This window comes from Streptomyces sp. SCSIO 30461 (assembly GCF_037023745.1).
Lineage (GTDB): Bacteria > Actinomycetota > Actinomycetes > Streptomycetales > Streptomycetaceae > Streptomyces.
In genome coordinates this window covers 7,734,339-7,849,681 of the sequence record NZ_CP146101.1, presented here as the reverse complement: position 1 = coordinate 7,849,681, position 115,343 = coordinate 7,734,339, and the positions used below count along the sequence as shown (strand labels likewise).

92 protein-coding genes (2 of these 92 cut by a window edge) are annotated in these 115,343 nt (G+C 68.2%); 45 read left to right on the top strand and 47 right to left on the bottom strand.

Annotated features, from left to right (window positions below; genetic code table 11):
- The 3 genes from V1460_RS35195 to V1460_RS35185 all read left to right on the top strand — a co-directional run.
- On the top strand, nt 1-267 hold the end of the coding sequence (locus tag V1460_RS35195) for an aspartate-semialdehyde dehydrogenase (RefSeq protein WP_338677638.1). It extends 780 nt beyond the left edge of the window; 267 of the gene's 1,047 nt are visible here — the last part of the coding sequence; its start codon lies beyond the left edge, outside the window; the stop codon is at nt 265-267.
- 359 nt (nt 268-626) lie between these two features.
- Nucleotides 627-1,388: a SigE family RNA polymerase sigma factor gene (locus V1460_RS35190; RefSeq protein ID WP_338677637.1), complete on the top strand. Its 762-nt coding sequence runs from the start codon at nt 627-629 to the stop codon at nt 1,386-1,388.
- 44 nt (nt 1,389-1,432) lie between these two features.
- Entirely contained in the window at nt 1,433-2,485 is a 1,053-nt protein-coding gene (locus V1460_RS35185) for a hypothetical protein (protein ID WP_338677636.1), read from the top strand.
- 229 nt (nt 2,486-2,714) lie between these two features.
- Here V1460_RS35185 and V1460_RS35180 read toward each other — a convergent pair whose 3' ends face one another.
- From V1460_RS35180 to V1460_RS35170, 3 genes are all read right to left on the bottom strand, one after another.
- Nucleotides 2,715-3,464, bottom strand: a complete 750-nt coding sequence (locus V1460_RS35180; RefSeq protein ID WP_338677635.1) for an SURF1 family protein — start codon at nt 3,462-3,464, stop codon at nt 2,715-2,717.
- Between the two features lie 448 nt (nt 3,465-3,912).
- Nucleotides 3,913-5,679 (bottom strand): prolyl oligopeptidase family serine peptidase, encoded by a 1,767-nt coding sequence (locus V1460_RS35175; RefSeq protein ID WP_338678356.1) that lies wholly within the window; start codon nt 5,677-5,679, stop codon nt 3,913-3,915.
- A gap of 155 nt (nt 5,680-5,834) precedes the next feature.
- Entirely contained in the window at nt 5,835-6,284 is a 450-nt protein-coding gene (locus tag V1460_RS35170) for a DoxX family membrane protein (protein ID WP_338677634.1), read from the bottom strand.
- 178 nt (nt 6,285-6,462) lie between these two features.
- Here V1460_RS35170 and V1460_RS35165 point away from each other — a divergent pair, with 178 nt between their 5' ends.
- The 5 genes from V1460_RS35165 (at nt 6,463) to V1460_RS35145 (ending at nt 11,067) form a co-directional block, all read left to right on the top strand.
- A complete protein-coding gene (locus V1460_RS35165) occupies nt 6,463-7,701 on the top strand; it encodes an amidohydrolase family protein (protein ID WP_338677633.1) in 1,239 nt (412 codons plus the stop codon).
- Nucleotides 7,702-8,190: 489 nt separating this feature from the next.
- Complete coding sequence (locus V1460_RS35160) at nt 8,191-8,889, top strand: hypothetical protein (RefSeq protein WP_338677632.1); 699 nt, start codon at nt 8,191-8,193, stop codon at nt 8,887-8,889.
- A 126-nt stretch (nt 8,890-9,015) separates the two neighbouring features.
- Complete coding sequence (locus V1460_RS35155; protein WP_338677631.1) at nt 9,016-9,279, top strand: hypothetical protein; 264 nt, start codon at nt 9,016-9,018, stop codon at nt 9,277-9,279.
- Between the two features lie 211 nt (nt 9,280-9,490).
- Nucleotides 9,491-9,928, top strand: a complete 438-nt coding sequence (locus V1460_RS35150) for an NfeD family protein (protein ID WP_338677629.1) — start codon at nt 9,491-9,493, stop codon at nt 9,926-9,928.
- Between the two features lie 29 nt (nt 9,929-9,957).
- Entirely contained in the window at nt 9,958-11,067 is a 1,110-nt protein-coding gene (locus V1460_RS35145) for an SPFH domain-containing protein (RefSeq protein WP_338678355.1), read from the top strand.
- 253 nt (nt 11,068-11,320) lie between these two features.
- Here the strand turns inward: V1460_RS35145 and V1460_RS35140 are convergent, their stop codons facing one another.
- Both V1460_RS35140 and V1460_RS35135 read right to left on the bottom strand, forming a co-directional pair.
- The gene (locus V1460_RS35140) at nt 11,321-13,186 is read right to left on the bottom strand and encodes an NAD-binding protein (RefSeq protein WP_338678354.1); all 1,866 of its coding nucleotides are present in this window, start codon (nt 13,184-13,186) and stop codon (nt 11,321-11,323) included.
- Nucleotides 13,187-13,285: 99 nt separating this feature from the next.
- Nucleotides 13,286-13,441, bottom strand: coding sequence for a hypothetical protein (locus tag V1460_RS35135; protein WP_338677628.1), 156 nt, complete (start codon nt 13,439-13,441; stop codon nt 13,286-13,288).
- Between the two features lie 526 nt (nt 13,442-13,967).
- Here V1460_RS35135 and V1460_RS35130 point away from each other — a divergent pair.
- The 7 genes from V1460_RS35130 to V1460_RS35100 all read left to right on the top strand — a co-directional run bounded on the left by V1460_RS35130 (nt 13,968) and on the right by V1460_RS35100 (nt 27,012).
- Nucleotides 13,968-14,255, top strand: a complete 288-nt coding sequence (locus V1460_RS35130; RefSeq protein ID WP_338677627.1) for a hypothetical protein — start codon at nt 13,968-13,970, stop codon at nt 14,253-14,255.
- 97 nt (nt 14,256-14,352) lie between these two features.
- Nucleotides 14,353-16,377 carry an SPFH domain-containing protein gene (locus tag V1460_RS35125; RefSeq protein WP_338677626.1) on the top strand — a complete coding sequence of 675 codons (2,025 nt, stop codon included), beginning with the start codon at nt 14,353-14,355 and terminating at the stop codon, nt 16,375-16,377.
- 98 nt (nt 16,378-16,475) lie between these two features.
- Entirely contained in the window at nt 16,476-21,329 is a 4,854-nt protein-coding gene (locus V1460_RS35120; RefSeq protein ID WP_338677625.1) for a DNA repair ATPase, read from the top strand.
- A 724-nt stretch (nt 21,330-22,053) separates the two neighbouring features.
- Nucleotides 22,054-23,592, top strand: coding sequence for an alanine/glycine:cation symporter family protein (locus tag V1460_RS35115; protein WP_338677624.1), 1,539 nt, complete (start codon nt 22,054-22,056; stop codon nt 23,590-23,592).
- A 226-nt stretch (nt 23,593-23,818) separates the two neighbouring features.
- Complete coding sequence (gene nhaA, locus V1460_RS35110) at nt 23,819-25,117, top strand: Na+/H+ antiporter NhaA (RefSeq protein WP_338677623.1); 1,299 nt, start codon at nt 23,819-23,821, stop codon at nt 25,115-25,117.
- Nucleotides 25,114-25,338, top strand: a complete 225-nt coding sequence (locus tag V1460_RS35105; RefSeq protein WP_338677622.1) for a hypothetical protein — start codon at nt 25,114-25,116, stop codon at nt 25,336-25,338. The genes nhaA and V1460_RS35105 overlap by 4 nt, the downstream gene beginning before the upstream one ends.
- A gap of 393 nt (nt 25,339-25,731) precedes the next feature.
- Complete coding sequence (locus V1460_RS35100; RefSeq protein WP_338677621.1) at nt 25,732-27,012, top strand: cation:proton antiporter; 1,281 nt, start codon at nt 25,732-25,734, stop codon at nt 27,010-27,012.
- A 155-nt stretch (nt 27,013-27,167) separates the two neighbouring features.
- Here V1460_RS35100 and V1460_RS35095 read toward each other — a convergent pair whose 3' ends face one another.
- Nucleotides 27,168-27,527 carry a nitroreductase/quinone reductase family protein gene (locus V1460_RS35095; protein ID WP_338677620.1) on the bottom strand — a complete coding sequence of 120 codons (360 nt, stop codon included), beginning with the start codon at nt 27,525-27,527 and terminating at the stop codon, nt 27,168-27,170.
- A 14-nt stretch (nt 27,528-27,541) separates the two neighbouring features.
- Here V1460_RS35095 and V1460_RS35090 point away from each other — a divergent pair, with 14 nt between their 5' ends.
- The gene (locus V1460_RS35090; protein WP_338677619.1) at nt 27,542-28,237 is read left to right on the top strand and encodes a hypothetical protein; all 696 of its coding nucleotides are present in this window, start codon (nt 27,542-27,544) and stop codon (nt 28,235-28,237) included.
- On the opposite strand, the gene V1460_RS35085 is transcribed toward V1460_RS35090, so the two are convergent.
- Nucleotides 28,156-28,686 carry a MarR family transcriptional regulator gene (locus V1460_RS35085; RefSeq protein WP_338677618.1) on the bottom strand — a complete coding sequence of 177 codons (531 nt, stop codon included), beginning with the start codon at nt 28,684-28,686 and terminating at the stop codon, nt 28,156-28,158. The two genes, V1460_RS35090 and V1460_RS35085, sit on opposite strands and share 82 nt — an antisense overlap.
- Nucleotides 28,687-28,721: 35 nt before the next feature.
- On the bottom strand, nt 28,722-29,150 hold the full coding sequence (locus tag V1460_RS35080; protein ID WP_338677617.1) for a PP2C family protein-serine/threonine phosphatase: 429 nt from the start codon (nt 29,148-29,150) through the stop codon (nt 28,722-28,724).
- Nucleotides 29,151-29,735: 585 nt separating this feature from the next.
- On the opposite strand from V1460_RS35080, the gene V1460_RS35075 reads away from it, so the two are divergent.
- Nucleotides 29,736-31,085 carry an IS110 family transposase gene (locus tag V1460_RS35075; RefSeq protein WP_338671540.1) on the top strand — a complete coding sequence of 450 codons (1,350 nt, stop codon included), beginning with the start codon at nt 29,736-29,738 and terminating at the stop codon, nt 31,083-31,085.
- 244 nt (nt 31,086-31,329) lie between these two features.
- Here the strand turns inward: V1460_RS35075 and V1460_RS35070 are convergent, their stop codons facing one another.
- The 9 genes from V1460_RS35070 to V1460_RS35030 all read right to left on the bottom strand — a co-directional run bounded on the left by V1460_RS35070 (nt 31,330) and on the right by V1460_RS35030 (nt 52,440).
- Nucleotides 31,330-33,180 carry a DUF262 domain-containing HNH endonuclease family protein gene (locus V1460_RS35070; RefSeq protein ID WP_338677616.1) on the bottom strand — a complete coding sequence of 617 codons (1,851 nt, stop codon included), beginning with the start codon at nt 33,178-33,180 and terminating at the stop codon, nt 31,330-31,332.
- A 156-nt stretch (nt 33,181-33,336) separates the two neighbouring features.
- Nucleotides 33,337-34,521 carry a 5-methylcytosine restriction system specificity protein McrC gene (locus V1460_RS35065; protein WP_338677615.1) on the bottom strand — a complete coding sequence of 395 codons (1,185 nt, stop codon included), beginning with the start codon at nt 34,519-34,521 and terminating at the stop codon, nt 33,337-33,339.
- Nucleotides 34,518-36,338: an AAA family ATPase gene (locus V1460_RS35060; RefSeq protein WP_338677614.1), complete on the bottom strand. Its 1,821-nt coding sequence runs from the start codon at nt 36,336-36,338 to the stop codon at nt 34,518-34,520. The genes V1460_RS35065 and V1460_RS35060 overlap by 4 nt, the downstream gene beginning before the upstream one ends.
- A 64-nt stretch (nt 36,339-36,402) precedes the next feature.
- Complete coding sequence (locus V1460_RS35055; RefSeq protein ID WP_338677612.1) at nt 36,403-38,247, bottom strand: AIPR family protein; 1,845 nt, start codon at nt 38,245-38,247, stop codon at nt 36,403-36,405.
- Nucleotides 38,248-38,340: 93 nt separating this feature from the next.
- Entirely contained in the window at nt 38,341-42,399 is a 4,059-nt protein-coding gene (locus tag V1460_RS35050) for an Eco57I restriction-modification methylase domain-containing protein (RefSeq protein ID WP_338677611.1), read from the bottom strand.
- Nucleotides 42,396-45,419, bottom strand: coding sequence for a helicase-related protein (locus tag V1460_RS35045; RefSeq protein ID WP_338677610.1), 3,024 nt, complete (start codon nt 45,417-45,419; stop codon nt 42,396-42,398). Before V1460_RS35045 ends, V1460_RS35050 begins: the two co-directional genes overlap by 4 nt.
- Nucleotides 45,416-50,683, bottom strand: coding sequence for a DEAD/DEAH box helicase (locus V1460_RS35040; protein ID WP_338678353.1), 5,268 nt, complete (start codon nt 50,681-50,683; stop codon nt 45,416-45,418). Before V1460_RS35040 ends, V1460_RS35045 begins: the two co-directional genes overlap by 4 nt.
- Nucleotides 50,684-51,304: 621 nt before the next feature.
- Nucleotides 51,305-51,562: a DUF397 domain-containing protein gene (locus V1460_RS35035; RefSeq protein WP_338677609.1), complete on the bottom strand. Its 258-nt coding sequence runs from the start codon at nt 51,560-51,562 to the stop codon at nt 51,305-51,307.
- Nucleotides 51,559-52,440 carry a Scr1 family TA system antitoxin-like transcriptional regulator gene (locus V1460_RS35030; RefSeq protein WP_338677607.1) on the bottom strand — a complete coding sequence of 294 codons (882 nt, stop codon included), beginning with the start codon at nt 52,438-52,440 and terminating at the stop codon, nt 51,559-51,561. The genes V1460_RS35035 and V1460_RS35030 overlap by 4 nt, the downstream gene beginning before the upstream one ends.
- Nucleotides 52,441-52,662: 222 nt before the next feature.
- Between V1460_RS35030 and V1460_RS35025 the strand changes: the two genes are divergently transcribed.
- Together V1460_RS35025 and V1460_RS35020 are read left to right on the top strand one after the other, a co-directional pair.
- Nucleotides 52,663-54,003, top strand: coding sequence for a hypothetical protein (locus V1460_RS35025; protein WP_338677606.1), 1,341 nt, complete (start codon nt 52,663-52,665; stop codon nt 54,001-54,003).
- Nucleotides 54,004-54,058: 55 nt separating this feature from the next.
- Nucleotides 54,059-54,763 carry a 2'-5' RNA ligase family protein gene (locus V1460_RS35020; RefSeq protein WP_338677604.1) on the top strand — a complete coding sequence of 235 codons (705 nt, stop codon included), beginning with the start codon at nt 54,059-54,061 and terminating at the stop codon, nt 54,761-54,763.
- On the opposite strand, the gene V1460_RS35015 is transcribed toward V1460_RS35020, so the two are convergent.
- Nucleotides 54,644-55,147 (bottom strand): ATP-binding protein, encoded by a 504-nt coding sequence (locus V1460_RS35015; RefSeq protein WP_338677603.1) that lies wholly within the window; start codon nt 55,145-55,147, stop codon nt 54,644-54,646. The genes V1460_RS35020 and V1460_RS35015 overlap by 120 nt on opposite strands.
- 269 nt (nt 55,148-55,416) lie before the next feature.
- On the opposite strand from V1460_RS35015, the gene V1460_RS35010 reads away from it, so the two are divergent.
- The 6 genes from V1460_RS35010 (at nt 55,417) to fxlM (ending at nt 62,005) form a co-directional block, all read left to right on the top strand.
- Nucleotides 55,417-55,824, top strand: a complete 408-nt coding sequence (locus V1460_RS35010) for a hypothetical protein (RefSeq protein WP_338677602.1) — start codon at nt 55,417-55,419, stop codon at nt 55,822-55,824.
- A gap of 8 nt (nt 55,825-55,832) precedes the next feature.
- Nucleotides 55,833-56,000 carry a hypothetical protein gene (locus V1460_RS35005; protein ID WP_338677601.1) on the top strand — a complete coding sequence of 56 codons (168 nt, stop codon included), beginning with the start codon at nt 55,833-55,835 and terminating at the stop codon, nt 55,998-56,000.
- A 185-nt stretch (nt 56,001-56,185) separates the two neighbouring features.
- Nucleotides 56,186-56,389 carry an FxLD family lanthipeptide gene (locus V1460_RS35000; RefSeq protein ID WP_338677600.1) on the top strand — a complete coding sequence of 68 codons (204 nt, stop codon included), beginning with the start codon at nt 56,186-56,188 and terminating at the stop codon, nt 56,387-56,389.
- A 79-nt stretch (nt 56,390-56,468) separates the two neighbouring features.
- On the top strand, nt 56,469-59,519 hold the full coding sequence (locus tag V1460_RS34995; RefSeq protein ID WP_338677599.1) for a lantibiotic dehydratase: 3,051 nt from the start codon (nt 56,469-56,471) through the stop codon (nt 59,517-59,519).
- The gene (locus tag V1460_RS34990) at nt 59,519-60,694 is read left to right on the top strand and encodes a lanthionine synthetase C family protein (RefSeq protein WP_338677598.1); all 1,176 of its coding nucleotides are present in this window, start codon (nt 59,519-59,521) and stop codon (nt 60,692-60,694) included. The genes V1460_RS34995 and V1460_RS34990 overlap by 1 nt, the downstream gene beginning before the upstream one ends.
- A gap of 87 nt (nt 60,695-60,781) precedes the next feature.
- Nucleotides 60,782-62,005, top strand: coding sequence for a methyltransferase, FxLD system (gene fxlM, locus V1460_RS34985; RefSeq protein WP_338677597.1), 1,224 nt, complete (start codon nt 60,782-60,784; stop codon nt 62,003-62,005).
- 467 nt (nt 62,006-62,472) lie between these two features.
- Here fxlM and haaN read toward each other — a convergent pair whose 3' ends face one another.
- The 4 genes from haaN to haaT all read right to left on the bottom strand — a co-directional run bounded on the left by haaN (nt 62,473) and on the right by haaT (nt 67,318).
- Nucleotides 62,473-62,952, bottom strand: coding sequence for a cyclophane-containing RiPP N-acetyltransferase HaaN (gene haaN, locus V1460_RS34980; RefSeq protein ID WP_338677596.1), 480 nt, complete (start codon nt 62,950-62,952; stop codon nt 62,473-62,475).
- A gap of 92 nt (nt 62,953-63,044) precedes the next feature.
- A complete protein-coding gene (locus tag V1460_RS34975) occupies nt 63,045-64,205 on the bottom strand; it encodes an FxsB family cyclophane-forming radical SAM/SPASM peptide maturase (protein WP_338677595.1) in 1,161 nt (386 codons plus the stop codon).
- 13 nt (nt 64,206-64,218) lie between these two features.
- Nucleotides 64,219-64,422, bottom strand: coding sequence for a HaaA family cyclophane-containing RiPP peptide (gene haaA, locus V1460_RS34970; protein WP_338677594.1), 204 nt, complete (start codon nt 64,420-64,422; stop codon nt 64,219-64,221).
- Nucleotides 64,423-64,549: 127 nt separating this feature from the next.
- A complete protein-coding gene (haaT, locus tag V1460_RS34965) occupies nt 64,550-67,318 on the bottom strand; it encodes a cyclophane-containing RiPP biosynthesis TPR protein HaaT (RefSeq protein ID WP_338677593.1) in 2,769 nt (922 codons plus the stop codon).
- 535 nt (nt 67,319-67,853) lie between these two features.
- On the opposite strand from haaT, the gene V1460_RS34960 reads away from it, so the two are divergent.
- The 3 genes from V1460_RS34960 to V1460_RS34950 all read left to right on the top strand — a co-directional run bounded on the left by V1460_RS34960 (nt 67,854) and on the right by V1460_RS34950 (nt 69,970).
- Nucleotides 67,854-68,603 (top strand): DUF317 domain-containing protein, encoded by a 750-nt coding sequence (locus V1460_RS34960; RefSeq protein ID WP_407077576.1) that lies wholly within the window; start codon nt 67,854-67,856, stop codon nt 68,601-68,603.
- A gap of 264 nt (nt 68,604-68,867) precedes the next feature.
- Nucleotides 68,868-69,167, top strand: a complete 300-nt coding sequence (locus V1460_RS34955) for a hypothetical protein (protein WP_338677592.1) — start codon at nt 68,868-68,870, stop codon at nt 69,165-69,167.
- 92 nt (nt 69,168-69,259) lie between these two features.
- Nucleotides 69,260-69,970, top strand: coding sequence for a hypothetical protein (locus tag V1460_RS34950; RefSeq protein ID WP_338677591.1), 711 nt, complete (start codon nt 69,260-69,262; stop codon nt 69,968-69,970).
- 197 nt (nt 69,971-70,167) lie between these two features.
- On the opposite strand, the gene V1460_RS34945 is transcribed toward V1460_RS34950, so the two are convergent.
- The 6 genes from V1460_RS34945 to V1460_RS34920 all read right to left on the bottom strand — a co-directional run bounded on the left by V1460_RS34945 (nt 70,168) and on the right by V1460_RS34920 (nt 76,806).
- Nucleotides 70,168-71,169: a plasmid replication/partition related protein gene (locus tag V1460_RS34945; protein WP_338677590.1), complete on the bottom strand. Its 1,002-nt coding sequence runs from the start codon at nt 71,167-71,169 to the stop codon at nt 70,168-70,170.
- Between the two features lie 67 nt (nt 71,170-71,236).
- A complete protein-coding gene (locus tag V1460_RS34940) occupies nt 71,237-72,958 on the bottom strand; it encodes a relaxase/mobilization nuclease domain-containing protein (RefSeq protein ID WP_338677589.1) in 1,722 nt (573 codons plus the stop codon).
- Complete coding sequence (locus tag V1460_RS34935; RefSeq protein WP_338677588.1) at nt 72,955-73,605, bottom strand: MobC family plasmid mobilization relaxosome protein; 651 nt, start codon at nt 73,603-73,605, stop codon at nt 72,955-72,957. Before V1460_RS34935 ends, V1460_RS34940 begins: the two co-directional genes overlap by 4 nt.
- 48 nt (nt 73,606-73,653) lie before the next feature.
- Nucleotides 73,654-74,943: a hypothetical protein gene (locus V1460_RS34930; protein WP_338678351.1), complete on the bottom strand. Its 1,290-nt coding sequence runs from the start codon at nt 74,941-74,943 to the stop codon at nt 73,654-73,656.
- Nucleotides 74,944-75,169: 226 nt separating this feature from the next.
- Nucleotides 75,170-75,868 carry an ATP-binding protein gene (locus V1460_RS34925; protein WP_338678350.1) on the bottom strand — a complete coding sequence of 233 codons (699 nt, stop codon included), beginning with the start codon at nt 75,866-75,868 and terminating at the stop codon, nt 75,170-75,172.
- Entirely contained in the window at nt 75,865-76,806 is a 942-nt protein-coding gene (locus V1460_RS34920; RefSeq protein ID WP_338677587.1) for a hypothetical protein, read from the bottom strand. Before V1460_RS34920 ends, V1460_RS34925 begins: the two co-directional genes overlap by 4 nt.
- Before the next feature lie 503 nt (nt 76,807-77,309).
- Between V1460_RS34920 and V1460_RS34915 the strand changes: the two genes are divergently transcribed.
- The 3 genes from V1460_RS34915 (at nt 77,310) to V1460_RS34905 (ending at nt 79,564) form a co-directional block, all read left to right on the top strand.
- The gene (locus V1460_RS34915) at nt 77,310-77,567 is read left to right on the top strand and encodes a helix-turn-helix transcriptional regulator (RefSeq protein ID WP_338677586.1); all 258 of its coding nucleotides are present in this window, start codon (nt 77,310-77,312) and stop codon (nt 77,565-77,567) included.
- Between the two features lie 125 nt (nt 77,568-77,692).
- Nucleotides 77,693-78,019: a helix-turn-helix domain-containing protein gene (locus V1460_RS34910; RefSeq protein ID WP_407077654.1), complete on the top strand. Its 327-nt coding sequence runs from the start codon at nt 77,693-77,695 to the stop codon at nt 78,017-78,019.
- A gap of 39 nt (nt 78,020-78,058) precedes the next feature.
- The gene (locus V1460_RS34905) at nt 78,059-79,564 is read left to right on the top strand and encodes a LacI family DNA-binding transcriptional regulator (protein WP_338678348.1); all 1,506 of its coding nucleotides are present in this window, start codon (nt 78,059-78,061) and stop codon (nt 79,562-79,564) included.
- Nucleotides 79,565-79,933: 369 nt separating this feature from the next.
- Here V1460_RS34905 and V1460_RS34900 read toward each other — a convergent pair whose 3' ends face one another.
- The 6 genes from V1460_RS34900 to V1460_RS34875 form a co-directional block, all read right to left on the bottom strand.
- On the bottom strand, nt 79,934-83,941 hold the full coding sequence (locus tag V1460_RS34900; protein WP_338677585.1) for a hypothetical protein: 4,008 nt from the start codon (nt 83,939-83,941) through the stop codon (nt 79,934-79,936).
- Nucleotides 83,928-84,362 (bottom strand): DUF6375 family protein, encoded by a 435-nt coding sequence (locus V1460_RS34895; RefSeq protein WP_193500733.1) that lies wholly within the window; start codon nt 84,360-84,362, stop codon nt 83,928-83,930. The genes V1460_RS34900 and V1460_RS34895 overlap by 14 nt, the downstream gene beginning before the upstream one ends.
- Nucleotides 84,359-85,258 (bottom strand): radical SAM protein, encoded by a 900-nt coding sequence (locus V1460_RS34890; RefSeq protein WP_338677584.1) that lies wholly within the window; start codon nt 85,256-85,258, stop codon nt 84,359-84,361. Before V1460_RS34890 ends, V1460_RS34895 begins: the two co-directional genes overlap by 4 nt.
- Before the next feature lie 217 nt (nt 85,259-85,475).
- Nucleotides 85,476-86,294: a hypothetical protein gene (locus V1460_RS34885; RefSeq protein ID WP_338677583.1), complete on the bottom strand. Its 819-nt coding sequence runs from the start codon at nt 86,292-86,294 to the stop codon at nt 85,476-85,478.
- 86 nt (nt 86,295-86,380) lie between these two features.
- Nucleotides 86,381-87,061 (bottom strand): DUF488 family protein, encoded by a 681-nt coding sequence (locus tag V1460_RS34880; protein ID WP_338677582.1) that lies wholly within the window; start codon nt 87,059-87,061, stop codon nt 86,381-86,383.
- Between the two features lie 426 nt (nt 87,062-87,487).
- On the bottom strand, nt 87,488-88,072 hold the full coding sequence (locus V1460_RS34875; RefSeq protein WP_338677581.1) for a hypothetical protein: 585 nt from the start codon (nt 88,070-88,072) through the stop codon (nt 87,488-87,490).
- A 264-nt stretch (nt 88,073-88,336) separates the two neighbouring features.
- On the opposite strand from V1460_RS34875, the gene V1460_RS34870 reads away from it, so the two are divergent.
- The 5 genes from V1460_RS34870 to V1460_RS34850 all read left to right on the top strand — a co-directional run bounded on the left by V1460_RS34870 (nt 88,337) and on the right by V1460_RS34850 (nt 92,348).
- Nucleotides 88,337-88,807, top strand: coding sequence for a helix-turn-helix domain-containing protein (locus V1460_RS34870; RefSeq protein WP_338677580.1), 471 nt, complete (start codon nt 88,337-88,339; stop codon nt 88,805-88,807).
- A complete protein-coding gene (locus V1460_RS34865; RefSeq protein WP_338678347.1) occupies nt 88,792-89,406 on the top strand; it encodes an IS630 family transposase in 615 nt (204 codons plus the stop codon). Before V1460_RS34870 ends, V1460_RS34865 begins: the two co-directional genes overlap by 16 nt.
- Before the next feature lie 75 nt (nt 89,407-89,481).
- Nucleotides 89,482-90,906 (top strand): IS1380 family transposase, encoded by a 1,425-nt coding sequence (locus V1460_RS34860; RefSeq protein WP_338672180.1) that lies wholly within the window; start codon nt 89,482-89,484, stop codon nt 90,904-90,906.
- A gap of 372 nt (nt 90,907-91,278) precedes the next feature.
- Nucleotides 91,279-91,821, top strand: a complete 543-nt coding sequence (locus V1460_RS34855; RefSeq protein ID WP_338671432.1) for a winged helix-turn-helix domain-containing protein — start codon at nt 91,279-91,281, stop codon at nt 91,819-91,821.
- Nucleotides 91,731-92,348: a transposase gene (locus V1460_RS34850; protein ID WP_338671433.1), complete on the top strand. Its 618-nt coding sequence runs from the start codon at nt 91,731-91,733 to the stop codon at nt 92,346-92,348. Before V1460_RS34855 ends, V1460_RS34850 begins: the two co-directional genes overlap by 91 nt.
- 1,286 nt (nt 92,349-93,634) lie before the next feature.
- Here the strand turns inward: V1460_RS34850 and V1460_RS34845 are convergent.
- The 3 genes from V1460_RS34845 to V1460_RS34835 all read right to left on the bottom strand — a co-directional run bounded on the left by V1460_RS34845 (nt 93,635) and on the right by V1460_RS34835 (nt 97,418).
- Nucleotides 93,635-94,426 (bottom strand): thioredoxin domain-containing protein, encoded by a 792-nt coding sequence (locus tag V1460_RS34845; protein ID WP_338677579.1) that lies wholly within the window; start codon nt 94,424-94,426, stop codon nt 93,635-93,637.
- A 725-nt stretch (nt 94,427-95,151) separates the two neighbouring features.
- The gene (locus V1460_RS34840; protein WP_338672683.1) at nt 95,152-96,336 is read right to left on the bottom strand and encodes an IS4 family transposase; all 1,185 of its coding nucleotides are present in this window, start codon (nt 96,334-96,336) and stop codon (nt 95,152-95,154) included.
- A gap of 554 nt (nt 96,337-96,890) precedes the next feature.
- The gene (locus V1460_RS34835) at nt 96,891-97,418 is read right to left on the bottom strand and encodes a hypothetical protein (protein WP_338677578.1); all 528 of its coding nucleotides are present in this window, start codon (nt 97,416-97,418) and stop codon (nt 96,891-96,893) included.
- A gap of 357 nt (nt 97,419-97,775) precedes the next feature.
- Between V1460_RS34835 and V1460_RS34830 the strand changes: the two genes are divergently transcribed.
- The 3 genes from V1460_RS34830 to V1460_RS34820 are packed head-to-tail and all read left to right on the top strand — an operon-like array spanning nt 97,776 to nt 100,558.
- Nucleotides 97,776-98,765, top strand: a complete 990-nt coding sequence (locus V1460_RS34830; RefSeq protein ID WP_338677577.1) for a TauD/TfdA family dioxygenase — start codon at nt 97,776-97,778, stop codon at nt 98,763-98,765.
- Nucleotides 98,766-98,804: 39 nt separating this feature from the next.
- Nucleotides 98,805-99,590 (top strand): TSUP family transporter, encoded by a 786-nt coding sequence (locus V1460_RS34825; RefSeq protein ID WP_338677576.1) that lies wholly within the window; start codon nt 98,805-98,807, stop codon nt 99,588-99,590.
- Nucleotides 99,587-100,558, top strand: a complete 972-nt coding sequence (locus V1460_RS34820; protein WP_338677575.1) for an aspartyl/asparaginyl beta-hydroxylase domain-containing protein — start codon at nt 99,587-99,589, stop codon at nt 100,556-100,558. The genes V1460_RS34825 and V1460_RS34820 overlap by 4 nt, the downstream gene beginning before the upstream one ends.
- Here the strand turns inward: V1460_RS34820 and V1460_RS34815 are convergent.
- The 3 genes from V1460_RS34815 to V1460_RS34810 all read right to left on the bottom strand — a co-directional run bounded on the left by V1460_RS34815 (nt 100,555) and on the right by V1460_RS34810 (nt 105,372).
- A complete protein-coding gene (locus tag V1460_RS34815) occupies nt 100,555-103,293 on the bottom strand; it encodes a BTAD domain-containing putative transcriptional regulator (RefSeq protein WP_338677574.1) in 2,739 nt (912 codons plus the stop codon). The two genes, V1460_RS34820 and V1460_RS34815, sit on opposite strands and share 4 nt — an antisense overlap.
- A 527-nt stretch (nt 103,294-103,820) precedes the next feature.
- Complete coding sequence (locus tag V1460_RS36540; protein WP_407077575.1) at nt 103,821-104,519, bottom strand: helix-turn-helix domain-containing protein; 699 nt, start codon at nt 104,517-104,519, stop codon at nt 103,821-103,823.
- A gap of 355 nt (nt 104,520-104,874) precedes the next feature.
- Nucleotides 104,875-105,372, bottom strand: coding sequence for a hypothetical protein (locus tag V1460_RS34810; RefSeq protein ID WP_338677573.1), 498 nt, complete (start codon nt 105,370-105,372; stop codon nt 104,875-104,877).
- Nucleotides 105,373-105,531: 159 nt separating this feature from the next.
- Between V1460_RS34810 and V1460_RS34805 the strand changes: the two genes are divergently transcribed.
- Nucleotides 105,532-106,455: an FkbM family methyltransferase gene (locus tag V1460_RS34805; protein ID WP_338677572.1), complete on the top strand. Its 924-nt coding sequence runs from the start codon at nt 105,532-105,534 to the stop codon at nt 106,453-106,455.
- Between the two features lie 61 nt (nt 106,456-106,516).
- Here V1460_RS34805 and V1460_RS34800 read toward each other — a convergent pair whose 3' ends face one another.
- From V1460_RS34800 to V1460_RS34780, 5 genes are all read right to left on the bottom strand, one after another.
- Entirely contained in the window at nt 106,517-106,864 is a 348-nt protein-coding gene (locus V1460_RS34800) for a hypothetical protein (protein ID WP_338677571.1), read from the bottom strand.
- Nucleotides 106,861-107,598 carry a GntR family transcriptional regulator gene (locus tag V1460_RS34795; protein WP_338677570.1) on the bottom strand — a complete coding sequence of 246 codons (738 nt, stop codon included), beginning with the start codon at nt 107,596-107,598 and terminating at the stop codon, nt 106,861-106,863. Before V1460_RS34795 ends, V1460_RS34800 begins: the two co-directional genes overlap by 4 nt.
- Before the next feature lie 8 nt (nt 107,599-107,606).
- Nucleotides 107,607-107,828 carry a hypothetical protein gene (locus tag V1460_RS34790; RefSeq protein ID WP_338677569.1) on the bottom strand — a complete coding sequence of 74 codons (222 nt, stop codon included), beginning with the start codon at nt 107,826-107,828 and terminating at the stop codon, nt 107,607-107,609.
- Nucleotides 107,829-108,024: 196 nt separating this feature from the next.
- Nucleotides 108,025-108,321, bottom strand: coding sequence for a hypothetical protein (locus V1460_RS34785; RefSeq protein WP_338677568.1), 297 nt, complete (start codon nt 108,319-108,321; stop codon nt 108,025-108,027).
- Nucleotides 108,322-108,333: 12 nt separating this feature from the next.
- Nucleotides 108,334-108,612, bottom strand: a complete 279-nt coding sequence (locus V1460_RS34780) for a hypothetical protein (RefSeq protein WP_338677567.1) — start codon at nt 108,610-108,612, stop codon at nt 108,334-108,336.
- Nucleotides 108,613-108,689: 77 nt separating this feature from the next.
- Here V1460_RS34780 and V1460_RS34775 point away from each other — a divergent pair, with 77 nt between their 5' ends.
- A complete protein-coding gene (locus V1460_RS34775) occupies nt 108,690-109,445 on the top strand; it encodes a GntR family transcriptional regulator (protein ID WP_338677566.1) in 756 nt (251 codons plus the stop codon).
- On the opposite strand, the gene V1460_RS34770 is transcribed toward V1460_RS34775, so the two are convergent.
- Both V1460_RS34770 and V1460_RS34765 read right to left on the bottom strand, forming a co-directional pair.
- A complete protein-coding gene (locus V1460_RS34770; RefSeq protein WP_338677565.1) occupies nt 109,421-110,203 on the bottom strand; it encodes a glycosyltransferase in 783 nt (260 codons plus the stop codon). The genes V1460_RS34775 and V1460_RS34770 overlap by 25 nt on opposite strands.
- Before the next feature lie 5 nt (nt 110,204-110,208).
- Entirely contained in the window at nt 110,209-110,997 is a 789-nt protein-coding gene (locus V1460_RS34765; RefSeq protein ID WP_338677564.1) for a GntR family transcriptional regulator, read from the bottom strand.
- A gap of 324 nt (nt 110,998-111,321) precedes the next feature.
- Between V1460_RS34765 and V1460_RS34760 the strand changes: the two genes are divergently transcribed.
- From V1460_RS34760 to V1460_RS34745, 4 genes are all read left to right on the top strand, one after another.
- A complete protein-coding gene (locus V1460_RS34760; RefSeq protein ID WP_338677563.1) occupies nt 111,322-111,696 on the top strand; it encodes a hypothetical protein in 375 nt (124 codons plus the stop codon).
- A gap of 111 nt (nt 111,697-111,807) precedes the next feature.
- The gene (locus V1460_RS34755) at nt 111,808-112,122 is read left to right on the top strand and encodes a hypothetical protein (protein ID WP_338677562.1); all 315 of its coding nucleotides are present in this window, start codon (nt 111,808-111,810) and stop codon (nt 112,120-112,122) included.
- Entirely contained in the window at nt 112,119-113,054 is a 936-nt protein-coding gene (locus V1460_RS34750) for a DUF2637 domain-containing protein (RefSeq protein ID WP_338677561.1), read from the top strand. Before V1460_RS34755 ends, V1460_RS34750 begins: the two co-directional genes overlap by 4 nt.
- Before the next feature lie 93 nt (nt 113,055-113,147).
- Nucleotides 113,148-115,343, top strand: partial view of a cell division protein FtsK gene (locus V1460_RS34745; RefSeq protein ID WP_407077574.1) — the 5' portion only. It continues 3 nt past the right edge of the window; only the first 2,196 of its 2,199 coding nucleotides appear in the window; the start codon lies at nt 113,148-113,150; its stop codon lies off the right edge, out of view.

The following is a 115,343-nucleotide window of genomic DNA, read 5'->3' as shown; positions in this document are numbered from 1 at the left end:
CACGCCCGCTTCGAGCATCGGGTGGATGTCGGCCGGGCCCACGAGATACTCGCCACCGCCCCCGGAGTGGTGCTCTTCGACGATCCCGCGGCGGGCGAGTTCCCCACGCCTGCGGATGTGGTGGGCACCGATCCGACCTGGGTGGGGCGGGTGCGGCGCTCGATGGACGACGACCGGGCACTCGAACTCTTCGTGTGCGGGGACAATCTGCGCAAGGGTGCCGCTCTGAACACCGTCCAGATCGCCGAGGCCATCGCTCGCGGGTAGTCGCGCGCCAAAGTGTGATCAAGGTTGCGGAGCGGTCCTGACAGCCTTGTCGCCGAACTTTTGTAGGATCTGTGAACACCCCGTGGTCAAGTCGAGCTGTGTCGCCCGGTCGCGTCACTTGCATGCACCACTTGAACTGGGGTGATGGCATGTTCGACGACGCTTTCCCGTCATCTGCAACCGGCGGTCGGTGGGGCAGCGTCTTTGCGGTCGCCCCTTCTACTGTGCCGCGTCACATGGGGCATTGGGGAAGAGCAAATACGCATGAGGGCATACAGGGTGTACAGGGCAGAAGGTGCACCGGCAAGAGTGGTGGCTTGCGCGTACAACCCTGACGGGGGGAAGCGTGTCCAACAAGCGTGGCAGAGGTACTCGACATCACAGCGGCGGTCCCGGTCCGCGGCGGCACGGCATTGCTTCCGTCCCCCCGCGCCACCGGTCTCGTGCCGTCGCCCGGCGACGGCGCAGGCAGCGCCCTGCGACCGCTCCGGCGGCCACGTGCCGCCGGCGGCATGCCGGTGATCGCGCCGATGCCCGCCCCGCGTCCCACCCGCATACCGTTCCAGCCGTCATCGCAGCAGTCCTCGCCGCCGTCCCCGCACGGGGGCACTGACGAGACGATGACCGCAGGCACCACTGTCGACCATCTCACCGAGACCTACCGCGCCCACTACCGTTCGCTGCTCGGTCTCGCGGCCCTGCTCCTCGACGACACCGCGTCGTGCGAGGACGTGGTCCAGGAGGCGTTCATCCGCGTCCACTCGGCGCGCAGCCGCGTCCGGGACCCCGAGAAGACCCTGGCGTACCTCCGCCAGACCGTGGTGAACCTCTCGCGCTCCGCGCTGCGCCGCAGGATCCTCGGGCTGAAGCTGCTCAGCAAGCCGATGCCCGACATGGCGAGTGCCGAGGAAGGCGCCTACGACCAGCTGGAGCGGGACGCACTGATCAAGGCGATGCGCGGACTGCAGCGCCGCCAGCGCGAGGTGCTCGTTCTGCGGTATTTCGCGGACATGACAGAGGCTCAGGTCGCCGAGACCCTGGGGATATCCCTGGGCTCGGTGAAGGCGTACGGCTCGCGTGGCATCGCGGCGCTGCGCGTCGCCATGGGAGCCCCGGCATGAGCGGGCGCGAGCACGATCAGGACGACCGGACTGGGAACGGAATTGTGAACCACGGGCCACTGCACCGCGAGCACCACGGGCCTGACGACCACAGCGCGCCGACCGCACCCGACTTCGATGAGCTCGGCCTGCGGCGGATGCTGCACGAGGCTGTGGATGACCTCGCCCCGTCGGACGGGACTCTGGAGCGGCTGCACAAGGCGGTCCCCGCGCGGCGTGCCCGCAAGCGCCAGGCGCTGGTCGGTGCGGCAGCCTCCGTCGTCCTGCTGGGCTTGGCCGTCCCCGCCTTCGTCAAGGTCGCCGAGTCCGGGGCGCTCGACCCGGCCAAGCCGGTCAATGCGGGTCACGGCGAACAGGCCCAGGGCGGCACCGGAGACGAGGCCGGGAACGGCACGGGTGACATGGAGTCGGGTGGTGACCGCCCCGGGCAGGAGCGCTCACGGTCCGGCGAACCCGGCCCGACGACATCACCGGACGCCCAAGCGAGCACGACCGCCTCCGAGTCGCCGGTCGCTCAGGTGGTGCCCGAGGCGAGCATCCCGCCGACCACGCCCGCCTGCGGCTCCGAACAACTCGTCGTGGACGGTACGGAGGTCGGCGCGCCGGATGCCGAAGGCAAGGTCTACGGAGCCTTCCGCATCGCCAACACGTCCGGCACGAGCTGCGCGGTCACCGAGGCGGGTACGGTCGCCTTCCACACCGCGGGCGCCGCGGACGCCGCGAAGATCAGCGTGGTGGACCACGTGGCCGGCGACGCGGCGACAGGTCTGCCCGATCCGGCACCCGAGCCCACCGCGCTGCTCCTGGTGCCGGCCGCTTCCTACGAGGTGAAGTTCGCCTTCGTCCCCTCCGAGACCTGCCCCACCACGACCGCATCGCCCGACTCGACGCCTCCCGCCGACGGTGGTTCCTCCGGTGTCGCGACCGAGGCCGACGGATCCGGGGCCGAGCCCCAGCTCGGTGCCGCGGACGATGGCCCGGCTGACGGCAGCATCACCGTCTCCCACGTCGCCGCCGCGGGGGGCCCCACGGCCGAGGTGACCATCCCGGAGGCCTGCGCGGGCACCATCTACCGCACAGGCGTGTTGAGCACCTGAGGAACCGGCGCGCAGTCGAGCCGTCGACAGCGATGCCGAGGGTGACGCGGCCGAGGGTGCGACGCGGCCGAGGGTGACGCGGCCGAGGCTCTGACGGCTTGAGGCTCGTGTCCCAGGCCCGAGCCACGCCGAGGCTCCACGCCGGGCAAGATCCGGGCGGCTTGTCCGCCCAGGGCAGTCTGAAGCACCTGGCACGCGCGGCTCAGGGTGCCGTGCCGGGCTCAGACGGTCAGGCGGGTTCGAGGCCCAGCGCCGCGTCCCGGGCCGCCTCCGCCTCACGCCGGACGAAGCGGAACCACATGAACACCACGAATCCGGCGAAGGCGAACCACTCCAGCGTGTAGCCCAGATTCTGGAACGCCTTCAGGTCGAGCGTGCTACCCCCCGCCGCCGCCGGGGGCACCGGCTTGAGCCCGTCCGATGCGCTGGGCAGCGTGATCCAGGCGTCGTACACCGTGTCCGGCACCAGGTTGACCAGCGATGCGGCGCTGATCATGCCCACCTGCCCGCTCGGCAGACCGCCGGCGGTGTGCGCTCCGTCGGTGCCGACGGTCTCCGACGCCTGGAGCGCCCCGGTCACCGTCACCTCCCCGGCAGGCGCAGCGGGCACCGCACCCCCGGTGGGCAGCCAGCCTCGCACGACCGGCAGCGCCTTGCCGTTGCCGGTACTGAGCAGCGTCAGCACGTAGGAGCCCCGCTTGCCGTCCAGCTCCCGGTCAGGCACGAGGAACTGCCTGCCCCAACGCCCGGTCGCCGTCGCCTGCCGACCAGAGGTCTCCGCGTCCACCGGCAGCAGCTCATCGAGCGCCGCGGGCGCCTGCGTGCCGGGGTCGGGCCGCTGCTCGGCAGCCTGATGGGTGGCCACCCGGTCCTCGAACCGGCCGAGCTGCCAGGTCCCCATGAACACGCAGAAGGGGATGCTCAGCACGACGAAGAGGTTGATCCCCCACCAGCGGGGGGTCAGCAGGAACCGGTACACCCCTACAAGGTACGGAACGCCGGGCTTGCCCCTGCCCCCGCCCCCCACACGAGCCCGCCGATCTCGGTGGGGACGGTGGGGACGGGGACGGTGCGGACAGGTCGGAGCCGTAACACCGGACGCGGACGGGCCCGTCCGCCGTGTTGCCGAACCTGTGGGCGAGACAGTCACACAGGAGACGAAGGCGTTGGACTCCACGGAAGCGAACGGGACAGACCGCGGCAACAGGGCCTCCTGGTACTGCTCGGTTGAGATCGCAACCCCGAGCTACCAAGAGGCCCTGCCGCTATGCCCCGACCACCGAGAGATCACCCGAACAGGAACCTTGTTCGACTGATCAAGCTTGTAGAGCGGTAGGCGGATGGCGTCATCAACCAGTTCAAGGACCGGTTCTCAAGGACCGGCCCTCGGGACGGGAGCCGAGGGCGGGGCGTCGTCCCCGGGTGGTTCACGCGTCCAGATGCCTGGCGGCGAAGTCCAGCTCAAGCCGGACCTGCTTGATCCGCTCCTCCACCACCAGCGATCCGTGCCCCGCGTCATACCGGTACACCTCGTGCACCGCCCCACGGGCCGATAGCCGGTCCACGTAGTTCTCGACCTGGCGGATCGGACAGCGCGGGTCGTTGACCCCGGCGGAGATATAGACCGGTGCCCGCACGGCGTCCACGTACGTCAGCGGCGACGAGGCCCCGAAGCGCTCGGGCACCTCCTCAGGTGTCCCGCCCATCAGGGTGCGGTCCATCGCCTTCAGGGCCTCCATCTCGTCGTGGTACGCCGTCACATAGTCCGCGACCGGCACCGCGGCCAGCCCCAGAGCCCAGACATCGGGCTGGGTACCGAGGCCGAGCAGGGTGAGGTACCCGCCCCAGGAACCGCCCGCCAGCACCAGCTTGGCCGGGTCCGCCAGGCCCGATGCCACGGCCCATTCGCGGACCGCCGCGATGTCCTCCAGCTCGATCAGTCCGACCCGGTGCTTGAGGGCGTCCGTCCACTCCCGCCCGTACCCCGTGGAGCCCCGATAGTTCACCCGGACCACCGCGTAGCCGTGGTCCACCCAGGCGGCGGGACCCGCCGCGAAGGCGTCGCTGTCGTGCCAGGTCGGGCCGCCGTGGATCTCGAAGACCGTGGGGAAGGGCCCTTCTCCGGCCGGCCGCTGCACCAACGCGTGGATCCGCCCGCCCGGACCGTCCACCCAGGCGTCCAGCACGTCCACGGACCCCGGTGCCTTCATCCCCGGCGGGTCCAGCACCTCCCGTCCCGCCGTCGACCGCACCTTCGGCGGGTGCGCCGCGGACGACCACACGTACTCCACCGTCCCGTCCGGCCGGGCCGTGGCGCCAGAGACCGAGCCCGCCGGGGTCTCCACCCTCTCCAGCTCCCTCGCGACCGGCTCATAGCGCCAGAGCTCGCTGCGTGCCTCGAAGCTGTGCCCGATCAGCAAGGCCGACCCGTCCGGGTACCACTCGGCGCTCATGTCACCGGGCAGGTCGATCGCAAGCTCCGTCTCCTCGCCCGATGAGACGTCCCACAGCATCGGCTCCCAGCGACCGCGCCGCTGGTGGCCGACCAGCAGCCGGGTGTCACCGTCCACCGGTGCGAAACCGAGAACCTCAAGGCCCAGCTCCTCGGTGCCGCCCCTGGTGTCGTCCAGCTCCGCCACCGTCACCCCGTCCAGGGTGACCACGCGCAGCGCCGCGTGCATGGCGTCGCCGTGCTCCGTGTGCTCTATCGCGAGCAGCGTCCCGTCCCGGGAGAGATCACCGACGCCCGCCGACTCCCGGTGCCGGTAGATCTCGAGGGGCTCGGTCCCGGGCCTCACGACATGGATCGTCGTGCCGTCCTCGTCCGTCGAGCGTCCCACCACCGCCGTGCCGTCGCGCCCGAGCGCCAGCCCGGCCCCGTATGAGGCATCGAGCCCGGGCGCCGCAGGCTCGTCGTCCCCGCCGTGGAAGGGCTGCCGCATCCACACCCCGAACTCGTCCCCGTCCCGGTCCGCGAACCACCAGATCCACGCGCCGTCCGGGGTGAGCTCGCCCTCGGTGGTCCCGTTCGGCCGGTCCGTGACCTGGCGCTGCTCACCGGTCGAACGGTCCCATGCGTACAGCTCGTACGTCCCCGTGGCATTGGACACGAAGAGTGAGCGGTCCGGCGCGTCCTCCGCCCAGTCGGGCAGCGAGACCCGGGGGGCGCGGAATCGCTGCTCCCACGCAGGCATGGCCGAATCAGGCCGGCCTCCGTGTGGAACGGTGTGCTGAGCTGCGTACTGGTGGTCGGAGGCTTGGCCGGAAGGCGACGTGGACTCGGTGATCTCAGTCATGCCCTCCATTTTGCGCCGCACCGCCACCGGGCGTACTCAGCCTGTGGACAACCTCAGTGGAACAGCCCCAGCGCTTGGTCGAGGGACCAGGCCTGCCAGCTCATACCGAACAGCGCGACCGCCGAGATGAGCGCCATCATCAGGTTCTGACCCTGCTCCGCCCAGTCGTGGATCATGAGTACGAGATAGATCAGATTGAGCAGCAGGCCGGCCACGAGGGCGATGGGTGTCAGCAGCCCGAAGACGAGCCCGAGCCCGAGGGCCAGCTCGGCGTACGCGACCACATAGGCCATGAGTCGGGGCCGCGGCTTGACCACCGTGTCGAACCCTTTGCCGACGAAGCCCCAGCGATGCTTGTCCGCGACCCCCGCCGCCCAGGCGATCCCGCCGCCGTCGAACCACGTCTTCTTGTCCTTGTGGCGCCAGCTCTCCAGCCACCACAGGCCGAGACCGATCCGGAGGACCGCGCCCCACTCCGCCCCGGTGAGCCAGATCGTCTGCATCCGCAGCCTCCTCCGCTCGTGCTCCCCATCTCATCTGACACTTCGTCAGTTCAGCCCAGCGCGGCGGATCGCGCAAGGGTTCCGGCGTGCTCCACAGCGCCCTTGCGATGCTCGGGGCGCCCTCATACCCTAAATCTGATGGACCGTCAGATTGCTTCACCGGCAGGGGGTAGGCGACGTGACCACCGATGAGAACGCCACTGCGGACGTGTCCGCGGACGTGCCCAAGGTCATCAGTGTGGATGACCACGTCATCGAGCCCGCGCACCTCTTCGAGTCCTGGCTCCCGGCGAAGTACCGCGACCGCGGCCCGAAGCCCTTCACCGCCGGCATCGGAGAACTGGAGTACGTCGGCGGCAAGTACCGGTTCACCACGGACCCCGAGGGGCAGCTCACCGACTGGTGGGAGTACGAGGGCGAACTCTTCCCTTACAAGCGCATCATCGCCGCGGTCGGCTTCTCGCGCGACGAGATGACCCTCGACGGCATCACACGGGAGCAGATGCGCCGCGGCTGCTGGGATCCGAAGGCGCGGCTGGAGGACATGGATCTCAACCACGTCGAGGCATCGCTCTGCTTCCCCACCTTCCCGCGCTTTTGCGGGCAGACCTTCGCCGAGGCCAAGGACAAGGAGATCGGCCTCGCCTGTGTCAGGGCCTACAACGACTGGATGGTCGAGGAGTGGTGCGGCGACAGCGGCGGCAGACTGATCCCGCTCTGCCTCATCCCCCTGTGGGACATCGGGCTCGCCGTCGCCGAGATCAGGCGCAACGCCGCCCGCGGGGTGCGCGCGGTCACCTTCAGCGAGATCCCCACCCATCTCGGGCTGCCCTCGATCCACTCCGGTTACTGGGACCCGTTCTTCGCCGTCTGCGAGGAGACCGGCACGGTGGTCAACATGCACATCGGCTCCTCCTCCCAGATGCCGGCGGCATCCCCGGACGCACCTCCTGCGGTGCAGGCGTCACTGAGCTTCAACAACGCCATGGCATCGATGATGGACTTCCTTTTCTCGGGCGTCCTCGTGAAGTACCCACGCCTGAAGCTCGCTTACAGCGAGGGCCAGATGGGTTGGATTCCGTATGCCCTGGAGCGGGCCGACGACGTGTGGGAGGAGCACCGCGCCTGGGGCGGCGTCAAGGACCTGATCCCGGAACCCCCGTCCATGTACTACTACCGGCAGATCTTCTGCTGCTTCTTCCGGGACAAGCACGGCATCGAGGCGATCGAGACGGTGGGCGTGAACAACGCCACCTTCGAGACCGACTACCCCCACGTCGACTCGACATGGCCCCACACCAAGCAGGTGGCGGCCGAGCATGTGGCGGGCCTCTCGACCGACGTCGCGTACAAGATCCTGCGCGGCAACGCCATCCGGATGCTGGAGCTGCCTTTCGACTCCGGCGCCGCACGATGAGGTGACCACTCTCGCCCGGCACGGACGCGTCGCTGTCGACGATGCCGTCGCTCGGGTCGCTCGGGTCGCTCCGGTCGTTCGGGTGCTCCGGTCGCCCGGCCTGGCTCCGTCACCGCGAGCGGCTCCTGCCCCTGACCGGCGGGGGCCAAGCCGCCGGGCGGAGATCCCTTGACAGGCCGATGTGGGCTTCGCGGCGCTGCTCTTCCACCCTGGGCGGTTCGAACGGGTCCGCGGCCCCGTGATCAGCCGTCGAGCGAACTCCGGAGTACTTCCAGCGGCAAGCCGGCCTCCGGCGCGGGCAACTCCACCGTCGAATCGGACACCTTCGCCTGCCAGGACATCAGCCGGAGCGTGCGCGTCAGTCGGCACGGCGTCCGGTCGGCATGTTTCGGGGCATCGTCCGCAAAGCGTTACGCCCCTTCGGCTTCCCCGTGTCCTCCCTTCGTTACGCTCGCCGGCGACGAGACGACCACCACCGAAGGGCACCTCATGCGCCGTTCCCGAGCGCTCATCATCGGCACGGTGGGTACCTGCCTGCTGATCGCTGCAGCCACTGGCTGCGGCCCCGGTTCCAGTACCCAGGGCAAGACGACGGCCCCATCGGCTCCGACGCCGGCTTCCCTGCCGTCCGCCCCCGCCGCCCTCCGCTCACCCTCGGCAGGCCCCACGCTCACGCCGACGGCGAGCGCTACCACCCGCTCCGCGTCGCGCACCGCGGCACCGCCGTCGACACCCGCCGCGGTCAGGCCTCCTGTGCCGACGTACCTCGCTATGAGCGTGGTCGCGCCGGGTGGCCGGCTCACCCTGGAACCCGGTGGCCCCGCACGGGAGTTCACCGTCACCCTCCGAAACGGCAACAGCCGCTCCTATCGGCACCTCCTGCTCGCCTTCCAGATGGAGGCCATGCCGGGTGCTTCGGCCAACCCCGCGTACATCTTGGAAAGCTGGGACCCCACGACCGGGACGTGGCGTTCGGTGACGCTTCGCATCGCCAACGACGCCCTTCCGCACGCACTCCTCAAGGGTGGCACCCCGCTGGCCAGAAGCGCCGTGGCTACCCACCGCTACCGGCTCCGCGCCGAGAGTGGCGCCCCGCCGGGCCCCAACCCGATCCTGATCGGTCTGATCGACACGGACGTGGACGCCCCCGTGGACTCCACCTCTCTGGCTCAGTCCACCGTCGGCTGACGGGCCCCGCGGGTTGGCGGGAGCCCTACGGGCGTCCCCTTACGGAGGCGACCACGTTCGGGGTCAGGGCCCGAGCAACCGGCCGGGCAGGTGGCGGGGATGAATGGTTGTCCTATGATGCAGCCGGTGAAGCACAGTCCTCGTGCCCTGATGCTGCCGGCATGCAGCGTCGCCGCGATCATCGCCTTCGGGTGGTACGCCGCCCAGACCGTCCGCCCTCCCGACTGCGCTGTCGCCGTCTCCGCTTTCACCGATGCCGACGGGCAGCCCCTCTCCGGGAACGGGGAGAAAGTGACGTGGGACGAATTGGCGGAACGCGCCTACCAGGACATGGTTGCCTCCGGACGCTGCGACCCGCCGGCGGCTCGCTGGCGCCACTGGCTCGGCTGACACCGCCGAGCCCGCGACGACTGCCGCAGCCGCGTGGCTGCCTCGTGGTGCCGTCCCTCGACGGTATCGGTGCCTGCCCGGTCGGCCCGTCCGGAAACCGCCTCTCCCGCAGACCGCAGACCGCAGACCGCGAGTCGAGAGGAATGAGTTCGTTCGGTTCCGGTGTGGATGGGTAAGTGACGGATAGGTCCCCCTGAGGGAGGCTGGTTCCATGCCGTGGTTCGTGTGGCTGCTCGCCGCTGCAGCGCTTGGTGTCGCGGAGTTCCTCACCCTGACGCTGGTACTCGGGCTGCTTGCCGCCGCTGCGCTGGTTGCCGCAGTGGTCTCCGGTGTGGGCATCGGCCTCCTCGGCCAGCTCGTGGCGTTCGGAGTGGCAGCGGCAGCGGGTCTTCTCCTCGTCCGTCCCGTCGCGCTGCGGCAAATGGCGCAGGCACCCCTCTCCCGCGACGGCAGTGACGCGCTGATCGGCAGGCGGGCCGAGGTCACGGAGGAGGTCACCGCGACCCACGGTCTGATCAAGGTCTCCGGCGAGGAATGGTCCGCTCGCGCTCTCGACGAAAGCCTGGTGATCCCGGTGGGGGCGCTGGTGGACGTCATGGAGATCGAAGGCGCGACGGCCGTCGTCTACCCCCGCGAACTCCTGCCGTGAACGGCTGAACACATCCCAAGGGAGGCATGGTGGATCCGGTTGTCATCCCGTTTCTCGTGGCGGTGATCGTTGTCGTCTTCCTCGTGGCCGCCACGGTGCGGATCGTCCCGCAGGCACGTCGCTACAACATCGAACGGTTCGGCCGGTACCGGCGGACCTTGCAACCCGGCCTGAACTTCGTCGTGCCGGTGGCGGACCGTGTCAACACCAAACTCGACGTGCGTGAGCAGGTGTACTCGTCCGATCCCAGGCCGGTGATCACCGAGGACAACCTCGTGGTGAACATCGACACGGTGCTCTACTACCAGATCACCGACCCGCGGGCGGCGGCGTACGAGGTCGCCGACTATCTGCAGGCGATCGATCAGCTCACCGTGACCACCCTGCGGAACGTCATCGGCTCCATGGACCTGGAGGAGACCCTCACCTCACGTGAAGAGATCAACGCCCGGCTTCGCACCGTCCTGGACGATGCCACCGGTAAGTGGGGCATCCGGGTCAACCGTGTCGAGATCAAAGCCATCGATCCGCCGGCCACCATCAAGGAGGCGATGGAGAAGCAGATGCGCGCCGAGCGGGACAAGCGTGCGGCCATCCTGCACGCCGAGGGGGAGCGGCAGGCCAAGATCCTCACGGCGGAGGGCACCAAACAGAAGGACATCCTGGAAGCGCAGGGCACGCAGCAAGCCATGATCTTGCGGGCCGACGGCGAGGCAAAGGCGGTGGAGCGCGTTTTCCAGGCCGTTCACCGCAACAACGCCGACCCGAAGATCCTGGCCTACAAGTACCTTGAGACGCTCCCGCACCTGGCGAAGAGCGACAGCAACACGTTCTGGGTGATCCCGGGTGAGTTGACGGAAGCGGTCCGTGCTGTGGCCAGCGCATTCGGCGATCGATCGACGATGGGTCTTCCCGGATCCGTGCAATCGGATGAAACAACCGATACCCATGCCGACGGTGCGGGCGACGAGAGCGAGGCGCCGGAACTGGTGGCAGGCTCGCCGCTTTCGCTCGACGCTGCCGCGGCTGCTGACGAGGTCGCGAAGCAGGCCGCCGCCGTGGTGAGCGATGCGAAGGCCGAGGCTGAGGCCGCGAGGGCGCCCCAGGTCCCGGGTCGGGGGCAGATGTCCGGCGACTGAGGCCGACGGAGAGACACCCTGCGATCCCGACTGGCCGCCCGCCCACGCCAAGGCGGCGGCGCCTCGACGGAGGTTCGCACGCCCGGGCGTTCCGAAGCACCCGGCGATGACGGGCGTGCCGGGGGCGCTGCCGCCACGCGGGACCAGTTGAAGGTGACGTCCAGCGTGTCGACCGCGTCGCTGTTCACGACCTTCGACAGGGCTTGGCGCAGTTCGTACGAGACGCCTTCCCCGAAGTACCCACGCCTACCGATCAGTCGGGGGACTGCGTTTCCGCGTCGCGGGCAGTCGCGTGGTGTCTTCCCAGCAGTTCGGCGAGGCCGCGGCGGGTGGCGGCGATGACCACGCGGTCCTCGGGGCGTAGCAGGTAGCCGGGGTGGAGGTCCCACAGGAGTTGTGGCTGTTCGCCATCCTGGTGGGCGGAGGCGAGATCGGGACGGCGTGAGCCGGGGGACGCCGTGTCGAGGGCGAGGACGCGCCACGCGCCGGGGCGGAAGGACTCGGCGACGGTGCGGCCCTCGAGCTGGGGGTGCCCGGCGACAAGGAGGGCGGCGAAGAGCAGGACCTTGCGCTCGACCGGGATCGCCCCGAGGATCTGGCGCCCCATCATGGCCCCGGCGAACGCAGGTGCCGCGAGGTGCGTGACGCTGCGGCTGCGCGTGAGGGCTTCGGGGTGGGTGGTGCGCAGGGTGCGGTAGACGGCCGTGGCGAACTCGTCGTCGTACAGGCGCAGCGCCACACGCAGATCGGCCTTCACCGTACGGGCGTGGAGGACGGCTTCCAGGTTGGTGGTGTCGGAGCTGGTGAGGGCGAGCAGGGCGTGGGCCCGGTGGACCTTGGCTGTTTCCAGTACGCCTTCCTCGGTGACGTCTCCCAGGACGACGGGTACGCCCAGATCGCGGGCGAGAGGGATGCCGCGAGCGTCGGGATCCTCCTCGACGCACACGACGGGGATGTCCAGTTCGCGGAGTCGGGCCAGCACCCGAGTGCCGATCTTGCCGAGGCCGAGCAGGACGACGTGGTCGGACAGTCCCCGAGGCGGTCGCCGTAGCGTGCCGGCGGCGCGGAACGTGCCCAGCGCTTCCAGTGCTGCCGCGACCAGGAGCGGGAGCAGGGCGAGGCCGACGAGACCGGACATCAGCTGGAGGACCTGGTGCGTGACCGATGCGTCGACGGCGGGGTCGTTGATGGAGAACAGGTCGAGCAGAGTGATGTACGCGGCGTGCACCGGGTCGGCGTCGGTGAGCGCGGTGGTGGTCAGTGTCAGGGCGAGTACGGAGACGACGATGCCGGCGAGCGCCCAGCGCAGGCGGCTGGAGAAGAGTTCACGCAGAGGCGCCCCCCGGCGGGCCAGGCGTCGTGGAGGCAGGGCGGGACCGGCGTACTGGACCGTTTCCAGGACCACGCTGCCACGACCGGTGCTGCCGGCGACGGCCCGGTCGTCGGGCAGTAGGACGGGGCCCTGAGGGCCGCTGGCCTCAGAGCCTTCGGCACCTGCCGGGTCGGCCGTCGTGGACGACAGCAGCGCCAGCGTGTACAGGCCGGGGTCCGGCACCTCGCCGCGCCCGGGAGGAGTGCGCTCGGCGGCACGCAGAAGGACGCCGTCGGCCTGGACGACCTTGCTCGAGCCGGCGACTGCGGTGGCGGCGAGCGCCGGGGCCGCGGTGTCGGCGTCGGACAGGACGGTCGTCGAGGCGTCGAGGACGGCCCGGTCCATGCCGGGGGAGTGCACGAGCGCTGCCTGGTCGAGCAGCTCCTCCAAGTGCTGTCCGAGCTTGCGGTTGTACATGCGGACGACGAGCCGCAGCCCGGGGCTGAGACGGCGGGCGGTGAGCGCGGCCCGCAGGTTGGTCTCGTCGTCCTCGTACAGCAGTGCCAGTGCCTCCGCGCGGCCCACTCCGGCCCGGAGCAGCGTCTCCCGGGTGGGGGCCGGGGCGGGCGTCACCTGTACGGGGACGACCGTGCCGTTGCCCGTCGTCTCCGGCGGCTCCGTGGCCGGCCCGGCGGTTTGCTCCTCGGCCCCTGCACCCGTGACGACGAGGACGACACGCTGCCGGTAGACCTCCCGCAACTCGTCGGCGAGTCGTTGGGCGAGACCGTCGTCGCCGCAGACCACCATGTGTCCAACGGCGTGCGCATGCGTGTTTCCCTGGTGCGGCAGCGCCGTCATGTCTCCCCCTATGTGCGTGATCCGCGGTTGGTTGGGTGCGGACGGCTGTCACCGGCGCCCTCGACCTCGCCTGCCACCGTGGACCAGAACTGCGACGGCTGCCAGGCTGATGGGGGTCCACACGGCGATGAACGTGCCGAGGGCCGGATCCCACTTGCCGAGGACGAGCATCAGCAGGAACGTCCAGGCGCTCAGGCCGGCCACGGCCCAGTCGTTCCCGGCGAGTTGATGCGGCCTCCGGCGGTATGCGGCGGCCTCATGGTGCCAGAGGTGCCACTGCGACGCGTGAGCGCCCCAACTCCGTCCAGCAGGAGGATGATGCCTCCTCCTGCGAAGCCCTGCGCGTTACCTTCCGGATACGCGTAGGTTCGCTGCCCGGACTCGCAGTCCCAGAGCGCGATGATCTCGACCCGTATGCGAAGCCGCGTCTGTCGTACGGCTTGCCGTGCCGTGGATCCGGTGTCACGGCCGGACCGCCAGGCGCCACCCTGCGCCGCAGGAGTCGCTCAGCGTGGGAAACAGCCGGACGCGGCAACCACGGAAGGGCCGCTCCGAGGGCGGCGGGGCCGTTTTGACGAGTTCCCGACGCGCGCGGACCAGGACTCGCGCGCCGCCCTTCGGGGGTGTCTCTGGCATCAAGAAGACGTCAAAGGCTGCCGGTTCACGGCAATGCCGACGCGGTCTCTGCTGCGCCAGAATGGTCTCGCGAGAGGGCACGGGCATCGGGCCCATGCCTGGAACCGGAAACGTCGAGACAGCAGGGGGAACGATGGGGGAGTTCCTGGACGCCGCCGTCGGCTTTCCTTCGCATCTGCTTTCCATGGCTCTGCTGCTGGTGGCCCCACTCCTCTCCTGGCTGGTCACGCGACGGCTCGTACGGCCGCTGGCACGGCTGTTGCCCGATGAATCCGGGCGGTCCCAGTCGGGCGTCCCGGGTCTGTCAGGCCCGCTCGAACGGGACCGATCCGCTACCCGCGGAAAACGTCGCGCCGCCGCGCCCGTACGCCGAGGCCGGTAGTTCGTCCGGGACGGGCCACCCTCAGGGCGCTCGCCCCCGTAACGCCGCCGCTTGAGCCCGCGGCTCCCCCATCTCTTCCATCGACACGGGGTTTCTCATGAATGCCATCACCCCGGGCATCGGCGTATCCATCGCCGTTGTCCTGCTCATCGCCGTCGCTCTGCTCTTCGCCGTCACCCGGCTGTTCCGGAAGGTGGAGCAGGGCAAGGCACTGATCGTCTCCAAGATGCGGAAGGTCGACGTCACCTTCACGGGACAGGTCGTGCTGCCGGTCCTGCACAAGGCCGAGCTCATGGACATCTCGGTGAAGACGATCGAGATCAGCCGGACCGGCCGGGACGGGCTGATCTGCCGGGACAACATCCGGGCGGACATCCGTATCTCGTTCTTCGTCCGGGTCAACAAGACCGTCGAGGACGTCATCAAGGTCGCCCAGGCGATCGGCACCGCTCGCGCCAGTGACAAGGAGACGCTTCAGGAGCTGTTCAACGCCAAGTTCTCCGAGGCGTTGAAGTCGGTCGGCAAGCAGATGGACTTCACCGACCTCTACACCAAGCGCGAGGAGCTGCGCTTCAAGATCATCGAGCTCATCGGTATCGACCTCAACGGCTACAGCCTGGAGGACGCGGCGATCGACTACCTGGAGCAGACTCCGCTCTCTCAGCTCGACCCCGGCAACATCCTTGACGCGCAGGGTATTCGCAAGATCACCGAGCTGACGGCCGTCGAGAACGTCCGGACCAACGAGTACCGCCAGAACGAGCAGAAGGAGATCACCCGGCAGAACGTCGACGCACGCGAGGCCATCCTGGAGCTGGAGCGGCGCCAGGCGGACGCCGAGATCAAGCAGAAGCGCGAGATCGACACCGTTCGCGCCCGGGAGGAGGCCGAGACCGCGCGGGTCGTGGAGGAGGAGCGGCTGCGCGCGCAGAGCGCCTTCCTGCGCACCGAGGAGCAGCTCGGCGTCCAGCGGGAGAACCAGGCCCGGGAGGTCGCCGTCGCGCAGAAGAACCGCGAGCGGGTCATCGCGATCGAGAACGAGCGGATCGAGAAGGACCGGCTGCTCGAAGTCATCGCCCGCGACCGGGAGACCGAGCTGACCCGTATTTCCGCCGACAAGGAGGTCGAGTCCGAGCGCCGCGAGATCGCCGAAGTCATCCGGGAGCGGGTCGCCGTGGACCGTACGGTCGCCGAGCAGGAGGAGTCCATCAAGCGGCTGCGGGCGGTCGAGGAGGCCGAGCGTGAGCGCCAGGCCGTGATCATCGCGGCCGAGGCCGAGGCGCAGGAGAAGCTGGTCAAGGACATCAAGGCCGCCGAGGCCGCCGAGCAGGCCGCCGTCCACCGCGCCGCCGAGGAACTCACCCTCGCCGAGGCCCGGAACAAGGCCGCCGACATGGACGCCCGCGCCAAGATCCGCCTCGCCGAGGGCATCCAGGCCGAGGCCGCCGCCGAAGGGCTCGCGGCCGTGCAGGTGCGGGAGAAGGAGGCCGACGCCATCGAGAAGGCCGGCCGCGCCGAGGCGGAAGCCACCGAGGCCCGCCTGCGCGCCGAAGCCACCGGCACCCGCGAAAAGGCACTGGCCGAGGCGACCGCGATCGGGGAGAAGCTCAAGGCCGAGGCCGCGGGGCTGACCGAGAAGGCGGCGGCCATGGCCGCCCTCGACGAGGCGTCCCGCACGCACGAGGAGTACAGGTTGCGCCTGGAGGCCGAGAAGGACATCCGGCTCGCCGGGCTCGACGTCCAGCGTCAGGTCGCCGAGGCACAGGCAACGGTTCTCGCGACCGGCCTGGAGAACGCCGACATCAACATCGTCGGCGGCGAGTCGGTCTTCCTCGACCGGCTGGTGCAGTCGATCGCGCTCGGCAAGTCCGTCGACGGCTTCATGGACCACAGCCGGACCGCGCAGGCGCTCGCCGGCCCGTGGCTGAACGGCGACGGCTCCTTCACGGAGGACCTGACGAAGGTGCTCGGCTCCCTGTCCACCGCCGACGTGCAGAACCTGAGCGTGTCCGCGCTGCTGGCGAAGGTCATGAAGTCGGGCGTCCTCGACGCGGGCGCCGACACGGGCGTCCTGAAGAGCGCCGTCGACACCGGTGTCCTGAACGGCGCCGTCAAGAGCTGACCGCCCACGGGGGAGCGGTCAAGGCGGGTCCGGTGCCGGCAAACGGGGGAGTCACCGGCACCGGACCCGCGAAACAACGGTACAAGGAGCGGAACGAGATGAGTGCCGGAATCGACCAGGACACGTACGCGGTGCTGCGCGACCGCCTCATCGCGCGGGCCGGCGAGCTGGCCCGGCGCGCCGAGACCCTCAACCGGGAGCGGATCGCGGCATTCGGTTCGGGCGAGCTGACCCTCGCGGGCACCGATCGCCTCCGGGCCGAGCCCAACGGCCTGGCCCGGGACCTCGTTGCCGTCGGCGAGGACGTCCTGCTCCTCGGCCGCCACACGACGACCCCTCGGCGGGGCGAGACCTCGGTCTGCGATGTCTTCACGCTGTACGACCGCGAGCTGAACCCGCTGCCCGAGGGCGCGGTGCCCGGACTCCTCGACGACCCTGACTTCGTACGGGAGTTCACCGCCCTGCACCGCTACTTCCGGGGCGCGCGCCTGCTGCGGCTGCGCCGCCTGGAGGGGCGACTGCTCGCCGTCTTCCAGACGGGGGAGCAGGCCGACGACCTCCGGGTGCTGCGCTGGTCCGTCGGGCCGGGCGAGACGCGCTTTCTCGACGCCCAGGGTGAGCGCGACCACGTCTTGCCGCCCGCCCACGACGTCGACTGGGTGGAGACGACTCGCGACGACCACGTGCTGGGCCGGCACCCGCACATCTCGCTCGCCGGCCGCCTCTTCGTGTCCACGGTCGGCGGGGCGTTGACGGTGAAGACGGAGAACGACACCGAGACCGGCGAAGGCGTCCACAGCGAGCCGGTCGACGAGCCGCTGCAGTCCCTGGCCGACGCGGAGGTCGCGTACGCGACGGTGGGTGCGCTGATCGTCGTGCGTGTCCGCCCGTACAAGGAGGAGATCCGCCGGTATCTCGTCTTCGACTCCCTGACCGGGGCCGTGGTCAGACTGGACGGCATCGGACAGGCGTGTCTGCGGCTGCCCGAGGACGAGGGTCTCGTGTTCCCCGGCGGCTACTGCCTCGCCTCCGGCACGGTGAAGACCTTCGACACGGACACGGCGGGGCTGACCTTCGAGCGGGTGATCCGCTCGCCCAACGGTGAGGACATCCTCTTCGTCTTCCACTCCCAGGAGTCCGGACGGGGCCTGCTTCTCGCGTACAACCTGATCCGCAAGGAGATCGCCACCCCGGTCCCGTGTCGCGGATACGCGCTTCTCGACGACGGAACGATGGTCGTGCTGCGTGCCGAGGACGGGGAGCCCGGCCGCGTGCACCCGGTCCAGATCTGGCATACCCCGTACGTGGCGGACACCCACGTGTCGCCCGCGGGCGACGGACCGCTGGCTCGCATCGGCAACGCGGACCTCGTCCGGGGCATCTCCGACTGCCTCGCCATCGCCCGGCAGGCGACCGCACCGGCGCCCGCCGGTGCGGTGTACGAGTCGCTCGTCGCCGCATGCGAACGGGCGGCCGACCTCCACCACTGGCTGGGCGACCCGGAGACCGGGGACCTGCACGGCCCGCTGGCCGAGTTGAAGGGCACTGCCGCACAGGTCCTCGACGAGTTCGAGACCGTGGCGACACTCACCCGGCAGGCGGCCGAGGCGCTGGCCGAGTCCGCCCAGCGGATCTCCCGGCTGGTCCGGCGCATCCGGGGCGAGGCGCCCGCCACGGCCGAGGAGTGGATCGCACGGATCACCGAACTCCGCCAGGCGCAGGGCCACCTGGTGACCCTGAAGGAGTTGCGGTACGCCGACACGGAGAGGATCGACAGCCTCGCCGGGGACGTCGAGGCCGACATCGCCTCGGCCGCGCAGCGCGCCGTCACGTTCCTCCAGCGCGAGGACGCCTTCGCCGGCCACCACCGGAGCGCCGAGCGGCTCGCCACGGAGGCTGGGGAGCTGACCACCGTAGCCGCTGCTCTCCCGCTCGGTGACCGGCTCGACGAGCACACCCTCGGTCTCCGGACGCTCAGCGAGATCATCGCCGGCTTCGACATCGGCGACGCGACCGTGCGCACCTCGATCCTGGAGCGGATCGCCGACGTCCTCGGCTCGCTCAACCGCGCCCGTGCCGCCCTCGCCTCCCGACGTACCGAACTCCTCGACAAGGAAGGCAGGGCGGAGTTCGCCGCCGAGCTCGGCCTGCTGGGCCAGGCCGTCACCGGTGCCCTGGCTGCGGCGGACACCCCGGAGCACTGCGACGACCAGCTCGGCCGCCTGCTGCTCCAGCTGGAGAACCTGGAGTCCCGCTTCACCGAGCACGACGGCTTCCTGGCCGACATCGGCGACAAGCGGACCGAGATCTACGACGCCTTCACGGCACGCAAACAGTCCCTCCAGGACACCCGCGCCCGCCGCGCGGAGCGGCTTGCGGAGTCGGCGGGCCGGGTGCTCGAGGCGATCGTGCGGCGCATCTCCACCCTGGGCGACCTCGACGCGGTGCACACGTACTTCGCCTCCGACCCGATGGTCGCCAAGGTCCGGCGCATCGCGGCGGAACTGCGCGAACTCGGGGACCGGGTAAGGGCGGAGGAGCTGGACGGCAGGATCGCAGCCGCCCGCCAGGAGGCCGGTCGTGTCCTGCGGGACCGTACCGACCTGTTCTCCGACGGCGGCGACACGATCCGGCTCGGCCGGCACCGCTTCGCCGTCAACCGGCAAGCCCCCGAGCTCACGCTGGTCCCGCACGAGGACACTCTCGCCTTCGCGCTGACCGGAACCGACTACCGCGCCCCCGTCACCGACCCGGAGTTCGCCGCGACCCGGCCCTACTGGCCCCGGACGCTGCCGTCCGAGTCGCCGGACGTCTACCGCGCCGAGCACCTGGCAGCCCGCCTGCTCACCGAACACGGGCCGGACGGCCTGGCCGACGCGGACATCGCCGAACTCGCGCGACGGACGGCCGAGGCCGCCTACGACGAGGGGTACGAGCGCGGCGTCCACGACGACGACGCGGTGATGATCCTGGAGGCGGTGCTCGGGTTGTACGAGGGCGCCGGACTCCTCAGGTACCCGGGGAAGACGCGCGCGGTCGCCCAGACCTTCTGGTCCTGCTCCACCGATGCCGAGGCACGCGAGCAGTGGACCCACCGTGCGGTGTCACTGACCCAGGCCCGCGATCTCTTCGGTTCGGCAGCGGCCTTGGACGGACTGCGTCAGGAGTTGGCCGAGGAGATCGGCGACGCGACCGCCGCCGAGTATCTGCTCGAGGAACTGGCCGCCGGTCCGACGGGCTTCGCCGTCGCCCACGAGGCGCACACACTGCTGGACAAGTTCCGCCGTGCCGTCGGCGACTCGGCGTACGACGAGACCCTCGCTGCTCTCACGGAGCCGCACGCGCGGCGACAGTTCGTCGAGGCGTGGCTCACCTCGTACGCGTCCGCCTCCGGCGAGCAGCTCGACGAGGGCGTACTGGCCGAGGCCGTCGCCATCGAGCTCAGTCCGGATCTCGACCGCTACGAGGTGGCCGCTGCGACCACGACGACGGTCACCGGACTCCTCGGCGCCCACCCCCGTGTGGCGGGAAGCGCCATGGAACTGCGCCTGGAGGAATACCTGGCCAGGACGCGGGCTTTCGCCGAGCGGGACGTGCCCGCCTTCCGCGCCTACCAGCGGCGGCGGGCGGAAATCGTCGCGGCCGAGCGCGCTCGGCTGCGCGTGGACGAGTACCGGCCCCGGGTCATGTCGTCATTCGTCCGCAACCGGCTCGTCGACGAGGTCTACCTGCCCCTGATCGGTGACAACCTCGCCAAGCAGCTCGGCGCGACGGGAGACGCCAAGCGGACCGACTCCCACGGCCTGCTGCTGCTCCTGTCCCCGCCCGGCTACGGCAAGACCACGCTGATCGAGTACGTCGCCGAGCGCCTCGGCCTGCTGCTCGTCAAGGTCGACGGACCCGCCCTCGGCCAGAACACGGCCTCCCTCGACCCCGCCGAAGCGCCTGACGCAGCAGCCCGCCGGGAGCTGGAGAAGATCGCCTTCGCGCTTACGGCGGGCAGCAACGTCCTGCTGTACGTCGACGACATCCAGCACACCTCGCCGGAGTTCCTGCAGAAGTTCATCCCCCTCTGCGACGCCACCCGCACCCTGAACGGCCGCGACCTGCGCGGCAAGCGCTTCGCCGTCTGTATGGCCGGCAACCCCTACACCGAGTCCGGGCAGCGGTTCCGTGTACCGGACATGCTCGCCAACCGCGCCGACGTCTGGAACCTCGGTGACGTGCTGACCGGCAAGGAGGACGCCTTCGCGCTCAGCTTCGTCGAGAACGCCCTCATCTCCAACCCCGTCCTCGCCCCGCTCGCCGGTCGCGACAGGGCCGACCTCGAGCTCCTGACCCGGCTGGCGACGGGCGATCCGACCGCGCGCCGGGACCGGCTCGTCCACCCTTACGCCCCCGCCGAACTCGACCGGATCCTCGCCGTACTGCGCCGCCTGATGACCGCCCGCGAGACCGTCCTCGCTGTCAACGCGGCTTACATCGCCTCCGCGGCCCAGTCCGACGACGCCCGCACCGAGCCGCCCTTCCGGCTCCAGGGCTCGTACCGGAACATGAACAAGATCGCCGCCCGTATCTCACCTGCCATGAACGACGCCGAGCTGGCAGCCGTCATCGGCGACCACTACACCGCCGAAGCCCAGACCCTCACCATCGACGCCGAGGCCAACCTGCTCAAGCTCGGCGCGCTGCGCGGCACGCTCACCGGGGCGCAGCGCGAACGCTGGTCGGAGGTCACCGCCGCCTTCGTCCGCACCCGGTCGCTCGGCGGCGCCGCCGAGGACCCTCTGAGCCGTGCGGTCGCCGCCCTCGGCCTGCTCGCCGACCGCATCACGGCCGTCGAGGCCGCGATCACCCGGGCTGCCGATCCGCGCCACCTCGTGGCCCGCCCCTCCGGACGGCACGCCGCACGTTGCGCTGATGTCTGTGATCCCGAGCCTCGTCAGAACTGACACAGGAGGTGGCCGTCTCCGACGTGGGGATCGGTCTGAATGCCGCTGCCCGGCGGAACCGCTGGTGGTGGACCGGTGTCCTGACGCCCGTCTGCGCCAGTGAGGCGGTGGCCGTGATCCTCACTGCGCGGGGACAAACCGATCGTGATGGGTCGGTGGCGTCAGTGGTCTGGGGCACTTGCTTCTATGTGATCAACCGCGGCTACGCCTGCTGACGACTCCCGGGGCTTTCACCGGCCGGAGCGGGGATCCGGACTTCGCACAGAGGCCGGCCGTCATTCACGAACCGGTCTGGCGCGGTCGACGGCCGAGGTGACTCAGGCCGGGAGCCGCGAGCCGGTGCATACGTCTGCCGACATGTGCGTAGAGCGGTGTGGCTCCTGATCTTGCGGAGATAAGTGCACTGTGAACGGATACCCGTGTCCGGATAACGGTCACATCACGCTTGCTGGGGCTTTCGAGGATTACCGTGCGTGGTGTGATGTGCGCCACCCGTTGTGCGGTGGATGTCGTGGTAGGAATACGCAACTGCGCAGGTGGCACCACCCCTCACCATCCCTGCGCAGTGCCGGCATGCACCGGCAGCACGACCAAGGTGATCACGTTCCGAGTCCGTGGACGTCGACCCTCGGGTCGCTGATCGGACAACGGCGTTCGCTCAAAGCCCGCACATCCACTGGCGCAGCCTCCCGCTCGCCGGTCCTGCGTTACTGAGGTCCCCGCCGTGTCACTCGATTCCTTCACCCAGTCCGTCGACAAGGCGGTCAGCGGATTCTTCGAGCCCATTGCCACGTGGCTGGGCGAGGTCGTCTTCTACTCCGTCCCCGTCGGGGGTACGGAGCTTCCCCTCATCGTGGCCTGGCTCGTCGTCGCCGGTCTGGTCTTCACCGGATGGTTCGGTCTCGTCCAACTGCGCAAGTTCCGCCTCGCCGTGAACGTGGTGCGGGGCAAGTACGACGAGAAGGGGTCGACCGGCGAGGTCAACCACTTCCAGGCGCTGACCGCCGCCGTGTCCGGCACGGTCGGTCTCGGCAACATCGCCGGTGTGGCCGTCGCCGTCTCCATCGGTGGCCCGGGTGCCACGTTCTGGATGATCCTCTGCGGTCTGCTCGGCATGGCCACGAAGTTCGTCGAGGTCACGCTCGGTGTGAAGTACCGCGAGGTGCACGCCGACGGATCCGTCTCCGGCGGACCGATGCACTACCTGCCCAAGGGCCTCGCCGAGCGTTTCGGCAAGAACGGCAAGACCCTCGGCAAGGTCCTCGCCGTCCTCGCCTCGTTCTTCGTGCTGTTCTTCGGCCTGTTCGGCGGCAACCTCTTCCAGGTCAACCAGTCCTACGCTCAGCTGGTCTCCGTCACCGGCGGCGAGGACGGCCTGATGGGCGGGTCCGCGGGCGCGCTGTTCTTCGGCATCCTGATCGCGGCCCTCGTCGGCATCGTGCTGCTCGGCGGCATCCGCTCCATCGCCTCCGTCACCAGCAAGCTCATCCCGGCCATGGCCGGCATCTACATCGCCGCCTGCCTCGTCGTCATCGCCGTCCACGTCACCGCCGTCCCCGCCGCGGTCTCCACGATCATCGAGGGCGCGTTCAACCCGCAGGGTGTCGCCGGTGGTGTCCTCGGCGCCCTGATCGTCGGCTTCAAGCGGGCTGCCTTCTCCAACGAGGCCGGTCTGGGCTCCGCCCCGATCGCCCACTCCGCGGTCAAGACCAAGCACCCCGCCAGCGAGGGCCTGGTCGCCCTGCTGGAGCCGTTCATCGACACCGTGGTCATCTGCACCATGACCGCGCTGACCATCGTCATCGCCAACCCCGCCAGCTATGTCGAGGTCCGTCAGGGCGGCGAGTCCATCGGCGGCGTCACCATCACCTCGGACGCCTTCGCCACCGTCATGCCGTGGTTCCCCTACATCCTGACCATCGCGGTGATGCTGTTCGCCATCTCCACGGTACTGACCTGGGGCTACTACTGCATGAAGGCGTGGACCCACCTGTTCGGCCGTTCCCGCGCCAGCGAGGCGACCTTCAAGGTCTTCTACACCCTGTTCGCGGTGGCCGGCTCCCTGCTGACCCTGCAGACCCTGATCGACATGGCCGACGCGGTGCTCTTCATGCTCGCCGTCATCAACATCATCGGCCTGTACCTCCTCGCCCCCGTCGTCAAGCGCGAGCTGAACTCCTTCCTCGCCTTCGTGAAGAAGCGCGACGCCGGCCTCGACACGGACGACGACACCGACCAGGAGCCGGTGAAGGCCACCGTCTGACCGCCCCCGGCGGCCCTCCGCAAGGGCCCTGACCCCACCTCGCGCCTTGGTGGGGACAGGGCCCTTCGCTCTTGTTTCAGCAGGTGAGAGACGCCTGGTGAGACCCCCGGCCACCCGATAGGGTGTTAAGAACGCATCAACATGATGCTGGTGTGCCGGGAAGTCTGGTCGGCGTCCGAGGGGCCTCTGCGCCCATCTGTCGACATGCCCCGGAGGCTTCCCCCCCATGACCCAGGCACGCCCGCGCAAGACCATCTTCGGACTACTGCCCTGGCCGGAGCGCCAGGCGATCGGCGAGGCCCTGCGGACGGAGACGGTCGGCGGTCTGGTCCTCCTGGCGGCGGCAGTCGTCGCGCTGGTGTGGGCGAACAGCCCGTGGAGCGAAGCGTACGAGTCCGTACGGGACTTCCACTTCGGCATCCCCGCCCTGGGCCTGGACCTGTCGGTCGCCCACTGGACCGCCGACGGCCTCCTCGCGATCTTCTTCCTGGTCGCCGGCATCGAGCTGAAGCGTGAACTCGTCGTCGGCGAGCTGCGCACCCCCGCCACGGCGGCCCTGCCCGTGATCGCGGCCCTGTGCGGCATGGTGGTACCGGCGGGCGTCTACACCGCCGTCGCCGCATCGGGCGGCGGCAGCCTCGACGGCTGGGCCGTCCCCATGGCCACCGACATCGCCTTCGCCCTCGCCGTCCTCGCCGTCATCAGCACCCATCTGCCCTCCGCCCTGCGGGCGTTCCTGCTCACCCTCGCCGTCGTCGACGACCTCGGCGCCATCCTCATCATCGCGATCTTCTTCACCAGCGACCTCAACTTCTGGGCACTCGGCGGGGCGTTCGCCGGCCTGCTTCTCTTCTACGCTCTCCAGCGCTTCCGCGTGCGTGGTTGGTGGTGGTACGTGCCGCTCGGCATCGCGACCTGGGCGCTGATGTACAACTCGGGTGTCCACGCCACCGTCGCCGGTGTCGCCATGGGCCTCATCCTGCGCACCACCCGCGACAAGGGCGAGGAGGCTTCCCCGGGTGCACGGGTCTCCCACCTCGTCCATCCTTTCTCCGCGGGCGTGGCCGTCCCTCTCTTCGCGCTCTTCGCAGCCGGAGTCGGCATCTCCGGCGCCGCGCTCGCCCACGTCTTCACCGACCCGGAGCCCCTCGGGGTCTTCCTGGGGCTGGTCGTGGGCAAGATCCTCGGCATCTTCCTCGGCACCTACCTCGCTGCCCGCTTCACCCGGGCCCAGCTCAACCCCGATCTCGCCTGGGCCGATGTGTTCGGGCTCGCCGCGCTGGCCGGGATCGGCTTCACCGTCGCCCTCCTCATCGGTGAACTCGCCTTCCCGGACGCCGCCGAGGCCGAGCACATCAAGGCCGCCGTCCTGATCGGTTCCCTTGCCGCCGCCGCCCTCGCCGCCGCGCTGCTACGGCGCCGCAACCGCCTCTACCGGCGCTTGTGCGAGGACGAAGAGCGTGACGAGGACGCGGACGGCATCCCCGACATCTACCGGACGGGGCCGGCGGGTGGCAGCCGGTGATCACGGGCGACGCGGGTCACGTGCTCCTGGGCACGGCTGTCGTGGTCGCCGTCCTGGTCATTCGCACCGCCGTACGTGAGATGCGCAACGGAGAAGCCGGCCGGGCGAGCGCCGACCGAGTCGTGCTCGGTGGGGGCCCGCTGGGGGAGGCCACCACCGCGTACTACGGGGCGTCGGCCAAGCAGGAGATCTATCTGGGCCCCGGTACCCGGGCAGTGTGAAGGGCGCGCTGATGCGTCAGCACACATGCCGTGGGGCCATGGAGACGGCGTCCTGCAAGCTCGTCCGCTTCAGGCCGTCCGGGGCGTCGGGCGGCGCTGAGCCGGCGAGGCGGGGAGCTGTCGGCGACCCGCAGCAGTGGCTGGTGCGTTTCGCTGCCGCCTCGGCCGAAAGGCGTGGCTGCCCGCGGTGAGTACGGCTCCGTCGCCGACTGCCGGGTGGGTGGGGTGCGCATTTGCCGAGCACCGGCAAGTCCGCTCCGTTCTCGTTGTGTGTCAAGGGTCTGTCAATGATGGGTAAGGAACGTATAAGGTCGGTAGCGGTGTGCCGGGAAGCCTGGTCGGCGAACAGAGGAGACGTCTCTGTTTTCACCTGCCGACAGGGGGACTTCTGCCATGGTGCTCGTTGCCGTCTTTGGAGCCGCGCTGCTCGTCGCGGTCCTGCTGTCAGGGCTCGCCGCCCGCACCGTACTCTCCACCTCGCTGCTCTTCCTCGTCGGCGGGGCACTGGTCAGTGACGGTTTCCTCGGGCTGATCCACATCACGCCCGAGAGCGAGATCGTGTCGGTCACCGCAGATCTGGCTCTGTTCGCGGTGCTGTTCACGGACGGGATGCACGTCTCGTTCGCCAAATTGCGTGCCAACTGGCGCAATCCGGTACGGGCTCTGGGCTTGGGTATGCCGCTCGCCTGCGTGGGGACGGCGCTGATCACCCACTACCTGGTGGGTCTGGACTGGACGACGTCCTTCCTGGTCGGAGCCGTTCTCGCGCCGACCGACCCGGTGTTCGCCTCAGCGATCGTGGGCCGCAAGGAGGTTCCCTCCCGGCTGCGTGAACTCCTCAACGTGGAAAGCGGTATCAACGACGGGCTCGCCCTCCCCGTCGTCCTGATCCTCATCGCCGCTGCCGGCCCGACCTCGCCCCACGCCGAGGCGTCCTTCGGGAAGATCGGTCTGGAGCTGGGGCTCGGTCTCGCCTTCGGCGTGGCTCTGCCGCTGCTCGTCACCCTGCTCACCCGGGTGAGGTTCCTCGGCGCCGAACCCAAGCTCCAGCCGCTGTTGCCGTTGGCCACCGGCGTCATCCTCTACGCCGCCTGCCACCTCACCCACGCCAACCCCTACCTCGCCGCCTTCTCCGCGGGCGCGGTCCTCGTGGCCGTCTCGCCGGAGTCCCAGAAGGCGTTCGAGCCACTGGGCGAGGCGCTTGCGGAGCTTGCCAAGTTCGCCGCCCTCCTCGTGTTCGGCGCGCTGCTCACTCCGCAGCTGTTCGGCGACCTCTCCTTCGGCGGGTACGTGGCGGTGATCCTCGCGATCGCACTGATCCGGCCCGGGTCGCTGCTGCTGTCTCTGTGGGGGACGAGGATCGACCGGAGGGAGAAGCTGGTCGCGGCCTGGTTCGGCCCGAAGGGGTTCGCTTCGGTCGTGTACGGCCTGTTGGTCCTCCAGGCCGGCATCCCGCAGGGACAGGAGGCGTACACGCTCATCGCGGTCTGTATCGCCTTCTCGATCATCGCCCACAGCAGCACGGACGTCCCGATCGCCCGCCTCTTCCACGTCGACGACCTCGTCGAGACCGGAGGAGAGCGGACCGAGGACCGCTCGGAGGCCGCCGACGTGGAAGTGCGTGCCGATGCCTCCAAGCGGACGAACGGGATTCGCTCACCCGCCGAGCGGTAGGCGGCTCACTGCCGTCGACCGTGAAGCCCACGCAGTGGCAGAGGGTGCGTGCGGCCCGTGGGCGCCGGCGGGCGTACTCGGTCATGATCCGGCCTCCTTCCTCCGGGACGGGGAAACGCGCGGTGGCCACCTGCGATGACGATCGAACCGGATCGTCACCTGGGGGTGTGGCGGAGGTTCCGGTACCACCGGGCCTCCGGACCGAATCCGGAGGCGACGGCCCATGTGTCCTGATCGCGGTCGCGGGCGACCACTTCCAGGACCACCTCATGCGAACGGCCTGATGTCCGGCCTGTGTGGATGAGGAGCAGCAGGCGTCCTCGGAACGGTCGGCCGGAACCGCCGCGGAAGAGATGGATCGGGAGCCGCAGGAGGCGGCGTCTCCCAGCCGGAGGGATGACGGGGGCGCCGGCGTGTGGAATGCATGCGGCGGTTCCCGGCCCGGGTGCGGATGCCGGGCAGCTTCGGTTCGATAACAGCTGGTGGGTGAGTGTTACTCGATGAGGCTGAACCATTGCATAGTCTAAATGTGAGGGCGTGGGCACGACTGAGCGACAGGCTCCTCGGCTCCGCTGCGTACGAGGGCAGTCCCCCGCTGTGGTTGGTGACCGAGGGCCTCGTGGTCGCTGCCACGAGCACCGCACTGGTCGCCGGTTCCGGCACAGTGGCCGTCCTCGTCGGCATGTCACCGGCCCAAGCCGTGGCCGCTGTCGCGGTGGCCGTGGCCGCCGTCACGCTCTACCTCCTGATCACCCGGGCGGGGCATTTGCTGGTGGCAGGGACCGCGCTACTCGGGATCCTGCTCTCCCCCGGCGTCTCGGGGGTGGCAACGGAGGCCGTGTTGACCGGGGCGGGGCGCACCCAGGACGTGGTCGTGACGGTGGTCGCGCACGAGCCGACGGGCAGCCCCGCGTACTACTGCTCCGTCCGCCACCAGGACGGCTCTCCCGTCGGGGCGAGGCTGTGGAGGGGATGCGGCCCTTCCGTGGCTCCGGGGGACTTGATCGGTATGGTCTACGACCCGGCGGGGCGAGTGGCTCCGCGCGGCATCGAAGGGCCCGGCGCACTGTTGTGGGGACTCGGCAGGACGGTGATGCTGATGCTGGCGTTCACCGTGGTCTGCTTTGTCGCCGTCGTGCGGTCCTACTGCGTGCCGTCGTCTGCCCAGTCGGACCAGCCGAGGGGGTGCGGGCCCATGTCCCCGTCGCCGAAGGCCGGTTCCTGACCGGCAGAGTTGAAGGCGCCGAGAGCCTCCACGAGAGCGGTGCGCTGAGCGGGGTCGAGGCGACGGAGAACGGCCGTGATCTCCTCACGCCGTCGGGAGGTCACGTCCTGGACGACGCGGCTCCCCTCCTCGGTGAGGCGCAGGACGGTCTCGCGGCGGTTGGCCGGGTTCGTCCGACGGGCCGTCAGGCCAGAGGCGATCAGCCGGTCCACCATCCGCATGGCGGTGGACGGCTGTACGCCGAGGTGGTCGGCCAAGGCCACCAGCTTCGACGGCCCGCGGGTGGACAGCACCACGAGCATCCGGAACTGCGGCAGCGTGATGCTCTCCTCGACCGTCGCCAGCGACCGGGCCGAGACCGCGACGAGTAGCCGCGAGGCTGTCAGCACGGCACGCGTGACGGCTTCGATGTCGTCCTGGACCGGGTCGGACCCCTCGTGCTCTCGCATACGAACCTTTGTACCGTGCGCGGGAAGGGGGGAAGTCATGCGCGGTAGTGCAGCAGCAACATGGCGGCGCCGTCCCCGAGCGGCCCGCCGACGTACGCGACGATGTCGCTGTGCAGGGCGTCGAGGGCGAGTTCGGGGCTGTCGGCGTTCAGCAGGCGGAGCCGGGAGCCGGGCGGATGGAACTCTCCCCGGCCGCCCCGGGCTTCGCTGACGCCGTCCGTGTCGAGCAGGAGCAGGTCGCCGGGGTGGAACGCGGTGCTCAGCGTCTCGGGTGACTGCGCTCCACGCATGCCGAGTCCGAGTGGCATCGCTCGCGTCTTGGGCGCAAGGAAGCGTGCCGTGCCGTCGGAGTGGATCATCGGCGGGGACGGATGGCCGTAGTTGAGCAGGGCCACGGTCCGGTCCTCCCGGATCTCGGCGATCACCGCTGTGACGAACCGCTCCCCGCACAGCACTCGGTTCATGGCCCTCTCCAGCCGTGTGCTGACGCCGGAGCGGAACCGGCTGCGCCACTTCGGCGATCGAGCACGCCGACCAGCTCTGCCGTGCGGCGACGCCGCATCACCGCCACGACAAGAACGGCGGCGGTGACCCCGGCCACCGAGACCAGCGCCGTCGTCCCGCACAGTCTCCCAGGATTCTCCCAAGCGATCTCCGAAACCACTCAGGGGCCCGCCCCGCTCTCGCGGATCAGGCCCCTGATCTGGTGTTTCAGCTGTCGGGGTGGCGGGATTTGAACCCACGACCTCTTCGTCCCGAATGAGGTTCGATCATGTTGCCCACCTGCTATGGGTGTTATTTATGCAGGTCAGCCCTTCTGGTCCCTGTCGGGGAACGCCTTGCCGGCGTGAAAACATGATCGCGGCGCCCGCTCGCCGACTCCGGTTGCTCGTTGGGACACCAAGCCCGTAGGTCAGTCTGGTGCAGGGGCCGCTGCGGGGCCTTGCCTTGTTGCCGTAGAGCACGCCGGTCAGATTTCGTCTTCCCCGTGGCCCCTTGGGGCGGGCGCCGCCTGTACGAACGGAACGAGGGGGAAGGGGCACGCGCCCGTGGCGGAGACGGATGCCGAGGAGAGCGAGCAGGGACCGGAGCTGGTGGAGCGGGTCGCGGCGATCGATATCGCCAAGGCATCCGGGATGGTGTGCACCCGGGTGCCGCACGAGGACAAGCCCGGCCGGAGAGTACAGCGTGTGTGGCACGTGGCCGCGACCAGCGGCGCCATCCTGGATCTCGCGGACCACCTGATATGCCAGGGCGTCACCCGGGTGGTCATGGAAGCGACCTCGACGTACTGGAAGCCGTTCTTCTTTCTCCTGGAGGCGCGGGGGCTTGAATGCTGGCTGGTCAACGCGCGTGACGTGAAGAACGTGCCTGGCCGCCCGAAGACCGACAGGCTCGATGCGGTGTGGCTGGCCAAGCTCGCCGAACGCGGCATGCTCAGAGCCTCGTTCGTGCCGCCAAAGCCGGTGCGGGAGCTGCGGGACCTGACCCGTTCCCGCGCGGTCCTCACCCACGAGCGCACCCGGCACAAGCAGCGCGCGGAGAAGCTCCTGGAGGACGCGCAGATCAAGCTGTCCTCGGTGATCTCCGACATCTTCGGCGTCTCCGGCCGCGCGATGCTCGAGGCGCTGATCGCGGGCGAACGCAGCCCCAGGGCCCTGGCCGACCTGGCACACGGCACCATCAAAGCCAGCCCCCAGGCCCTTCAAGAGGCACTGGCGGGCGGGTTCGAGGAACACCACGCGTTCATGCTGCGGATGCTGCTGGACACCGTCGACTACCTCACCATGCAGATCGACAAGCTCACCGCCCGCATCACCACCCGTCTCACCGAGCTGTCCACGACCCACGACGACAGGGACGGTGACAGGGACGACGACCGGCCCGGTCAGGGCATGCTGATGCCGCTGACCGACGTCGAGCGCCTGGACGAGATCCCCGGGGTGGGACCGGCCACCGCCCAGGTCATCCTCGCCGAGATCGGCACCGACATGAGCGTGTTCCCCACCGCCGACCACCTGGCCTCCTGGGCCCGCCTATCCCCACGCACCTTCCAGTCCGGCCCGAAGAACACCTCCGGACCCGCCGGCAAAGGCAACCCCTGGCTGCGCGGAGCACTCGGCGAAGCCGCCATCTCCGCCGCCCGCACCGACACCTTCCTCGGCGCCCGCTACCGCCGCATCGTCAAACGCCGAGGCCACCTCAAAGCACTGGTCGCCGTCGCCCGCTCCATCCTGGTCACGGTCTGGCACCTCCTGAACGACCCCACCGCCCGCTACCGCGACCTCGGCCCCGACTGGCACACCAAGAACCTCGATCCCGCCCGCAAGACCCGCGACCTCGTCCGCCAGCTCACCGCCCTCGGCCACGACGTCACCCTCACCCCGGCAGGCGCCTGACACACCACCGCACCGCCCCTCAACCCCGTCGGCACAGCCCCAGGGGCCACATCGCCATGCCCGTCGAACCCCCGAGTTTTCCGGTCAGGACGTTGGTGGTGATTGGTCTCAGGTGGTGTTGCGAGGGCTCTGGGAGAAGATCTTCTCCCAGATTTCTCCCAGGCAGTGGACTGCCGGCGCGGCGGCCGTACTCACGCGTCTGTATTGCAGCAGCAAACTCGTATGGGAATGCTGATCGCGAGTGTCACTTGTTGTTGTGCTCGGAAGACAACGGGTCAGTGCGTAGATCGTCGGCATGCGGCCAGACGTCCAAGGATAGTGAGGCGAGGTACGTGCCCCGCGTACGAATTCGATGCTCGTCCCAGGTCGTAGCCCAGTCGCTGATGTCAGTGTTCGGTGGAGCACTGAGCAGGGTGCCGTGGGTGAGGCGTAGCAGGCTGTGCTTGCCGAGCCACTGCCGCTTGTCCTCCCAGGCCATGTTGCCCAGGGTGGGGTTCAGGCGGGCGGTGACCAGGGTCAGGTTGCCGAGTGTGTGGACCAGTTCGTCGCGGTCGGCTCCTTCGGACAGATCGTTCTCAAGGGGCGGCCAGTTGTCGCGCCAGCTCTGCGGCATGATGTGCTCGATGGTCAATTTTGCGCCAGCCTGTTCGCCGACGGGGACAGTGAGCTGTTCGGTGTGGTCGGTGCGCAGCTCGTCCTCCAGCGCTTCCAGGAGGATGCGTACGCTGCGGCGGACCAAGCGGGAGTAGATGGGGTCCTGTTCCAACGAGGCGCGGAACTCGGAGTCGCTCGGCCAATGACGGTGGTGGCCCTGCATTGCCGAGAGGGCCGTGATGACGGCTTCGTCCGCGCGGTCGGGTTGTCGGGCTACGGCCGCGACCAAGTCACGGAAGACGTTGTTGTAGTCGCGGGTACTGAGATTGAGCACCGCCCGGCGAACGAGATAGCTGTCGATGGCCCGGATCGCCCGCCGTCGGCGCTCCATTGGCAGCACGGACTCGTCCAGGCCGTAGAGGAAGAGGAGTAGGGGCATCGGAGTGGAGGTCTGAAGGACCTTCATCCGATACAGGAACCGTCCCTCGACGCCGTGCAGCGGATGGTCGTCGATGAGGTCATAGATCTCGGCGTATCGCGTCAGCTCGGCAAAGACGTCTTCCGTAGGGACGGCAGACGAGAGCAGCCAGCGCTCGAACTCCTTGAACAAGGCGGAGGCAGTGAACTCGCGCTGCGTACGCATCGTGAGCCAGTACGTCAGGAACACGTCGAGGCGGCTTCGCGTAATGCGGCCGGTCGTCTGTTCCACGCGCCATTCGTCTTGGTCGAAGGGCGCCCAGTACGTTTTGTAGAGCCGGTCGACGTCCGCACCGACACGTTCAGCGTCGCGAAACAGCAGGTTCTTGATCAGATCCGCGTGCTCCAGCGGCGTACCGCGGCTGTTCAGCGTCTCGAAGACGACCTGCGCGTCGTCATGCTCTTCCAAGTCGATGATGACCAAACGCAGCTGTTCCCGCAGCGCCTGCACCAGCATCCCCAGCCGCTCCTGCGGCTCAGCTGCTTCCGCCAGCCACGTGTCAATCTCCTGCTGAAAGTAGGCGACGGCTTCGGCGAGCCGTCCTCCCTCTCCCTGGCCGAGCATGACGGCGCGGAACTCGTCACGGTCCGCATTGGTCGGCCAGACCTTGTAGAGATGGTCGGGATGCTGGGCGCGGTCGAACAGGTCTTCGTCGTTCTCCAGGAACTTACTCAGCAGGCGTACGGAGCGCTCGTGGTTGAGAGCCGCCGCCGACAGGCGGGCCGCGAATAGGAACAACTGTAGTGTTGTCAGACGCTGTTGGCCGTCGATGACCTGCCGCGTCTCCAGGCTTGACGAAAGGTACGGGGTCTCATCGAAAACAACCGCTCCGAGAAAGTGCGGTGCCACCGTCTCCCCGGTCACTGCCGCCTGCTCGGCCCGCTCGACGGTGCGGCGGATGTCCTCCCACAGGGCCGACCAGTTGTCGTCCCGGTTCCACACGTACGGCCTCTGGAACAGCGGCACCGTGTAACGCACGTCCCTGCCGAAGATCCGCCGCAGGTCGACCGTATCCGCTCTCATGGATTGGGTTCCCCTCCCTCGCGTCCAGGCTATTACCGTAGCGATCTTCGCTATAGCTGATCGGCCTGATCCGTGAACTTCGGCAGGAAGACGGCGGGGAATACTGTCGGGTGGTGGGACGCTGTTGAGCCTTCTTGTGGTGTTCTGGTCAGACCATCACGATTTGTTAGCGAGTGCGGCGGCGATTCGTGACATGGCGGTGAGCACCGCGGGTGGCTCAGCAGCCAGCGGCACGGTGTGCTGGATGAGCTCAATGCCGGAGTGCCGGACGGTGTGACGCAGGGCTGGTCTCTCACCAGCAGCGTAGATGAGGTGCCCGCGGTCGAGTCCCAGACCGAGGCAGTACGACGCCATCTGGTAGAGATCGGCGTTCGGGAAGCCGCGCACGGAGTCTGCCTTGTACTTGGCGTCGGCCACCCCGGCAGCTGTGCCGTCGCCGCGACACCAAACGACATCGGGGAGCAGGCGGATCCGGTGCGCCTCGTCGAGGAAGTGGCGGCCGCCATCGGTGATCACATATCCGGAGTACGGACGGAGTGCTTCCCGGAGCGATACAGCGACAAAGTCCTCGAAGACTTTTTCCATGTTGATGAGCAGGCCGTCCACGGGGACGGTTCCGCCGTCGTCGAGTTCGTACGAAGCTCCTCGCAGGACAAGCTCGCCGAGACGGATTGCGGTACGCAAGCGCGCGTTGTCAGGACTGGCAGTCCAGTCGGGCAAGGCCAGCGTCGATGGCACGTCTTCCACATCGGGGAGTGCGGCGATCACCCGCCTGAGCTCGGGACGGCAGGTTGCCGGCACCCCGGGGAGCGCCAAGAGACGCCGGGCCGCTGAGCGTAGGATTCGATTCTCCGGGATATCCTCGGTGAATTCCTCGTAGCTTGCTTCCACGGGGAAGGCTCTGCCGAAGTGCCGACGTAGCTGATCAGCATGGCGTATACGACCGCGCACGACGGGCAGCGTCGCGTCGACACTCACGTACCCCTGTAGGGCGCCGTGGCGGAGGCCGCGCTCAGCGGCTCTGACGAATGCGTACGCCACCGCCGGGAGCAGTCCGTCGCGCTCCGACGCTTCGATGGGCTCGGGGTACCAGCGGTCCGGAGCTGCGGTGTACGCCAGGAGAAACAGCAAGCGTGCGACCGGTGTCTTTGGTGCGATGCGGACGTCGATGCCCCCGATTCGCGCGGCGCCGACGAGCCGGTTGCCGCTGATTCGCCACAGACCTGGGCGGCGACCTGGCTCCACTCGCACGATGCGAGACGAGGTCAGGGCAGCTGCCTGTCGCGGGCTGAGTTCCGCTTGAATGGCTTTGCCGCTCTCGGACAGGTCGAGGCGTGTCATGCCGGACCGCTGACATCCTCGCCAGGAGCTTCGTCGGCTGAGGGGGCCTGACGCAACAGTGCCCCTTCCTCGATGCCCAGCTCGTCGAGGATCTCGTCTAGCACGAACCGATCGACGGTGTCGCCGGGTTCCTGGTCGGCGAGCAGCGGCAGAATCGAGGTACGCCAGGCGCGGGCGAGCGCGCCCGGTTCCTCATACAGCGAACGGCGCATGAAGTAGGACGGCCCGAGCTGGAAGTCTCGCTCGGCGATGCGGCTGTTGAGCTCTTCAAGGAGTAGGGCTGCGGTGTCCGGAAGTCCTTCGCCGCGGAGCCAGCTGCGCAGCATGGACGAGGTGGGTTCGGCTGAGGGGTGCAGCTCAACGAAGGAGAAGCGTCGCCGCATGGCCGCGTCGACGCGTGCCACCGACCGGTCGACCGTGTTCATCGTCCCGATGATGACGACGTTTCGCGGGAGCGTGAAGCCGTTGCCGTCGTCGGTTCCGTACTGGAGATGCACTATGTCGTCGCGGTACTCCAGCAGGAAGTACAGCTCTCCGAAGACCCGAGCCAGATTGGCCCGGTTGATTTCGTCGATGATCAGGACATGAGGGCTGGATGGATCCTTTCGGGCGTTCTCGACGGTGCGCCGAAATGGGCCGGGCACGAGCTCGAATCCGGGCTGACCGTCCTTGGCCTGGCGCGGGCGGAACCCTTCGAAGAAGTCCTCGTAGGCGTACGACGGATGAAACTGTACGAGGGTGACGCGTTCACGTCGTCCTGCTGTGAGGTGCAGAGCGAGCTTGCGTGCGAGATACGTCTTGCCAGTTCCCGGCGGGCCGTAGAAGACGAGCTGCGGCCGTTCCTTGAGGAGTTCGATCCAGTCGTCGAGATCCTGCGGACGGATATGCAGATCTTCGGCCAACCGGACGTCCGGCCCGGGGAGGTGCAGACTGCGACGGGGCGGAGGTGGGGGAGCGCCGGCCTCGGTCGGTAGCATGGCGGCGAGGTCATCGGCGAGGTCCGTGAGGTCGACGACGCTGAGTTGGACGCCGAGCTTGCCGTTGAGGCCGTCCGGTATGTCGTCCTCGAAGGGATCGATGGGAGCCGCGGTGTTGAGCCAGCGCACACTCCGGGTCAGGGCCACCGTCCGGTCCGATGTGAAGTGCGGGCCCGACGTGACCTCACCCAGATACAGCTGGTCACCTTCTCTGGCAGGGGCCAGCACGAGGTCACCCTCACGCATCCGATTTAGGAAGAGGTGGATCTCCGCGCTTTTGTCTCTCAGGGCGACTTGGGCGAGATGGGCGTAATCGGCTTCCACGGCGAGACGGACGGCATCCTCGCCACTGCCCGGCTCCAACGCGCGCAAGCGTGACGCCTCGACGCCGCAGTACCCCTCGTTCAGCCAGTCCTGTAGCAGGTCGGAGGGGCCCGTGTCGGAGGCCCGGACCAGCCAGGCGCGGCGCGGTGGGGATGGTGCAGCGGTGCCCAGAGCTTCGCGCATAGCTTCGACGGTAACTCTCCGGGCTGGATCCGGTCTCCCGGACTGTGGCAAGAGGGTGCCTTCCCTGCGCATGGCGTGCGCCTGGGCCTGCGAATCGGGCTGAGCCGCGTTGCTGACGATGCGATCGGAGGCGCTGGACTGGATCTGCCGCGCATAGCGCATGACGGTGGCGGGATCGACCCGCAGCACGTCGGCGACGTCGTCCCGGGTGGCCCAGGTCCCGGCGGTGAGCAGCGCGAGTACGACGCCTAAATTACCGGCGTCACCTGTGTCTTCTGTGACCCGGGTGATGAGTTCGTGGGTGCCGAACATGGCGTTGTCGGGGGAGAGCACGCAGGGGTCTCTGGATCCTCTAAGTGGCGGAGCCTTGGTTAGGGAGACGGGGCGGGGGCTGCGGTTAGTCAGCCCTTTCGCCGAGGTTCTGTCGGAAGACGTCAAATACCGTTTTCGTGTGGTCCTGATCGCTCAGGGATTCGACCATCCCGGCAAAGTTCGTGCGGGCGACCTCAACCGCCTTCGCTCGGTCGTGCTCGCCGACAACTTTCGAACCCCCGCGTTGGAGAGCGGGTGCGAGGTGTGGGAGGAAGGGAACTATGGGTTTGAGTACCTGATGCCAGTGCTTGATCACTTTGGGGAGCGTGGGCTGCCGGGAGAACCCGAGAGTGAACGGGTCGCGCGTGCCGCGGCCGAGCAGGGTGTCCATGCAAGCGGCGACGGCATCGACGACCACGGGGACAGCGCCGCGGCGCTGGAGGAAGTCGTGCACCTTGCGCGGGTTACCTTTGAGGTCCGGATCGTTCCGGCATCTGACGGCGTACTCGGTCTTCGTCTGCTCCACCGCGCGCTGCAACCCGTAGCAGAACAGCACATGCCGTGCCGTGGTGTGGTCGCCGAAGAGGCTGGCGTAGAGCCCGTCGTCCGACCAGATCTTGCCCGGCTCGTTGTAAGCGATGTAGGGATCACCGTGGAAGGCTGCGAGTGCTTTGGCTGCTGTCGTCGCCACAACGCGGTTCGCGGGTGGCGCTACCGCGATGTCGCTGGGGTCGGTACGGCGCCCGCCGTCGTAGGCGATGTCGCCGAGCTGCTGAAACTCCTTGATGAGGCGCAGCTGGGTACGGTCGTTGCTGCGGAAGTCCGCTGGCAGGGTGGCGAGCTGACGGTTCGTGGTGCGGATCACCTCGCTGACGAGCGAAGGGTCATCGCACACCACGAACCGGATCAACAACTGGCCGGCCTCGGTCTGTCTGCGGAGGGTTTCGTCGCTGACGGCCCCGGTCGTCTGGGCACCATTGACGATCGACAGGCCCTGCAACGTGATGACACGCCGACCGTCGGGGCCGGGCTCACCGACCTCGACTCCGTGGGTGAGGGCCGTAACGCCGTTGTTCAGGACGAAGAGATCTTCCGGCCGATCTTGTACGGTCTTACGGATCGCGCTGTTGATAGCGCCCTTCTTGCCCTTGACTCCGACGAAGCCACGGACGTTGGCGGAGAACAGACGGTTCTCCTCGGTGCCGTTGTGTTCCCAGTACAGGTTCTGGAGCCAGGCGGTGTCCACGGCGGTGCACACAGCGCTCCACTTACTGCCTGACAGTTCGAAGCAGTCATCCACGGTGAGAGTGATCTCATTGGTGACCAGAATGGGACTCCGCGACCCCTTGTACCAGCGATACAGGGTGGGCACCCCTACCTCGAGACCGATGACGCGCTCCGGAGCTGAGTCCGGATACGCTTGCTGAAGCACCCGCGTCGCCATGCGAACGGTCGCGTCGAGCTCGGCCCGTGCGTTGGCGGTCTCGAGCTGATTATGGACGAACCAGAACTGCGTCTCCTTGATGCGTCCGTCCTGGAGGGCCTGGCGGACGGCCTCGCCGGCGGGCTTCAGCCGTGCGGGCAGGTCCTCCGGTTTCCCGCTCAGCAGCCAGGCGACGCTCTCGTTGAGGGCGGTGGCCTTCCAGACTTTGGGCTCTGCCAGGGATGACTTGGGAGACTCGAACCCCTGGGCGATGATGAGCTTCTCGGAGTCGGGGTCGATGTAGACCAGGTCGCAGCCGTGGTCCTGGCCCCCATCGGTCAGGGAATCGACGGCCACCGCATGGATGTCGTCGATTCCCTGGTGCAGCTGGAGGGCGAAGAGCAGGCGCTTGTTGTCCCCGTATTCATCACGGTCGAGGTCGGTGCGGTCGTCGAGCACCTTCTTGAGTACGGCTGCCGCTTCGTGCGCCGTTACCCCGTCACCCACGCCGCTCACCTTGTCCCCTCGCTGATGCGTAGTCACGCCGTTTCAGATCCTAAAGTGTCGGGCTTGCCGCGCTCTCGTAGCACGGAGAACTGGCTACTCCGGCACATGCCTTGGCCCTTGTCCCGGAGGGGGGTTGAGCGGTGAGACGTAGGCGTCGCCTGCTTGGGCAGCCTTGTCCATCGCCGTGTAAGCCTCGATGATCAGGCGCTTCGTGCGGTACTCGCCGTGGGCCGCCATGTCCTTGCCACGCACGATGGGGAACGTCTCCATCACGTGGTCGACCTGGGCCTCGGTTAGGTCGTAGAGGTGGAACACGGCGGCGTCGAGCTCGGCGCGGATCTGGGCCCGACGGGCTTCGTTCCAGCGGAAAGGAGGGCCTTCGTCGTTGAGGTCGCGGGCGAAGGGGGCGAGGTCGTGCGCCGTGTAGGTGAGTTCCAGGACCCGATCGGCGAACCAGTCGACATCCATTTGCTCTGGTGCCCATGCGAGCTGCTCGAAAGCGCTAGGGCGGGGAAGCGCGATCTGTTTGAGGATGAAGTAGTTGAGAGAGACGCCACTCATCTTCTGTCTGACGAGGAAGTCCATAGCAAACGATGACATGCATGCAAGCAGCGCTGCCGGGCTTCCGTGTTGGGTGAAGGCAAGGAGGAACTTGTTGTTCGTGGCAATACGAGGCACCACGTCAGCAACGAGTGTCCGCTCGTCCGTGGACCGAGTCACGTCCCGCCACCCCAGTAGCCAGCCCTTGTCCCACCGCCCACCCAAGCGATAGTCCACATCACACTCGGACATCCAGTACCGCGGAATCGGCCCCCGCCCCGGGTCGTTCTTCTCCTCCAGCGTCAGCCGCGGCAGCTCCGTGTCCTGGCTGCCCTCGGGCCGCTTGCTGTAGCAGGACAACCGGTGGTCGTAGTGGTGGACGAACTTTGCCTCGTACAGCGGCAGCAGCCGGTGAGTGCCGTCGGTGAAGACATTCCCCTCCAGGTGCAGCCCGCCTGCCTCCAGTTCTGGCTGCTCCCAGAACAGGTCGGAGTCATTGGCCATGTCGAACATTCGCATGAAGGAGATACCCCAGAGATTGACGTCAGGGGCGTCATCGTTCTCGTCCCAGAGCACCGGTACGCGGTGGTAGATCCCGAGTGTGATGTCGGCGTCCTGCTGGGTGCGGAACATGGGCATGGTGCCGGTGTTGGGGTTCACCAGCAGCAGGTCCTTCGGATCGACCTTGATTCGCTCGCCGCGCGGAGGCAGTTCGTCCGGGTGTTTGCCCAGGGTCCAGGACTCGGCCTGCGTGATTTCGCTGTCTCGGCCCGTAACTGTCAGGAGCGAGAATCGATAGCGGCGGTTGCCCACATCCGTCCAGATCCGCGGATTGGTGACGAAATCCAGCAGAGATTCGAGGCGCCGCTGTTGCAGGATGTCCCGGAAGAAGGGCGCTGTGGTGGAGTCCACGGCGATCCCAGTCGGCACGATGATGCCCAAACGACCGCGCCCCGCGATGAACTGCCGGGCGGTTTCGGCAAACACCGAGTACGTGTTGACGTCGCCCTGTCCCGTGAAAGGGAACCGTCCAGAGTCACGCAGGAAGTGGAGAGTGCCCTCAGAGCGCCGGCGTGCGGCGAGGTAAGCGTCGTAGTGGAAGCGCTGCTCTGGCGAAGCGGCGAGCTTGGCGATCGCGCGGTCGCGAGACGACTTGTTGGAAGCGTCCGCGATCTCCGGGACGCGTGCGGCGAAGAACTCCTTGTCCTGGAGCTTCACCCGATCCCAGGGGGGGTTGCCCAGGACGCACGAGAAGCCGCCGCTCCATCCCAGGTCGGGGTCGTAGCTGGGTGCTTCGTCGTCCGAGCTGTTGAAGATGTGCGGGAACTCCAGATGCCAGTGGAAGAACCCGTATTCCTGGGCGAGTTGATCTACCGTCTGGTCGGTTACCGCACCCGCGCTGCCGTTCTCGACCAGGCGGCGCCAGGCGTCCGCGGCGATTCCCTCCGGTCCGCCGACATATGTGGGCCACACGAAGGCGGCGCACCAGGCGTCCGCGATACGGCGGTCCTTGACTTTCTCCGGGGACGACTGCCACGAGCGGTACTTGTCGATCTGCCGGTGGATGTCGACGAGCTCGCCGTCGGGCTTGCTGTGGATGTCCGCGATGACGTGGGCGTGGTGGGCGTTGCCCGTGGCCACGGTGGCGCCGCCGGTGGAGAACAGCGCGTCCTGTCCTGCGTCGCGTTCCTCCCGGTTGCGCTTGCGGAGTCGGGCGACCTGCTTGGCGTCGTCGCCTTCGAGGGCCTGGTACGCCACGTCGGGGATGCCCTGCTCCAGCAGGCGCGGCGTGGTACCGAGCAGGGCGTTGCCCTGACGGATGTGGGCATCGAGGAAGGACATTGGGCGGGGCTTGCCCGGTTCGAGGGCCTGCATCCAGAGGGCGAACTTGGCGAGGTCGACAGCCATCGGGTCTAGGTCCACGCCGTGGATGCATCGGGCCACGACGTCGGGCAGCCAGCGCTGTACGGCATCGACGGGTGGTTCGGTTTCCTGGGTGTGTACGACGGCGATGCGTTTGGCGATGCGGCGGGCGGCGGCGACCAGGAAGTGTCCGGATCCGCACGCCGGGTCGCACACGGTCACTCGTAGGAGGGCCTCCACGGGGTTGGCCGACTTCGCCGCTTCCTCCAGGACGGGATCCAGGGCGGATTCGAGCAGGGTGTCCACAAGAGCCGTGGGCGTGTAGTACGAGCCCGAAGCCTTGCGGGAATGCCCGGCGGAGCTGCGCAGGCGGTAGGTCTTGCGGTCCGGGTCGGGGTCCGGGACCAGTTCGAGCAGTCCCTCGTACACCCCGCCCAGCTCCTCCGCGCCGAGGTGGCGGTAGTCGACGGGAAGCCAGCGGCTGCCGTCGTCGCTGCGGACCCGGGAGAGGTGGCGCACCGCGGCGAGGAGACGGTCGTTGGGCAGCCGGAAGGAGGCCAGGGTGACGTCGTCGAAGAGGTGGTCCTGGGGACCGGGATCGTAGACGCCGCCGAGTCCCGGCAGGGCGAGCCGAGGGTCCCCGCCCTCCTTGCCGAGGGCGTTCAGCACCATGGTCAAGGCTTGCCACAGGTCGTCTCGGCGGTCGCCCTTCATCGTCAGCGCCAGGCGGCGCAGCCGGCTGCTGGAGAAGTACTCCTCGTAGCGGTCTCGGGCCTGCGGATCACTGTCCTTGCCGAACAGGGCCTGCCGATCCTCGGCGACGAACAGGAAGATCAGTCGGTAGACGAGTCGCAGCAGGGCCTTGTTGAGGCGGTCCTTGGGGATGTCGCCGCTCCTGAGCCCCTTGCTCATCTGTTCGTTGGCGGGATGGGCGAGGAAGCCGGAACCCAGCTCCTCCAGCGCGAGCTGGAGCCCGGTGCTCAGGCCCCGCAGGAAGCGCGAGCCGCTCTCCAGGGCTTCCGCCCGCCAGCGTTCGAGCCAGCAGTCGGCAGCGGTTGGCTCTCCGGGTGCGTCGTCCTCGCGGGGCAGCAGGTCGATGCGGGAGGCGTGCAGTAGGGCATACAGCAGGTAGAAGTCCGCGTACAGGTCCCCGTCGAAGATCGATTCGAGGTCGAATTCGATGTATGCGGAGCCGACAAGGGAGGTGGAGTCCCGCACCAGTCGCAGCACACGGCCATTGGAGAGCCCTCCCCACAACAGCGACCCGCCGGTGTTGAGGCAGTCCTGCATCATGGCTTGGGGGACGCGTCCCTTGGCCGGGCGGCGGTCCAGTTCGGTGTGCCAGGACAGAAGGTGGACGGGGAAGTGCTCGCGGTGGAGATGGCTGACGGGGAAGGACCGTCCGCCAGCTGTGACTCCCTTCCGTGACGTGGGCAGTTGGCCGTAGCCGAGTTCGGCGAAGAGAGGGAGCAGCCACTTCCGCCGGGTCAGGGTGGTGCCGAGATCGGCCGCCGGCAGCTGCTTCAGTTGGTCACGGTAGGACTGGTACACGCCTTGCAGATACGCCCACGACCGGCTCACGGCGTCGCCTAGCCGCCCGACTGGCAGGCTGTACTCGCCCGGCGTCATCCCGGGCAGGGCGCGGTCTCCTGCGGAGATACGCGCCAGGATCTCAGGGGAGAGCACGCTGCCCTCGATACGGACAGCGGTGAATCCGTCGCTCGCGAGAGGGACGGCAGTCGGGCTCACGCGGTGCCTCCGGGTGTGGTGGTCCGGTTGGTTGATGCGGTGTCAGGAACGTACACGTACACGCCGAGAACATCGGCCGAGGGCTGGAACGTCACCTGCAGTCCGCGCCGGGCGGCGGAGGCCGAGCGGCGGACGCGGCGGTGCGCTGCGAGGAGCTCGGATGCTGCTGCCTCTCCGTGGCGGTCCAACTCCGGCTGGATTCGGTCGAGATCGCGCACGGCCCGGTCCACGTACTGGCGTACGTGTTCCTCCATGGCGTTGGCCGTGGGTTCGGCGTCCAGGAGCTGGGCCACTTCCGGCGGGGTGAGCCACTCGGGCGCGCTCGCACTGCCCCGGTAGGCGAGGACGCGGGCCTCCTCGGCCACTGTGGGTGTGGTGCCGCGCCCCGGCAGGGTCAGGTGATGGCGGAGGCGGACCAGCAGGAGCGTGGTGCGGGAGTCCACTGCGGTCGTCCTGATGACGCCGCAGCGCCGAGCCAGGCGCCGCCCGCCGCCGATCGATCCGTCGAGGGAGGTGTCGAGCACCCACTGGGCCAGGGCGACGACACGGGGATCCGACCTGGTGAGGGAAACTTCGCCGATCCGTTCGGCACCTTCTGCGCGGAAGGTGAGCTCCAAGGCCCGGGCCGCGCCGTCCACCTGCAGGTCGCGCAGCAGTCCGGGGGGCAGCCCGGTGAGGTCGGCGGTGAAGTCCCTTGCTTCTTCTTTCGGTTCCGTGAGTACCGGCTGGGCGGTCGCGGCGGAACCGGCGGGCTTCCGGCGGGCGGAGACCGAGACCTCTTCGCGGGAGGGAGCAGGACGCATGGTGGCACCCAGCTTGGTGAGGCTGGTGCGGACGAACCGGATGACGTCGTCCCGGTTTCCGATGGCCTGCCGGAGGGCGTCGATCTCCTGCTGCATCTCGTCCGTGTGGATGGTGCGTTGCGCGTAGCGGGTCTGTGCCTTGGACTCACGCTCAGCCGCATCGCGCCACTGCCGCTCAAGTGCCTCGGCCGCCTCTTCGGCCTCCACGTCGAGGGTCAGCTGCCGCTCTTCGCGGCCACGCAGCAGCACGCCCTGCACGAGTGCCTGTACCAGGCTGTCGGCGGCCTCCGGGACCGGCACCGCGACGCCGGTCGCCTTCTGAATGGCGCGGTGTTTGCGCAGCAGGACTTCGAGGACAACACCGTCGATGCCGTTGTCCTCGCCGTACAGGGTCACGGCCCGCACGTACGTCGAACGCTGGCCGAAACGGTCGACACGTCCTTCGCGCTGCTCGAGACGCGTCGGGTTCCACGGAAGGTCGTAGTGGACGACAGCCTGGAAGCCGTGCTGCAGGTTGACGCCTTCCGATAGACAGTCGGTAGCGACCAGGACCCTGCGAGCGGCCGGGTCCTGAGTGAGCGTCGCGATACGGTCCTCGCGCTCCTTCGGGGGCAACAGCCCCGTGACGTGCTCGACGGTGATCTTGCCGAGGATGGACTTCAGGTACTCCGCAACGTACTGGGCCGTGGGGATGTACCGGCAGAAGACGATGGGGTTGTAGCCAGCAGTGATCAGCTGCTTGACTTCCTTGCCCACCTGGAGGAGCTTCCGGTCGTGCTCAGGGCCGGCCAGCTGCCGAGCGCGTTCAGCGAATCGCCGGAGCCTTTTCCGCTCCTCCAGGATCCGGGCCTTGTCCCGCTTGCTCAGCTCGCTCCCTTCGGCTCCTTCCACCGCCTTGAGAGGGATCAGTGCCTCAGTGGCATCACCGGCAGGAGCGGCGTCGGCGCCTTCGTCGGTGTCGTCTTCGGTGCCGTCCAGGACGGATGCGCGGCCGAGCCGTTCTGCTTCCACGTCGGTCAGACCCTCGACGGCGGCCCTGGTCTCCAATGTGGCGGCTGCGGCCAGCGGCGAGGAGGCGAGGGAGCGCAGCAGGGCGAGGGCGGACCACCAGCGGATGCGGTCGCGGGTCGCACCGCTGCTCGTACGCACGGTCTCCCGCGCGTACGCCAGTACGTCCTCCAGGAGATCCGCGTACTCGTCGTGCATCCGGAAGGGCACATCCCGGAGGAACCGCGTGTCCGGGAAGTGGGTCTCCTCCTGCAGGTAGTGCTTGATGTCGCGGCGGCGTCGCTGCACAAAGAACTTGGCCAGGCGCATCCTGTCCTCGGACTGGGACGGGTCGAACGAGCCGGTATCCGGGGCGAACTGAGGGTCGAGCAACCCGATGAGACAGCGGAAGGTCTCTTCCTTACCGCTGTGAGGAGTGGCGGTGACCAGAATGACGTGGCGCTGTGGTGACGTGGAAAGCTCGGTGAGGAGCTCGTAGCGCAGCTGGCGGTGTTTGCCCGCCCGGTCGGCGGCGTCCGGTACGCAGGTGTGGGCTTCGTCGACGATGACGAGTTCCGGTGCGCTGCGCAGGAACTGGCTGCGGCGGTCCTCCCGCTTGATGAAGTCCGTCGACACGATGGTGAACCGGTGCCGGGAGAAGAGGCTTTCGGCGCCCATGAGGTCGCGCTCCAACTTCTTGACGGTGCTGGGCAGGACCAGCGCGGCTTCGATGCCGAACTTGTCCCGCAGCTCGTCCTGCCACTGCCGGGCCAGCGCTGGGGGGCACAGCACACTGAACCGGTCAACCTGCCCCTGAGCCACCAGTTCCTTCGCGATGAGCCCTGATTCCACGGTCTTACCGATGCCGACATCGTCGGCGATGAGCAGACGCGTCACATCCATGCTCATCGACATCATCAGCGGTACCAGCTGGTAGCGGCGAGGCTCGAAGTTCAACTGGGCGAGGGATCGGAAGGGGCCCGCGCTGTCCCGGAACCCGATCTGCAGCGCCGTTCGAAGAAGCCCCGCGCTGCTGAAGTCACCCACCTCGTTGGGGTCGGTGCTGGGCCGGGGAAAGGACGAATCCGTTACTTCGTCGACGAAGAGCCCGGTGGTGAATGCCGCGTCACCGCCCAGTGGGCGTGCCACCAGAAAATCGTCGGTGACCTTCTCCACGACCCAGTCACGCCCGCGGGCGGCCACCAGGTTGCCGGTCTCGTACTTGGTCACCGGGCTCCTCCGGATCCGAACACGTTCGGGTAACGGTCGACGATCTTCTGCCAGTTGTCAGTGTGCCCGAAGCGGACAACCAGCCAGCCCGCGTCCATGAGCCGGTCCTCGGCCTCCTCGTCGCGTTGCTGCTGGGTGGGCCGGTCGTGGTGTGGACCATCGACGAAGACGGCGACGTCGGCACCGGCGAGGCGGTAGACGAAGTCCGGGCGGGCCGCGAGCTGTATCAGCGGGACCTGCGCCTCGTCCGGCACGCGCAGCTCCCGGGCGGCGAGGAAATCGAGGAAGGCGCGCTCCAGTTCGCTCTCGCTGTCCTCTTTGAGCATGATGAGCCGGTCGGCAGGACTGGCTGTGCCGCCCGTGCCCCGCACCGTTGCCCGCGCGATGCCCCTCAACAGCCCGATCACCTTCGTGCGGTCGATCAGCCGGTGCTCGCTCTGGTTCCCGTACGACAGAAGGCAGTCGTAGCAACCGAGTTCGCAGGGCTCGGGCAGACCGGCCTTCGCCGGCGCGTCCTCACCGGTGTCGGGGTCGGTGTGCACGATGCGCAGGGCTTCGGCGGCCGCGGTCGCCAGGGCGTCCGGTTCGGCCTGCAGGCGGCGCAGCACCCCGGCCCCGCCCTCGGCGCTCTCCGTGAACAGCATCCGGGCCCGGTTGTCCGGGTCCGGCAGGGCGATGGAGGTCAGCTCGGAGTCCTCCAACTGGAATACCGCCTCGACACCGCGCTCAAGGGCGAAACGCAACGTGGTGGCGGTGATCTCGTCAACCGGCTCGGCGAGACGGAGGAGGAGGATGTTCCGTCGGTCCTCCACAAAGGGGACCACGGGGCGGGAGATGTCGGCATCCGCAAACGACTCCCCTTCGTCTGATTCAAGGGCTTCGGCCTGCTTGTCGGGCAGCCATCGGCCGGTCGCAGTATCGATGCGGTAACCGACCCGTGCCTTGTCCTTGCGCCGTCGTCGTCCCTTGTTGATGACGCGCAGGCTGGCGGTGTCTCCGTAGGCCAGATCGGCAAGTTTCTGGCCATCGAGGAGAATCTGGGCGTCCAGCCTGGCCGGTCGGTCACCGTGCGCGTTGAACCGGTAGGCGGTTTCCAGCTCGAAGCCTGCCCGGCGTCGTTCTTCCTCGTCGGAGGAGATGCGTTCGCGACGCTCGGTGACGACCGTGGTCAACCGCATCAGGTTGGGGATGAGCCCGGTGAGCGCTTGGCCGCAGTTGTCGCAGAGATCCGTCCCGGCCTGCTGCTCGTGGAAGTAGCCGCAGTGGCGGCAGAGCCGGGCCGCTTCGGTGTCGATCTCGCCCGGTTCGGCGATGGGCAACTGCACCCGCTTGACCTCGTATCGGGCTCCTTCGTGGTAGATGAGGGCACCCGGGCCGAACTCGTTGATGGCCAGGAAGCGGGGGCGTTGCAAGTAGTCGCCCTCAGCACCCACACCCCGAGCTTTGCGGGAGCCCGGGATGTACGCGGCCAGAGGGAGCCGCGGGAAGGAGTATCCGGGCAGGAACCCCTCAGACGCGAAGTAGCGGTACGTGTAGAAGTCGCTGAAGTTGTGGCCGAGGCGCTGGCTGTCCTCGTTCCGCAGCAGCTTGAGCTGGTTCTCGGCCTCGCGCCTGCGCCGGGCCGCCTGCTCACGGGACTGAGGGCTCAGTGACTGGTCGAGGACGCGGCGGTTCTGTTCCTCCTGCTCCGCGAGAGCGCCCCGGTAGAGGTTGCGCCAGCGGTCGCAGGCTCGGTCGAAGCCTCGGGCGGCGTTGCGGACAACGTCCTCCAGCCAGCGCGGGCTCCACCAGCTTGAGCTGTCGAGGTCCGGTACGGACGCGAGCACGTTCCGGGCCCGCTCCTCCGCACGGCGGGCCGGTGCCGGATCGAGCATCTGCGCCCAGATCTCCTCGCGCACTGGATAACCGCGCATTGAATCAGCGAGATCCAGTACCTCGGGCAGGCTCGAGTGCAGGTCGGCTCCGGTCTCGGCGAGCCAGATCGCTTGGATGTGGCTGCGGACCAGATCTTCGTTCGCGAGATCGAGGCGTGGCGGCGCCACCCGCCCTTGAACCATGAGGTGGGACCGACGGAAGTAGTACTGATCGTGTGCGTTCCCGGTGGCACAGTAGGTGGTGACCAGGGCGGGCTCACCGGAACGTCCAGCGCGCCCGGAACGCTGCGCGTAATTCGCCGGGGTAGGTGGCACGTTACGCATCGCGACGGTGTTGAGGCTCTTGATGTCGACGCCGAGCTCCATCGTCGGGGAGCAGTACAGCAACGGCAGCTGGCCAGAACTGAACCGAGCCTCCCGTTCCTCCCTTACGGGCGTGGGGACCTGAGCGGTGTGCTCCGCGGCCTGCAGCCCGGCGAGGCTGTGCGCGAGATCCGCGTAGAGACCACGGAAGAAGGCATTAACGCGCGGCGCGGTGGCACCGTGTCGGCGACGCAGCAGATCGCGCATGCCTTCGGAACCGTCTGAAGGCAGCCAGAGCAGCGAGGACGCCTTCACTCGGTAGCCGGGGGTACCCGTCTCCGACCGTGGCACGGACTCCGTGATCAGGTCTGCTTCGCAGAGCACTTCGAGCAGCCTGCGGATCACGAGCTGGGCGTCGTCGACGGTCAGGCGGTCCGACAGGTGAGGGAAACAGCTCGGCGCGCGCAGATAGCGGCCGAGCATGGACCGGCCGGTGAAGTGGACGTCACTGCGGTACCCGCCGGGCCGCGCCGGCGTTGGGAACACAGCCGCAGGGCGGGGCTCCGGATGACTCTCCGAGAGCGCCCAAGGGCCAGTCAGCCACTGGTCGGAGCGCGAACGCACCCGCTCGAAACCGGTGCGGGACAGAACCTCGACGTCGACGGCGAGATTGCGGCGCATCTCATCGAGCACGAGCCGCAGCAACTGCTCGCGCTGCTGCGGGGCGGCGTCAGCGAGAGCCGCGTGCCCGCTCTCCCAAAGGTCCTCGGCAGCGGCGATCTCACCGAGAGCCGGATAGTCGAAAACCAGCAGCCCGGTCTGCTCCAGGCCCGGCATCGTCACACGCCAGGACCCCTGCAGATCCTGGTACAGGAGGAGTTCCACCACCGCGCGCAGAGCAGAGGTGACATTCTCCCGCTGATGGCTGAAGCGAACCTCCGCCCTGCCCGCGTAGGACTCCACCGGCAGGGCCAGGGCATCGGTGACACGCTGCGCCAGAGTGTCGTAGCGCAACCCGGCTGGACCGGCGTCACTCAACGCCTTGACCAGGGCGCCCCGCAGATGCGTCACCTGGACAAAGTCGTTGAAATGCCCAGCCTGCAGACTGGCGTCCTGACGGTTGTCCACGAAGGTGAGAAGCTTCTGAGCCTCTCTCGGCATCTCCTCGCCGGGTGGCTGGCTGCGCAGACTCCGGACGATGCTCGCGCTGATCACTGTCATCGCGGAGCTGCGTCCCTCCGAGTCGAGGCTGGCGAGCTTGGCGAAGTCCCGGCCACGGACCTGCTCGTACGAGACCTTGCACTCGGGGTTCAGGCAGAACAGGAACGGGGCGGGGACGAAGGCAGCCCTAAGCCCCTCGGGAGGTTCAGTGCCGTGGTCGCCTGCGGCCGAGGACTCGCTCTCTGCGCCGCCGTACCCCATTTCCGTACCGTCGAGGGCCACGGTCACAGGCACCGGAAGATAGCGCCGACGATTGTCGGTCACATGGATACCGGATTCGTCGCGCACGAGCCAGGAGTCCGGCAGCCGCCCGTCCGCGACAGGATCCGCTGGCCACGGTGCGGCGGTGCTCACATACAGATAGCCGTCCGCGGTCTGATCGTCGTCCGACTCGTGATCGTGCCTCGGCTCGTAGGCCACCTGGCCGGCTCTCATCGTCCGGGACACAGCGAGGTACTCCTGGCCGCACTCGCGGCAGAAGGACAAGGGCAGCAGGAGCTTGCCCCGGTCACCTTGGACCACACGCTGGTATCGCCTGGTGGCGTAGCGTGTCGCCTCGGGCTCAAGGCTTACATAGACGGTGTCCCCCTTCGATACGAACTGGTGCAGACGGAAGGCGAACAAGGGGCGATGCGTGTCAGGGTCCTTCGCCTTCGCTCCGGCGCGCAGCATGTCCTCGATGGCAGCCCTGCACGTGTCCTCGTCCAGGTCCACCAGGGCGGCCAGGCCGACCGCAGCATCGGCCAGCGTGATCGGGCGCTGCCGCTCCAGATGCCCGGCCTGGTCCCGCAGACCGAAGGTGTTCTCGATCCAGATCGCGAGCGGATCCTCAGCAAGATCGTCGTAGTCGCGGGTGAGCCGGTCCGGTGCCCTGAGAACGGCTTCGGTCAGCTGCGCCGGTGACGGATCCGGCCCTCGGGTGGCGCGGCGGAGTGTCTCGCCGATGACATGTTCCGGTGCAACGTCTTCCGGCCCTCCGAAGATCCGGCTGGCCACGCGCGCCACGTCTTTGCGGCGCTCCAGATGATCTCCCTCGTTCGACATGGTCGCCGAGGTGCCGATGCACTGAAGGCTCCGCGCCTCGCAGGCGTCCCGCACACGCCGCACCAGCAGAGCGACATCCGCTCCCTGCCGGCCGCGGTAGGTGTGGAGCTCGTCCAGGACGAGGAAACGCAGATCGCGTGTGGCATTCAGAAAGTTTCCGCGCTCCTTGTCGCGGGTGAGCAGGAGGTCGAGCATCACGTAGTTCGTGAGGATGATGTCGGGGCGATCGCGCAGGATCCGGTGGCGCTCCTCCTCGGACTCCTGGCCGGTGTAGCGCGCAAAGGTCACCGGCGACGCCTCTGGCCCGTACCCTGCCTGAAGGAACTTCTCGAGCTCCTTGCGCTGGCTGTTCGCCAGAGCGTTCATCGGGTACACGATCACCGCGCGCGTACGGCGTTCCGTATCGCCCGCGGCGCGTGCACGCAGGATGTGGTCCACGATTGGCACGATGTAGCCGAGGCTCTTGCCCGAACCGGTGCCAGTGGTGAGCACGAAGCTCCTGCCGGTGGTGGCTACCTCGATCGCTTCTCGCTGGTGCCGGTGGAAAGAGATGGGAACGCCGGGAGCCCCTTCGGCATCTTTGCCGGTGCGGAAGATCTTGGAGCACTCGGGGTGCAGCAGCTGGCCCTTGACGAGCTCGTCAACCGAGCCCCCCGGTTCGAAGAGAGGATTGATCGACAGCCATGCGTCCCGCCATTGGCCGCCTTCTGCGAGGTCGCGCTCGACGGCCTCACGAATTCTGGGGTCCCGGATGCCCACGAATGACTCGGTGAACTGCCGGTAGTCAGCGACAAGCTTCCGGTGCAGTTCAAAGACATCCACAGCGGCCAAACCTCTCTCATCCCCTGGTCGGCCTACATCATCGCGCACGCCACTGACATGCGGTGTCGGAGTCTGCCCAATTATCGCAATTGATGTGATCTGGAGTTTCCCCTGCGATCACGGACTCCACGCTACGAGCGGAGGGATAGGTGACGTCTACCGCGAGATCCGCAGGCGCTGCGGCCCTGGGGCGGTGGACCTCATCCGCCGGTGTCAGGAGGGCGTCCATCCGTCGGGCACGTCGGTGCCGGACCCCACCGGTTCGTGAACGACATTGAGGCCGTAGCGCAGACGGTGCGTAAGCCGGAGGAGGTCACACCATGACCCGACGATCCGCCAGCTGATCGACACCGCCGACCTGCTTCTCGCGGACGTAGGCGGCCCCACTATGGCCGGCCCCGCCACGGTCGTACCGGGCGCGGCCTTCGCTGCGGGCCGCGCTCGAGGGTGCGGTCGCCGGCAGCCTCACTGCCCATAGGGCACCGCGGGCGAATTGTGAGGGCTCGAAGCGAACGCGGGCTGCTTTGGCTCCGCAGCTGCGTCGAGGCCGACAGCGCCCGCCGGGCGAAGGCCGTGTGGAGCCAGCTCTGCCTGGTATGTCCTCGCGCCTCAGCCCTCTTTTCAGCTCCAACGCTCACTGACTGACCCGCGGGCGATCCCACTGACCAGCGCGCGCATCGCCGCCTTCGAGAAGAACAACGGCCCACGGCTGATGTCCTTGGAATCGCGGACTGCGGCGCGGTCGACCAGTGCAGCAACTTCCACGCAGTCGTTCGCACCCCCGCTGTACGAGCTCTTCCGCCACCGCGCGTGCGCGAGATCGACGTCGTACGGAGTTGTCGTGACATCGTGCGGGGCGGCCATGCGGGGCGTGCTCACTCTTCGAGCTCCTTGCTGATGCGTGCGATGCGGGTGCGCGTCTCCGACGGGTCGAGGGCGGTGCTCCTCAACTGGTCGAAGATGTCTGTGTAGTTCTCCACATCCTGTGGGGACTCGAGATACACGGAGTTCTTGGGGTTCTCCAGCCACACCAAGTCTGGCGTGGGGGACGGGAACGTCAGGATGACGAACGGGCCATACAGCCCGGGATGCGCGCCGAGCGAGAACGGCAGGAGCTGCACGGTGACGTTCGGCCGCTCGCTCGCCTCCACCAGCTTCCGCATTTGGTCGCGCATCACGTCAACGGAGCCGACCGTCCTGCGCAGCACGGCTTCGTCGAGGACCGCCCAGAGTCTGGCGGGGGCCTCACCGCCCAGGCGGCTGTTCTGCCGCTCCATGCGGACTCTGACCAGGGACTCGACCTGCGGCGGGGACAGGTCCTTCCTCATCTGGGAGATCACGGCACGCGCGTAGTCCTCGGTCTGGAGCAGCCCCGGCACGAGCATCGGCTGGTAGCTGGCGAGGTGCGTCGCGCCGGCCTCCAGCGCGAGGTACCCGTCGTAGCGCGTCGGGGTGAGCACTGTCGAGTACTTCCGCCACCAGGGCTTCTGCTGCTCCTTGTCCGCCCGTACGAGGTCGAGCACGTCGGCGCGCCGATGCTCGTCGTCGACGCCGTACAGGTCCAGCAGTGCCCGGACGAGGACCGGCGTCGTACCGCGTTCGCCGTTCTCGATCCGGCTCAGCGACCCCTGATTGACCTCCAGTTGATCGGCGACCTCGGTGAGGGTGAGCCCGGTCGCGTCACGCAGTTCCTTCAGCCGTGCCGCGAGCTGTCGCCGGTACACCGACTGCGGGACCAGGCTTCTCTTCAAGGCCATGCCGGAAGTCTCTCCGTATCGGCGACACCTCTACAACCCATACGGGTCAACTTCACCAGACATATTGCCTAGTTGGTGGTTGCGTCGGCATGCTGTCAGGAGTTCGCGGCGCGCGTTGGTACGGGCGTCCGCCGCAGCCGACCGATGGGCGAGCAGGCCACGACCTCGCTACCGGCACGCGCCTTCGCGTCGCTCCCGCACGCCGTACCAGGAGGGTGGGCCATGCCACGGACAACGCTGCTTCGGCAGCTGCTCCAGCAACGGCACCTGACGACGCACGAGGCTTTCGCCGCCCAGTACGAGCGGGCCGCCGCCCGGCTGGCAGAGTTCGACCGAGACCCCCGCCTGGCGTCCCTCCAGGTCTCTCCACGTCAGTTCGACCGCTGGTACGGCGGGGAGTTGCTGACTCTGCCCCGTCCTGACGCCTGCCGGGTTCTGGAGCACATGCTGGGCAGACCCGTGTCCGAGCTGTTCTCCACAGCGTACGACGGCGACTCCGCGCACGACCGCGACGAGGAGTCGAGCACCGGCCAGCAGGCGACGAGTGCGCCTCCGCCACGCGAGGGCGGCGAGAACCCACTGGACATCGTCACCCGCACCCGGCAGCTCACGGCCAGCAACGCCGACGACGCGACGCTCGCCTTCCTCGACTCCTCCCTGGAGGGCATCGCCAGCCGGTACGAACAGGACGGGCCGTACGTCCTCCGACCCCAGGCCCGACAGGTGCGGCAGCTCGCCCACACCCTCCTCGACGGCCGCCAACCCCCACGCACGCGCCGGGAGCTCTTCCGCGTCGCCGCCCGCGCCTCCGGCCTGCTCGGCTACATGGCGGTGAACACGGGCGACTTCGCGCTCTCGGAGGCGTACTGCACCGAGGCCCGGGATCTCAGCCGTGAGATCGGCGACCTGGACACCGACCTCTGGGCGTGCGGCACGCTCTCCTTCAGCCTCTACTACGCCGGCCAGTACGACGAGGCGGACGCCTGCGCGGCCGCGGCCGTCGAGCGAGCCCCGCGCCACGCCCAGTGCATCCGCCTGCTCGCCAACGGTCGGGCCCGGGCCCTCGGCAAGACCGGCGACCGGGGTGCCGTCGAGCAGGCCATCGGGCAGGCACTCCGCCTCTCCGACCTCCATGAGGTACCCGTCGGGCTGACCTCCTGCATCTCCTTCGAGCCGTACGGACGGGCCAGGACGCTGGCCAACGCCGTCACGTCACACGTGGCGCTGCGCAACACGGCCCAGGTACTGCGCGACGCCGAGCACATCGACGACCTGGTGGAGCACTCGACCTCCTCCTGGAGCCGTTCGCTCGTACGCCTCGACGTCGCCACCGCGCTGCTGCAGCAGCGCACGCCCGACATCGACCACGCCATGGCGCTGGGCCGTGAGGCCCTGCGGCTGTGCGGAGACACACCGATCAGCTCCGTCTACCAACGCTCCCGTGACCTGCATGAGCAGGCCGGGCCGTGGCGTGATCACCCGGCGGTACGCGATTATGGCGACGAGTTCCGGACCTGGAGCTCGCAGCCAGCGGCCCTGGCCATGGCGTCATCCGCGTCGTAGGCGCCGTCGGTGTCGTCGTACTCCGGGGCAGTGTGAAGCCGAAGGAGTACGTCGGGTGCCCCTGCTCAGCGCCGATCCCGCCGCGTTCCCCGCCGAGCCCCCCGCCGACACGCACGACCCGGCGGTCACCGCGGCCCACGACTGGGCGGCGTTCAGCGCACTCGACGAGATGACCGACCACTGGGCACGACCCGGCTGGTCGGACGGCAGCCGGGCGTACTACTGGATGCTGACCTTCCCGGATGATCAGCGGCTCGCGACTCTCGCCGGGCACTGCCAGGAGGAGCTGGCACCCCTCGGCCTCGACCCGGTGCCGACGGACGGACTGCACATCACCCTCGCCCGAGTCGGAACGCCCGGCGCCGTCACCCCCGGCCAGCTGGACAGCCTGGCACGGGACGCCGAGGCGCTGCTGCCCTCCGCGTTCTCCGTACACGCCATGCCGCTGGCCGGCTCCCGAGGCGCCGTCCGCCTGTCCCTCGGCCCCTGGGAACCCCTGCTTCTGCTGCACCATGCGCTGGCCAAGGCGGGGAGCAGCGTCGGTCTGGCCCCGAAGAAGCCGACGTCCGCCTTCCGGCCGCACCTGAGCCTCGCGTACAACAACCGTCGGCGCCCCGCCGCGCCCGTTGTGGAGACGGTCTCAGGGCTTCGCGCTCTCCCGGCCGTCGAACTCTCCTTGTCCGCTGTCCAGTTGGTGGAGCTCCGCCGTGAGGGGCGGACGTACCGCTGGGATGTGCGGAGGAACGTCACGCTCGGGTAGCCCGCTGGCGTCCAGGGCGAGAATTACGACCACTTCCTTGCCGATCGCGGTCGGCCGGACGGACCACGCGGAGGCCAACTCGCCGACGAGCAGCAGTCCGAGACCACTGCCCGTCAACTCATCCACCGACTCCTCCGCAGAGCGTGCCCGGACCCTGGAGGCATCCCGTCCCGCGTCATGGACCCGCAGTACCGCCACGTCCCGGTAGACCTCCACACACATGCAGTCCGGTCCGCCGGCTGTGTGCCTGAGCGCGTTGGCCACGAGCTCCGAGGCGATCAGAACGGCGTCGTCGACCCGCTCCGGCGCGGCACGCCCCTCGAGGAACTCTCGTACATGTCTGCGCGCGAGGCCCGAAGGCTCGGTGCAATCGGCCAGCTTCACCCAATGACGCCGTACTGGCGTCCGCCTGCAGAGGCGCTCTTCGTCCACCGCGTCCATCGCCGCTTCTCGTTTCCGCTTGGCACTGGACCGATCAGCCTCGCCACGTGTGAGCCGCGGCGGTACGCCGCGCCTCCGCCTCCTCGCGCGCCGCCGGACGGCGGACAAACGGCGTGCTGACGGCGTACCGCCGCCGACTGCCCCCGACGAGGCTCTTCGTCGAGGCGCCGGACCCCTGGCGTCTCGGCTCACCTGGCTGGAGGTAACGCGGAATGAGCGGCAGTGCGAGGCAGACTGCACCACACGAGGTGCCCCCGGGCACGCGCCTGGTGTTGTACGCCTGTCTGCCCGCGTCACTCGGTGAGGCCGCCGACCACAGCGTGGCCAGCGCACGGCGGTACGTGGCCGATGCCGGCTGGGAGGCGGTCGAGACGTACGTCGACCGGGCGGCACCGTTCGAGAGCCGCGCCCTGTGCGAGGGCTGGCACAACGCTCTGGCCGCAATTGCGCAGGGAAGGGCATCCGGCATCGTCACCCCGCTGCTCGTGATGCTGGGGCATCTGGAGGAGGACAGGGCGAACCTCGCCGCCTGGCAGGCTCGGACCGGAGCGCTGATCACGACGCCGTGGGCGGTCGTCGATGCCGCTGGCTCCACGGTCGCACGGAGGTCGGCGGCGTGATGGCCCGGATGCGGCAACGGTCGCTCCTGCGGCTGCTCGACCAGGTCGGATGGGTGCTGCGGCATCCGGCGACGTACGTCGGTCGGTTCGGCTTCGGCATCTTCCAGGTTCTGTTCCTGCCCGTCCTGGTGACCGGCACAACCTTGACCACGCTCCACGCGGGCCAGTCCTGGTAGCCCCGGCCCGTGTCCTCGACCCCCCTCTCCGGATGCTCCGAATCCATGTCCCCCACGGAATCCGGTCCACCGGAGAGGGGCCGCACCCAAGGTGCGAACGCAGAAATCCGGCTCTGCGGCAATCCATACGCAGGCCGGCCAGCACGACGAACCGTTCGGATCCTTCCGACAGAAGAGGAAGTGCGATGACCGCAACCATGCTCAGCCCGATCACAACCGCCACCATCGGGGCGTCTGCTGCGACGGCCGTCCCCGGAGCGCCCGCCGACCCGTTCGACGTCGACCTGACCATCGTCACGGAGGTCGGCGCCGACCTGCTCCCCAAGGCGTGCGGTACCGGTGACGGGTGTGCGCCCTCCTGCGCCTCGTCCTGCGCGAGCGCCGTCTGACGACGGCTCGTGCACGGGGTCGGGGGCGCTGCTGCTCCCGACCCCGCTCGTTCACAGCACTGACGGCGGAGGCATTGGGATGGGATGCGACGGGAAGCTCTACCAGCACACGGGCGCGGCGCTGCTCCGGGCCGCCGCGCTGCCGCTGACGGGTCTGCCGACATGGTGGCCTGACCCGGCCGACACGGAAGCGTGTGGCAGGTGGCTGAGGCAGGTGTGGGCCGATGCGCGGTTCGCCGACGCTGTCCGGCAGGCGAGCGGCGATCTCGCCACGCGGGTCGACGCGATCTGCGCCGTGCAGCCGACACGCTCCAAGCAGGTCCGGCGCGCCGCCATGGCCACCGTCCGCTACTTGTTGCGTGCCACCGGGCGACCGACCCCGTTCGGCCTCTTCGCGGGAGTCACCGCGGCCAGCGTGGGTTCGACGCCACACGTGAGGTGGGGAGATGCACACCAGGCCGTGGCGCGGGTGGATACCGAGTGGCTGGACGACGTCATGGTCCGCCTGGAGGCGTGTCCGATCCTGCTGGAGCGCCTGGATGTCGTCCTCAACAACCTGGCCGCGCGCCGCGGCGGGCGGCTGCATGTCCCGCACGGCGGACCGATGGGGGCCACCGTCCGGCGCACCAGTGCGGTACGCGTGATCGAGGACCTGGCACGTCGGCCGGTCCGCTTCGCCGCCCTTGCCGAGCAGCTGGCCGCCTCCTTCCGCCGAACCGAGCCGCAGAACATCCGCACACTGCTCGGCGCGCTGGTGCGCGAGAAATTCCTGATCACCAGTTTGCGCGCGCCGATGACCAACACCGATCCGCTGTCCCACCTGATTGACCGGCTGCACGGTGCGGACGCAGGCACGGTGCCGCAGGTCGCGCAGGTTCTGCACGAGCTGGAAGCGGTGCAACGCTCCGTACACGAGCACAACCGGCGCCCGGCGAGCGCGCAAGGGCTGGCTCGGGAGGAACTGACGGGTCGACTGCGTGGGCTCTCCGATGCGGGTCGAAGTCCGCTGGCCGTCGACTTGAGGTTGGACGCCGAGGTACGGATCCCCGAGAGGGTCGCGCAGGAGATGGAGAGGGCTGCCGATGCTCTACTGCGGCTCACGCGCCTACCGACGGGCCAGGGTGTATGGAAGGAGTACCAGGTCGCGTTCTGGGAGCGGTATGGCACCGGCACGCTCGTGCCGGTGAAGGAGGTCGTCGACCCGGCGTCCGGGCTCGGCTATCCAGCCGAGTATCCCGGCAGCCGCATGACTGCTCCGCCCCTGACAGTTTCCGAACGTGACGAGCGGCTGCTGGCCCTGGCCTGGCAGGCGCTGGCCGACGGCAGCAGGGAGATCGTCCTCACCGACGACCTGATCGACCGCCTGGCCGGCGATGCGCCGGCCGGGCAGGAGGCACCACCCCACGTGGAGATGTGCGCGCGCCTGCACGCCGACAGCTTGTCCGCCTTGGAGCGCGGGGACTTCACGCTCACGGTGACACCGGCCCGCGCCGCGGGCACGCTCACCTCCCGGTTCACTCCGGTCGCCACCGGCACGGGACTCGAAGAGATCTACGGCCAAGTTCCCACGGGCGTCGAGAACGCGCTGACCGCGCAGCTGTCCTTCCCGCCGCTGTACCCGCACGCAGAGAACGTCGCCCGCATCCCCGCTTATCTTCCGCACGTGATCCCGTTGGGCGAGCACCGCGGGCCCGACGACACCGCGCCGACGCTCATCGACGTCGACGACCTCGCGGTCATGGCCACGCACAGCCGACTGTACCTGGTCAGTATCTCCCGCCGTCGCTTGGTGGACCCGCAGGTCTTCCACGCCATGGCCCTGGACAAGCAACCCCCGCCCCTGGCCAGGTTCCTGGCGCACCTGACCCGCTCCTTCGGCCCTGCCTGGACCGGCTTCGACTGGGGGCCGCACGGCGCACGGCTGCCGTTTCTGCCGCGCGTCCGCTACGGGCGCGTGATCCTCTCTCCCAGTCGTTGGAACCTGACCGCCGACGACCTTCCAAGCCGCGGCGCGGACACGCGGGAGTGGACTGAGGCCCTCGGCCGGTGGCGGAAGCGGTGGCACTACCACGGTGCCGTGGAGCTGCGGGAGGACGACCAGGCACGTCGGCTCCAACTCGACGTGCCCGCCCACGCCACCGTCCTGCGCGCCCACCTGGACCGGGAAGGCCATGCCGCGCTGACGGAGGCGCCGGCCGAGGAGACCTACGGCTGGATCGGCGGCCACGTCCACGAGATCGCCCTGCCGATGACCAGCACCCGCCGGCCGATACCCGACCCGCTCTCCGGCTTCCTCCCCGTGCTCACCAACAGCACTCTCGGACCCGTACCAGGGGCGGTGCATGCACCCTGGCTGAACGCCAAGATCTACAGCCACCCCGAACAGTTCGATGAGCTGATCGGCACCCACCTCGCGCGGCTCGTGCCCCAACTCCCAGGTACACCCGAGTGGTGGTTCGTCCGCTACCGCACCCCGCACGACCTCGACCACCTCCGCTTGCGCATCCGCACCCGCAGCCCCGGACAGCACGCCGCCTGCACTGAGCTCGTCGCCGGATGGGCCACCGGGCTGCGCCACGAGGGGCTCAGCAGCAAGCTCGTGTTCGACACGTACACCCCCGAGATGGGCCGTTACGGCCCAGGCGCCGCCCTGCGCCGAGCCGAGGCGGTGTTCACGGCCGACTCGGCCTACGCCCTCGCCGCCCTGCAGGGCCCCGGAGTCGACGGCGTCGACGGACGCGCGCTGGCCGCCGTCGGCATGGTGGACACCGCCTGCGGCTTGCTCGGCCCCGACGAGGGCATGCGGTGGCTGGCGAACCGGCCCGCGCCTCCGGCTCGCGTCGAGCGAGGCGTCAGCGACCAGGCCATCGAACTCGTTCGCCGCACTACGCCTCATGCCCGGGGCTTGGGCGAAGAGCTCGCCCAAGCATGGCACCGTCGCGCCGTGGCCCTGGCGCTGTATCGCGAGGGCCTCGCCGAGAGCATGGACCTCGACTCCGTCCTGGAATCCTTGCTGCACATGCACCACAACCGCCTGCGTGGCCTGGACCGGGAGGACGAGAGGATCTGCCGCCGCCTTGCCCGTCAGTCCGCCGTCGCATGGGCCGCCTGGCCGGGGGAGAGCCGCTGATGAATTACGACCCGCCGCCCACACCCACCGGGCCCGGTTGGGGGCAGTCGCTGTACTCCGGCGCGGCGGGAGTCGCGCTGCTGCACGCCGTCAGGGCCCACACCGGCGAAGACGACAGGGACGCGCTCCGGCCGTGGGCCGCCGCCATGGTCAAGGGCCCGATCCAGGCCGCTCCCGAGGCATGCGGTCTGTACGAGGGCGCCCCGGCCGTCGCGTACGTGCTCAGCTTCACGCGCACGAACACAGCCACACGCGCCCTGGCGACCCTGGACACATACCTCGCCGACGTCACATGCCAACGACTCAAGCGGGCACACGCCCGCATCGATCGCGGCGCGTTGCCCACCCTGGGCGAGTACGACCTCATCAGCGGACTGACCGGGCTGGGCGTGCACCACCTGCACCGCGGCCACAAGACGGAACTTCAGGACGTCCTCGCCTACCTGGTGCGGCTGACGGAACCGGTCATCATCGAAGCGCAACATCTGCCCGGCTGGTGGACCAGCGACAGCCCCGATCTACGGCCGTCACCGCGATGGCCCGGCGGACACGGCAACTTCGGCCTCGCCCACGGCATCGCCGGACCTCTGGCGCTGCTGGCCACGGCACTGCGCCACGGCCACACGGTGCCCGGACAGACGAAGGCCATGACCCGGATGTGTGACTGGCTCGACCAGTGGCGCAGCGGCACCGGCTCGTGTGCCTGGTGGCCGGACCTGATCACCCGAGCCGAACACCGACGCGGCGAGCTCCAGCGTCCAGGACCGAGACGCCCGTCCTGGTGCTACGGCACCCCCGGCGTCGCCCGCGCCCAGCAACTCGCCGGCATCGCCCTCGGCGACCGTGACCGGCAACGCCAAGCCGAACAGGCCCTGGCCGGATGTCTTGCCGACGATCAGCAGCTCGCTCACCTCACCGACGCATCCCTCTGCCACGGTTGGGCGGGGCTCATGCAGACCGTCTCCCGTGCCGCCGGAGACGCCCTCGATGACGAACTCGCGTCGCATCTACCCCGCCTGAACGCCCGGCTCAACAAGCACCTGGACCACCACGGACTGCCGGACGGCGCCGGCCTGATGGACGGCACGGCAGGTATCCACCTGGTCCTTCTCACCGACCCCGTCAACACGGCGATCACCGCCCCCTGGGACCGCTGCCTGCTCCTGACAGGGTGACGCCGCGAACCGCATCCGCACACCAGAACAAATGAGAACGATCTGCCCCTGCCGTACGCACAGCCGGGCACCTTCCGAAAGGACGCGATGAACACCACCACTGGCGCCTCCCCCGAGGACCTGCGCAACCGCTTGGTCGACGCCATCCTGAAAGAGGACCTCTCCGGCCTCCGCGACGCACGCGTCGAAGGAACCATGCGGACCGTACCCCGCCACGCCTTCCTCCCCGACGCGCCCATCGAGGAGGCGTACGCCAACAAGAGCGTGACGATCAAGGAGAACCCCGACGAGGACGCACTCCCGCTGAGCTGCGCCTCCCAGCCCGACGTCGTGCACTTCATGCTGGTCCAACTCGCCGTCCGCGAAGGCGACAACGTCTTTGAGATCGGGGCCGGTACCGGCTACAATGCCGCCCTTCTCAAGCACCTCACCGGGAAGTCCGGACAGGTCACCACGTGCGACATCGACCCCGACGTGACCGCCTACGCCCGCCGGACGCTGGACGCCAACGGATACGAAGACGTTCGCGTCGTCACGAGGGACGGCGCCCTCGGCGCCCCGGAGTTCAGCCCGTACGGCCGAATGATCGCCACGGCCGGCATGTGGGACCTCCCCGGCGCCTGGTGGGACCAGCTCGCCGTCGGCGGACGCCTCGTGGTCCCGCTGCGATGGCGCGGGCTCTCCAGGGCCGTGGCCTTCCAACGCGAGGAGGGGCGGATGCGGTCCTACTCCGTCAAGATGTGCGGCTTCCTCCCGGTGATCGGCCAGGACGGAGAGCGGAACGATTACATCGACGACGACCGGCTCGTCCGGCTCTACTGGGACGAGGACCAGTCCATCGCCCCGGAACTTCTGCGCGACGCCCTCACCCGAGCGAAGTCGGTCGTCTGGAGCGATGTGACGGTCGGGCCCGTCGAGTCGTTCGACGGCGTCTGGCTGCGGCTGAGCGCCACCGAGCGAGCGACCTGCCGCATCACCGCGAAGCCCGCAGCGGTGGAGGCCGGCCTCCACCGCCCCGCCTCACCCGCCCTGAGCCCCGCCCTCGTCGAGGGGGACTCCATCGCATACCTCACTCTGGAGCGGACCGCCGAAGACCCCGAGACAGAACCCCGGTTCCGGCTGGGAGCCGTCGGCTACGGTCTCGCCGGCGCCGATCTCGCCGGGCGGATCTGCGCGCAGATCCGCGCCTGGGGCCCGGCCCGGACCGCCGAACCCGTGGTCATGGCCTACCCCGCGGACACACCGGACAGCGACCTCGCCGACGGATCCGTGATCGACCGGCCGTCCGTGCGGCTCGTCATCAGCTACTGATCTTGACGCAGGCGGGCGTGGCCGTTGCCAGGTGCGGCCGCGCCCACCGAAACGAGAACAGGGCGGCGTGGGAGCACAGCGGTCAGCCCTGCGCGAGGTTCGCCTCACAGTCGGTGCACCGCCGCACGGCCCGTCGCCTCGGGTTGCCCGCGGTGGCAGTCACGGGAGAAGCACCGCTCAACCGCTCCCAGAGCCCAGGTGGAGGATTCGGGATCCACCCCCACCGCGGGGGTCGTACGTCGTCCTCGGTCATGTGGTCGCACCAGCCGGGCCTGTGCCCGCACTGCGTCGGGGAGATCAGGATCGTGTCGTCCGGGTGAGTACGCCACTCCCTGTTCACGAACGTGCCTGCGGAACGCGTGGGCGCCGACGCCGATGAGCCCGGCGGACACTCGCATCCGAGCCCGATGACGATCTTGCCGCCGCACTCGTCGCAGCGCTCCACTTCCACTGGCCTCGTACCACCCTCACGCCGTGCTGGAGTCGACCCGGTAGACGATCTTCCCGTCGGACTCGCTGAACCCGCGCGACTCGTAGAAGGCCCGTGCGCCTGGGTTGTCGCGGTCGGCCATCCATTCCACCCGGCTGCAGCCGGGGCGTGCGGCGGCCAAGGCGCGGAGTTCGTCCATGAGGCGAGCACCGATGCCCTGCCGACGCAGGGTGTCGCGGACGTAGAGCTCCTTCAGGAACAGGGAGTGCGAGGAACCGGCGGCCGGCCAGAGGAAGGAATAGGCGGCGAGGCCCACAATGTCCCCGGTCTCGTCCTCGACGAGCAGGGCGGAAGCCAGCGGTGGCACGCCGAAGAGGGCTTCTTCCACCTGGAGGCGGCGCTCCTCGATCGGCTGGATATCTGTGTCGGTCGCCCCGTAGAACCGCTCGATCTCCTCGATCAGCTCGGCCACGGCCGGGACGTCCCGCTTCTCCGCGGGACGGATCGTCACGGTCATCGGCGCCTCCTGTCCTTCCTCGATTGCTTCGGTCGCTGCTGCACTCGTCCGTTCCAACGCGTGATCCCCTTCGGGCGGTACGGCACACGCGTCTACGGCGACGAGGCGGCCTGCGCGTAGGGGTTCCAGCCGTGCTGCCGCAGGGAGCCCTGGACGTGTCGGATGAGGTGCTCCAGGTCCGCGCAGTAGACAGACGGGTTCCGGTAGCCCTGGGCTTCGCTGAAGCGGTGTGGGAGGTAGCCACCGCCGCACACGTCCGCGAGTGGGCAGGCGCGGCACTGCTCGGCGAGCGCTTCCTTGCCGTGTTGCCGGTGCAGCAGCTTTGGATGGGACAGAGCTTCGTCGAAGGAGTGGCGGAGGACGTCGAGCCCGAGCCAGGTGGCACCCTCCTCGACCGACCGCAGGGTGTCCACGGCCTCGATGGAGCCGTCGGACTCGATCACGACGCTTGTCGGCGGGGCCAGGCCGAGCGTCTCCACCGAGCCGCGCACGCCAGAGCTGAGGGCCACGATGTCCTCCAGCATCCGGACGCTGTGCCGGTACTCGGGCCGGTCGAGCCAGGCGTCGTACACCCTGCTCATCCACAGCCCGTACTCGGGCACGCTCGGATCGGAGCGGTGCGGCGGGTCGTCGTGGGTCGCGTGCGGCAGGCCGAAGTCGATCACCGGCGGTTCGAACGCCGCCAGGTAGTCGTGGACCTCCACGGGGTCGTTGGCCAGGTCCACGACGGCGAGCAGCCCCGCGAACAGGTGTGGCCGCGACCGCAGGAGTTCGATGCCGCGCACGGCGGAGACGGCGCTCGACCGCCCGGCGTGGGTCAGCCGGTGCCGGTCATTCGCAGGTGGCGGCCCGTCGAGGCTGACGCCGACCGCGACCTCGTACCGCTCGAAGAGGTCCAGCCAGGCACCGGACAGAAGGGTCCCGTTGGTCTGGAGCTCGAAGAGGACCCGGGTCCCGGACGGCGCGGCGTCCCGGACGGCTTCCAGCAGACCGGCCATGTGCCCGACGCCGACGAGAAGCGGCTCCCCGCCGTGCAGAACGACGTGGATGGTCCGAAGGCCGTGCGCGGTGGCGTGTTCACCGATCCGCCGGGCCGCAGCCTGGGCCACAGCGAGGTCCATTCGGGCGGGCAGGCGCCGCGCCGCTTGGTCCCTGGAGTTGAAGACGAAGCAGTAGTCGCAGTCGATATTGCAGCGGTTGGCGACCTTGAGGATGAACGTCCGGAAAGGAACGGGGCCTTCGGGTTCTGTCATCGAGCGGGTGTGCTTACAGCGGCCAGGGCCAGATGAGCGAGGCCGCGTGGGCACCGTCGCCGACCCGGCTCGTCGCGCCCTCCTCGGCCTCCAGCCGCTGCCGGACACGGGCGGCCACGCGGTCCAGGACGGCGGTGCCGGCCGCCGTCGGCTCCGCGGACGCCGGGCCGACGGGCGTGATGGTGCGTGGCTCGGTGACGGACGCGTGTGACGGCATTCAACGCTCCTCGTGAGGTACGTGCCGGAGGTGGCACGGTGCGATGGGGCTGAAGCGACAGATCAGCCGGAAACGTAGCATCCTCAACCACCCACCTGGCACAGGAAATTCGGCCACATGGTCGGCGTCAACCGGACCGCGGCACCAGCAACCGTTCGATGTCGTCCGCGGCCGCGCTCACGCCCAATCGCCGGTACACGGTCGCGGCGGCTCGCAGCGAAGTCACACCGTGACCAGGCCCGTCAATCGTCCAGTCGCAGCGGCCGATGCCTTCCAGTGCCCGCGCCTCCTCAAGCGGGCAGCGGATGTCCCGCGCGAGCGTGAGCGCCTGATCGAAGTGCCGACGGGCGGCCGGCGGTTCATCGGAGGTGAACAACAGCATCCCCCAGTGGTTCAGTACCTCTGCCTCGCCGCACCGGTCGCCCAAGTCCCGCAGGATCTCCAAGCCGCGTTGGAACGCCTCGATCGCGCCGTCGCGCCCACCGACGATGCCGCGCGCAACGCCCAGCTCGCTCAGCGAGGCGGCCTCACCTCCGCGGCTGCCGAGTTCGCGGTAAGCGTCCAGGGCCTCCACCAGAAGCCGGATCGCCTCTGGCGTATCCCCGGTCACACGCTCCACGACGCCAAGGTGGCGGACGCTGGTCGCGCGGCCGAACCGTTCACCGAGCTCGGTGAAGTGCGTCAGGGCCTGGCTGTGTGCCGTCCGCGCTCCCTCGGTGTCCCCGGTCAGCCGTCGGACGACGCCCAACTCGTTCAGCGCGTAAGCCTGGTGCACACGGTCGTCCAGCTCCAGGTAGATGTCGAACGCTTCCTGGTGATGCCGCGTGGCCAGGTCGTACGTGCCCATGAGGCAGTGCGCGACACCCAGGTCCCGCAGGGAGTTCGCCTCCCCGTACCGGTCACCGAGTTCCCGGTAGATCGCCAGGGCCTCGCTCTGCGCCTCCACCGCGGCGTCGAACCGACTCATCTGCCGGTGTGTCATGCCGAGATCGGCAAGCGCGTTCGCCTGTCCGAGCCGGTTGCCCAGCTCACGGTAGAGGGCGAGGGCCTCGGTCTGGGCGCGGGCCGCGTCCTCGTTGTCCGCGGTCAGGTACCAGACGATGCCAAGCTGGTTGAGTGCGTCCGCCTTGCCGCGCCGGTCGTCGACTGCTTCGTACGCAGTCACAGCGTCGTTCAGGGCCTCGATCGCCTGTGGGTAGGCGGCCATGAAGCGGCGTACGACACCCAGCTCGGCGAGAGCATCGCCCCGTGCCCGCTGGTCGCCGGTGTGGCGGGCGGCCTCGGCAGCGGTCCGGTGGAGCCCGACGGCCTGGTCCCAGGGGCCGGCCTGGCGCAGGAAGGGCGCCATAGCCGCGGCGAGCCGGACCACGAGGTCATACAGGGCGAGGCCGTTCGCCCGCCGGACGCAGGCCAGGATGTTGGCCCGCTCGGTCTCCAGCCAGCTCAGGGCATCCGCCCGCGACTCCAAGGCTGGGGTCTCCACCCGCGAGGCGCTGTCCGGAGCCGGTGGCACCGCGGCGCCGCTGCGCACGATGTGCCCATTCGCAACGACGAGAGCGGCCAGGTAGTAGGTGCACACACGCTGGACGGCCTGTACGTGGTCCATGCTGTCTCCCTCGGCAGCGAGACCGCGAGCGTAGTCGCGCAAGAGATCATGCAGCCGGTAGCGACTCCCCGGTTGTTCGTCGATCAGATGGTCGTCGTAGAGCGCCTCAAGATGTCGACGGGCCACCACGACCGAGACCTCATCAAGCGCCGCACCGACGTGCGGGTCGAGATCGGTGCCCGGAAAGAAGCCGAGCTGTCGGAAGAAGCGCTGCCGCTCCGGCGCGAGATCCCGATAGGACAGATCGAACGTCGCGGTGACGGCGCGTTCCCCGGCGCGCAGTTCTCCCAGCCGGTCCCGCGCCGCCACCAGCCGCCCGCGCAGGTCCTCGGCGCCCCAGGACGGATGATGCCGCAACCGTGCCGCGAGCAACGACACCCCCAACGGCAGACACCCGCACAGCCGCACCAACTCGTCCACCACATCCCGGCCGAGAGCGTCGGCCGGCCGCCCACTGAGCCGCAGGAAGAGGTCGACCGCGTGATCCGGCGGGAGCGCGTCCACCGACATGACCACCTCCTCGTTCGCCACCAGCCGCTTACGGCTGGTCACTAACACCAGACACCCGCTCCCACCGGGGAGCAGCGGCTCCAGCTGCCGGTAGCTGGCCGCGTTGTCAAGAATCAGCAGCGCCTTCTTGTCCGCGAGCCTGCTCCGCCACATGGCGGCCCGAGCCTCGGTGACCGCTCCGACGTCGTCACCGACGGGAATCTGCTGCGTCGGCACACCGGCGGCCGCGAGAAGCGAGGCGAGCGCCTCGCCGGCTTGCACCGGAGTGCGCCCCGGCGTGTGCCCGTTGAGGTTCACGAAGAGCTGTCCGTCGGGGAACCGCTCGGAGAGCAGGTGGCCGGCGTGCACGGCGAAGGTGGTCTTCCCGACGCCTGGCATGCCGTCGATCACGTGAACGGGCAGCCCCTCGCCACGCTCCTGTGAAGCCCGCACCGAGCCCACCAGCCGATCCAGCTCCGCGGCACGGTCGGTGAACGCGGCGGTGTCGCGCGGCAACGAACGAAGCACCCGGGCAGCCCCCGGTGGCCCCGCTCCATCCTCCGGTCGGCCCGGAGGGGTGGGAGGCCGCGTCTCGGAGAGCCCGGCGAGCAGGGCCGTCAGCCCCGCCATCGTCACGCCCAACACGACGAACGAGAACCAGGCGTGCTCCTGTAACCACCCCAGCCAACCGGGCCACCGCGACTCGTCGGACACGGCGTTCGTGACGAGCCCGACCAGCATGGTGGTCACAGCGCCGCCTCCGGCGACGACGGCGATCGCGATCCCACGCCGGAGTCTCATACGGAGGCCCCGGCAGCCGAGGGAACGGCCGATTCCTGCCTGGTGCCGCTGATGAGACACCACGCACTGCCAACCGACCTGGTCACGAAGGCAACCCCCGAGTAGAACGCCCCAACTTCCCTAACGGAACAATCCTCGTAGACCTTGGTCAAGGGCGCGTCTGAGCCATGGGGTGCACCCGCTTCCGCAAGGCGCGCTGTCGGCTACGACAACGGCAGGGCCAGGACTTCCCAGGCTAATCGATCAAGTGCGGGATATGGACCGCGCTGCGTGCCATCGGCGGCCGCCCGTCGTGGGCCACGGCGACGTATGCCGCTGGCGATCACACGCCGGAGCTGCGTTGGGCGCGGCCCGCCTCTTTGGGCAATCCTGTCCATCTTTCCAGTAGTTCGCCGCAGGCAGACAGGAAAGACCCCGAAACGACTGGCGAACAGCCGCACAGCCATGTCACCCTCCAACACCTTGTCGGCGGAAGACCTGGTCAGCGAAGTGATGCCGATGATCCTGGAAGGCCAGTGTTCTACCCCACGAGCTCTTGGAGGCGCCCCTGCTCCCGCACCACTCCAGTGACCGCTCCCGACCGGACTTGCCGGACCCGGTGTACTGGGTCACCCCGCGTCATTTGGCCGGCGACGACGGTGTGCTCGCCGAACGGATCGGCGACATCCTGTCCGACCTCGGCTGGCGCATGTGGCCCACTTCCCGTCACACCCTTCTGTACGTAAGCCCGGACGGGCTGCGTGGCGCCGAGTGGATCTTCGCGGCCTACCCGTTCGAGCTGGGCGGTCTGCCCGTCGCCTGGCAGCTGAGCGCCCGCGCGCATGCCGCCTCCGCGATGCCGGAGTGGAACGCGTACTTCACCACCGGCGTCTCCTACGAGGCGCTCGCCGATCTCCTCATGGCGCTCGACGCCCGTGAGGCGCCCGACGTCGCCTTCAAGGAGCCCGAGACGGTCCTCGACGCGCTCATACTCCGGGGCTGGATCCGCGACGTGGACCGTCCTCACACCACTGCCACGGACCCAAGGTTCTCCTCCTGCGTCTCTCTGGAGATGCTGCCGCCGCTCATCGAGGACGCCGACCCGCGGCCGGATTTGGTGGGTTGGCAGGCGTGGGCGGAGCCCGTGCCCGGTGCGCCGTATCTGTGGTGCGCCAGCTTCAGCGCCAGCGTCCCCCATGACCTGGTCGCCGCGTTCGCCTCCTCGCTCGCCTCCCCGGTGCCGGTGCCTCGCCACACTGTGCCCGAGATCGCGGAGGGGCGGCTCACTATCGTCCGCCGCAGCTGACAACCCCTGCCGCAGAGGAGCTGCTGTTGTGCGGCCCGTCACCGAATCTCCCCGAGTTGCAGCCGGTCAGACGTATGAGGAGGGTCCCCCGCGCCTGCTCTATGACAGAGAAGGAGAGAGTCTTGTTCACGCACTCGCGAGGACCGCGCGTTCCGTGAAGCCCAGCGTGCGGGCCACGAGTTGCTCCTGCGGCTGCAGTCCGCACGGCCGTGGCCCGACTGCCCCGAGCCGATCACACAGGCCCCTGCCGCGGAGGAAACGGTGGTGCCTCATTTCCTGCCGCCGGAGTTGCGGGTGCCGTCGCGCCATGAGGTGGCCGGGGTGATGATGCGCTGGCTGCAGCCGCTCGTCGTCGACGGCGTGGTCCGTACGTGTCCCGGGTGCGGTGCGTACCGGGACTGGATCGTCTTCTGCATGCGCGACGACTCGGTGTGGCTGCGTTGTCGGGCGGGCCACGAGACGAAGGAGCCCGGCCTGGATGCGGCCTGGTTCAACCGCCACTCCGGTCCGGTCGACCGGTTCCACCCCACTCTTGAAGAGGGCCTGCGCCACCTCGGCCAATGACCTACCGAAACCCCCGCTCCCCTTCGTACTGCCGGCGCCCGGAGGGCCGGCCTGGTCAGGCCGTCCGTTTCGCAGGCCACAAAGGGGTCTCTATGCGCGTTCACATCACGACCGTCCTTAGCTTCAGCGCCCTCGCCGTCCTGGCCCTGGCGGGCTGTTCCCATGGCAGCGCCACCTCCTCCGGCCCGAGGTCGTCCACGACCGTCCCGGTGCACCCGGACGGCGAGAGTGCCCCGGTGCCCACTCCCCTGTCCTCGACCGCACTGGCCAAGCGGCTCCTGGACGAGAGCGACCTTGGCGAGGGCTACACTCGCACGCCACAGCGCACTGCGGCGCATGACGACGTGACCGTGATCGGCTGTCCCACTCTGGGGGATCTCGCTGGCGATGCAGCGGTCGGTAGCAGCCTCGATTTCCCGCGCAGCGCGAAGGCGTCCTTCACCTATGCAGGCGGGCCCGATTCCGAGGTAGCCGAGGAGTTGTACAGCGACACTGAGGACAAGCTCTCCCGAGAGGTGGGCCGGATCTTCGAGGCGATGACCTCCTACCCCACCTACCAGGTCCTCGCCGGCGGTACCCCCGTCACGGTCACGACTCAGAAGGTGCTCGTCGCCCGTCGGCTGGGCGACGAGCAGTGGAGCCAGTTGCTGACCTTCGCCGCTGGCGGGCGCAGCAGCGTCGTCAAGCAGACGGCCGTCCGCACCGGGACGGTGGTCGTCGTGGTCTCTGGTAGCCCCGGCCTTGTTGATGCCCACGTGCGCAAGGCGGTCGCCAAGGTCACAGCGGTCAGGCTCACGGGGTGATGAGGCGGGATCGGCAGGCACGGATGGTGCCGCAGGTCCCAGGGCCAAGGCCGGTTCCTAGAGTGCCAGAGCCCTGCCCTGGTCGCGGAGGTGCCTGTCGTTTCCCCACGATGGTGAGCCCCGTGACATGGGCGGGCTTCACCGCCCTCGCCCCTGGGGCCGGAGCCAACAAGGCCGGCCCCAGGGGCGCTGCCGTGTCAGGCCAGGGCGGTCAGGTTCTGGACGAGGGATCTGACTTCGAGCGTGAGGCCGTCAAGGATGTCCCGACTGTAGGGGGTGTCGGGTCGGGCAGCGAGGTCTTGGACCGTGGCCCAGTTCTCGGCGACCACCCGGAGAGCCTGCTGTGCTTGCTGGACGGCATTCCGCCGGTGGACGAGGAACTCTTCGGCGCGCTCGTGGGCCTGCTCCCAGGTGATGTCTCCCCGCTCGACGAGCTGGGCCAGGGGCGGGGCGGGGTCGCCGTCGGAGAGGCGGAGAGCGTCCGTGTGCTGCACGGACTGCCGGAGCTGTTCTTCGTGTTGCCGTTGGTCGAGTGCGGTTATGGCGTCGTCGAGGTTGCGGAGGCCCTCGGTGACCTGTTCGGCGAGGTCGGGGGCATGCTTGCGCAGGCGGCCGTGCTGGGCCTGGATCTCGGCGGAGCGGGCCTGGTGTTCGCGGACCGTGCTGTAGGCGGCATCGAGGCTGAGCTTGCCGCTGCGGACCTGTTCGGCGAGGTGGGGGTTGTGCTTGAGGACCGTGGCCGCGTTGGAGAGGCGGGTCAGGCTGATGCTGTGGACCTTGGCTTGGTGGCGCAGGGAGTGTTCCGAAAAGGAACGGGCCATCGCGACGATCATTGCCTGCTGGCCCTTGCTGATGTGCCGGCGGCGCAGGTTGTGGGCGAGTATCAGCCCCTTGGGGTCGCTGCCGGTGTAGGTGGTGAAGTGCGGCTCGACGTCGGCGATCTCGCAGGCGGCCAGACGGTTACGTCCGTCGAGGAGGACGCCGTTGGCGCTCAGGACGATGGCCTCGTGCTGGCCTTCGGTCTTGATGGACTCGGCCAGGTCGTGCAGCTCGTCGGCGCTGAGCATCGGGAACATGTCGGCGGTGGGGTGGGTCTGGATGATGCGCTCCTTGTCGGGTGGGGTGCCGGTGGCGCGCCGCAGATGTCCTGCGGCGTCGTAAGGCCGGGGACAGGGCTGTTGTCGTTGATCGGTTGTCATCGTGACTTCGGTGGTTCTCGGTAGCGTTTGCGAGGCGTGCGTGGCCGCTGCGTGAGGGGGCTGGTGCTCACCGCGGCCGGTGAGTGCCCGATGGCGGTGGCGCGGATGTGGGGGGTGTCGCGGCGGTGGCCCGCGCTGTGGACAGGACGTGGGGGATGTGGGGGCTACGGGCTTGTGCGGCTCGTGCACCTGGGCCGGGGGCGTGCCGGTCGCCGAAACGTTGGATGCGCCAGACGAGAACTTCGGATGCCGATTTGGCGTCGCTCAAGGAGCGTTGCTGAGCTGCCTGTTGGAGGACGGTTGCGGGGTTGTGGCCAGCGGCTTCGGCGGCGGCGAGGGTGGCTGTGAGTGCGGGCCAGGCAGCCTCGGTGAGGATCTGTCCGGAGTGGGAGGGCAGGACCTCGTGCAGGGTGCGGGCGTACCGGTGGACGGTGCTGTCGGAGGGGCGGCGCCCGGCGAGTACGGCGAGGCTGGTGGGGGCGATCTGGTCGTAGGCGGCTTGGAGATGGATGAGCGTTTGCCGGGCGGCGGCCACCTGCCGGTCGTGGTGGTGCAGCGCGCTGCGGCGCTGGGCTGCGAGGACGACGAGGATGGCGGCGTCCAGGAGCATGGCCAGGCCGGTGTGGTCGGCGGGCTGGTAGCGCATGGCTTTCAGAGCGCCGCGCAGGGCGCGGGCGTGCTGGTGGTCGGCGTGGGCACGGGTGTGGGCGGCGTGCTCGAAGGCGACGGCGGCGCGGTGGAGTTCGGCCTTGAGGTGGACGGGGGCGTGGGCGGGCAAGGCGTAGAGGACTTCGCTGAAGATGGTCAGGTGGGCTTGTGCAGCGCTGTCGTCGGCGTGATCAAGATGGTGGGGGATACGTTCTGCGGCTGCGGTGGCCTGGTGCCAAGCGCTGCGGCGGTAGTGGCCGGCTGGTGAGGCTGCCGTGGCGGTGTGCGCTTCGGTGGCGGCCAGACGCTGCTGGATCTGCGGGAGGGACAGGTCGGTGGCGAGGCTGGAGCCGGAGTACCAGATGGGTGTGCCGTCGTCAGGCAGGGCGACCTTGTAGCCGCAGAGGTCGCCGGAGGGCAGCGTGCGTGTTTCGACTTGAAGGCCGGCGTCGGCGAGCAGGTTGAAGAACTCGTCCAGGTCCTTCGCGTGGGAGAGCGCGGTGCGCACGGTGTGCCGAAGCTGCTCGCGAGCCGTCTTGTGGTGGCCCAGCCGTTTGGCCTTCTCCTGCTCGGCGCGGGTGGGGCGCTTCGCCGCCGGAGTGCCGGTGGCGGCTTCGGGGCCGCGCGGAACCTGGGTGAGGCCGTAGTCCTTCTCGATCCTGGCGAGTTCGGCCATGGCGCGGTGGTAGTCGTTCCAGTTCCGCGGCGGGCGCAGATCGCCGCGGACTTTGGTGGCGACGATGTGGATGTGGTCGTCCGCGTGGCGCACGGCAACCCACCGGCAACCGTCCGGATCGCCCTCCGGTGCGATGCCGGTCGCATGGACCATGCGCTTGGCGATCGTCGCCCACTCGGCATCGGTCAGGAGGCGGTCCTCGGGCGCGGCGCGCACCGAGCAGTGCCACACGTGCCCCTCGGGTGCCCTGTCGCCGGCCTGCTCGACCCGCAGATCCAGGGCCTTGGTGAGCTGGCCGAGCCGCTGCTTGTGCCCGGGGCTGTCATACGGGCCGGGGTCAGGAACGAAGTCATCCCAGGAAGCGACGATGTGCTGGTCGGTGTGTTCGTTGGCGCGGCCCTTGTCGAAGAGGTACGCCAGGACGCCGTAGGTGTTGCTGCCCGGCTTGACGATGTTCGCGATCAACTCAGGCTGCCTGCCTTCTGCCCGGCTGCCCGGAAGGCCGCTTCGTCGATCGCCCGGACCGTGTCGTGGGCGGTGGCGAGCAGGCGCTCGGCCCGCTGAAGGATGGCGGCGTCCACAGGGTGTGGATCGCCGCCCGAGTTGAGGCGTCGGGCGATCTGGTTGACGTTGTTGCCGATCCGGGCGATCTGCGCCCGCTGGGTGGCGAGCTCGTCGACCGCCTCGTCGTAGACAGTGCGAGGGGCGGCGACGGTGATCTCACCGCGGACGCGGGCCATGGTGGCGTCGGCGATGTATCGCGCCATAGTCACGTGCTCGGCTTTCGCCGCCGACTGGATGTCGTGCTTCTCATGCGGCGCAAAGCGGGCGGTGACGTGCTCGGAACGCTGCGCGTCGAGGTTCGCGCGGCGGTGCGGCGTACGCTGCTTGGCCCCCGTGACGAGACCGGTCGGCTGTTCGCCGGCGCTCACCCACTCCTGCTCTGGCACGCCCTCGTGCCGGAGCTGCTCCTCCGCCACCCCCGGGGCGGAGGTGTTCGCGATGGACCGGCCCATGGACGGTCCATCGCCATTGCTTGCTCCGCCTGGGGCAGGGGTGATCGGCAGGGAGTCCTCGTGGGTGGTGGGGTCTGGGTGGTGCGGAGAGTTCATGGGGCCTTCCGTGCCGGGGCGTGGTGGAGAGCGTTGGTGCTGCGGGGATCACCGAAGTGCAGCGTCGGCTTCGGCCTTGACCTGGGCCTTGAAGTCACGGACGACTCGTCCGACGTCGTCACTGGAAACGGTGTAGTCATCGACGCGCAGGGCGTTCTCCACCCGGTCGCGTCCGACGCTGCCGGTCTCCTCGTACATGCGACGGGTGTACTTGAGGATGACTTCGTCGGAGGCGCGGGGTTTGCCGTCGTTGCGCTTCTTCCGGGCAGCCGGTTTCCGCTCGCGCCTGCCCGGAGCGCTGCCCGAGGTGTTGCCCGTGAGCGGCGGGCTGTCTTCGGTGTATGCCCGGGCGGGCAGCCCTGGCGCCGAACGGGCAGGCCGCGGGCGGGCAGCCGGAGGCACCTCGTCGTCGCCCGGGTCTGATGGGTGCGGGCGGGCAGCGTCCTGCTCTGCCCGTGGCACTGACTCGGGGCGGGCGGAACCCGGGCGGCTGTGCCCGGATTCGCGGGTGGTGTACGAGACCGGGGCCTGCCAGCGTGGCGGCAGTGTGAGGGAGGCGAGGCCGAGAGCCTGCCTGCGCGTGGCGAGCTTGCGCAGCAGCAGCTCGTCCTGGAGCGGATCGCCGTCGACGTCGGCCCGCTCCAGAGCCTGGTGCAGGCGCTCCGTCAGGCGTCGTTGCCGCCGTTTACCGCGCTTCTTGTCGGTCATCGACTCGGCGCGCAGGATTAGGGCGACGGCTTCGGTCAGCGCGCGCTCGCGGATGAGTCGAGCGGCATCGGCGTCCTGGTCGGCGATGCCGAGTCGGGCGAGCAGACGCTCGCGTGCCTGCCGGATGAGGATGGCGGCCAGGCTGCGTGAGGTGGCGTCGGGGGTGCGGTGGCGCAGTTCGATGCCCATGGCCAGGTGCCAGAGAATCGCGGCCAGGACGGGGCCGACAAAGGCTCGTACTGTGCCGCCGAGCGGCCCGGACTCGGCGTAGGCGGGCAGGATCTGGACGGCGGTGATGACCCAGGTGAGGGTTCCGGGTGTACCGGGTGCCTGCTTCGGGCCGTTGAGGTTCTGGCGTGCCATCAGCGCGGTGGCGAAAAGGGCGAGCTCGGCGGCGGCGAACATCGCGACACGCTCGGTGGTGCCGCCCATGTCGAGGTAGTCGGCGGCGAACCGCCAGCTGGTGTCCGCGCTGTAGGCGGTGCAGCCGATCGCGGCCATGGCCGCGACGGGCACGGCGATGGTCCCTCGCCGGCGGTTGGTGGCGGACGGCCGGCGGTGCTGCTGGCGGATCGTCCATCCGGCGAACAGGGCGGACAACACGAGCAGGACGAGGAGCGCCACGGTCATCGCGGGGGAGGTGGCCCAGTCCGGCAGGAGCGTGCCGCTGCTCTGGGCAGCCAGGTGCGCGAAGGGGAGAGGAAGCAGGCGGATCTCCAAGGTGCAGAGGGAACAGGAGGGCGAACGCGGCGGAGTGCTGAGCGCGCCTGCGCGAGGAGGCTGCGCGGGCCAGGGCAGGTGTGAGCACGAGCGGTGCAGCGAGGTAGGGCAGGGGGGAGGCGGCTGGGATGGCCGGTCAGGCGGTGGCCGCGGTGTGGCGTCGCCGGTCGGGGCCGGTGAGGACGACGCGTTCGGTCATCTCGGCGAGGCGGGAAGCGACGCGGTCGCCGAGGGTCGTGCGTAGCTCGGCGGTGGGGAGGTTGGTGGTGATGAGGGTGGGGAGCATGTGCTCGTACCGGTGATTGAACAGCCGGTAGGTCAGCTCTTCAGTCCACTCGCTGGTCTTGGCTGCACCGAGGTCGTCCAGGAGCAGCAGCGGGCAGCGGGCCAGGGTCTGCAGGTCGCGTTCGGCGTCGTGGCCGGCACGCGGACGGATGCGCGCGTGCAGGTCGGCGGTGGTGGTCGCTTCCCAGCGCAGGCGGACGCCACGGCTGAGGAGGCCGCGGACGGCGCCGTACGCCTGATATGTCTTGCCGGTGCCGGTGGGGCCGGCGATCAGCAGCGACGGGCCTTCGGCGATGCCGGGTCCACCGGGACCAGGGCGTCCGGCGCGGGCGATCTCGTCAGCCCAGGCGGTGACCTGCGGCTGGTCGGCCAGGGCCCGGCGGTAGCGGGCGGGGATACGGGCGTCCGCCACCTCCAGGGCCGTGACAGGTTCCGTTGGCGGTTCCTCGGCTGTGACACCAGGGTCGATGCCGCGGCTGGCCAAGATGCCGTTGAGCCGGTCGGCGAGCGGGCCGACCCGGTGAGGCTCGCGGGTGAGGGTGGCGGTCAGAGGTCACCTCCGAAGGCTGCTTCGACGTCGGTGGGGTTTGTCCACGCCCTGTGGACAGTTGGCGCGGTTGGCGTGGCGGGGGACGCGTTCATGGCCTCGTGGACGAGGCTCGGCAGGGTGCTGGGGTGCAGACCCTTGGCGCGGTGCCGTTCGAGTCCGGCCCGGATGTGGACGGAGGCGATGCCCTCGTCGACGAGCTTGCGCACCTCCCGGCCGAGGTGGCCCAGGACGTCCTTGGGCGGACGGTGGGCGCAGGCGGCGGCGTACTCGGCTATGAGCTGCTGGGCCGAGACGGTGTCGGGTGCGGGGGCGCTTGCGCCCCCCGAAGGGGTATCTCCTAGATCCATGATCCTAGGTCCTAGATCCGGACCGTGAGGCGTCACTGCTGCCTCACGTAGTCCTCCCTGCTCCCTCACGGAGGGTTCCGTGACAGCGACCTGACCTGCGGTTTCGTCATCGGCGCTGGGATTCACCGCAGGCTCGCGCACTTCTCCGGAGCTTTCATGGAGGGTTCCGTGAGGCTGCGGTGCGGGCTCCGTGATGCTGGCCCGCGCAGTCGGCGCGGCGACGCGTGGCGCGGTGCCGACCGGTGTGTCGTGGTCGGGGCAGGCGGGGAGGCGGCTCTTGCTGGGCCGGTTGATCTTCTGGTGCTGGTGCCAGGTGACGATGTGCAGATACCGCTTGTCGTCCGGCCCCTTGTAGCGGCAGATCAGCCCGGCGTCGGCGAGCTGGGCGAGGTCTGTCTCGACCTCGGGTGGGGTGTGCTCCGGGCGCAGGACCCACAACTGGCCCGCGATGATCGCGGCGTGGTCACGATGGCGGCCCTGGTCGTCGGCTTGGGTGAGCAGGCCGAGGAAGGTGCGTTCCGCGGTCAGGGAGACGGTGGCCAGGGACTCGGAGACGAAGGCTTCGGGCTTGATGGTGCGGATTCGTGCCAAGAGCGGGGCGGTCCTCACTCGGCGGCCTGTGGGCGGACACCACGGCTCACCGTCGGTCGGGGTGGGATTCGAACGGAGTGGTCGGGATGTTGGCGCGGGGTGCGCCGCGAACCGACTGCGTTTTCCGGGGGTGTCGTCAACATAGCCACACCCGGGTCGCGTAAGTCCAGCCCCGTCCGGCGCAATCTCTCACGGCAGAAAGGCCGCAGGAAATCAGGCTGGTAGCGGGCGGGACCAAAACCGTAGGGCACGATCGCCGGTTGACCAAATAGTTGTCCTTCCGACCGAGCCAGAAGCATCACATCGGGAAGCCGTTGACGCGCTGGCGACGGCGAAGCTACAACACAACACCCCACATCAGAAGCGCTTCGAGGTATCTGCGCGAGGTCGCGCGACATCAGAGTGGGGGACTGGAATTCTCCCTGCTCGCTGACCAAGCGGGCGCAACATAGCCGACGATCCCCGGTTAACCAAACCGGGGAATGCACGCTACAACTGGAGCTATGGCAGCACGCTCTCTGGAAATGGGTCCGGCAGGAATACGGACCGCCCACACCATCGAAATCCTCCGCACCGAACGCGGTCTCGCCCAGCGTCAGTTGGCAGACCGCGTCACGGCCCTCGGCCGTCCGATGTCCAACACGATGCTGTCCCGAATCGAATGTGCCCAGCGGCGTTGCGACGTCGACGACCTCGTTGCGATCGCCGAAGCACTCCTCGTCTCACCCCTCGTGCTGCTGGAGGGACCGAGCACCACCTGAGACGGACCATCCACCGCCGCTGATCGAGCATCCTCCACCGAGTAAGGACCCCACCCCTCTTGCCCCACCCTCCGATTTCCCCTGCCCTCGCGCGCCTTCCGCACCGAACGGATGGCGAAGCCGCCCTGCCCCGTCTCTACCGCCCCGAAGAGATCGCCGAGACCCTCGGCTGCTCGGCCTGGTGGGTCAAGGACCGCGCGCGCCGGCGCCTGATACCGCACACGCGAGTCGGCCGCGCCTACCGCTTCACCGCGGACCACCTCGCCGAGATCATCCGCATCCACGAGGAGCCGGCGCCACAGCGAGCCCAGAGGACGCCGTCACCGGCCAGTCCGTCGGAGTCGGCTATGACGCCGTCGCGTCCGACTCGGCAGACGCAGCCCTCCACGTCCTCCGCCCCACGTCTCAGAGCCCGACCGCCCCGCAGGTCCCAGTACGGCACTGCCGCGTAGCCGTACCCGGCACATCAGAGAAAGGAGGCGATGCGAGGCGTGGGCTTCGCCGAGAAGCGCGGCAGTTACTGGCGCGGTAGATACAAGGTCAGCGAGGGCAAGTACGGCACCGTCGTCGACCCGACGGGCGCGGTGGTCAAGTTCGCCATCAAGCGGGAGGCCAAGCAGGCCGCGGACGAGGAAGAGGCCAAGGTCCGGCGCGGCACCTGGCGCGATCCGGCGGCCGGACAGGAGACGTTCGGCGAGTACGCCAGCCGCTGGTACGACGCCCAGGACCTGGCCGCGTCCACCATGCAGAACTACCGCCGCCACATCGAGGAGCACCTGCTCCCCGAGTTCGAGGACAAGGCCCTCGCCGGCATCCTTCGCACGGACGTGGACACCTGGGAGAAGCGGGAGAAGACCGTCTACGCGGCATCCAGCGTCAAGACGTGGCGCTCGACGCTCCACCTCATCCTGGAAGACGCCGTGGACGAGGGCCTCATCGCCTCCAACCCCGCAGCCAAGCGGCGCGGGCGCGGCAAACGCGCCGGCCGCTCCCGCGACCGCGGCCCGGAGAAGGTGATCACCGACCCGCTCGGCCTGCTCCTCATCGCCGAACGCGCAGCCCTGCTGTCCGGCCGCGACGACGAGTTCGTCGCCGTGATCCTCAAGGGCTACACGGGGATGCGGTGGGGCGAAATAGTCGGCCTGGAGACCAAGTTCGCCCGGCCCGGCGCCATACGCGTGGAACACCAGCTGTACGAACTGGACTCGGGCGAGCTGATCCGCTGCCCGCCCAAGGACGACAGCTACCGCACCATCGACGCGACGGACTGGCTGTCGGCCCTGGTCGCCGACCACATCGCCCGTACGAAACCGACGCCATGCCCCTGCCACGGCAAGCGCTACGTCTTCCGCGGCCAGGGCACCGCCCGCACCGGCGGACACACCGGTGCCAAGCTGGTGGACGTCGCCCGCCGCGCGGGCGTCTCCACCGGCACCGTGTCCAACGTCCTCAACCACCCCGAACGCGTACGGGAGGACACCCGCGCCCGCGTCGAACTCGCCATCGCCGAGCTGAACTTTGTCCGCGGCGGCATCCCGACGGAGAACGCCGCTCATTGGCGCCGCAACGGCTTCGCCACCTGGCTGTTCGCGCCGGCCACATCCGGCTGGTACCCGAAGAAGGCACCTCAGGAGGCCCGCCCGGTCCCGCTGCTCGGCGAGCCCTGGCCCGGTGTCCCGGTCCGTGGCCGCAACGCCCAGGGCCGGGCCGACGCCTGCTGGCTGCCCGTCGCCAGAGGGCTCACCCCGCATGGCCTGCGCCACTCCCACCGCACGCACATGGAGGACCTCGGCACCGAGAAGGTGCTGATGGACGAGCGCATGGGCCACATCGACGGCTCGGTCTCGGCACGCTACGCCCATGTGACCCTTGGCATGCGTGAGCGTCTCAAGGTCGGCCTGACCAAGCAGTGGGAAGCAGCGCTCGACGCGCGCAAGGCGATGTGCCCGGTGTCTCCGGTAGCGGTACTCAACCGGCTGCTCCTGGGTCGGGGCTAGGCATTGCTGGTGGGTCTCGTGACCATCTGCCTCGGGTCGCCTGTCGCCACACGACTGCTCAGGCCCGCCCTGGCTCCACACGCCGCCCCCGCCGACCTGCGCCCGCCAGACCTGTTGAGGCCCCCACTCCCACCAGCGCAGGCCAGTGGGGGCAGAACCACGCATGCACCGAGCGATGGCATCGACGATGCGAGGGCTGGACATCATGGCCAGGTCGAGGAGGCCGCTGTCGGTGGTGGGCTGGCGCAGTCCGACGACGAGTGAGAGGGGCGGGGGCGCACGCGGGCGGGGGCGCACGCGGGCGCCGACTGGTGCGTCGGCGGCAGCTGCCGCCCAGCCAGCACCGGCGCCTCCGCGGCGGACGGCTCGTTAGTTCTCAGTACTGCGCCGATCTGCCCCGAGCATTCGGATGTGGCGCCACACATGCGCGTAGCTGCGGTGCACCGCGCGCATCCAGGAAGGAACAGAGTGCCAGTCGGCGGCCACCTCGCGCTCGCCCCAGGCCACTTGCATGATCTGGCGATCACCGGCGAAGTCCTCGACGAGATCGCGGCGCAGGAAGAGTAGGTGGCCGCGCCAGGGCTTGTCCACGCGGAAGACTGCCGAGGCTCGTCGGCCATCCAGGCCCATGAGGTCCACAGTGCCAGGCAGTTGGCGCAGGCCGAACCTGGTAGCGAACTCGAACGACGGCACGTCGTAGCCCCCGCCGAGCCCGATCTCCGCAGTGCTGTCGGGGGAGAAGTCCACGGCGACCTGGCCGAACCCGATGCCGTCGTCCTGCCAGTCGCCACGCAGCGCTCGGTGTGGGAAGGCGCCCGAGGCATCGTCGTCGAACGTCAGATCGAACCTGGGGCTCCAAGGCATCTCAGCGGCCAGCACGTCGCGGACCATCGGCAGCGGAGGGAAGAAATGGTTTCCCGGATACTGGCGCTCGCTGGCGAGCTGCCGAGCTGGCTCCACATCCTCCGGCTTTAGCAGGAGGGTGCGGAAGAACCCGAACACCGTCCGCCCGTCGTGGCGGTGGTCCAGATATCCCTCGACCAGAAGCCAGCCGTCGTCCACTCCGTGGATCTCCTCGGGTGACCACAGATGGTCCGGGACGGCCACCGTCCCCGAGGTGAGCCAGGTCTGGTCGTTGGTGGGCTCCACGGGTGCCCACATCGGAAGGGGCATGGGTGCTACCGGGGGCCTGTCGGGGAAGGTCGGGTCGATGTCGGGCATCAAGCGTTCTGCGTCCCCGAGGGGCGCTGGTGCGCGGCCATCGTCCACGAGGCGGCCGACCATTTCGTGGTAGGCGATCCAGCCGTACTTCTTGCCGTACCGTTCCACCCTCCTTTTGGTGCCGTAAGGCCGCTCGGCGTCCGCGGCGATGGACTGGTCGACGATGCCGAATTCCTCCTCGCGCCAGCCCAGTTCCCAGACCCGAGCCATTACCTCGGCGCGGGCCCTGCGGTAGTCGGGGTGGTCAAAGTCGTAGTTGTCCCTGCCGTTGATGGCGGCCCCGATGATGTAGTTCTCGAAGTCGATGCCGAAGGTGCGGTCGCACTCGTCGGCGTTGGGGTCGTCGTCCTCCATCACCTCAGCGGACGCCACGGCGGCGAACCTCGGTGCGAAGGCATCGACCCCATCCGGGACGGCGGCGGGGTGGAGAGCGCCAGCGAATTCATAGGTGGCCCGTACGTAGCCGCGCAGTTGCTCGTGCGAGGTGGGTGTGTTCCCGCCGTCCAGGAAGCGGTCGCGCAGCTGCATCAGCCAGTCCCGCAGCGCGCGTTCGAGCGGTCCGCCAGGATCGGGCATCTGGTGGGTGCCAGCGGCCCCGAACGCTGCGGCGACGATGCGTTCGACGACGTAGGGGTCGTCGACGTCGAGCATCCGGGCGGCGAGGTCGAACAGCCGCTTGGGTTCTGGCCGGCCGTAGCGCTGGAGGGCTTTCGTCGCCAGGTCCCGCAGGCTCGTGTCCGTGGAAGTCAGTAGCCAGGCGATGGCCAGCGCGTCCAGGTCGTCGCTCTCGGCGCGATTGCTGCTTCCGGACCACCTGTCGATCGCTCTTTCCAGGTCTGCCGTCAGCCGGTCTGGAGCATGGCCTCGAGCCCATTCGGTCCAGCGCAGGTCACGTTCGGGAAGGGGCAGCTGGCGCAGGACGCGGTCGAGGAATACGGCATTCAGGCGGTGCGGGGCGGACCTGCGGATCTCCCACAGACGGCCGAACGCTGGTCGGCCCTTCCTCTTGCCGGGATGCGCGGTAACGAGCGCGGTTGCGAGCGCGTCGACGGTCTCGTTGTCGAGGAAGTCCGACTCGGTGGTGAGTTCCTGGGCGAGCACCAACGAACGGTGCTCATCCGGGGCGACGCGCCACAGGTGGTGCCGGGTGAAGCGGCGTGGCAGCAGTGAGATGAGACTGATGAGGATGTCCTCGCCGAGGGGGTGCGCTTGGTCGCCCAGGAGGGACTGCCAGAGAGCCGCCTCCGCGAGCTGCTCGCTGACGTCCGCGGGGGGAATACGCACCAGAATCGCGTCGGCGATCAAGTATCCAGCGAGGCGGTCAAAAACGAAGCCGCACTCAGTGTCGTCGGAACCCCTGATCTCCTCACGGAAGATCACTCCCTCCTCTACGAGGCGCCGGAGCAGGCTTTCGTCCCAGTTCGGCTGGTCAGCGTCGAGGATTCTTCGCGCTTCGTCGAACGGAAGCCGACGGACGTTGTGCGTCCACATGTGTCTCGCCAGAGCCGTGAGGCGGCGCTGGATCTGGTCGGCCGGCACCGGGATGCGAGCCGGATCCTGGGCCAGCCGTTGTACCACGCCCTCGCGGTACAACTCGAAAACACCGATGAGAGACTGAGGCAGCGCCTCCACGCCCACCGGCACTCGGCGGTCGTGGTTTGCGGCCTCGCAGTACATGCGGACGAAGAGCGGGTTGTGGAACTCTCCCATCGGTAGCCAGGCGTCGGCCGGGTTGATCAGGTAGTGACGGAAGTAGACGCGGAGGATGTCGTCGACTTCCGCGCGCTGCCACTCCAGTTCCAGGGGCACCGTGTCCTTCGGGAGGGCCTGGTCGGCGAGCGCCTCGCGGAGGGTGACGATCAGCGCCACGTGAGGGTAGGCGCCAAGGGCAGGTGTCAATCCGGCGAGCAGTGTCCTCCATTCCGAGGGCCGTTCGGCCTCGTTCAGGCCGTCGATGATCAACGGAATCCGGCAGCCGGCGCGGTTACCGGCTGAGTTGAGAGCTTCCAGCAGGTCCTCGAAGTAGTCGACCTTAAGTCCGGGGATCTTTCGCGCGAGGTCGTCGAGGGTCCCGCCGGCGCGCAGGTTCCCGCCCTGGATGAAGACTCCTGCCGTGGGCTGGTCGTTCGGTGAGGTCATCTGCGCGGCAAGGTGCGTCTTGCCCTGTCCCGCGGCGGCGATGGCGGCGAGCAGGGGGGCTTCGGTGTCCGCCCGTGTGTCGTGCAGCCATTGGACGATGTCGCGGATCTCCGCGCCCAGACCGGTGACCAGCAGCGCCTCGGGCAGGCGACGCTTCCTCAGCCTGAGCACCAGGCGTCGCAGCGTTCGGGGAGAGGTTGCGGGCGGCCGCTGTTCGGCGAGGCGCTCGCGGACCTCCCAGGGCCGAAAGCTCCTCCCGGCGTCAAGGACCTCCCGAAGGTCGTCGACGAACCGGTCCAGGTCGTCGGCAACCTCTACGGCGTCTTGGCGGAAGGTGTTGTCGAGGCCGTCGATGGCTGCGCGCAGTGCCTGGATCCGGGCTGCGATGTCGTCGGTGCGCTGCTGCAGCCACTCGAACGACGCAGGGCGCAGCAACGCCCGGTCGATGCGATGCTCCACGTGGTGGGAGGTGTGCAGCCGTGGCGTCCACCGTGCCTCGACGGGTGCAACAGATCGCTTGTGGGCTTGCACCAGTACGTCTGCGGTGAGGGCGAGTTCACCGAAGAAGGTGGAGCGGAGCTCGTCGTGTCCCGCGAGCTGGTCGTCGTAGTTCTCGGTGGACCAGAGTTTGACGCTGATCCCCTGCTGACCGAGTCCGTTGATCCATTCCTCGTCCCCCTTGGCGGGCCGCTCTGGAAGACACAGCACAAAGTCAGTCAGCCCTACGACGTGCTCGATCGCCTTGGAGAGCGACTCCTTGATCTGCTTGCGCTGGTTTGCGCTGAGCTCATTCTTGCTGTTGAGGATGAACCACTTGCACGACCAACCCCAGACGCGGCCGGGGTCGCCGAGAGCACCGGCGTGGTCGACGTGCAGGTAGAACTCGACGCCGGGCTGGTTGCGGCGCTCCCGCATCGTGCCCAGCGCGCCGTAGCGGCGGGAGACGATGGCCCTTGTGAGCGCTTCGAAGTTCCGGTCGGCGGCGCCGGGCAGACGTTCCAGATCAGTCAGATCCACTGTCGCTCCGAGTGCTTGCATCCGACCGAGTGATCGTGTCCTCGTCCCATTCGTGACGGGAGAAGATCTCGACCTTCGCGCCGTAGTGGAGAAGTGCCTTCAGGAATCCCTGGACGTCGGACTCGTCGGTCCAGATCCGGACCGTCTCTCCGGTGCGGGTGACGGTGTGGTCAAGGGCGAAGACGTCGACGTCGTACCTCCCCATGTCGTACAGCTTCATTTCGGCGAGTGCTTCGCCGAGTTCGCGAGGCATGCGCTCGCCAGGGCTCTGCCAGTCGTCATCGGACCACGCGTCCTCGGCAAGAGCCTTCAGAGCCTCCATGCGCTCCTCCGCTGCCTTGGCACCGGTGACGGTCTGAAACCGGCCGATCAAGACCAGGTCCATCGAGTGCTCCGAGCCGTAGCCGTTCCAGATCCTCATCGTGCCTCCCTCAACGCCTGCACGGCTTCCATGATGGAGCCCCCGACTGACAATCCCGTGGGCGCATAGGCGTGAGGGCGCAGGACGCCGGTCGCGTCGACATGCATGTGCGCGTCGAGGGGGCGCTCGCCTGGGACGGCCTCCGCCGTGGGGAGCGTGGCTTCGAGGCCGGTGCGGGAGATCGCGAGCCGAACCCCGTTCCCGGCGGTCGCGGCCCATTCGACGAGGCGCTGAGCGTCGGCGTCGCTGATACCGGGAGTTGCCGCAGTCGGCTGCTCCGGCAGAAGCAGGAGTTCGGACGCGCCGACCTTGTCGGCGAACTCGGCGAGGTCGTCTAGTTCGCGGACCGTGTCGGCATTGATGACGGCGTTGATGCCGAACGGGGCGAGGGTGCCGAGCAACGCGGCCGCCTGGACCACGGCCGCGAACGGCCGGCCGCGGAGCCGCTCGTAGGTGGCTCCGACCCCGTCGACTGACAGGCGGACGAAGTGCACGGCCCCGCGCAGGGATTCGACGAGTTCGGGTGTGAGCCGGTGCCCGTGGGTCGTGAAGGTCACCGCCATAGATGTGGACTGGGCTATGTCCGAACACAGCTGGGCGAACCTTCGGTACGCGGTCGGTTCCCCTCCTCCGAAGCCGACACCGAGGCAGCCGGCAGCATCGATTTCGACCGCCCATGCCAGCACACGCTCCCTGTCGAGCGCGGCGGCGTGCTTGGGCGCGTAGCAGTAGGCGCAGTGGAGCTCGCAGGCGTTGGTCAGCGCGACGGACAGGTACCGGGGAGCACGGGAGAATTTCTCAGGGGGAACAGGCACCTCGTCGAGCAGCACGTTCATCCCGGAGACTCGGTCGAACAGGTGAACGCCAGCTGCGGACAGGCGAATCTTGCACGTCACCGGCAGCATGATGCCACCGCTGCCGGTGATGCCGGGCGGGTCCGTGCAAGGTCGTCAGTGCAATGCCCGCAGTGGGGCGTCGGGAGCGTTGCAACTGAGCGCGGCACCATGAGGGCGCTACGGCGACGACCAGCGTCAAGGTGGAGCGGCTGTAGGAACGACGGCTGGGGCCCCCGATGCGGGTCGGCCCCGGGGACCGTACCCTGCGTACTCACCCTTACAGGTCGAACAGACTCTCCTGGAAGTTCTCGACGACATCCTGTCGCGGGTAGAACAGGCCCAACAGCAGAAACGTCTTGGGGCGGGCCGCGACGTTTCCGACGAAGCAGTGCACGGCCTTCTCCGGAGAGACCATCCGGTCGAACCAGCGCTCGCGGAGCTTCTCCTCCAAGGCGTCCGTTCCGTACTGGCGAAGGAACTTGCGATACGACTCGCCCGCCTCCCAGTCCCTCAGTCCCATATCGTGGCCGCTGCACTCCTGATCCGCACATCGGAAGCTGTACCGGAACTCAAGTGGCACCCACTCCAGCTGGCGAAGGTCCTGCGCGAGTAGATCCAACTGATCGGCCAAGGCCGCCTTCGAAGCGGGCCAGGGCTCGGCAGGAGCGAAGCGGAAGCCAGTGAACTCCGCTGGACGGAAGACGCCGAGCGATGTGCCCCGCACCTCCTGGTCCCGCTTTATGGAGCACAGGGACGGCGCCACGAGAGGCCGAACATGCGAGAAGCGTTCGCGCCAGCCGTCCGCTGTCCCGAGGCGCTCGATCACCTTGAGGCTCTGCAGATTGGGGCGCAAGCTCTCGGGACGGCGGTCCCCATGGTGTCGCTGCACGTCGACCTCGACGATCGAGTACTTGGCGAACTGGCTTTCTTCGTTCAGCAGCCGGAACGGAACCGGGAAGAGCCGCACATGCTGGGGCGCCCCCTGGTCGAGCCGTATGCCAGCCACGCAGCTCGTCTCGTGGTACTTCGCGGACAGTTCCGGATAGGTCTTGACCGTGATCATGATCCGTGCGCGCTGCCAATTCCCCGATCCCATGGTTGCCCCCTCCACTGATCTCCCGATCCGATTGGAGGAGAGGCATGCGCCACGGGCAAGGGCGCGTACAGGAGCGAGGGACGAAGTCAGGCCAGGGGAATGACGGGCACTGCGGCCCGTTTGCGGACCGTGTCCAGAACGACCTGCCGGTGGCAGCGGCTCTCGTCCTTCTCGAAGCACAGGACCGCGACCCGGGACTGCCGGGCATGCTCCGCGAGGCGCTCAAGATCGGTCTGCGCCTCCTCGGACCGCAGCACCCCACGGAACTTGGCCCGGCCCACGTCGAGTCGGCCGTCCCAGAACGGCGCCCGGTTGTCCTTGGGATTGCCCAGGCCACGCAGGTGTGTGTACTCGATGCCGGCCTCGGCAAGTGCCTCCCCGAGGCGGGTCTTGCTGAAGCCCTTCTTACGGCTGATAGGCGTGAGCCGTACGTCCGCCACGACATCGATACGGCTGTCGAGGAGAGAGGCGACAAACGAGTCGATGTCCCGGCCTTCGTACCCAGCGGACCAGAGGCCGGGAGCGACCTTGGTCTCCCGGAAGAGCTCATCAAGGGAGATCTCAAGTGCCTCGGCGACCGCTCCGACAGTCAAGAAACCTGGCTGGATCGCTCCCTCGCTCTCCAGACGGGCCAGCGTTCCTACGGCGATACCGGCTTCCTTGGCGAGCCGCTCCCGCGACCACCCTCGACCCTCCCGCATCGCTCGCACGCGCTGGGCGAGTGCTCGGGCGTGGTCGTGGGGACGCGCTGAGTTATGGCTTGCCATGTGTCGTGATCCTAAGGGCGGTTGAGGCGGGCGGGCATGGTGTTCCCGGCCGACTACAGGGCTGGATTCGCGAACGCGCAGGTCCGAGCGCCCTAAGCCTCCGCACTTCAGACGGCCTCACCAGTCACCCCCTGGGAGAACCCGACCAAGATCTTCTCCCAGATTTCTCCCAAACGATCTCCAGAAACCCGTCAGGGGCCTGATCCACTTGGTGGATCAGGCCCCTGACCTGGTGTTTCAGCTGTCGGGGTGGCGGGATTTGAACCCACGACCTCTTCGTCCCGAATGAAGTGCGGATATCCGGCTGAGCTGCACTCCTTGGCTCCAGTGCAGGTCAAGCCGTTGGTCTCCGTTGGCATGGCGAGGTCTCGAAGGGGGCGGTTCTCATGATCCACTCCCCGCTCGCTCCCCGGAGCGGCCGAACAGTCAGAAGCCGTTGCTGTCCCCGTCTCGCTGTGCCGACGGCAGCAGGAGATCCCGCTCAGGATGTCGCTCACCCGAAACGCGACCGTCCACGCCAAGGTCCACCCTGGCCGCCTCGTGGAATTCGTTGATCGCCCGGAAGGCCGCGCGATTCCGTTCGCGCCAGTCCTCCAGGGCACCGTCGACCTTCCCGGTGGCCTGCCAATCGACTTGGAGGGCGACGGCGTTCAACTCATGAGCCGCTTCCACCACGTCGTCACCAGCGAGCAGCATGATCCGCTCGAACGCTCGCCCACGGACTCGGCCAGCCTCCGATATCTCCACAAGCATCTCGGCATCGGGCTTATCCCGCTCGCGCATGCCTTCCCTGCACTCGTAGAGGTGGACCGCCAAGAAGATGCAGGCCCGGACGCTGTCCACGTAGCCTTCATATGCTTCGAGCTTCTTACTGTCCCAGCGGGTGACCAACTCGTGCTTCTTGCGCTGCCGCTCCAAGGCGTACGTCGTGAGATGCGTGGTGAGCGCACCCAGCAAGACCGCGGCGATCGTGACCCACTGCTCTGCGGCTCCCATGTGTCCCCCAGGCATGGCACTCATCTAGATGTCTGAAGGATCTTAGGAGTGGGTGGGGCATCTTGTGGGGGGTGGTTCAACGCAAGGCTGAAACATGCGGTGTCACGGCAGTTGTACGTGTGTTTGTCCAGCTCACAGCCTCCTGTGACAGGGTGACGGATGTGACACCCCAAGTTTCAGCCAACTAGTAGCGTGTCGCTGCTTAGTCCTGGGTTGTTTGGTTAGGATGATGGCGTCTGGCAGATGTTCCTTCCCTTCTGCCGGGCGGGAGTTGGTCCGATGGGTTCGCAGAAGAAGAGGCCGGTGGTGCTGACCTCGGCTGATCGTGAAGAGTTGGTTCGGGTGACCACGACGGGGGTCCGTCCGGCCTCGGTGATCAGGCGGGCACGGGTGCTGCTCGCGCTGGATGCCTCTGCGGGTGAGATCGACTCACAGGATGCGATCGCTGCCCGGGTCGGGGTCTCGGGCGAGACTCTGCGGCTGGTCGCCATGCGTTTCGCCGAGACAGGCGGCGATGTCCAGGCCACGATCGCGCGGAAGAAGCGCGACCTGCCGCCGGTGCCCTCGCCGGTGACCGGCGAGGCCGAGGCCCGGCTGATCGCGATGGCGTGCTCACAGCCGCCCCAGGGCTATGCCCGGTGGTCGCTGCGGCTGCTGGAGAAGCATGTCGCGCTGGTCGAGGACATCCCTGATCTGGACCACTCCACCATCGGGCGGGTTCTAAAAAAACGGAACTGCGTCCTCACCTGAAGAAGTGCTGGACCATCCCACCACGGGCGAACGCGCAGTTCGCAGCCCGGATGGAAGACGTGCTGGCCGTCTATGCCCGGCCCTACGATCCGGCACGTCCCGTGGTGTGCATGGACGAGAAGCCCTACCAGCTCCTCGACCATGCCCGCGGCCCGCTGCCGGCCCGCCCCGGTCACGACGCCTGCCAGGACAGCGAGTACATCCGCCGCGGCACGTGCTCCATCTTCGTGTGGGTCGAACCCCTGCGTGGATGGCGTCGAGTTCAGGCGCTGTCCCGGCGGACCCGGATCGACTGGGCCGGCCAGGTCAAGCAGTTACTGAGCGTGGACTATCCCGACGCCGAGACCGTCGTGCTGGTGATGGACAACCTCAACACCCACGGCATCGCCTCACTGTACGAGGCATTCGAACCAGAAGAAGCCTTCGCCTTGGCCCAGCGCCTCGAGATCCACCACACGCCCAAGCACGGGTCATGGCTCAACATCGCCGAGATCGAACTCTCCGCGCTGGCCCGGCAATGCCTCCATCGCCGGATCAGCAACCTCGACAGCCTCAACCCTGAACAGTCAGCGGAATTCGATGATCTGACGGCCCGGTAGCAGAAAAGGTGCCCTGAACTGCGAGGATGCGACTGTCGAGGAAGCATCGGGTGCAGGAGTCAGGACACCTTTCTGGTGAGCGAGCGTACAGGGTGGGACCGGGGCCTGGTCGTGAGGGCTGACGGGAAAGGCCTGGTCGGGCATGCCGGGGTGGTGTTGCTGCGGCGCCTTGCGGACCGGTCGGGGCTGACCGGGGCCCTGTCCGGGGTGTTCCCGACCGGCGGTCCGGGCTGGCGGGACCGGGCAGTGGTCCTCGTCCACCTGGCGATATCGATCGCGCTCGGCGCCCGCAGTGTGGCCGAGGCCGGACAGCTCGCCTGGCACCATGAGCGGGTGATGGGCCCGGGCGTCTCGGACTCCACGGTGCACCGCACCCTGAACCTGTGTGACGCCGACCGGATCGCGGCGATCAACCGGGCCCGGGCGCGGATCCGCCGTACGGTGTGGTCGTGGCTGGCGCTGCGGCCCGGCGGATTTCCCTGGCTGACCATCGCCGGGAAACGCCTGCACCACTGGGTGATCGTCGATATGGACGCAACGATCATCACGGCCGCCTCGAAGAAAGAGGGCGCGGCGGCGACCTGGAAGAAGAGCTTCGGGTTTCATCCTCTGGCCGCGTGGTGCGCGAACACCGGCGAGTGTCTGGCGATGCTGCTGCGGAGCGGCAACGCGGGCTCGAACACGGTCGCCGACCACAAGGCGGTGCTCGCCGATGCGCTCGCCCAGATCCCGGGCTCCTCGCGCGCGAAGATCCTCGTGCGGGTCGACGGGGCCGGCGCGACCCACGGCCTGCACGAACATCTCCTCGGCTTGAACACGCGTCGGCGCACGGTCCGCTTCACCACCGGCTGGACCATCACCGAGGCCGACGAGCAGGCCATCGCGAAACTGCCCGAGGCAGCGTGGGAGGCATCCCTCAACCAGGACGGCAGCGTCCAGGAGGGCTACTTCGTCGCCGAGTTGAGCGGACTGAACGGACGCGAGGGCTGGAGCCGGGGCCTGCGGCTGATCGTCCGCCGGGTCAGACCCTCCAGCCGCCACCTGGCGAACCTGACCGACTTCGAGAAGAAGACCGGCTGGAAGTACTCGGTCATCGCCACGAACATCAACAAGATGACCCGGGTCGTCGGCTCCCACCAGATCCAGTGGCTGGACGCCGTGCACCGCCACCATGCCGTGGTCGAAGACCGCGTGCGCACGAACAAGGCCATGGGCTTGCACAACCTGCCCTCGAAATCCTGGCAGAACAACACGAGTTGGATGCTGACCGCGAACCTCGCGGCCGACCTCGACGCCTGGCTCCGTCTCCTGGCCCTCCACGACCAGGACGGCCTCGCCGACGCCGAACCCGACACCATGCGCTTTCGGATCTACCACCTGCCCGCCCGCCTCGCCCACCACGCCCGCCGCCGGCACCTCCGCCTCCCTGCCGACTGGCCCTGGGCCAGGGCATTCGCCACGGCCTGGCGGCGTCTGACCGAGCTTTCCGCCGTCACCTGACGCGCGGACCCCGCCCCGACGAAGACCAGGAAGGAGAGACCGGCACCACCACCGGGACCGTGGAACCCGGCGCAGCCGCAGCGACACGCGACGGCCCCACCCGCCAATACGCGGGACAAACAGGGCGAGCCGAAGACGCTACCCGGCAGCGATCACCGCTGACAGATCGAGGTCAACACGGAACTCTCGGCCTGGCAGAACGCCACCAACACCGACCAACGCCAGGTGAACTGGCACTTCACCACCCACGGCGCACGCATCAAACTGCGTCACCTGTATCCCAATAATTAGCCGCGACACGCTGCTACTGAGGTTGAACTCGCGATGACGGCTGGTCGTGACAGTTCGTGATCCCTGCGGTATGCCGGGTTCATGAGGTACGCGCAGGGAGGCGGGCTGACGCCGAAGGGGCAACAGGCCCGGGAACGGGTGCGGTTGGAGGCAGGCGCGCGGTTCGGGCGGGGTGAGAAGACCGCTGAGATCGCGGCCGGGTTACGGGTCGGCAAGCGGCAGGTAGAGAAGTGGCGCCGGTCCTGGCGCGAGGGCGGCCTGGACGCCCTGCGCTCCAAGGGGCCGATGTCGGTGGAGCGGCTCTCGCCCCGGCAGTGGGAGCGTCTGGAGCGGGAGCTGGCACGGGGACCGCTGGCGCACGGCTGGGACGAGGGCCAGGGCTGGACACTGGTGCGGATCAAGACGCTGATCGGGCGGATGTTCCACGTCGGCTACACCGTGCAGGGTGTGTGGAAACTGCTGCGGCGGCACGGATGGTCCGCGCAGGTGCCCGCTCACCGGGCGATCGAGCGGGACGACGAGGCGGTCGAGGTATGGAAGGACGAGGTGTGGCCGCGGGTAAAAGTGCCGCGGCGGACCTGGGCGCCTACATCTGCTTCGAGGACGAAGCGGGCCAGGGGCTGAGGCCGCCGAAGGGACGTACCTGGGCGCCGCGCGGCCAGACCCCGGTGATGCGGGTACGCGGCAGCAACCGGGGCCGGGCCTCGGTGGCCGGCGTCGTGTGCTTCAAGCCCGGTGCCCGGCCGCACTTCTTCTACCGGCTGCACGTCTGGCGCGGACGCAAGGGCGAGCGCAAGAGCTTCGCCTGGAGGGACTACCGCGAGCTGATCGTGCTCGCGCACCACCAGCTCGGCACCCCGATCGTGTGGGTGTGGGACAACCTGAATGTCCACCTGACCGGCGAGCTCGCGGACTTCATCGCGGAGAACGAAGAGTGGCTGAGGGTGTTCCAGCTGCCCTCCTACGCTCCCGACCTCAACCCGGCCGAGGGAGTGTGGTCGCTGCTCAAACGGTCGCTGGAGAACTTCGCCGCCGCCAACCTCGATCACCTCGTCCGCGTCATGAAGCGCAAGCTGAAGAAGATCCAGTACCGCCCGCACCTGCTTGACGGCTGCCTCGCCGAGACCGGCCTGTTCATCGAACCGCCATGACCAACCCGCCCGCTATCGCGAGTTCAACCTCAGTAGGAAGGAGCAAGGTTGTCGAGGCGCCCCGAAGGCGGTGGGCTTCTTCCATTACCTGTCGGAGAACACCTGTAACGCGATTGAGGCAGCAACCCGGGCCTGGCGCACCAGCCCATCTTCGTATCAGTGGCGTGCGCACCCGGCTGGGTACAGCTGCGAGCGGGACCTCTGCATGCCCCGCCTTGCGTGAACCGTCAACGGGCCCCCGGCCTTGTCGAGCAAGCGGTGCATATCCGGAGTGGGGAGAGAAGGGTTAGCCGCCGCTGCGTAACTCGTGCCGGGTCGGCGAACATCAGCCACAGACGGGGCAGGGGTAGCCGGGGGTGAGCGGGTGCAGGTTTCCTGGCGTGCGGATGTTTGCTGAGGGCATCCAGAGAGAGCGGATCGAAGTCCGGGTTCAGGAAGGCCGGCCGCCGGTGGACGGATCGGGGGCATGGGTTAAGCGGACGGCGAGGCCGCGTGTGGGAAGTTGGTTGTTGGGCAGGGGCGTTGGAGTGGTTCTCCGCCAGCAGGAGGCGTACGGCGAAGTCATCGCCGTGGGCGAGCTGAGTGACGAGGTCGTCCGGAAAGCCGGGCAAGCCGCAGCGCTGTGACGGAGCCGCAGATGTGCGGAAGTCGCGCAGCGGCGCAGGAGGTCGGGAGCGTGTCGGCCTACTTCGAGCACCCAGGCATGCGGAGGGAGGCGGTCTTCCGGGGCGACACGGTGGTCGATGAGGAGGCGTTGCTTCGGTGAGTTCCGGACGAGCGGATACGAGCAGGCGGACGTTGGTGTCTGGGGAGGTGGCGAGCCTCTGGACGAGGTCGGGGGCGGTGTGGGATCGCTTGCGACGGCGGCCTGGTGGTCGGGGTCGGCGGTCAAGCGTTCGGCAAGGTCGCGGCTGAGGATGGCTCGTTCGAGGACGCCGGAGAGTTTCCACTGGCCGCCGAGTTCGCGAGGAGCCGCGTGGTCTGTTCGGCGTCGGGACAAGGGAGGCTGAGGAGGGCGATCTGACTTACTTCAGGATCGTCGTCGCCCAGAAGCGCCACGGTATCCAAGCAGCGTACGCGCTATGCGAGGCCATCGAGTGGCCCGGACTGGACGCCCGCCAGCATGCGGCCCAACTAGGAAGCATCCATCGTCTTCACCATCGCGGTCGCCACGCTGCTGAGCCCCAACACGCTGACGGAGGGCGCCCACTGCCTTTGTCGTGGCCGTCCGGTCGTGGCGGTCCCATTGCGCGCCTCGATTTAGCCGGCCATATGCTGTCGCCGCGTTAGCCCTTGAGCGCCATTTCGATCCCAGCAGTGAACTGGGCCTCAGTTAGCGGAATACTCACCCCGTCATTCGAGGTGATCTTCTTTCCTGACATTATCAAAGTAGGCGTGGTCGGCACGCCTGATTCTTCGAACGACTGAGAAAGTCCTAGAGACCACCTATCAAAGGTTCCAATTCGTACATGCTTCCTAAAATCCTGATTCAGTCTCAGTTCCGGTACTGTGTTAGCTATTTTGATCAGGTACTCGTCATCCTCGAATGAATCAAGCGAACCCTCCTTGTGCCACGTGCTGGAGAAGAGCGCGGCCTGATATTCAATAAACGCATTCTTGCTGACATTCAATGCGGCGCCAAGTGAACTCAGGGCATTCTTGGCGCTAGACTTCGCGCCGAATTCCCTGATGGCAAAGAGGTCGCCATCAGTGATGGTTCCATAGATGAAACGAACCCTGTACTTTCCTTCCTCGATGTCCTTTTTGATCTTCTCGCCAACAGCCTCTTGGAACTTAGCGCAAACTTGGCAGCTTGGATCCAGATAAATTTCCAGGGTCTTTTTCGCATCCCCTCTGCCGATCAAGATACCGTCACTAACTTTCCCATCCATATTCGCTGGTGTGATGAGCTCGGAATCCATTACATCGTGCCAGTAAGCAGCCTGGCTTGGTTTACTTTCGTTAGGACGTGTAAGTGCATGGGTGGAGTTCGCGGATTGCGGCACTCCGTACCATAGTCCACTGACCCCGAGTATCGCCGCAATCATTACTGCGGAAACTTTAAGAATATTGCGCACCTTGCTCCTCCTCTTGTCGCGTTCTTGGTGCTTCCTCAGTCGCTCTCGGGCAGAATTGCTAACCAAAGTGGATTTCGTGCTGCACATTGTCTCGTATTTTCCATTCATGGTGACGTGATGAACTCGCGTGCGGTATAAAAGCTGTCTCGGGTGATCCAGTGTGGTTACAGTCGTCGGAGGCGTCCTGGGTAGGCCGGTTCACCGGCTCAGCCCGCGCTGCTTCGGCAAAGCTCGTCGCCGCCTTGCGGCGGGAGGGGACGAATCTGGTGCACAAGATTCGGCCCTGGAGCCTGCCGCTGGGGGACCGGGACCCTGCTCGTCGCCGGGTACTGGTAGAGGTACCCGACGCTGCCAGCTCGCCCGCTATTCGTCGTGTCGAAGTTGTCCGTCGAACGCATCACCGACCACCACCGATCCCGCTCCCTTCCCGCAGCCACTAGGCGGTTCGCGGACGCGGACCATGCGGTGGGAGATATTTGTGTTCCTCTGTCTAGACCCAATGCCGTTGACTTTAGGGATCCGGTGGCGGTTTCACGGCTGGGATGATCTTGACTGCTTGGTGTGACGTCCTGGTCGGCTGTACAGGTTTGGGACGGCCGGGGTTCCAGGCTGGGAACTTGGACATCTTGCGTTTGACCTGGCGTAGGACGGTCCGCAGCCGTCGGGGTGGGTTGATTTCCTGCCACAGCTCGGTGCAGAAGTGGGTGATCTCGGCGGTCAGGTGCTCAGGGGGGAAAAGCGCCGGTCAGCGAAGTGACGCTGCGGCGGGCGGCGCGCAGGGCGGCGGCGAAGGACAGTCGGTCGGGATCGATCGGGGTGGCGTGGTGGAGGGCTGCGGTGTGCATCAGGGACCGCAGTGCGGTGTGAACGGCCAGGTGCGCGTAGATCTCTTGCTCTACCAGGTCGGGGCTCTTGCTGGTCAGCACGTTGCCGGAGCCGATCTGGGTGGTCTTCCATTCGGCCAGGGTGGTCTCCGCTTCCCACCGCTCCGCGTACAGCGCGGCCAGTTCCCGGCCTGGGGCCGCGGTTGGGTCCATGAGCGTGGTGGCGAGTCGGTAGTGCTCGTCCGGGGCGCGGCCGGCATCGTCCAGGACGTACTCGACCACCCGGACGCGCACGTCCTGGACCGGTTGCCTGCTGCGGCCCCGGCCGCCGTGCACGGTGGCGATCCACGAACCGTCCGCGAGGACCTGTTCGGGTGTCAGTTTCCACAGCTTGGGCACCCGCCACAGCAGGTCGGCGCCGGTTGCCGCGAGCTGCTTCCACAGATGCACCCCGGGCAGGCCCCGGTCTGCCAGTACCAGCATCCCCGGCCGCAGGCTGCGGGCGAGCTCGGCCGCCAGGCCCCGTTCACCGGACCGGTAATGCCCGACCTCGGCATCGGTGACCACATGCGTCCCGGACTCGATCAGCGCCACCACCCGGGCCAGTGGGTACCCCGACGGTCCCCCCGTCCGGGCCGCCGGCCGACCCAACGCCTCCTCGTTGGCCGCAGTGTCGGCCACCTCGAGCGTGGTGCCGTCGATCGCCATCAACCGCAGTCCCCGCCAGAACGCCCCCGGCGTCGACTCGTCCGCCACTCCCGGCCCCACCTGTGCCAACAGCTCACGCAACGGGGCGACACCGAGGTTCTTCCGCGCCCGGAAAACCGCTGCCTTGTCCGGGATGCGCCACCCACCCCACCCGCCATCCCGCCGGGCCGGCTCCGCCAGCTTGCGCAGCACCTCCCGGTACGGATCCGGGGAGAACAACGCCTTGCCGAGCATGAAGTACACCATCAGCCGCGCAGGTAACAGCCGGACCCGGGCCTCCCGCGACTCCGTCTTGGACAGGACCACATCCACCAACTCCGGCGGATAAACCGCCGTCAGGTCTCCCAACACCACACGGTCCACCAGCCGAACAGCCACGGACACCACCCCCTGTATCCGTTGAACCACCATCAGCAACCTATGTCAACGGCATTGTGTCTAGACCGGGAGCTCGATTGGCCGCGGTGGGGGATGACCAGGCCGGTGCCTCCGGCAGCCGCTGCCCGCGATCCACGGACGCGTTTGCCGGCGGCGGCCTACGTGCCGGCCAGCTCCCGCGCCTTGCAGTCGTTCGAGGGCGTGTGATCCCGGGCAGCGACCAGGGTGCCTCCACTATCAGTACGCACCCAGGACAGCCCTTAGTCGATTTCACTAAAGGGCTGTCCCGGGAATGATCCATGGCATGCCGGTCGAACTGGCGGTCTCTTGGGCGACCCAGCCAGTTGAGGTGGCGCAGGGCGGGCGACTGTCCAGCACGTTGCGGTGGACGCGGCGAAGGCGTGCTCGAAAAGTACCGCGTGATCACACGCCAGCTACGGCGCCTCGTCGCATTGTCGAAATACGCGCCCAGCAGACTTCCGCGGGGCCCCGCAAGAGCCAGCATACTGAGGAGGGGTGCTCATATTACGGCACAGAACCTCTTTAGGAATCCATCAGGCGGTGGCATATCCATAAGCGATATCCTCTGCAGTCCCGTTGGAACCGTTCTGATGCCACGAGCGAATGGTCACACGCACACCTTCAGGGATGTTGTAAGAACCGGAACCATATACGCCGTCATCAGATCCAGAAGTGTCCCATGTAACGATCTGGTGATTTCCTGCAGAGTCAGACCAGTAGACGGAGCCGCCGGCACGGTGACCGTCGGATGCAGTGTCCCAGACTTTCCAGGAGTCACCATCGTGATAGAAGGACGTTTGTGCACGCCAGGTGCGGAGACCTGAAGAGTCCATATCTATGCTCACTGCCGACCCATTACTTCCAGCGTATGCCGGCGTACTTGCCAGCATCACGGCACCAACTGCAGCAAGCACTGTAATTACCTTTTTACTCTTCATTTTGACTCTCCCGTTTTGTTGATCCTGTGTGCCATTTGTTACCGCGAGGCGGCAGCAGGAAATCCGGTGCCCATTTCCTCTTAAATAGGGAGATGGTTCAAGAACCCTTTGGTGGGTGGACATGAATATGTCGTACAACTTGCGGAAGGGATTCGCTGGCGCACCAAAGGCTTGCCCTCGATGGCGAGATCATCTATTTGCCTCGAACCTATGCGTGTCGCCAGCTGCGTCCACGCTCAGGGGTCATGCCGAACTTGTCTGCCGGTGAGGAAGAAGCGACGCGCTGCCTCACGATTCGAAGAACATAGATGCCTGCTGACGTCATGTCAAGGCGGTTAGCGGGGCAGGAAACATGCCCGACAAGTCTGTTCTGTTAAGCAACAGAAGGGCTGACATCGAAATGACATTCAATCAACATGACCCACATGTAACTTACCTTCTGTGAAGCCCTTTGGGGGACAGAAGGAGTGGGAGGCTTTGATGAGTCTGGCTACTATTGATCAGTCGGAATTTGTCCTTTCGGCTGCAGATGCTCGGCAGATCTGGGATCTGTCCATTCGGGCCGCCGAGTTGCAGAGTGCTGAGGCCACCGAGGTGGCTGACCTGCTACTAGACATACCGAAGACAGTCCGTAATGGTTTGCTTCAGTTTGCTTCAGGGCGATCCCGCAAGGGCTACTTTCTCTTGAGCGGGCTGGAGATCGGGGATCTCCCTCCTACCCCCGACAAGCATGGCTCTACGGTGCTTGCAAGTCATGGAACCTCGGGCACGTTGAAGCTAGTCGCAGATCTGGTGGGCTCCCTGATTGGCTACCAGGATGAGAAGAACGGCGCGTTGATCCATGAGGTGCACCCGGTTGCGGGCGAGGAGAAGCGCATCGAGAACAGCGGTTCGGTTGCATTCGACTTCCACACGGAAAATGTGCATCACCCGCTGCGCCCCGACTTCCTCGGTCTGATCTGTCTGCGCCAAGATCACGACGGCGTGGCTGCTACGCGGGTGGCCTCCGTTCGCGAGGCGGCGGAGCTGTTGACGGGCGATCAGCAGGAGGTGCTGCGTTCTGCTCGCTTCACCAGCACCTATCCGACGTCATTTGCGCGGAATATTTCCGGCCCTCGCCCGACTGCCGGCCCTCACCCCGTCCTGTTTGGGCAGAACCGTGACCTGTTCATGCGGTTCAACTCCCACAACACCACGGCACCGGATGCCGAAGGTACCGCTGCCTTGCAGGCCTTCTCGGCAGCGCTGGAATCAGTCTGCCAGGATGTCATCCTTCGGCCGGGCGACCTCGTCCTCGTCGACAACCATATTGCAGCGCACGGGCGTTCCTCATTCACCCCCCGCTATGACGGCCAAGATCGCTGGCTTCGTCGTTGCTACTCGTTGCGGGCGATCCCGCGGTGGGCAGAGCAAATGATGCCAAAGAAGCGAGTAATTCCGGATCTAGCACGCATAACCGGGATCCTCTGAACGCGTGAGCATGAGCTCTTAAGAACATTGAATTGAGCGATGATGGAACTGTCACTGAATGTCATCGACGCGGCAGGGCTCATGGCGGTAGCTGCTGCTGCCGGCTGGGTGGATGCTGTAGTCGGTGGTGGCGGACTGTTGCTGATACCTGCGTTGTTGCTTGCGTTTCCTCATATGACACCTTCCGTCGCCCTGGGTACCAATAAGCTAACCGCGATAACGGGCACCGCGGTGGCCGCTGTCACGTACGGGCGCCGGACAAAGCTGCCTCGCTCTCTGGCTCTACCGGCGGCACTTATGGCGGTGCCGGCTGCAGGTTTCGGCGCTTTGACCGCCTCAGCAGTGCCAGATTCCTGGTTCAGGCCTGTGGTCATGGCACTACTCATCGGGGTGGCGGCGTTCGTCACGTTGCGCCCTAGCTTCGGATCCGTGATCGAGGACGCCGATGTCATCACCAGACGGCGGAGGCTGATGGCCGTAGCCTTTGCTGGCTGTGGCATCGGTTTCTACGACGGCGTGTTCGGGCCCGGTACCGGAACGTTCCTCATCATGATCTTCACGGGCTTGCTGTCCATGGAATTTCTACAGAGTTCGGCGCTGGCGAAGGTCGTGAACGTCGGGACGAACCTTGGCGCTCTCGTGGTCTTTGCTGCGAAGGGCGACGTCTTGTGGACTCTGGGTGCCGGCATGGCGGTCTGCAACATCGCGGGCGCCGCTCTCGGAGCTCGGACGGCGTTGAAGAGGGGCTCAGGCTTCGTCCGCTGTGTCCTACTCGTCGTGGTCACCGTGATGGTGTTCAAGCTCGCCATCGACCAGTTCGGATGAGGATGCCGCGCATATACGACTGCCAGGGCCGGTCCCTGCCAAACTCTGTCGAATTGGGCCAAGCGGGCGACCCCGGGCAGCTGCGCGCCGAACTCGCCGCGTTGCGTGCGGCCGGGGCCCCGCTGGCCGCACGCGAGGGTCGGCGGGTCCTCGCCCTCCACAGTCCTGGGGGCGATCACGAACGAACCGATCCTGGAGGGCCCGGGCTGCACGGCTTCGCCGCGACGCGCTGGCTCGCTCACACGCCCCTGCTTGCTGGCGTACTACGGTCCCTGCCAGCCACCCTGCGTTCAGTACGTCTGCTGGCGCTGGCTCCGGGAGCCGTCTTCACGAAGCTGCAGGTGGCGAAGAACGGCCCGCCATGGGGCCTGTGCCGCTTGCACCTGCCCCTGGTCAGCAGTCCCGGATCGCAGGTCGTCTTCGCTGACGGCAACAGTAAGTGGCAGCCCGGTTCGCTATGGTTCGTCGCTTCCTGGAGACAGCACGCCCTGGTTAACGGTACGGATGAGGAACTTGTCCATGCGGTGATCGATCTACATCACACGGCGTCCTTGGCCAATCTGTTTCCCTCAGACCTCCAATTCAGCCTACTCGGTCCCGCCGCACTCGAACGGAGTCCCGTGGCACCGCTCGGCCCCGATGAACTCCGCCGCTTCAGCTGCCGCTTCCCGTTGCCGGAAACCTTCATCAACTGGGAGCAGCCTGGGCACTTCTTGCCCCGTAGCGCGATGCGGCATGTCGTTCCAGCCGAAATCGTGCCTTACCGGGGCGAGCTGCGACTGATGGTGGCAGGACATCCGTTCTGCACGTTGGAACACCTCGGCCACGGCGAGTTCCGCATGTGCGGATGGAGCGAGGAACGCACCCTGCAGGTCCGGGAAGGGACCGGTGGTCCGGCTACCGTGGTAGCGCAGGCGCGTGAGGGTGCGAACTCCTACACAACAACCCTGCCCGCGGCGGTGGCTTAATGAGCCGAAAGCTCCGCCAATGCGCCGTCGAATCGCGCGAGCCGCGTCCTAGCACCGATCCGTTGGCACAGAGCTGCGCCCTCCTTCAACAGCGCCTCGGCCTGGGCGGGATGGTCCTCCGCGCGGTGAGCGGCAGCCAGACTCAGCAGCACCTCCAGTTCTAGGAGTGGGTCCTGGATCTCGCGAGCCATCGTCCGCGCGGTCTGGAGGCCTTCCCGTCCCTGCGCGGTGCGGCCCGCGCGCACGTCCACAGTGCCCAGTCCGAGCATGGCGGCGCACGAACCGCTGAGGTCGCCCAGGTCCGTGGTCGCTTCCAGTGCGCTGGTGTACAGCTCCAGCGCTAGGGTGAGATCCCCGCGGGCAGCAGCGAGGTCGGCGCGGGCCAGACGAACCTGTCCGGCACTGCGCCCCCGGAAGGATTCGGTCATGCGCTCCGCGTCGCGCAGGGCCGCCTCCGACTCGTCGTAGGCTCCCAACTCAAGGTGGGTCTGGGATATCCAGCGAAGCACCTGGGTCTGGGCCTCGAGATCCCCGGCGTCGGCGAGCGCGGGAAGGCACTCGCGCCACTGTGCCAGAGCCCTCTTTGTGTGTCCCAGGATACGGTCAGCACTGGCGACCTTGCGCAGCGCCAGGGCGTGCCCGTGCCGCTCACCTACCTCGGCAAACAACCAGGCGGACCGTTCCAGTAGAGGCGTCGCGACGTCGTAACTACGTCGGGTCAGATGCAAGTCTCCCAGCCCAAGGAGCAGTGCGGCTTCCCCCCGATGGTTGGCCTGGCGGCGTACGGCAGCCAGAGCGACTTCGTGCGTACGCTGCCAATCGTCGAAATGGAACCGCACGCTGAACAGGCAGCGTGCGGTCGCCGCCAGATCCCACGCGAGCTCGTCGTGGTCGTGCTCGGCAGCTCGAACGCACAACGCACTGAGAAGACTGCGATTCTCCTCATACCAGCCCAGGGGATCGGCTCCTGCGTACCCGACGACGTCCGCGGCCGCTGTGGGCCGCACATCAAGCGCGTGCACCACAGTGAAGTCGCCGCCGCACACCTCACGATGGGCCAGGTCGGCCAAGGCCAGTGCGGTCGCAGTGGCCCTGCGCAGGGCTGAGCAACGCTCCTCGCTCGGCTCACTCTCCGCCAGGCACTCTGCGGCGAACAGCCGTACGAGGTCGTGCAGGCGGAAGCGTACGTTCGTGCTCTCCGCGGGACTGACAACGTCCACTAGTCGGGCATCCAGAAGTTCTCCCAGGGCGTCCTCCGCCTCCAGGAGTGCATCGCCCAACAGGGGCGCGCACACCCACTCGGCAAAGTCGGCGCTGCCCAACAGCGCCAGCCTGCGGAACAACCGCCGTGCCTGTGGGCTCAGCCCCTGGTGAGAGAGTTCCAGGGTGCTGCGGACCTCAAGCCCCTCGTGCGTGAGCTCGTCCAGCCGTCGTCGCTCATCGGCTAGCCTGGCGGCCGCCCTTCGTAGAGGCCAGTGCGGCCGAGAAGCCAGCTTTGCAGCCACAATGCGCACCGCCAACGGGAGCCCACCGCAGTAGTCGACGAGTTCCCGTACGACGTGCGGTTCGGCCGCCAGTCGCTCCTCGCCCACCAAGCGGCCGAGGAGACGTCCAGCCTGACCGGGCTCCAGTACGCCCAACTCCAATATGCGGACGTTGGGAACCGTCGTCAGCCGCATCCGGCTGGTGACCAGAACAGCGCAGCTACCCGTGCCGGGTAGCAGAAGCGTGATCTGCCGGGCATCCTCGGCGTTGTCTAGGAGTAGGAGCATCCGCCGGCCGGCAAGGCGGCTACGCAGCAGCGCGGCGCGTTCGTCAGGAGAGTCAGGAATGGCTGGCCCGGACAGCCCCAGCTCCCGCAGAAATCGGCCCGCCACCTCATGGGCCGAGACCGGGGTGGTGCTCATGCCGCCGAGGTTGACGTATAGCTGACCGTCCGTGAACACCTCGCGCAGCTGATGGGCGGCGTGCACGGCGAGTGCGCTCTTCCCCGTCCCGCCCGGGCCTACAACGACGACCACCGGGGCGGTGGTGCTGTGGGGAACAAGTGCCGAGCGCAGGAACGACACCGCCTCCTCCCGGCCCACGAACTCCTCGATGTCCCCAGGTAGCTGGCTAGGCACGCGAGCGAACTCGCCGAGCGACGCCGAAGCTGCCACTGTCGTCGTCGGGAGAGGCGCTGCCGACTCGCTGCCATGACTTTGCGCAGGGACGGCCTCGGTGGGACGCCGGCGGACGGTCTCGTGAACACTGACGCCCCGCAGATTGCCGTCACCGGTCAGCACTAGCTGGAAGGCATGCCGCAGGTCCTCGCCGGGCATGACTCCCAGCTCGCGATCGAGGAGCTCCGCAGTGTCCTGGTACAGCTGGAGGGCGTCAGCTTGCCGACCGGACTCGGCCAACGCGCGCATCAGCTGAGCGCGCGGCCGCTCCAGCAGAGGGTGCTGTGCAACGAACGGAAACAGTTCGGTTATTACGTCCTCGTGCAGACCCAGCCTGAGTTGCAGGTCTGAGCACTGCTCGCGCAGGGCATAGTACTCCTCCTCTAGGCGGCGGATTTCCGGCTCCCACACCCGACAGGCCGAGCCCGAGAGGACCGGCCCCCGCCACAAGCCGATCGCCGACTTCAGCAGGGACAGGGCAGGGAGGTCCTCTCCGGCGGCATGCCGGGCTCGGGCTTCGGCCTGAAGAGTGCGGAACTCCATGAAGTCGATACGGACACGATCTCCAGGCATCAATTCGTATCCGGGGCGCCGCGTAGCAATGACATCGAACCCCACACCGCCCTGTCGGAAACTCCGGCGGAGCGAGGAGATACTTGCGGCGATTTGATTCGCCGGATCCGCCGGTAGATCCGACTCCCATATGCTTTCGGCAAGGTACTCGATGCTTACGCGCCGCCCTGCATTCAAGGCCAATGCGCCGAGAACGGACTTCGGGCGCGGCGCTGACACTTCAAGTATCTGCTGGTCAACACGCACCTCTAGGGCCCCTAGGATGCGGACTTCCAACAGGCCGTCCCCCGACGGCACTGCTGATGGCACTGGTCCTCCGTAAACTTTACATTACATTGAGTGACAGTAGTATCACGCGTCGCAGGCGGAATCCAGCATGTGTGACCTTGATCATTTGCTGAGGCAAGGGCACGCGTTGCGGCGCGGGGCGACCGAATAGCAATTGAAGCTGCCGGGATCGGGTCGCAGCGCGTCAGGCAAGGCCCTGTCGTGAGCAACCTCGCTCCGCGGGCGCCCCGCAAACTCCGCTACTCGTAGTGCCGTGGCGACCCTCGCCGCGCTGGCCTTCGAACCAGCCATCCGGCGCCGACGCGCGCCGCGCTTCGCGAACAGCATGTGAGCGGTGCGCCGCGGCACGGATGAACGGCGGATGACCCCATGTGTAGAGCGCTGTGGCCACTGCGTGTGCTCACCCTCAGGCCCGCAACGTGCACAGGCGTGGTGGAGTTGCCGACCTTGGTCTGATCGTGCCAGAACATTGGCAGGCCGCCGATGCAGCTCTTCCTTCCTGAACCGCAGATAGCCCCACCCGCCGCCCGGCCCGAACTCCACGCAGGGAGTCGAGCCAGAGTTCTCCAGGGCCGGTCGTCGTCGATGAATGCGGACTGGACGGCGTAGGTGTTCACCTCGAGCCACCAAGGGCAAGGCCGTGGCCCGTGCGCACCCTCCGGGAGGGTGCTCGTGCGAGGGTCGCCCTTGACCTGGTTCAGGTGCTTCTGGGCGTCGGCTTGGAAGGAAAGCAGGCACACCCGTTTGCGAGCCTCCGCCACACCGCTGTCGACAGGGGCGTCCACCTCACCCCGCCATTGTTGGTGCGCGGCCACCTTCACGCCCAGCGCGTCATTGAACACCCACCGTGCCGCACCAGCATGCCGGGATAACTCGTCCACCTGGGCTGGGGTGGGGCCCAGCGTGAACCAGAAGGCCTCGAAGACCCCTTGCTGCACTCCCCGCCCCCTTTCAACCACGCGCACAGGCCAGGTGCTTGAGACTGTAGAGCCCCCCTCTGACAATCGACCTGATCTGCGGTTGGCCCCCTGGCCCGGGGCCTCCACCTGAGGTGATTGCGTTGCTACGCCGCATCTTCGCTGGCCCCGCACGCCAGGTCGTCCCGACGCCCCTGCCCCGCGCCGCACAAGAGAATGACGGCACCGCGCCTCGGTGAGTGTGCAGTTCTCCGGGTCAGCCGCAGTCGTTGATAGCGGTGCCCTCGCAGCCAAGACCAAATACACCAATCAGTGACTTCAACGGCGACGGCCGGGACGAGGCACCGTCGCACGGCGTCTTGCCTCGCGCCCGTGGCTACGTCCACCCCGCCGCCTCCGCCGCAGCGACCGCAGCCATCTCAGCAGCCTCGGCCTTGGTGTTCAGCCCCTCGTCCCGCCCCAGGGCACTGCCGCCAGCTGCCTCCGCTGCGGCCAGCGAGGCCTGGAGTGCGCTTCGGTAGGCGGCCTCGGCTAGCTCCCCACCGTCGTCGTGAGCCTTTGCCACCTGGGCAGCAATCATGGCGGTAGCGGCGGCGTTGCGGGCGCAGCGTGCGTCGGCTGCCGGGTCGAGGGTGGTCTCGGCCAAGGCGTCGACGGCCTGGCGGGACAGGCGCAGCGCGTGGGCTGCTTTCGACGCCGGGCTGTTGGGGACGAGCTTGGCCTGGCTGGCGTCGACTCCGGCATGGCGGCACGCTGCCACAGCACGGTCCACCGCGCTCCGCGCACGGGCGCTGTGGCGGGCCCGCAGGGCTGTTTCAGCCGTGGCCGTTGGTTCCTGAGCCGTGGTGACTTCGGTGCCGTGGGGTGCGGTCATGGCCTCTCCTTGTCTCCCAAGAGCGCTCGTCGGCGGCAGGGTGGCATGCGTTCCCCGAACAGACCAGAGCGATGCAGCGACTGATTGACCGAGGCAACAAGATGCCGCTGTCTGGCCGGGCGTTACGGTTCGGGTGAGTCCCCGTAGAGAGGCAAGCGGATGAGCTCCCCCGTGTCAGAGGCAGTCGCGACTCTCGCGCAGCGGTACGTACGCCATGCTCCGCTCTCAGCCGGCAAGGCTTTTCTTGTCGGCCGGTACCTCAACCACCACCTTCAGGAGCACCCCCGCCGCCGCCTCACGCAGACGGAGTTCGGCGCTCGGGTCGCCGTCGACACCCAGGACCTCATCCAGCGGTACCTCTACCTGTTCGGGGTCTGGGAGCCACACATGACCGGCTGGCTGCGACGGCGGCTACGGCCAGGGGACACGTATATCGATGTCGGCGCCAATATCGGCTACTACACCCTCCTTGCTGCGCACCTCGTCGGGAACGGGGGACAGGTCGTCGCCGTTGAAGCGTCGCCGGTGTTCCACCGGTTGCTGCTGCGGAATGTCGCACTCAACGAGTACGGCAATGTCCGCGCGATCAACGGTGCGGTCTCGGACAAGGAGGAGACCCTGAAGTTCGTACTGGCCAGCTCAGCCAACATGGGAGCCAACAGCATCGTTCCCTACGAGGGGCAGGCCGAGTCGACCTTCGAGGCGGTGGCACGACCGCTGCCGGATCTTCTCACCGAGGATGAGATTCGGCGAGCCCGCGTGATCAAGGTCGATGTCGAAGGTGCCGAGGGAAGCGTCGTGCGGGGGATGTCTGCGATGCTGCCGCTGCTTCGGCCTGACGCGGAGATCACAGTCGAGGTGACACCTGACCGGATGGCGCAGTTGGGCGATTCCGCCGAGGAGCTGATGGAGACGCTGAGCGCGCACGGCTTTCACCCGTACCGGCTCGTCAACGACTACGCCCCGGAGACTTACCCGGCGGCGATCCACGGTGCCTCCCGAGTTCCGGAGCGGCTCCACGGATCCGTCACGGGCGAGAGCGATTTGATCTTCTCCAAGGTCGACGCCGAGACGCTCCCCTGACGCGCGGACGGCCCGGGAACTCCGATGCGCGGGTTTCCGGGCCGTCCGTTTTGTAGCGGCGTCAGCAGAAGGCCGAGACTGGCAAGTGCGGTCCGTCCTCGCCAGGCTCGGGAGCAGAGTTGCTCGCTGTCGGCAGGCGATGGCCGCGGCTCTCCGCCACGCGGAGGATGTCGCGGAGTGCCCCGGTCAGGTCGAAAGCCAGGAGGCGCAGTTCCCCGGTCTCGGCATCGTCGGCCGCCAGCACGTCCAGGGCGTGTTCCAGTAGTTCGGCGCTCAGGCCGAGTTGTACCGCCTCGGTGTTGTCGGCGAGGCGCGACAGGTAGCCGCCGTCGGTGGCGGGACTTAGGAAGCAGGGTTTGCCATCGGGCCCCGACCAGGGCAGAAGGCGCAGTTCGTTGTGGACGGTCATCCTCCCGTCCCCCTCTCTTCGCTCATGGTGTGGTGGGTGGTGAAGACGGCGTCGGCCCGGTCACCAGGAAGCACCAGGAGCGCCCCCTCGACCACCCGCCCGCCGGCGGCGACCGTCACGCGCTCGATCGAGAGCACGGCCATGGCGGTACTGATGCGCAGGGTCATCGCTTCCTCGTTGGTGGGGAGGCGGGCGCTGATCCTCTCCCGGACCTCGGCGAGAGGCGGGTGGGGTGCGATGCCGGAGACCAGGCTGTCGCCCTCAAGCGGTTCGGCGGCCTCGCGTCCGTCGTCCTGTGCCGTGTCGCCGGGTACATAGACCCGCCTCAGGCTGTGCGGGGATTCACCTTCGAGGCTGAGGTAGCGGTACTCGATCAGCGCGGCACCGGCCGGCACCTGCATGAGTTCGGTCAGGATTCCCCGGGCCTTCAACCTGGCCGTACGGACACTGACACGCAGACCTGCCGCCGCAGCGGCGTGCACGTCGGCCGTTCGGCTGCCGCCGACGTACGTGATCCGCTGGAGCGGCTGCCGGACGAAGTTCCCCAGGCCGTGGACCTTCTCGATCAGGCCTTCCCCCTGGAGGACCGCGAGGGCGTTCCTCAGGGTCGGGACGCTCACCGTGTAGCGCGATGCGAGCTGCGACTCCGAAGGGAGCCGATCCCCGGCCTTGATCCGGCCGGTGGAGATCTGGGCCCGCAGCTCATCGGCGATGAACTGGTGGCGATACGCCATGGAGTGGATCACCACCTTCTCTGTGTCCTCAGGGCGAGGAACTTGGTGCGGGGGTGCATGGTCAGCGACTCGCCCGACTCGAAGAGGAGTCGTTTGGCGCCGCCGGGCAGTTGATCGAGATCGATCACACGGCAGGGCCGACCGCCGACCTGGACGACGTCGCCGATCCGCACGCTGCGTGACGTGATCTCGACAGGGCCGGCTATGGCACCGGGCGTCAATCGGCTCACAGCGCCACCTCGACGGGCGAGCCGTGCTCATCCGCCCGGTGGCAGGGGCAGACGCATGACTCGTAGATCACAGGGACGCCTGCGGGCGCTTCGATCGGGTCCGATTGCGCGCACTCGGGGTGGACTCCGATCAGGCACGCACTCGACCGGTAGGGGGCGCTTCTCCCGTGCGTCATGTGCCGCGGCCGGGGCGCCATCACATCGCCTCCGCCAACACGAACCAGATGCCGGCTGCGTACCCCTCGGGGAGCAGCGTGGACATCCGGGTGACGCGCTCCTCGGCGGCCAGAACGTAAGGCCGGACGAGTGCGGTCTCCTCGCCCGCCAGGACGTCTTGGCGGCTCCCGGTCCGTGGCATCCGCGCTGTGGAGCAGTCGACACTGGCGACGTGAACAGCCTTCGGATCGGCGGGAGTTCCGGACCGGCGATGGCGGCCCTTCGAGCGGTACCGCTCACTGGTGCGAGAGACGGCACGGCGGATACGGTTGAACACGCTGATCAGCTCCTATCGCTGATGGCCAGGTCCCCGGACATCGCCCGTCGCGGGGACCGTCTTGTGTACGAGGGCCCATAAGGTGCGGCCGCTGAGGCTGCTGGCGAAGAGCCCGAACCGATCCGCCTTCGCCATCACATGCAGCACCTCCCGCCAGGACTCGGGAGGGAACGACTCCGGAACCTCCGCTTCGATCGACGTGTATCGGGTGTGGCGCTCAATGCGTGGGATGAGCCCGAGGGCGGACAACCGGGCGGCGATGGCCTCGGCGCTTACTTCCGAAGCGGACAAGGGGTCCTCCGTCGCCAGGCGATCACGTTGCGTCAAGCTAGTTAACTAGATTAGAGCTAGTGGACTAGATTTTCCATATGCCTGAGCAGCCGCCGTATCTGCGTATCGCCGACGTGCTCCGACAGCGCATCGCGGAAGGCGAGTGGACACCGGGGGACCGGCTTCCTTCCCGCGCCCAGATCGCACAGGAGTGCGGGGTGGGGGACAACGTGGTCCGCCGAGCACAGGAACTGCTGATCTCTCAGGGTGTCTTGGAAGGCCGGGCAGGCTCAGGGACGTACGTCGCCGAGCCCCGGCAGCGCGTGCGGGTGGTCCGTTCCTCGGCGCGTGAGGAACGCGGTGGCTCCCCGTTCCGGGCGGACATGCAGGCGGTCGGCAAGCGCGGCGACTGGGAGAGCCGGACCGAGGCGAAGATCCCCGCCCCTGCGGAAATCGCGGCGCGTCTCGGCATCGCCGAGGGAGATCCCTGTGTGCGCACCGATTACGAGTTCCTCGCCGACGGGCGGCCGGTGCAACTCTCCACAAGTTGGGAGCCGTACGAGCTCACCGGCGGGACCCTCATCGTCCTTCCCGAAGGCGGCCCGCACGCGGGGGCAGGCGTGGCGGACCGCATGGCGGAGATCGATATCACCGTGAGCCATGCCGTGGAGCAGCCGGAGCCACGGCAGGCGAACGCCGAGGAGGCGTCTCTCCTCGGCATCCAGAAGGCGTCGTTGGTCACGCACATCCGGCGGACGTACTACAGCGACGACGGGCGGCCGGTGGAAACGGCGGACATCGTCGTACCAGCGGCGCTCTGCGAGATCGTCTACGAGGTTCCGGTCCGCCACTGACCTTCGGCGGGGTAGCTCCACCCGAGGTCCGCGAGCGCGCGCGCCCTCGCCTCCACGACCGCCATGCGCGCGTCGCGCTCGGCTGCCTCCATATGGGAGGGCTGGCTCGTCGCCTGTCCAGGCCACTTGCGGTAGAGGAGACCCACCTCCGGGGAGAACCAGCCACGGCTCGTCGCGTTCAGGGCCATCAGCAGCCCGGTGTCCTCGGATGCCGGAAGCGCCATCCAACCTCCCAGGGCGAGGAGCAGGTCACGGCGCACGAAGAGGGTCGCCGGGTGCACCTGGGCGCGGAAGCCGTTCGCCTTCCAGTACTCCAGCACTTCGCCAGGCTCGATCGGGCCGGCGTCCGGGTCGCCCGGGAAACCGGCAGTCGAGCCGTCAGGCAGGAAGTCGAGCACGCGGGACGTCGCCCAGCCGATCGACGCGTCCGCTTCGAGCGCGGCCAGGTCGCGGGCCAGTGCGCCAGGCGCCAACTGGTCGTCGGCGTCCAGGACCTTGACGTATTCGCCGTCCGCGTGGGCCATGGCCATCATGCGTGCGACGCCGGGGCCGCCCGGCCGCCCCTGACGGAAGACCACGCGCTCATCACTGTCGGGGACGTGCGGGCTGACCTGGTCCGTCTTGCCGTCTTCCTGAATGACCCAGCGCCATTCCCAGTCGTCGGGGAGCTCCTGCTCGCAGATCGACTTGTATGCGTCCGGCAGGAACTGCGCCGACGGGACGTGGACAGCGGTGACGATGATGACGCGCCGGGCCACGGCACTCACCACCTTTCCAGGGGAGTGGTGAACAGGAGTTCCGTGCGGTCGCCGGGCAAGGTGACATCGGAGATCTCCACGGCGCGGTCGTCGGTGTCGTACGAGGTTTTACGCAGGACGATGACCGACGTCCCGGGAGGGAGCTCCAACTCCTCGGCTTCTTCGGGCGTCGGTGGGCGGGCGGTGATCCGCTCCTCGATGCGGTCGAGCTCGATGCCGAGCGTCAGCAGTTGGTTCTGGGTGCCGCCGGGCCACGGCTCCTTCGTCTCGTCCAGGAGGTCGGGGTTCACGGCGACCATGTCGCGTACGAGGTACGAACTCACCAGGGCGAAGGGCGCGGTCTCCGCCGCGTACCGCGTCCGGTAGACCCGCTCGACCAGCGATGCGCCCTCGGATACCCCGAAGGCCTCGGCCAGACCCTTGTCCGCCTTGGCCTCCCCGTAGGAGGCGCTGAAGACGAGATCGTTCACCTGGAGGCCGGTGTCATGCTCCGTGGCGCCGGTCTGCAGCCGCTCCCGCTCGGGCTCGCGGGCACGGTTCTTCTCCCACTGATGGCGCAGGTTCGTGCGAAGGACGCGAGTGCGGGGCCGGCGGACGAAGTTGCCCCGGCCGTGTTGCTTCTCGATGAGCCCCTCGTCCTGCAAAAGGCGTAGCGCCTCGCGGATCGTGGGGACGCTCTTCCGGTGCCGCCCGGCCAACGCGGTCTCGGCCGGAAGCTTGTCACCCGGGCGCATCTGACCTGCGCGGATAGCTTCCCGCAGCTCGTCGGCGATCTTCTCGTACGCCTTGGCCATGTGGTGCTCACCGTTCCTGATCGAGGGGCGACGCCAGCATACGACTCCTTAAGAGGTCTTGACGACCAGGGAGCTCGTACGTCATAGTCCAAATCAACTCCTAAAGAGGTCTTGAGGACATGAACTCTTTAGGAGTTGCAGTGCCCGATGCCCGGAGGAAAGCCCGCAGGGGTGAGTACGAGGGCCGCATCCGCTCCTTGAGAACTCCACAGCGTGCCTTGAAAGAACAGCTCACTTGATCTTCGGCGCCGCCGTCCGAAACGGCGCCAACCCCCGGGGCGGGGCTTCCGCCCTGGGCCCGTCATCTGTTCCAAGGAGGTATCCATGCAGCTCGCCATCGGCGACGTCGTCCGCGACCGCAGCGACATGGCCCTTGCCACCGTGGCCGGACTGACCACCAGTGCGGAAGGCAACCTCGTCGCGCTCCGGCTCTCGGGCGGAGGCGTACGGCTGGCAGCGCCCTATGACCTGGACCTCGTGGCTCGCTACAGCCGACCGCCGACCGCTGCCCACACCGTCGTATCCGTGCTCGCACTGGTCGTCGCCCTGGCCACCGCCGTGGTCGGCTGGCGTTCCGCCTGGGCGCTCGGCGCTGATTGGCCGCTGGCCTTCCTCACGGGCCTCGGCTGCTGCACCGCCGTGAAACTCACGTTCCAGTCGTGGGTGCGCCTGACCGGGCCTCGCCGCTTCCGCGTCTGACGGCCCCTCGCACTTCTCAGCCGAGGACGGTGGTCGACGGGCCACACGATGCCCACCGCCCTCGGCTCTCCCATCCCATCCAAGCCCGCATCCAGGACTCAGGAGAGGTCGATGCGCACGTACGTTGGCGGCCAAGAGGCCGTGAACGCCGTTGAATTCGTCGAACTGGCCTACGGGTTCGAGTTCGACATCCCGATGCCCGAGGACTTCCGCGAACTGTTCCTCGGCATGCCGGACGAGACCCCCGAACAGCGCGCAGTCCGGCTCGCCGCAGCGGGTGACGTGCTGGGGGAACTGCGCGAGTCGAGTGACACCGATGAGGTGTCGCTGCTCAACACGCTCTATGCCGAGCAACTGATGAGCGTCGTGCAACTGGGGGACGGGGTCACGGCACCCCACCCCCCGTGGTCGAGGAAGGCCGCGTGAACGGGGGAGCACCGCACAGCGCGACCCTTCCGCCGCTGACGAGGGGCGAACGCCTACTGCTCGGCGCGGTCGCCCCGGCCGGTGCAGGAGTCGGCGGCCTCGGGCTGGCTTCCTCGTTCGACTCCGTCTCACAGACGGCGGAGCGATGGGGCTTCACCCACCCCTGGATGCTGCCGATCGGCATCGACTTCGCGATCCCCGTCTTCACCGCGGCGAACCTCCTGCTCGTCAGGTTCGGCATGCCGCTGGCCTGGGTGCGCGTGGTGCCGTGGGCGCTGACGCTCGTCACGTGCTGGCTGAACATCGCAGCCGGCTCCTCGCTCTCCGCCCGGATCGCACACGGGACGATGCCGCTTCTGTGGGTCGTCCTCAGCGAAATCGTCGCCCACGGGTACGCCGTGCGGATCGGCGCGGCCACGGGCCGGCGGATGGAACGTATCCGCCGCTCCCGCTGGCTCTTCGCACCCCGCGCGACGCTCGCGCTGTGGCGCCGCATGGTGCTCTGGGAGCTGACCGACTACCGCGAGGCCTTGCGGGTGGAGAAGCGGCGCTTGCTCGCCCGCGCCGAGCTGCGCGAGCACTACGGACACCGATGGCGCTCGCGGGCGCCGCGCCGTGACCTCGTACTTCTCCGGATGGGCGAACTCGACCCCGGGATGGCCCCAGACGAAAAGACCGGCGCGGATGAGCCCGAACGCCGCGATCCCCGGCCGCGTCGCCGCGCCCGGCACGACAAGAGCAGTCCCCGCATGAGCTGGGACGAAGCACTCGGCAAGGGACGCGCGGAGACCGCCGACTGGCCGTACGAACGCCTGGATGCCGAACGCATCCGCAAGGCGGTCGGTTGCAGCCAGGACCGGTCCCGTCGGCTGCGCGACGTCCTCAAAGCCGAACGCGAGGAGCAGATGCTTCCCGATCCGGCAAGCGTCTGACGCCGAAGACCTCACCTGTTGCCGGGCCCGGCCGCTGCTTTGGCGGGTAGGGCCGGGCCCGGCTGTCCCTCCGTCTGACAGGAAGGAACGTCAGTGAAACACGAGAGCGGTGACGCTCACGAGCGCGAACTGTTCGCGCGACTGGAGAAAGAGATTGCCACCCACTCCCCGGAGTCGGCGTCCGCGCCGAAGGACGGAGCACCGAGGCCTGTTGGCTCCGCTGAGTCGGTCGGTCCAGAACCCGGAGAGTCGGCCGACCCTACCGGCATGATCACAGTGGACCAGCCCGGCGGCCCCTCGGGCCCCGCGCTCGTGGACCGTGTCCTCGGCTCCAGACGGCGCCCTGTGATCCCCGCGTGGGTGCGGTCATGGGGCGAGTTCACCACCGCGGGGAAGGGGGTCGCCGCGTACGCGTGGCATGTAGCCGCCTATCACGCCGTACGAACGCCCTGGTACGCGCTCCGGCTCACCGTGCAGGCGCCGCTGGGAGCCGCACGGTTCCTCGGCAACGTGATGCGCTGGGTGTCGGACGCCGAGGGCGAGCCGCTGCGGCAGGACGCCGCCAGCCGTGAGGACGTCGGCGACTACCTCAAGCTCTCCCGGCAGCGTGACCGCCGGGTCCGGTGGCGGTCGATCGTGTCACTCGTCGCGGGCACCGTCGGGCCGATCGTCGCCCTGGCTCTGTACGTCCTCGCCCCGACCTGGCTGACCGCGCTCGCGATGGCGACCGGAGTGCTGACGCTCGGTCGGCTGGGACAGTCGGCCGACGCTCCGGTCATCAACCGGGCCGTCGAGATCCCGAAGGCCACCAAGCTCACGAGCGATATCGTCCTCCGCGCCCTGGGCTCCCTCGGCATCCCCGCGATCAACCAGGACCAGGCCAAGGGCGGCCCCGGGTTCACCTTCACCGCGCCCATCACCCGCGACGGCCCCGGTTGGCTCGCGGAGGGAGACCTCCCGTACGGAGTCACCGTGACCGACGTGGCCGACCGGCGCGAACGTCTGGCGTCCGGTCTGCGCCGCCCGCTCGGCTGCGTCTGGCCGGAGTCCGTCACCGACGAACACACCGGGCACCTCCGGCTGTGGGTCGGCGACCAGGACCTCTCGAAGACCCGGCAGACGCCGTGGCCGCTCGCCAAGTCCGGCACCGTGGACCTCTTCCGGCCGATCGACTGGGGTACCGACCAGCGCGGCCGATGGGTCGGCATCACCCTGATGTTCATCGCCGGCGTTATCGGCGCGATTCCCCGGATGGGCAAGACCTTCCTGCTCCGCCTGCTGCTCCTCATCGCCGCGCTCGACGTGCGCTCGGAGCTCCACACGTACGACCTCAAGGGCACCGGCGACCTCGACGCGGTCGGCGACCGCGTGGGCTACCGGCACCGGGCAGGCGAGGAGGAGGCGGACATCGAGTACGCCATCGCCGACCTCAGGCAGATCCGGGAGGAGATGCGGCGGCGGGCCAAGGTGATCCGGTCCCTGCCCAAGGACATCTGCCCCGAGTCCAAGGTGACGACCGAGCTGGCGTCGAAACGCTCGCTGGGACTGCACCCGATCGTCATCGGTGTGGACGAGTGCCAGGTCTGGTTCGAGCACGACAAGCACGGCGCGGAGTTCGAGGAGATCTGCGTCGACCTGGTCAAGCGCGGCCCGGCGACAGGCATTGTGCTGCTGCTGGCGACCCAGCGGCCGGACAAGGACAGCATCCCGAAGCCGATCAGCGCCAACGCCTCCGCTCGCTGGTGCCTGAAGGTCATGGGCCAGGTCGAGAACGACATGGTGCTCGGCACCGGCGCTTACAAGCGCGGCGTACGGGCCACCCTGTTCGCCTGGTCCGAGAAGGGCGTCTGCTACTTCCTCGGCGAAGGCGCGGACGCCCGGATCGTACGGTCCGCGTTCATCGACGCGGTGGAGGCCGACCGCATCGCGCTCCGGGCCCGTGCCCTGCGTGAACGTGCCGGAACGCTCGCGGGCCATGCCGCAGGCGAACAGCCGGAGGGCCCGGAATCCCCGTCATACGATCTGCTCGCCGATCTCATCGCCGCCATCCCCGACACCAGTCACAAGGTCTGGAACGAGGTGGCCGTCGCCGCCCTCGCCGAGTTGCGGCCCGGGGTATACGGCGACTGGACGGGCGAACAACTGACCCTCGCGCTCAAACCGTACGGCGTCCGCTCCGGCCAGGTGTGGGGCACAGCGGAGGACGGCAAGGGCGCGAACCGGCGCGGCATCAAACGCGCCGACCTTCTCAAGGCCATCGCCGAACGTGACGGCGGAGCCGCCGCGGCC

Bases quoted from the DNA above. Each gene is read 5' to 3' on its own strand.
- V1460_RS35065 (WP_338677615.1), bottom strand. From the start codon at position 34,521: ATGACACGCCTCGACCTGTCCGAGAGCGGCAAAGCCATTCAAGCGGAA.
- V1460_RS35085 (WP_338677618.1), bottom strand. From the start codon at position 28,686: ATGCGAGAGCACGAGGGGTCCGACCCGGTCCAGGACGACATCGAAGCC.
- V1460_RS35025 (WP_338677606.1), top strand. From the start codon at position 52,663: ATGCCACGGACAACGCTGCTTCGGCAGCTGCTCCAGCAACGGCACCTG.
- V1460_RS34800 (WP_338677571.1), bottom strand. From the start codon at position 106,864: ATGACCGTCCACAACGAACTGCGCCTTCTGCCCTGGTCGGGGCCCGAT.
- V1460_RS35070 (WP_338677616.1), bottom strand. From the start codon at position 33,180: ATGAGAGCGGATACGGTCGACCTGCGGCGGATCTTCGGCAGGGACGTG.
- V1460_RS34775 (WP_338677566.1), top strand. From the start codon at position 108,690: ATGCCTGAGCAGCCGCCGTATCTGCGTATCGCCGACGTGCTCCGACAG.
- V1460_RS34975 (WP_338677595.1), bottom strand. From the start codon at position 64,205: ATGACAGAACCCGAAGGCCCCGTTCCTTTCCGGACGTTCATCCTCAAG.
- V1460_RS35030 (WP_338677607.1), bottom strand. From the start codon at position 52,440: ATGGCCTTGAAGAGAAGCCTGGTCCCGCAGTCGGTGTACCGGCGACAG.
- V1460_RS35140 (WP_338678354.1), bottom strand. From the start codon at position 13,186: ATGGTGGTCTGCGGCGACGACGGTCTCGCCCAACGACTCGCCGACGAG.
- V1460_RS35010 (WP_338677602.1), top strand. From the start codon at position 55,417: ATGAGCGGCAGTGCGAGGCAGACTGCACCACACGAGGTGCCCCCGGGC.
- V1460_RS34805 (WP_338677572.1), top strand. From the start codon at position 105,532: ATGAGCTCCCCCGTGTCAGAGGCAGTCGCGACTCTCGCGCAGCGGTAC.
- V1460_RS35150 (WP_338677629.1), top strand. From the start codon at position 9,491: ATGCCGTGGTTCGTGTGGCTGCTCGCCGCTGCAGCGCTTGGTGTCGCG.
- V1460_RS34950 (WP_338677591.1), top strand. From the start codon at position 69,260: ATGCGCGTTCACATCACGACCGTCCTTAGCTTCAGCGCCCTCGCCGTC.
- V1460_RS34945 (WP_338677590.1), bottom strand. From the start codon at position 71,169: ATGACAACCGATCAACGACAACAGCCCTGTCCCCGGCCTTACGACGCC.
- V1460_RS34855 (WP_338671432.1), top strand. From the start codon at position 91,279: ATGAGGTACGCGCAGGGAGGCGGGCTGACGCCGAAGGGGCAACAGGCC.
- V1460_RS34875 (WP_338677581.1), bottom strand. From the start codon at position 88,072: ATGCCTGGGGGACACATGGGAGCCGCAGAGCAGTGGGTCACGATCGCC.
- V1460_RS35175 (WP_338678356.1), bottom strand. From the start codon at position 5,679: ATGCCTGCGTGGGAGCAGCGATTCCGCGCCCCCCGGGTCTCGCTGCCC.
- fxlM (WP_338677597.1), top strand. From the start codon at position 60,782: ATGAACACCACCACTGGCGCCTCCCCCGAGGACCTGCGCAACCGCTTG.
- V1460_RS34990 (WP_338677598.1), top strand. From the start codon at position 59,519: ATGAATTACGACCCGCCGCCCACACCCACCGGGCCCGGTTGGGGGCAG.
- V1460_RS34810 (WP_338677573.1), bottom strand. From the start codon at position 105,372: ATGACCGCACCCCACGGCACCGAAGTCACCACGGCTCAGGAACCAACG.
- V1460_RS34760 (WP_338677563.1), top strand. From the start codon at position 111,322: ATGCAGCTCGCCATCGGCGACGTCGTCCGCGACCGCAGCGACATGGCC.
- V1460_RS34835 (WP_338677578.1), bottom strand. From the start codon at position 97,418: ATGTCCACCCACCAAAGGGTTCTTGAACCATCTCCCTATTTAAGAGGA.
- V1460_RS35100 (WP_338677621.1), top strand. From the start codon at position 25,732: ATGGTGCTCGTTGCCGTCTTTGGAGCCGCGCTGCTCGTCGCGGTCCTG.
- V1460_RS35000 (WP_338677600.1), top strand. From the start codon at position 56,186: ATGACCGCAACCATGCTCAGCCCGATCACAACCGCCACCATCGGGGCG.
- V1460_RS34765 (WP_338677564.1), bottom strand. From the start codon at position 110,997: ATGGCCAAGGCGTACGAGAAGATCGCCGACGAGCTGCGGGAAGCTATC.
- V1460_RS34930 (WP_338678351.1), bottom strand. From the start codon at position 74,943: ATGACCGTGGCGCTCCTCGTCCTGCTCGTGTTGTCCGCCCTGTTCGCC.
- V1460_RS34825 (WP_338677576.1), top strand. From the start codon at position 98,805: ATGATGGAACTGTCACTGAATGTCATCGACGCGGCAGGGCTCATGGCG.
- V1460_RS35160 (WP_338677632.1), top strand. From the start codon at position 8,191: ATGCGCCGTTCCCGAGCGCTCATCATCGGCACGGTGGGTACCTGCCTG.
- V1460_RS35130 (WP_338677627.1), top strand. From the start codon at position 13,968: ATGCCTGGAACCGGAAACGTCGAGACAGCAGGGGGAACGATGGGGGAG.
- haaT (WP_338677593.1), bottom strand. From the start codon at position 67,318: ATGAGACTCCGGCGTGGGATCGCGATCGCCGTCGTCGCCGGAGGCGGC.
- V1460_RS35080 (WP_338677617.1), bottom strand. From the start codon at position 29,150: ATGAACCGAGTGCTGTGCGGGGAGCGGTTCGTCACAGCGGTGATCGCC.
- V1460_RS34815 (WP_338677574.1), bottom strand. From the start codon at position 103,293: ATGCCTGGAGATCGTGTCCGTATCGACTTCATGGAGTTCCGCACTCTT.
- V1460_RS34795 (WP_338677570.1), bottom strand. From the start codon at position 107,598: ATGGCGTATCGCCACCAGTTCATCGCCGATGAGCTGCGGGCCCAGATC.
- haaA (WP_338677594.1), bottom strand. From the start codon at position 64,422: ATGCCGTCACACGCGTCCGTCACCGAGCCACGCACCATCACGCCCGTC.
- V1460_RS34870 (WP_338677580.1), top strand. From the start codon at position 88,337: ATGGGTTCGCAGAAGAAGAGGCCGGTGGTGCTGACCTCGGCTGATCGT.
- V1460_RS34895 (WP_193500733.1), bottom strand. From the start codon at position 84,362: ATGAGGATCTGGAACGGCTACGGCTCGGAGCACTCGATGGACCTGGTC.
- nhaA (WP_338677623.1), top strand. From the start codon at position 23,819: ATGACCCAGGCACGCCCGCGCAAGACCATCTTCGGACTACTGCCCTGG.
- V1460_RS35125 (WP_338677626.1), top strand. From the start codon at position 14,353: ATGAATGCCATCACCCCGGGCATCGGCGTATCCATCGCCGTTGTCCTG.
- V1460_RS34830 (WP_338677577.1), top strand. From the start codon at position 97,776: ATGAGTCTGGCTACTATTGATCAGTCGGAATTTGTCCTTTCGGCTGCA.
- V1460_RS34915 (WP_338677586.1), top strand. From the start codon at position 77,310: ATGGCAGCACGCTCTCTGGAAATGGGTCCGGCAGGAATACGGACCGCC.
- V1460_RS35170 (WP_338677634.1), bottom strand. From the start codon at position 6,284: ATGCAGACGATCTGGCTCACCGGGGCGGAGTGGGGCGCGGTCCTCCGG.
- V1460_RS35120 (WP_338677625.1), top strand. From the start codon at position 16,476: ATGAGTGCCGGAATCGACCAGGACACGTACGCGGTGCTGCGCGACCGC.
- V1460_RS35095 (WP_338677620.1), bottom strand. From the start codon at position 27,527: ATGGTTCAGCCTCATCGAGTAACACTCACCCACCAGCTGTTATCGAAC.
- V1460_RS34755 (WP_338677562.1), top strand. From the start codon at position 111,808: ATGCGCACGTACGTTGGCGGCCAAGAGGCCGTGAACGCCGTTGAATTC.
- V1460_RS34935 (WP_338677588.1), bottom strand. From the start codon at position 73,605: ATGAACTCTCCGCACCACCCAGACCCCACCACCCACGAGGACTCCCTG.
- V1460_RS34850 (WP_338671433.1), top strand. From the start codon at position 91,731: ATGGAAGGACGAGGTGTGGCCGCGGGTAAAAGTGCCGCGGCGGACCTG.
- V1460_RS34995 (WP_338677599.1), top strand. From the start codon at position 56,469: ATGGGATGCGACGGGAAGCTCTACCAGCACACGGGCGCGGCGCTGCTC.
- V1460_RS34885 (WP_338677583.1), bottom strand. From the start codon at position 86,294: ATGGGATCGGGGAATTGGCAGCGCGCACGGATCATGATCACGGTCAAG.
- V1460_RS34820 (WP_338677575.1), top strand. From the start codon at position 99,587: ATGAGGATGCCGCGCATATACGACTGCCAGGGCCGGTCCCTGCCAAAC.
- V1460_RS35005 (WP_338677601.1), top strand. From the start codon at position 55,833: ATGCGGCAACGGTCGCTCCTGCGGCTGCTCGACCAGGTCGGATGGGTG.
- V1460_RS34880 (WP_338677582.1), bottom strand. From the start codon at position 87,061: ATGGCAAGCCATAACTCAGCGCGTCCCCACGACCACGCCCGAGCACTC.
- haaN (WP_338677596.1), bottom strand. From the start codon at position 62,952: ATGACCGTGACGATCCGTCCCGCGGAGAAGCGGGACGTCCCGGCCGTG.